The organism is Allocoprococcus comes (assembly GCF_013300725.1).
Taxonomy (GTDB): domain Bacteria; phylum Bacillota; class Clostridia; order Lachnospirales; family Lachnospiraceae; genus Allocoprococcus; species Allocoprococcus comes_A.
This window is the reverse complement of record NZ_JAAIMM010000011.1, coordinates 1-102,650: the sequence shown is the minus strand read 5'-3', so window position 1 is coordinate 102,650 and position 102,650 is coordinate 1. Positions and strand designations below refer to the sequence as shown.

Annotated in this window: 96 protein-coding genes, 2 tRNA genes, 2 pseudogenes and 1 other annotated feature; of the genes and pseudogenes, 89 read left to right on the top strand and 11 right to left on the bottom strand. The window is 43.2% G+C overall.

The annotated features are described in order from the left end of the window. Window positions 1-164 precede the first annotated feature (164 nt). Entirely contained in the window at window positions 165-1,553 is a 1,389-nt protein-coding gene (locus G4407_RS07930; RefSeq protein WP_173688421.1) for an MATE family efflux transporter, read from the bottom strand. Between the two features lie 179 nt (window positions 1,554-1,732). Here G4407_RS07930 and G4407_RS07925 point away from each other — a divergent pair, with 179 nt between their 5' ends. From G4407_RS07925 to G4407_RS07905, 5 genes are all read left to right on the top strand, one after another. Then, window positions 1,733-2,521: an SseB family protein gene (locus G4407_RS07925; RefSeq protein WP_173688420.1), complete on the top strand. Its 789-nt coding sequence runs from the start codon at window positions 1,733-1,735 to the stop codon at window positions 2,519-2,521. Window positions 2,522-2,631: 110 nt separating this feature from the next. Next, window positions 2,632-3,072 (top strand): RpiB/LacA/LacB family sugar-phosphate isomerase, encoded by a 441-nt coding sequence (locus tag G4407_RS07920; protein ID WP_117555860.1) that lies wholly within the window; start codon window positions 2,632-2,634, stop codon window positions 3,070-3,072. 164 nt (window positions 3,073-3,236) lie between these two features. Then, window positions 3,237-3,923: a TVP38/TMEM64 family protein gene (locus G4407_RS07915; RefSeq protein ID WP_173688431.1), complete on the top strand. Its 687-nt coding sequence runs from the start codon at window positions 3,237-3,239 to the stop codon at window positions 3,921-3,923. Between the two features lie 12 nt (window positions 3,924-3,935). After that, the gene (locus G4407_RS07910) at window positions 3,936-4,640 is read left to right on the top strand and encodes a TVP38/TMEM64 family protein (RefSeq protein ID WP_173688419.1); all 705 of its coding nucleotides are present in this window, start codon (window positions 3,936-3,938) and stop codon (window positions 4,638-4,640) included. A gap of 140 nt (window positions 4,641-4,780) precedes the next feature. Beyond that, on the top strand, window positions 4,781-5,479 hold the full coding sequence (locus tag G4407_RS07905; RefSeq protein ID WP_243868795.1) for a site-2 protease family protein: 699 nt from the start codon (window positions 4,781-4,783) through the stop codon (window positions 5,477-5,479). Between the two features lie 182 nt (window positions 5,480-5,661). Here G4407_RS07905 and G4407_RS07900 read toward each other — a convergent pair whose 3' ends face one another. Further along, window positions 5,662-6,876 carry a DUF4317 domain-containing protein gene (locus G4407_RS07900; RefSeq protein ID WP_173688418.1) on the bottom strand — a complete coding sequence of 405 codons (1,215 nt, stop codon included), beginning with the start codon at window positions 6,874-6,876 and terminating at the stop codon, window positions 5,662-5,664. A gap of 159 nt (window positions 6,877-7,035) precedes the next feature. Here G4407_RS07900 and G4407_RS07895 point away from each other — a divergent pair, with 159 nt between their 5' ends. Both G4407_RS07895 and G4407_RS07890 read left to right on the top strand, forming a co-directional pair. After that, window positions 7,036-7,278 (top strand): AbrB/MazE/SpoVT family DNA-binding domain-containing protein, encoded by a 243-nt coding sequence (locus G4407_RS07895; RefSeq protein ID WP_173688417.1) that lies wholly within the window; start codon window positions 7,036-7,038, stop codon window positions 7,276-7,278. Between the two features lie 6 nt (window positions 7,279-7,284). Next, complete coding sequence (locus G4407_RS07890; protein ID WP_173688416.1) at window positions 7,285-7,581, top strand: type II toxin-antitoxin system PemK/MazF family toxin; 297 nt, start codon at window positions 7,285-7,287, stop codon at window positions 7,579-7,581. Window positions 7,582-7,625: 44 nt separating this feature from the next. Here the strand turns inward: G4407_RS07890 and G4407_RS07885 are convergent, their stop codons facing one another. Continuing rightward, window positions 7,626-8,072, bottom strand: coding sequence for a GatB/YqeY domain-containing protein (locus G4407_RS07885; RefSeq protein WP_173688415.1), 447 nt, complete (start codon window positions 8,070-8,072; stop codon window positions 7,626-7,628). A 167-nt stretch (window positions 8,073-8,239) separates the two neighbouring features. On the opposite strand from G4407_RS07885, the gene G4407_RS07880 reads away from it, so the two are divergent. Beyond that, window positions 8,240-9,133: a radical SAM protein gene (locus tag G4407_RS07880; RefSeq protein WP_173688414.1), complete on the top strand. Its 894-nt coding sequence runs from the start codon at window positions 8,240-8,242 to the stop codon at window positions 9,131-9,133. Between the two features lie 14 nt (window positions 9,134-9,147). Then, a complete protein-coding gene (locus G4407_RS07875) occupies window positions 9,148-9,798 on the top strand; it encodes a YkgJ family cysteine cluster protein (protein ID WP_173688413.1) in 651 nt (216 codons plus the stop codon). 127 nt (window positions 9,799-9,925) lie between these two features. Here G4407_RS07875 and G4407_RS07870 read toward each other — a convergent pair whose 3' ends face one another. After that, window positions 9,926-11,053 (bottom strand): glycerate kinase family protein, encoded by a 1,128-nt coding sequence (locus tag G4407_RS07870; protein WP_173688412.1) that lies wholly within the window; start codon window positions 11,051-11,053, stop codon window positions 9,926-9,928. Between the two features lie 187 nt (window positions 11,054-11,240). On the opposite strand from G4407_RS07870, the gene G4407_RS07865 reads away from it, so the two are divergent. The 25 genes and pseudogenes from G4407_RS07865 to G4407_RS07745 all read left to right on the top strand — a co-directional run bounded on the left by G4407_RS07865 (window position 11,241) and on the right by G4407_RS07745 (window position 37,415). Further along, a complete protein-coding gene (locus G4407_RS07865) occupies window positions 11,241-11,783 on the top strand; it encodes a V4R domain-containing protein (protein ID WP_173688411.1) in 543 nt (180 codons plus the stop codon). Between the two features lie 16 nt (window positions 11,784-11,799). After that, a complete protein-coding gene (locus G4407_RS07860; RefSeq protein WP_173688410.1) occupies window positions 11,800-12,477 on the top strand; it encodes a HAMP domain-containing protein in 678 nt (225 codons plus the stop codon). Next, complete coding sequence (locus tag G4407_RS07855) at window positions 12,478-13,041, top strand: GGDEF domain-containing protein (RefSeq protein WP_173688409.1); 564 nt, start codon at window positions 12,478-12,480, stop codon at window positions 13,039-13,041. Window positions 13,042-13,160: 119 nt separating this feature from the next. Then, a complete protein-coding gene (locus G4407_RS07850; protein ID WP_173688408.1) occupies window positions 13,161-15,140 on the top strand; it encodes a sodium-translocating pyrophosphatase in 1,980 nt (659 codons plus the stop codon). Window positions 15,141-15,337: 197 nt separating this feature from the next. Then, window positions 15,338-15,772, top strand: coding sequence for a C-GCAxxG-C-C family protein (locus tag G4407_RS07845; RefSeq protein ID WP_173688407.1), 435 nt, complete (start codon window positions 15,338-15,340; stop codon window positions 15,770-15,772). Continuing rightward, a complete protein-coding gene (locus G4407_RS07840) occupies window positions 15,773-16,456 on the top strand; it encodes a TIGR04282 family arsenosugar biosynthesis glycosyltransferase (RefSeq protein WP_173688406.1) in 684 nt (227 codons plus the stop codon). Continuing rightward, window positions 16,449-17,426 (top strand): heterodisulfide reductase-related iron-sulfur binding cluster, encoded by a 978-nt coding sequence (locus tag G4407_RS07835; RefSeq protein ID WP_173688405.1) that lies wholly within the window; start codon window positions 16,449-16,451, stop codon window positions 17,424-17,426. Before G4407_RS07840 ends, G4407_RS07835 begins: the two co-directional genes overlap by 8 nt. A gap of 18 nt (window positions 17,427-17,444) precedes the next feature. Further along, window positions 17,445-18,326 carry a LysR family transcriptional regulator gene (locus G4407_RS07830; protein ID WP_055247761.1) on the top strand — a complete coding sequence of 294 codons (882 nt, stop codon included), beginning with the start codon at window positions 17,445-17,447 and terminating at the stop codon, window positions 18,324-18,326. Between the two features lie 105 nt (window positions 18,327-18,431). Next, on the top strand, window positions 18,432-19,691 hold the full coding sequence (locus G4407_RS07825) for an ABC transporter substrate-binding protein (RefSeq protein WP_173688404.1): 1,260 nt from the start codon (window positions 18,432-18,434) through the stop codon (window positions 19,689-19,691). Window position 19,692: 1 nt separating this feature from the next. Then, window positions 19,693-20,556, top strand: coding sequence for an ABC transporter permease (locus tag G4407_RS07820; RefSeq protein ID WP_173688403.1), 864 nt, complete (start codon window positions 19,693-19,695; stop codon window positions 20,554-20,556). Window positions 20,557-20,569: 13 nt separating this feature from the next. Beyond that, the gene (locus G4407_RS07815) at window positions 20,570-21,379 is read left to right on the top strand and encodes an ABC transporter permease (RefSeq protein WP_173688402.1); all 810 of its coding nucleotides are present in this window, start codon (window positions 20,570-20,572) and stop codon (window positions 21,377-21,379) included. 13 nt (window positions 21,380-21,392) lie between these two features. Then, window positions 21,393-22,418, top strand: coding sequence for an ABC transporter ATP-binding protein (locus tag G4407_RS07810; protein WP_173688401.1), 1,026 nt, complete (start codon window positions 21,393-21,395; stop codon window positions 22,416-22,418). A 15-nt stretch (window positions 22,419-22,433) separates the two neighbouring features. Continuing rightward, window positions 22,434-23,321, top strand: coding sequence for a nucleoside hydrolase (locus G4407_RS07805; protein ID WP_173688400.1), 888 nt, complete (start codon window positions 22,434-22,436; stop codon window positions 23,319-23,321). A 5-nt stretch (window positions 23,322-23,326) separates the two neighbouring features. Beyond that, window positions 23,327-24,004: pseudogene (locus G4407_RS07800) on the top strand (TIGR04283 family arsenosugar biosynthesis glycosyltransferase); the annotation flags it as partial. A 139-nt stretch (window positions 24,005-24,143) separates the two neighbouring features. Continuing rightward, window positions 24,144-24,920 carry an ABC transporter permease gene (locus G4407_RS07795; RefSeq protein WP_173688398.1) on the top strand — a complete coding sequence of 259 codons (777 nt, stop codon included), beginning with the start codon at window positions 24,144-24,146 and terminating at the stop codon, window positions 24,918-24,920. Between the two features lie 8 nt (window positions 24,921-24,928). Continuing rightward, window positions 24,929-25,666, top strand: a complete 738-nt coding sequence (locus G4407_RS07790; protein ID WP_022221069.1) for an ABC transporter ATP-binding protein — start codon at window positions 24,929-24,931, stop codon at window positions 25,664-25,666. Between the two features lie 9 nt (window positions 25,667-25,675). Continuing rightward, window positions 25,676-26,257 carry a hypothetical protein gene (locus G4407_RS07785; RefSeq protein ID WP_173688397.1) on the top strand — a complete coding sequence of 194 codons (582 nt, stop codon included), beginning with the start codon at window positions 25,676-25,678 and terminating at the stop codon, window positions 26,255-26,257. Window positions 26,258-26,281: 24 nt separating this feature from the next. Beyond that, window positions 26,282-28,738, top strand: a complete 2,457-nt coding sequence (locus G4407_RS07780) for a glycosyltransferase family 2 protein (protein ID WP_173688396.1) — start codon at window positions 26,282-26,284, stop codon at window positions 28,736-28,738. A 3-nt stretch (window positions 28,739-28,741) separates the two neighbouring features. Continuing rightward, complete coding sequence (locus G4407_RS07775) at window positions 28,742-30,535, top strand: glycosyltransferase family 2 protein (RefSeq protein ID WP_173688395.1); 1,794 nt, start codon at window positions 28,742-28,744, stop codon at window positions 30,533-30,535. An 18-nt stretch (window positions 30,536-30,553) separates the two neighbouring features. Next, window positions 30,554-31,903 (top strand): undecaprenyl-phosphate glucose phosphotransferase, encoded by a 1,350-nt coding sequence (locus tag G4407_RS07770; protein WP_243868793.1) that lies wholly within the window; start codon window positions 30,554-30,556, stop codon window positions 31,901-31,903. Beyond that, a complete protein-coding gene (locus tag G4407_RS07765) occupies window positions 31,900-32,835 on the top strand; it encodes a glycosyltransferase family 2 protein (RefSeq protein ID WP_173688394.1) in 936 nt (311 codons plus the stop codon). The genes G4407_RS07770 and G4407_RS07765 overlap by 4 nt, the downstream gene beginning before the upstream one ends. Then, on the top strand, window positions 32,828-34,117 hold the full coding sequence (locus G4407_RS07760) for an LCP family protein (protein ID WP_243868791.1): 1,290 nt from the start codon (window positions 32,828-32,830) through the stop codon (window positions 34,115-34,117). The genes G4407_RS07765 and G4407_RS07760 overlap by 8 nt, the downstream gene beginning before the upstream one ends. Before the next feature lie 15 nt (window positions 34,118-34,132). Further along, on the top strand, window positions 34,133-35,062 hold the full coding sequence (locus tag G4407_RS07755) for a rhodanese-like domain-containing protein (protein ID WP_173688392.1): 930 nt from the start codon (window positions 34,133-34,135) through the stop codon (window positions 35,060-35,062). Continuing rightward, entirely contained in the window at window positions 35,062-36,396 is a 1,335-nt protein-coding gene (locus tag G4407_RS07750) for a glycosyltransferase (RefSeq protein ID WP_173688391.1), read from the top strand. The genes G4407_RS07755 and G4407_RS07750 overlap by 1 nt, the downstream gene beginning before the upstream one ends. Window positions 36,397-36,506: 110 nt before the next feature. After that, a complete protein-coding gene (locus G4407_RS07745; protein ID WP_173688390.1) occupies window positions 36,507-37,415 on the top strand; it encodes a rhodanese-like domain-containing protein in 909 nt (302 codons plus the stop codon). Between the two features lie 114 nt (window positions 37,416-37,529). Here the strand turns inward: G4407_RS07745 and G4407_RS07740 are convergent, their stop codons facing one another. Then, a complete protein-coding gene (locus G4407_RS07740; RefSeq protein ID WP_173688389.1) occupies window positions 37,530-39,848 on the bottom strand; it encodes a rhodanese-like domain-containing protein in 2,319 nt (772 codons plus the stop codon). Between the two features lie 191 nt (window positions 39,849-40,039). On the opposite strand from G4407_RS07740, the gene rfbA reads away from it, so the two are divergent. From rfbA to G4407_RS07650, 18 genes are all read left to right on the top strand, one after another. Further along, window positions 40,040-40,936 carry a glucose-1-phosphate thymidylyltransferase RfbA gene (gene rfbA / locus G4407_RS07735; RefSeq protein WP_173688428.1) on the top strand — a complete coding sequence of 299 codons (897 nt, stop codon included), beginning with the start codon at window positions 40,040-40,042 and terminating at the stop codon, window positions 40,934-40,936. A 16-nt stretch (window positions 40,937-40,952) separates the two neighbouring features. Beyond that, complete coding sequence (rfbB, locus tag G4407_RS07730) at window positions 40,953-41,951, top strand: dTDP-glucose 4,6-dehydratase (protein WP_173688388.1); 999 nt, start codon at window positions 40,953-40,955, stop codon at window positions 41,949-41,951. Beyond that, window positions 41,945-42,868: a dTDP-4-dehydrorhamnose reductase gene (gene rfbD, locus G4407_RS07725; protein WP_173688387.1), complete on the top strand. Its 924-nt coding sequence runs from the start codon at window positions 41,945-41,947 to the stop codon at window positions 42,866-42,868. The genes rfbB and rfbD overlap by 7 nt, the downstream gene beginning before the upstream one ends. Before the next feature lie 7 nt (window positions 42,869-42,875). Then, window positions 42,876-43,421: a dTDP-4-dehydrorhamnose 3,5-epimerase gene (gene rfbC, locus G4407_RS07720; RefSeq protein ID WP_173688386.1), complete on the top strand. Its 546-nt coding sequence runs from the start codon at window positions 42,876-42,878 to the stop codon at window positions 43,419-43,421. A 1-nt stretch (window position 43,422) separates the two neighbouring features. Next, a complete protein-coding gene (locus tag G4407_RS07715) occupies window positions 43,423-44,445 on the top strand; it encodes an aminoglycoside phosphotransferase family protein (RefSeq protein ID WP_173688385.1) in 1,023 nt (340 codons plus the stop codon). A gap of 104 nt (window positions 44,446-44,549) precedes the next feature. Next, a complete protein-coding gene (gene spoVT, locus G4407_RS07710; protein ID WP_173688384.1) occupies window positions 44,550-45,098 on the top strand; it encodes a stage V sporulation protein T in 549 nt (182 codons plus the stop codon). Window positions 45,099-45,150: 52 nt separating this feature from the next. Continuing rightward, window positions 45,151-45,522: a TIGR04086 family membrane protein gene (locus G4407_RS07705; protein WP_173688383.1), complete on the top strand. Its 372-nt coding sequence runs from the start codon at window positions 45,151-45,153 to the stop codon at window positions 45,520-45,522. 89 nt (window positions 45,523-45,611) lie between these two features. Continuing rightward, window positions 45,612-45,755, top strand: a complete 144-nt coding sequence (gene scfA / locus G4407_RS07700; RefSeq protein ID WP_008369659.1) for a six-cysteine ranthipeptide SCIFF — start codon at window positions 45,612-45,614, stop codon at window positions 45,753-45,755. Window positions 45,756-45,870: 115 nt separating this feature from the next. After that, window positions 45,871-47,268, top strand: coding sequence for a thioether cross-link-forming SCIFF peptide maturase (scfB, locus tag G4407_RS07695; protein WP_173688382.1), 1,398 nt, complete (start codon window positions 45,871-45,873; stop codon window positions 47,266-47,268). Window positions 47,269-47,283: 15 nt separating this feature from the next. Continuing rightward, complete coding sequence (gene secD, locus G4407_RS07690) at window positions 47,284-49,449, top strand: protein translocase subunit SecD (protein WP_173688381.1); 2,166 nt, start codon at window positions 47,284-47,286, stop codon at window positions 49,447-49,449. 79 nt (window positions 49,450-49,528) lie between these two features. After that, entirely contained in the window at window positions 49,529-51,289 is a 1,761-nt protein-coding gene (gene recJ / locus G4407_RS07685) for a single-stranded-DNA-specific exonuclease RecJ (protein ID WP_173688380.1), read from the top strand. Between the two features lie 71 nt (window positions 51,290-51,360). Continuing rightward, window positions 51,361-51,885: an adenine phosphoribosyltransferase gene (locus tag G4407_RS07680; protein WP_173688379.1), complete on the top strand. Its 525-nt coding sequence runs from the start codon at window positions 51,361-51,363 to the stop codon at window positions 51,883-51,885. Window positions 51,886-51,904: 19 nt separating this feature from the next. Next, window positions 51,905-54,229, top strand: coding sequence for a RelA/SpoT family protein (locus G4407_RS07675; RefSeq protein ID WP_173688378.1), 2,325 nt, complete (start codon window positions 51,905-51,907; stop codon window positions 54,227-54,229). A 6-nt stretch (window positions 54,230-54,235) separates the two neighbouring features. Further along, on the top strand, window positions 54,236-54,859 hold the full coding sequence (locus tag G4407_RS07670; RefSeq protein ID WP_173688377.1) for an MBL fold metallo-hydrolase: 624 nt from the start codon (window positions 54,236-54,238) through the stop codon (window positions 54,857-54,859). 12 nt (window positions 54,860-54,871) lie between these two features. Then, complete coding sequence (gene hemZ / locus G4407_RS07665) at window positions 54,872-56,371, top strand: coproporphyrinogen dehydrogenase HemZ (protein WP_173688376.1); 1,500 nt, start codon at window positions 54,872-54,874, stop codon at window positions 56,369-56,371. After that, on the top strand, window positions 56,356-57,627 hold the full coding sequence (gene hisS / locus G4407_RS07660; protein WP_173688375.1) for a histidine--tRNA ligase: 1,272 nt from the start codon (window positions 56,356-56,358) through the stop codon (window positions 57,625-57,627). The genes hemZ and hisS overlap by 16 nt, the downstream gene beginning before the upstream one ends. Before the next feature lie 30 nt (window positions 57,628-57,657). Next, window positions 57,658-59,457 (top strand): aspartate--tRNA ligase, encoded by a 1,800-nt coding sequence (aspS, locus tag G4407_RS07655; RefSeq protein ID WP_173688374.1) that lies wholly within the window; start codon window positions 57,658-57,660, stop codon window positions 59,455-59,457. Between the two features lie 139 nt (window positions 59,458-59,596). Further along, window positions 59,597-60,766: a M20 metallopeptidase family protein gene (locus tag G4407_RS07650; RefSeq protein WP_173688373.1), complete on the top strand. Its 1,170-nt coding sequence runs from the start codon at window positions 59,597-59,599 to the stop codon at window positions 60,764-60,766. A gap of 189 nt (window positions 60,767-60,955) precedes the next feature. On the opposite strand, the gene G4407_RS07645 is transcribed toward G4407_RS07650, so the two are convergent. After that, a tRNA-Gly gene (locus tag G4407_RS07645) sits at window positions 60,956-61,028 on the bottom strand. A gap of 260 nt (window positions 61,029-61,288) precedes the next feature. Between G4407_RS07645 and G4407_RS07640 the strand changes: the two genes are divergently transcribed. After that, window positions 61,289-61,361, top strand: a tRNA-Gly gene (locus tag G4407_RS07640). Between the two features lie 263 nt (window positions 61,362-61,624). Here the strand turns inward: G4407_RS07640 and G4407_RS07635 are convergent. Further along, complete coding sequence (locus G4407_RS07635; RefSeq protein ID WP_173688344.1) at window positions 61,625-62,494, bottom strand: hypothetical protein; 870 nt, start codon at window positions 62,492-62,494, stop codon at window positions 61,625-61,627. A gap of 221 nt (window positions 62,495-62,715) precedes the next feature. On the opposite strand from G4407_RS07635, the gene G4407_RS07630 reads away from it, so the two are divergent. From G4407_RS07630 to G4407_RS07585, 10 genes are all read left to right on the top strand, one after another. Beyond that, on the top strand, window positions 62,716-64,002 hold the full coding sequence (locus G4407_RS07630; protein ID WP_173688372.1) for a homoserine dehydrogenase: 1,287 nt from the start codon (window positions 62,716-62,718) through the stop codon (window positions 64,000-64,002). 32 nt (window positions 64,003-64,034) lie between these two features. Beyond that, window positions 64,035-64,883 (top strand): thymidylate synthase, encoded by an 849-nt coding sequence (gene thyA / locus G4407_RS07625; protein WP_173688371.1) that lies wholly within the window; start codon window positions 64,035-64,037, stop codon window positions 64,881-64,883. Between the two features lie 17 nt (window positions 64,884-64,900). Further along, a complete protein-coding gene (locus G4407_RS07620; protein ID WP_173688370.1) occupies window positions 64,901-65,389 on the top strand; it encodes a dihydrofolate reductase in 489 nt (162 codons plus the stop codon). An 80-nt stretch (window positions 65,390-65,469) separates the two neighbouring features. Beyond that, window positions 65,470-65,728 (top strand) — a binding site (T-box leader). An 88-nt stretch (window positions 65,729-65,816) separates the two neighbouring features. Further along, complete coding sequence (gene ilvB / locus G4407_RS07615) at window positions 65,817-67,547, top strand: biosynthetic-type acetolactate synthase large subunit (protein ID WP_173688369.1); 1,731 nt, start codon at window positions 65,817-65,819, stop codon at window positions 67,545-67,547. 18 nt (window positions 67,548-67,565) lie between these two features. After that, entirely contained in the window at window positions 67,566-68,075 is a 510-nt protein-coding gene (ilvN, locus tag G4407_RS07610; protein ID WP_173688368.1) for an acetolactate synthase small subunit, read from the top strand. A gap of 154 nt (window positions 68,076-68,229) precedes the next feature. Further along, the gene (locus G4407_RS07605; protein WP_008369610.1) at window positions 68,230-69,255 is read left to right on the top strand and encodes a branched-chain amino acid aminotransferase; all 1,026 of its coding nucleotides are present in this window, start codon (window positions 68,230-68,232) and stop codon (window positions 69,253-69,255) included. Then, the gene (locus G4407_RS07600; RefSeq protein WP_173688367.1) at window positions 69,255-69,890 is read left to right on the top strand and encodes a lactate utilization protein; all 636 of its coding nucleotides are present in this window, start codon (window positions 69,255-69,257) and stop codon (window positions 69,888-69,890) included. The genes G4407_RS07605 and G4407_RS07600 overlap by 1 nt, the downstream gene beginning before the upstream one ends. Before the next feature lie 204 nt (window positions 69,891-70,094). Further along, on the top strand, window positions 70,095-70,877 hold the full coding sequence (locus G4407_RS07595) for a class I SAM-dependent DNA methyltransferase (protein WP_334297097.1): 783 nt from the start codon (window positions 70,095-70,097) through the stop codon (window positions 70,875-70,877). Between the two features lie 19 nt (window positions 70,878-70,896). Continuing rightward, on the top strand, window positions 70,897-71,775 hold the full coding sequence (hslO, locus tag G4407_RS07590; protein ID WP_173688365.1) for an Hsp33 family molecular chaperone HslO: 879 nt from the start codon (window positions 70,897-70,899) through the stop codon (window positions 71,773-71,775). A 15-nt stretch (window positions 71,776-71,790) separates the two neighbouring features. Further along, the gene (locus G4407_RS07585; protein ID WP_173688364.1) at window positions 71,791-73,707 is read left to right on the top strand and encodes an NAD(+) synthase; all 1,917 of its coding nucleotides are present in this window, start codon (window positions 71,791-71,793) and stop codon (window positions 73,705-73,707) included. Between the two features lie 153 nt (window positions 73,708-73,860). Here G4407_RS07585 and G4407_RS07580 read toward each other — a convergent pair whose 3' ends face one another. Next, the gene (locus G4407_RS07580; protein ID WP_173688363.1) at window positions 73,861-74,547 is read right to left on the bottom strand and encodes a S1 RNA-binding domain-containing protein; all 687 of its coding nucleotides are present in this window, start codon (window positions 74,545-74,547) and stop codon (window positions 73,861-73,863) included. A gap of 289 nt (window positions 74,548-74,836) precedes the next feature. Here G4407_RS07580 and G4407_RS07575 point away from each other — a divergent pair, with 289 nt between their 5' ends. From G4407_RS07575 to G4407_RS07510, 14 genes are all read left to right on the top strand, one after another. Next, window positions 74,837-75,571 carry a DUF5058 family protein gene (locus G4407_RS07575; RefSeq protein ID WP_173688362.1) on the top strand — a complete coding sequence of 245 codons (735 nt, stop codon included), beginning with the start codon at window positions 74,837-74,839 and terminating at the stop codon, window positions 75,569-75,571. 21 nt (window positions 75,572-75,592) lie between these two features. Further along, complete coding sequence (locus tag G4407_RS07570; protein ID WP_173688361.1) at window positions 75,593-76,282, top strand: hypothetical protein; 690 nt, start codon at window positions 75,593-75,595, stop codon at window positions 76,280-76,282. Window positions 76,283-76,300: 18 nt separating this feature from the next. Further along, on the top strand, window positions 76,301-77,410 hold the full coding sequence (locus tag G4407_RS07565) for a M20/M25/M40 family metallo-hydrolase (protein ID WP_173688360.1): 1,110 nt from the start codon (window positions 76,301-76,303) through the stop codon (window positions 77,408-77,410). A gap of 16 nt (window positions 77,411-77,426) precedes the next feature. Then, window positions 77,427-78,761 carry an amidohydrolase gene (locus tag G4407_RS07560; protein ID WP_173688359.1) on the top strand — a complete coding sequence of 445 codons (1,335 nt, stop codon included), beginning with the start codon at window positions 77,427-77,429 and terminating at the stop codon, window positions 78,759-78,761. A gap of 67 nt (window positions 78,762-78,828) precedes the next feature. Beyond that, the gene (locus G4407_RS07555; RefSeq protein ID WP_173688358.1) at window positions 78,829-80,124 is read left to right on the top strand and encodes a GTP cyclohydrolase IIa; all 1,296 of its coding nucleotides are present in this window, start codon (window positions 78,829-78,831) and stop codon (window positions 80,122-80,124) included. Between the two features lie 100 nt (window positions 80,125-80,224). Continuing rightward, on the top strand, window positions 80,225-81,880 hold the full coding sequence (locus G4407_RS07550) for a putative manganese-dependent inorganic diphosphatase (RefSeq protein WP_173688357.1): 1,656 nt from the start codon (window positions 80,225-80,227) through the stop codon (window positions 81,878-81,880). Between the two features lie 25 nt (window positions 81,881-81,905). Continuing rightward, window positions 81,906-82,511, top strand: coding sequence for a flavin reductase family protein (locus G4407_RS07545; RefSeq protein ID WP_173688356.1), 606 nt, complete (start codon window positions 81,906-81,908; stop codon window positions 82,509-82,511). A gap of 250 nt (window positions 82,512-82,761) precedes the next feature. Beyond that, a complete protein-coding gene (locus tag G4407_RS07540; protein ID WP_173688427.1) occupies window positions 82,762-83,910 on the top strand; it encodes an iron-containing alcohol dehydrogenase in 1,149 nt (382 codons plus the stop codon). A gap of 402 nt (window positions 83,911-84,312) precedes the next feature. Beyond that, window positions 84,313-84,930, top strand: a complete 618-nt coding sequence (locus G4407_RS07535) for a polysaccharide deacetylase family protein (RefSeq protein WP_173688426.1) — start codon at window positions 84,313-84,315, stop codon at window positions 84,928-84,930. A gap of 13 nt (window positions 84,931-84,943) precedes the next feature. Next, on the top strand, window positions 84,944-86,263 hold the full coding sequence (locus tag G4407_RS07530) for a replication-associated recombination protein A (RefSeq protein WP_173688355.1): 1,320 nt from the start codon (window positions 84,944-84,946) through the stop codon (window positions 86,261-86,263). Between the two features lie 181 nt (window positions 86,264-86,444). Continuing rightward, window positions 86,445-86,903, top strand: a complete 459-nt coding sequence (locus G4407_RS07525) for an NfeD family protein (RefSeq protein ID WP_173688354.1) — start codon at window positions 86,445-86,447, stop codon at window positions 86,901-86,903. 3 nt (window positions 86,904-86,906) lie between these two features. Continuing rightward, on the top strand, window positions 86,907-87,833 hold the full coding sequence (locus tag G4407_RS07520) for an SPFH domain-containing protein (RefSeq protein WP_173685095.1): 927 nt from the start codon (window positions 86,907-86,909) through the stop codon (window positions 87,831-87,833). Window positions 87,834-87,875: 42 nt separating this feature from the next. Then, on the top strand, window positions 87,876-88,598 hold the full coding sequence (locus G4407_RS07515) for a LytR/AlgR family response regulator transcription factor (protein WP_173688353.1): 723 nt from the start codon (window positions 87,876-87,878) through the stop codon (window positions 88,596-88,598). Beyond that, window positions 88,591-89,442, top strand: coding sequence for a sensor histidine kinase (locus G4407_RS07510; RefSeq protein ID WP_173688352.1), 852 nt, complete (start codon window positions 88,591-88,593; stop codon window positions 89,440-89,442). The genes G4407_RS07515 and G4407_RS07510 overlap by 8 nt, the downstream gene beginning before the upstream one ends. A gap of 603 nt (window positions 89,443-90,045) precedes the next feature. On the opposite strand, the gene G4407_RS07505 is transcribed toward G4407_RS07510, so the two are convergent. The 3 genes from G4407_RS07505 to G4407_RS07495 are packed head-to-tail and all read right to left on the bottom strand — an operon-like array spanning window position 90,046 to window position 92,725. Beyond that, window positions 90,046-90,558, bottom strand: a complete 513-nt coding sequence (locus tag G4407_RS07505) for a DUF4364 family protein (RefSeq protein WP_173688351.1) — start codon at window positions 90,556-90,558, stop codon at window positions 90,046-90,048. Between the two features lie 12 nt (window positions 90,559-90,570). Beyond that, on the bottom strand, window positions 90,571-91,572 hold the full coding sequence (gene mnmL, locus G4407_RS07500; RefSeq protein ID WP_243868789.1) for a tRNA modification radical SAM protein MnmL/YtqA: 1,002 nt from the start codon (window positions 91,570-91,572) through the stop codon (window positions 90,571-90,573). A 4-nt stretch (window positions 91,573-91,576) separates the two neighbouring features. Beyond that, entirely contained in the window at window positions 91,577-92,725 is a 1,149-nt protein-coding gene (locus G4407_RS07495) for an NAD(P)-dependent malic enzyme (RefSeq protein WP_173688424.1), read from the bottom strand. A gap of 223 nt (window positions 92,726-92,948) precedes the next feature. Here G4407_RS07495 and rho point away from each other — a divergent pair, with 223 nt between their 5' ends. From rho to G4407_RS07440, 12 genes and pseudogenes are all read left to right on the top strand, one after another. After that, window positions 92,949-94,274, top strand: coding sequence for a transcription termination factor Rho (rho, locus tag G4407_RS07490; RefSeq protein ID WP_173688350.1), 1,326 nt, complete (start codon window positions 92,949-92,951; stop codon window positions 94,272-94,274). A 108-nt stretch (window positions 94,275-94,382) separates the two neighbouring features. After that, a complete protein-coding gene (gene rpmE, locus G4407_RS07485; protein ID WP_008369554.1) occupies window positions 94,383-94,583 on the top strand; it encodes a 50S ribosomal protein L31 in 201 nt (66 codons plus the stop codon). A gap of 80 nt (window positions 94,584-94,663) precedes the next feature. After that, on the top strand, window positions 94,664-95,599 hold the full coding sequence (locus G4407_RS07480; protein ID WP_173688349.1) for a DUF1385 domain-containing protein: 936 nt from the start codon (window positions 94,664-94,666) through the stop codon (window positions 95,597-95,599). 5 nt (window positions 95,600-95,604) lie between these two features. Next, window positions 95,605-96,462 carry a peptide chain release factor N(5)-glutamine methyltransferase gene (gene prmC / locus G4407_RS07475; protein ID WP_173688348.1) on the top strand — a complete coding sequence of 286 codons (858 nt, stop codon included), beginning with the start codon at window positions 95,605-95,607 and terminating at the stop codon, window positions 96,460-96,462. A gap of 14 nt (window positions 96,463-96,476) precedes the next feature. Continuing rightward, the gene (gene prfA / locus G4407_RS07470; RefSeq protein ID WP_173688347.1) at window positions 96,477-97,553 is read left to right on the top strand and encodes a peptide chain release factor 1; all 1,077 of its coding nucleotides are present in this window, start codon (window positions 96,477-96,479) and stop codon (window positions 97,551-97,553) included. Between the two features lie 89 nt (window positions 97,554-97,642). Continuing rightward, window positions 97,643-98,143 (top strand): DUF1016 N-terminal domain-containing protein, encoded by a 501-nt coding sequence (locus tag G4407_RS07465; protein WP_330586013.1) that lies wholly within the window; start codon window positions 97,643-97,645, stop codon window positions 98,141-98,143. A gap of 183 nt (window positions 98,144-98,326) precedes the next feature. Beyond that, a complete protein-coding gene (locus G4407_RS07460; protein ID WP_243259176.1) occupies window positions 98,327-99,133 on the top strand; it encodes an Rpn family recombination-promoting nuclease/putative transposase in 807 nt (268 codons plus the stop codon). A 250-nt stretch (window positions 99,134-99,383) separates the two neighbouring features. After that, complete coding sequence (locus G4407_RS07455; protein ID WP_173688346.1) at window positions 99,384-100,331, top strand: hypothetical protein; 948 nt, start codon at window positions 99,384-99,386, stop codon at window positions 100,329-100,331. 207 nt (window positions 100,332-100,538) lie between these two features. Further along, entirely contained in the window at window positions 100,539-100,766 is a 228-nt protein-coding gene (locus G4407_RS16885; RefSeq protein ID WP_330586012.1) for a hypothetical protein, read from the top strand. Then, window positions 100,763-100,930 carry a hypothetical protein gene (locus G4407_RS16880; RefSeq protein ID WP_330586011.1) on the top strand — a complete coding sequence of 56 codons (168 nt, stop codon included), beginning with the start codon at window positions 100,763-100,765 and terminating at the stop codon, window positions 100,928-100,930. The genes G4407_RS16885 and G4407_RS16880 overlap by 4 nt, the downstream gene beginning before the upstream one ends. Window positions 100,931-101,088: 158 nt before the next feature. Further along, complete coding sequence (locus G4407_RS07445; RefSeq protein ID WP_173688345.1) at window positions 101,089-101,967, top strand: AraC family transcriptional regulator; 879 nt, start codon at window positions 101,089-101,091, stop codon at window positions 101,965-101,967. 221 nt (window positions 101,968-102,188) lie between these two features. Continuing rightward, window positions 102,189-102,650: pseudogene (locus G4407_RS07440) on the top strand (hypothetical protein); the annotation flags it as partial.

Here is a 102,650-nt window from a genome sequence, read left to right as displayed (position 1 = left end):
ATCCTGCAGAATTACAGGGATAATCTACAGCTGGAAATTAGTTTTTCATTTAAGTATTAATATCAAGGGTAGGAAGATTATTATATTATTTTTAAGGTGCAGACATGCACAATCTTGCGCTTTCATCTCGGTAATTGAATTGCCGAGGATTCCCGCTTATTGTCCTAAAGCTTTCCCTCCGGAACCCTGGAAATGATCGTCCGGTTGATCCGTACCAGGAAGAAGGAGGATACCATAAGTGAAATAACCTCCGCAATCGGGAAGGACCACCACACTACATGAAGACCGCCAAGCTTTGCAAGGATATACGCGGCAGGGATCAGTACAAATAACTGACGCATAATGGAGACGATCATACTGAAAAATGCTTTTCCAAGAGCCTGGAATACGGTTCCTGATACAATACAGAACCATGCGATCAGATAGTGGATTCCGATGATCCGCAGGGCAGGAACTCCGATGGTGAGCATCTCGTCCGATGCATTGAACAGACTCAAAAGTATCTGTGGGATTCCTTCAAAGCAGAGAAAACCGATAAAGGTAAGGCAGAAGGCGACCAGCATACTGAGCTTGATCGTCTTGAGCATACGTTTTCTCTGACCGGCACCATAATTGTAGGCAATGATCGGGGTAATCCCATTGTTGAGACCGAATACCGGCATGAAGAAGAAACTCTGTAGCTTAAAGTAAACGCCGAATACAGCAGTTGCGGTTGATGAAAACTCGATCAGGATGCGGTTCATGCAGTAAGTCATAACCGATCCGATGGACTGCATAATAATCGTTGGAATTCCAACTGCATAAATGGTGCCGATAATATGGAAATCAAGTCTGAATCCATGAAACTTCAGTTTCACATCATGATTGTACCGGTGGTTACAAAATCCGGCGACAAGTGCGGCAACGCATTGTCCGATCACGGTTGCAACAGCAGCTCCGGTCACACCCATTTTCGGAGCTCCGAGAAGTCCGAAGATCAGGATTGGATCAAGAATGATGTTGGTGATCGCCCCTGTCAGCTGGGAAGTCATACTGAAGATGGTTCTTCCGGTTGAAGTAAGCAGACGTTCAAAGAAGACCTGTGCAAGCAGCCCGAAAGAGAAAATCATGACGGTACTTAAGTACTCGATTCCGAGTTCCATGATCTCCTGGTCAGCATTTCCGATCTGACTTGCGTAAAAAGGACGGACGATCGTAAAGCCAAGAATGAAAAATACGAGATAGCTGAAAAAATACAAAACGGCAGCGTTGCTTGCAGTTGCATTTGCTTTTTTAAAATTTTTCTCTCCAAGTGATTTGGAAAGGAGTGCATTCATGCCGACACCGGTTCCGGTTCCAACTGCAATAAGCAGTGTCTGGAGTGGAAAAGCAAGTGAAACGGCGGTCAGTGCATTTTCCGATAATTTGGCGACAAAAATACTGTCTACGATGTTGTACAAAGCCTGTACCAGCATAGAAATCATCATAGGCAGAGACATATTAAATAATAGTTTTCCGATGGGCATGGTACCCATTTTATTTTCTGCAGGTGCAGATGTATTTTCCTGATTCATTTTCTCATTCCTTTCTGCTCTGATAAAAGAGTAAAAACACTGTAAAAAAGCCCCTAAACACATATGATATAGGAAAATACGAAGATAATCAAGTGGAATAATGGAGTATAAATTGACTTCTTTCGGACAGACGGGTATAATTCTTGTTATATGGAGAAAGAGGAAAGGGATATACTAGAATGAGTAATACAAATCAGAAAATCGAAACTTTAAATAAACTGCGTACTGCAGAGGCAATTTATGTATTGATGTCATCCTGTACAAGAATGCCATATGTGGTCTGCGACTCGGAGACATTTGATGACGAGATCCTTCTTTACTACACAGAAGAGGAAGCGAAAGAAGAGGCTATGAAGCTTCAGAAGGAAGGAAATCCAATGCAGCTTGTCAAGGTGGATGAAAATTCCCGCCTGTCATTTTTTACCGGGCTGTTTCCGATGGGAGTCAACTGTATTCTGGTGGACAAAGGGTTGGACGGACAGATTGCTGTGCAGCTTGACGAATTGATCACGAGACCGAAGGATGAAGAACTTCCGGAAGGGAAAATACGTGTAGAGAATCCGGAACTGGTGCTGACTGCAGCGTATTTTATGCAACAGATGAGAAAGCCGGATAAACCGGAGATGACGGATGAGTTAAAAGAACTGAACGAAGAAATGCTTGCCCATTATCAGGAGGGGCGTTATATTGTGACTGTTCAGGAGGACAAAGGAATTCCGATTCTGAAACAGAAAGATGGGAAAGTGTATCAGCCAATCTTTACGGATGTGCAGGAAGTTAAGAAATTCCAGAACCTGAACAAGGGTGTGGCATTGAAAACCGCTGTTGTAGAAGGAAGTAAGATTCCGGAAATTCTTTCACCGGAAGCATTTGGTGTTGCAGTCAATCCGTTTGGTGTGAACCTGCAGTTGCAGATAAACAGAAAACCGGCGAAAACGAAAGAAAACGAAAACAAAACAAAAGAATAATCGAAAATAAAAAAGAAAAAATGAAAAAAGGGGTTCCATAATAAAAGAAAATTTTGTATAATAATACCAGTATCGAAATACATTATTATACCAAAATGGAGGACAAGAAAATGAAAATTGCAATTGGTTGTGATCCTAACGCAACAGAGTACAAAAAAATTCTCACCCCGTTTGTAGAAGAAATGGGACATGAAGTTGTTGATTTCGGAAGTGATGATCCGATTTATGCAAACACTGCAATTCGTCTTGCAACAAGTGTTGCAGCAGGAGAATGTGACAGAGGAATCCTGATCTGCGGAACAGGTATCGGTGTAAGCATTGCTGCCAACAAAGTTCCGGGAGCTTATGCAGCACTGGTTAACAATGTATATCAGGCTCAGAGGGCACAGCTCAGTAACAATGCCAACATTATCACACTTGGCGCACAGGTTACAGGAATTGAGCTCGCAAAATGCCTCGTAAAAGAGTACTTAAGCGTAACTTTCGATCCGGAATCCCGTTCTATGCCGAAGGTAGCAAGAATTACAGAATACGAAAAAGAAGGTAAATAATCTGAGTTATTCAGAAAGCGTAAAGGGCAGTCCGTCAAGGGCTGCTTTTTGTTATAGAAAAACACGATAAGAATATACAATTATAGTATAAATGTATTTGTGATAGAAGGGAAAATGTGATAACATTAGATAGCAAAATTCAAAAAGGGGAAAAGGAAAAAGAGATGAAAAACAAGAAGCTATGGATGTTTGGGGGAATCATCCTTTTGATTGTGATCCTGAATCATATTTTTGGCTGGTCTTCTTACATAAGTACTTCAGAAAATCTTGAATTTATGAAGCGGATAGTGCAGAATAATCTTCCTCTGGCAATTCTATTGTATATGGTATTGACAGTTGTTGGGTGTGTGGTGCTTGCGCTTCCGGGAGTGACGTTTGCGATACTGGCAGGACTTCTCTTTGGACCAGTAATCGGTACGATTTGTTGTTCTCTGTCAACAACGATCGGGGCGGTTCTTGCATTTATTGCAGGACGTTTTTTCTTGAAAGACAGTATTGGACCAGTGGTTGCAAAGAACCGTATCTTGAAAAAATGGTTGTTTGACGATACTGGCTGTAATGAATTATTTGTTCTTATGATTACACGTCTGGTTCCGATATTTCCATTTAATCTGCAGAATTTTGCGTATGGTATTACAGATATCCGTTTTAGTACGTATGCAATTGGTTCGTTGATATTTATGCTACCTGGTACAGCGATGTATACGGTTGGTACAGCAGGCCTTGCGGATAAGGAGAATAGGTTGTTTTATATTGGAACAGCAGTAGTGCTGGCAGTTGTAGTCACGATAATCGGGACGATCCTGAAAAAGCGTTACCTGAAAGATGATCTGGAAGAAAATAAGGAATAAGGAGTAAAAAGTATGGAAAAAAAGAAAAATAATTGGGTGGGGAAAATAGTAGTGATCATTTTGATTATTGTGTCAATCGGAAGTTATTATGTATTTCCGTCCGTAAAACATGTGATGAATCAGGTATTTAAGATGTTTGCTAATGGAGACTTTACAGTGGTCAGAGACTTTGTAGCATCTTATGGGGCATATGCGGCATTGATTTCATTTTTGCTTATGATTTTTCAGTCGATTGCAGCGCCACTTCCGGCATTTCTGATTACATTTGCAAATGCGAATCTTTTTGGATGGTGGCAGGGAGCTATTCTGTCATGGAGCAGTGCGATGGCAGGAGCAGCGGTATGCTTTTTCATTGCAAGAATACTTGGACGTGATGTGGCAGAAAAGCTTACGAGTAAAGCTGGAATGCAGCAGATAGATACATTTTTTGAAAAATATGGAAAGAATACAGTTCTGATCTGTCGTTTGCTTCCGTTTGTTTCGTTTGATATTGTAAGTTATGCAGCAGGACTTACTTCGATGTCGTTTATATCTTTTTTTGTGGCAACTGGTGTAGGACAGCTTCCGGCAACGATTGTATATTCTTATGTTGGAGGAATGCTGACAGGAGGAGCGAAGCTTCTGGTGACAGGACTACTGATCCTGTTTGCTCTGTCGGCACTGATTTTTATGGGGAGAAAGATCTACATGGACAGACAGAATAAAAAAGCAAAATAAATGGTATAAAAAAGTCATTATCTATGGATGGGATAATGACTTTTTCTGTATAATCTTTAGAAAAAATTTACATAATTTTTCTTGAATCCAATTTCGCATGGGATTATAATGGACGTTATTAAGAAAATTTGGAGGATGTTATGCTGTTTCAGAATATAGGACTTGCCAGGGCAATGTATCAGTTTTTCCAGACTCTGATCTACGTTGCGCCTGCTACATTGCTTGCAGTTTCGCTGCATGAATTTGCACATGGATATGTGTCATATAAACTTGGGGATATGACACCAAAATATGACGGAAGACTGACACTGAATCCATTTAAGCATCTGGATGTGTGGGGAACCCTTTGTCTGCTTGTATTTCATGTGGGATGGGCGAAGCCGGTAAGGATCAACACCAGGAATTATAAGAATAAAAAAAGAGATACGATTCTCGTGGCAGCAGCGGGAGTAGTCATGAATTTCCTGCTTGCGTTTGTCTGTATGATTCTGCACGGGCTTTTGTATAAGTACGGATCGAGTGGGTTAATTCTGAATTATCTTTATGTGCTTACTTATTATGGAGCAGTGCTGAATATTGGACTTGGTGTATTCAATCTGATTCCGATTCCGCCCCTTGACGGATCGAATATTCTTGCTGAGATCTTTCCGAGGGTAGCAGAGTTTTACTGGAAGATCCGGCCGTATAGTATGTGGATCCTGCTTCTGTTACTTGGAACAGGAATTCTGGATGTGCCGATCAGTCTGCTGAATTCTGCAGTAATCAATGGAATGTGGAGTTTTGTGAAGGCAATTCTGAGAATTGGAGTTGTGGCGACCGGTGGAGGAACTGTGATCTAAGAGAAAGGTGAAAAAGAGCCGGGAAACGGTGTAAGTGAAAATAGAAAATTGCGTATAGGAAAATGCAGGTAGTCGATAGGATTATCTGCATTTTTCGTATACATTGTAAAGCTGAAAAGAAATAAGAAAATATTACGAAAGACATTCAATAAAAATGTCTTTCGTAATAATATGTAAGTTATTTAGAATGGAACATTCATTTCATTTTCAGATGTATCTCTTTCGGATTCATCAGATGCATCAGGGATGGAAGACTTTGGAAGTCCGTTGGATACTGCGGTTTTTGCACTAATTCCGTTGATCTCAACGCGGTCGTCAACGACAATGACCAGGCATTTCTGACCATCGATAATACGTGTTTCTACAAGATCAGCACATTCCGGGTTTACCTGAATGGTGATATCCGGAGTTTTGATCTCGAATTTTTTAAGGCTTGCGATATTGGAAGCAAGGAGTGTACCATGCTCTCCGGCAGCGGAGTCATACTGCTCATCAAAGGTTTCCAGTTTTTCTTCTTCGACACCACTTTTTGCAAGAAGATATTTGACTTCTGCTTTGTCGAGGGCGAGTGGCTCCGGATTTTCAGAATTCTGTTCGATCATTTCATTTAAATTTTCATGGATGTTTTTGACGGTATCGTAGTCGCAGTCATCACCGAGCGTTTCTTCGATCAGTGTACGGAAAGTTTCTTTCTGATCTCCGGCGGTGAGTGGCGGAACACATCCAAGAAGCAGATCGGTCAGACCGTTTCCGAGATTCTCTGCATTTTTTGAATAATAAAGCAGATTGTGAATATCGGTGCTGCGGTCATTAAAAGCAGGGAAGAGGAAACCGGCATCCGGCATCTCTACGATCCAGTCACGGATACGCTCATGGAAGCTGTTCTCTTCTGCATGATAACTGAGTCCTGGCTTGGAAAGCTTGACCGGACAGAAGGTACACATGATGTAATCATAGACTTCATCGGATGCATCGAACATTTCACTTCCGTCCGTTGATTTTCCAGGAATATCGTAGGCAGCATGGACGAGCAGGATCAGATAGTTTTCGGCATAATCATAGGAATCGATGACACGATTATAGAATTCTTCCAGAAGAGCGTCGTCAGTAAGCCGGCTGTTTCTTAATTTGAGAAGAAATTCCTGTGTACCACCTTCTGATTCGGTTTCCAGAGGAAATTCCATATTCAGAAGATTTTTCCCAATCGTACCGGATAAGGATTTTCTGAAAATGTCAAAATATTTGAACATTTCCTCTTCCGGGAGAGAAAGGAAAGCATCCTTCATTTCCATTTTTTTCTCTTTTTCACCATCTACATAGCATCCGCAGATACGGGTGATCGCACAGTTGGATGGGGTGAACTGTTTTTTGATTTCAGTGACTTCTTTTTTATTCATATTAAGTAAATCCCCTTTTAATTGTTGTGGTTCAGTAAAAAACTGATGCTTATGAATTATAACATATTTTGAGGAAGAGTGTGGTCGGGAGAAAAAATATTTGATTATTTTTTTAGAAATGTATATACTTAGTATATACATTTCTTGGAGGTGAATTATATGAAGACACAGGTAAAAGCATGGGGGAATAGTCAGGGAATCAGGCTTTCAAAAGATATTTTACAGGCAGCGAATGTAGAAATAAATGATATGCTGGAAGTGAAAGTATCAGATGGTATGATTATGCTTGTTAAGACATTCAGACATCAGACACTGGAAGAAAGAGCTGAAAAATTTGGAGGTAAATTAAACCTTGATGGAGAGTATGACTGGGATAAACCTAAAGGAAGAGAGGTATGGTAAAAGGTAGTGATACAGCAAGGGGATATTTTAAAGATAGAAAAAATTAAAGCTCCTGTATTTGTGGCGAGTAAAAATTTTTTTAATCAGTCGGGAGAAATAATTGGGTGTCCAATGGCAAGCGAAAGTGAACAAAGCCCACTTCATATTTATGTTGAGACGGAAGATCAAAAAGGTTATATCCTATGTGAGCAGATGAAAATGTTAGATTTGAGAGTCAGGGGATATAAAAAAATAGATCGTGTAAAAATAGCAGATGTGATTAACGTGACAGACGCAATACAGAGTATATTCGACTATATATAAATGCAGGGAACCAGTCCGGAACCCTGCATTCATAATATCTGCTATTAAGCCATCAGTCCTGTGAGAATATCATTCACAAGCTTTCCGTCAGCTTTTCCTTTTACTTTCGGCATCAGTTCTTTCATGATACGTCCTTTATCCTTTGGTGTCGGAGCATCAATTCCAAGACCGGAAAGGACACCTGCGATTACTTCTTTGATCTCAGCTTCGTCCATCATCTTCGGAGCATACTGTTCAAGAACAGCGATACGTTTCTCACATTCTTCAATGATGTCTGTACGATCAGCAGGAGTCATCTCCAGAGTTTCTTTTGTCTGTTTGATCTCTTTTAAGATAACCTGAACTTCTTCTTCTTCGGTAAGATCGGCACGTTTGTCGATGGCTTTGTTCTTAAGGGCTGCAAGAAGAGCGGATAATGTCTCTTTTGTGTCCTTATCTTTTGCTTTCATGGCTGCGACCATAGCGCTTCTTACTTCATCAATTTTACTCATTGTATATTCCTCCAAACTTGAGGCAAAATGCCTGTCTGCACTTTATTGTAGCAGATGGGGAAAGAATTTTCAATCTCTGGCAGAGGAAAACTTAGGTGGCTATTTTTCAAAAAGTGCGGTATACTGATAGGAATAAGTCAGGGATAGATGAGAGGTTAAGCGATAGTATGAGTGGCTGTACATTATGTCCGCGGATGTGTATGGCGGACAGGGAGAATGGGAAGATTGGGTTTTGCGGTGAGACGAGTGAGATCCGGGCGGCGAGAGCGGCGCTTCATATGTGGGAGGAGCCTTGTATTTCAGGGGAGAAAGGATCGGGGACGGTCTTTTTTACAGGATGTACTTTAAGATGTGTGTTCTGTCAGAACCATGAGATTGCGGGAAGTAAGGTTGGCAAGGTGATCACGGAGGAGCGGCTGGCGGAGATTCTTCTGGAACTTCAGGGGAAAGGTGCAAATAATATCAATCTTGTGACGCCGACGCATTTTGTGCCGCAGATCATCCGGGCGCTTCAGAGTGCGAAGGATCAGGGGATGTATTTGCCGGTTGTATATAATACGGGCGGTTACGAGAGAGTGGAAACTTTGAAAATGCTGGATGGTCTGGTGGATATTTACCTGCCGGATTTCAAATATTTAAATATAGATCATGCGAAAAAATATTCGATGGCGGAGGATTATCCGGAGGTTGCGAAGGCGGCTCTTGCTGAGATGGTAAGACAGGCAGGGAAGCCGGCATTTGATGAGCGTGGGATGATGAAGCGTGGCGTGATCGTGCGGCATCTGCTTTTACCGGGATGCCTTGCGGATGGTAAGAGAGTGGTAAAATATTTATATGAGACTTATGGAAACCGGATTTATATGAGTCTGATGAGCCAGTACACGCCGCTTGCGAGTCTGGATTCAGAAAAATATCCGGAACTGAACCGGAAGGTGCCGGAGTATGCTTATGAGAAACTGGTGGATTATGCGATCTCGCTTGGTGTGACACAGGCATTTGTACAGGAAGGGGATACGGCAAAGGAGAGCTTTATTCCACCATTTACACTGGAAGGAGTATAGGAAAGGAGATTGATATGAAAAGACAGGTGACAATGGAAGAAATTTCAGATGGAAAATTATATACCGGCAATGATCTGGTAAAAGCGGACTGTGGCGATTGTGAGGGCTGCCACGCCTGTTGTACGGGGATGGGAAGCTCGATCGTGCTGGATCCGCTGGATATTGTCCGGATCAGCAGGGGAACAGGAGCGGCTTTTGAAACTCTGCTTGCAGGAAAGATTGAGCTGAATGTAGTGGACGGAATCATCCTGCCGAATCTGAAGATGACAGGAGAAGAAGAGGGATGCGGTTTTCTGACCAGAGAAGGAAGATGCAGTATTCATCCGTTTCGTCCGGGAATCTGCCGGCTTTTCCCGCTTGGAAGATATTATGAAGAAAATGGTTTGCGCTATTTTCTTCAGGTACATGAATGTCAGAAAGAGAACCGGACGAAAGTAAAGGTCAAAAAATGGCTGGATACGCCGAACCTGAAGAATTACGAAGCGTATATTACCGGATGGCATGGATTACTGATTCAGTTACAGGAATACATTGCAGCACATCCGGAGAGTGCGAAGGCGGTCAGCATGGATGTATTGAAGAGATTTTACCTTACTCCGTATCAGACGGAAGAATTTTACAGCGAATTTTTCCGGAGAATGGACGAGGCAAAAAATATATTATAACCGCAAGGCAAGGTACAGAAGTACCGCATCTTTGAAAGCACGAGGATTCAGACCACATTTCAGATAAATGTGATTCGGCTTGTATTGCACCGTATTCTTGTGAAGAAATTTGTTGATAATACTAAATTTATAACAGACGGAATACCTGTTCCACAGTTGCCGACATATTTGCTTTTGCATTTCTCGGATCCATTGCTTCGGCAAGTGTTGTGATTCCACGGACGATCGGGAAAAATGCATCGATTCCGACCACGTTGCAGACAGTTGCTTCCGGAGTGACGCTTCCGGCAAAAGCAACGACTTTGGAACCGTATTTTTTGGCAAGTTTTGCTACACCGACAGGGGCTTTTCCCATGGCGGTCTGGTGATCAAGACGCCCCTCGCCGGTAACAGTGATATCCGCATCTTTTAATTCTTTTTCCAGTTCAACCGCGTTAAGGATCAGATCGATTCCCGGAGTCAGTGTAGCATTTAAATAGCTTAGAAAAGCAAATCCAAGACCACCGGCAGCACCTGCACCTTCTGCGGATGCATAATCATTATGAAGAAACTTAGAAGTAACAGAAGCATAATGATTCATTGCCTGATCCAGTCCTTCAGCCATTTCCGGTGTGACTCCCTTTTGCGGACCATAAATATAGGTTGCTCCGTTCTTTCCACAAAGTGGATTGGTTACATCACAGGCAATCCGAAAACTGCATTCTTTGAGAAGCGGGTTAGCCTTGTCTGTTACAATGGAAGCTACCCGATTAAGCGCCTGTCCGCCTTCACCGGCATCCTGTCCGTTTTCATCAGAAAATTGATATCCCAGTGCTTTTAGCATCCCGATACCACCGTCGTTGGTGGCACTTCCGCCAATTCCGATAATGAAATTACGAATGCCGCGTTCCATTGCATCTGCGATCATTTCACCGACACCGTAAGTGGTTGCTGTGAGTGGATTTTTTTCAGATTCTTTTACCAGGATAATCCCGGCAGCGGCGGCCATTTCAATGATAGCAGTATTTTTCTCTGCCAGATATCCATAATGTGCATTTACCGGAGTGCCAAAAGGACCGGTAACTGTAAGGTCAATGCGCTCCCCACCAAGTCCTGCAATCAAGGCATCTGTGGTGCCTTCGCCTCCGTCTGCAAGTGGTTTTACGATTACATCTGCATCCGGGTGTGCTTTTAAGATTCCTTCCTTTGCAGCCATTCCGGCTTCGATCGAAGTGAGACTTCCTTTAAATGAATCAATTGCAACTACAACTTTCATATTTTATAATCTCCTTATCACTGAATTCGTTTGTTTTATGATGAATCCAGTGTATCATGGATCAGAGAAAAAAGGAATGTTACAAGGAATGAAAAGCCTGCCGGGATTTCCTTGAATGTAACAAGGCATAATGGTATACTAAACGCAGTATGAGTTGGTGAAAACGCAACAGAGAGGGGGAGGCAGAATGGAAGAAGAAAACATTTTCCTGGCGAATCGACCAAAGATTACATTAGAGGATTATCTGGGATATAATTGTTCGGGACGAGGAAATTTAGGTGAAGATGTTCCGGTATTTGTATATCGTATGCTGGAGTATTCTTTGAAAGAAATTCTGTCAGATACTTATGGAAAGGATGTTCAGATTGAACTGTTTCGAAAGGCAGGATTTAAAGCAGGAACTTTTTTTGCGAGAAAAATACTTGATACAGGCCTTGAATTTAATGCATTTGTAGCGCAGCTGCAGCAGAAACTGCAAGAGATGAAGATTGGTGTAATGCGAATTGAAGAACTGGATCTGGAAAGAGGAAGAATTATACTTACAGTGTCGGAAGATGCAGACTGCTCCGGGCTTCCGGTGCTGGGCGAGACTGTGTGTAATTACGATGAAGGGTTTATTTCGGGGATACTGACAGAGTATACGGGCACGTTGTTTACAGCTGTTGAAGTAGACTGTTGGGCAACCGGAGACAGAGTGTGCAGATTTCGTGTAGATTCAGAAGGAAAATAAAAGGCAGAGAAATGCGATGGAAGACAAGAATTGTGAACTTTTATTTGAATACCTGCGTAGTATCCTGTACGATCCTTCACCTGAAAAATTAGACATCAGTCAGTTGGAACCACAGTTTCAGAAGCTGGGGAAGGGATTCCGGTATCTGGATAAGGCAGTCAGGGAAATGAAGGAGTATTCGGCAGCACTTTCAAAGGGGATTTTATCCGGATTTTATCCAGGAAGAGATAATTTCCTTTGTGAGAATCTGAAAAATTTGCATGCGAATCTGAATCATTTAACATGGCAGGCAAAGCAGGTCGCAAATGGGGATTATTCGCAGACAGTCTCTTATCTTGGGGAATTTTCGGATGCATTCAATACAATGACTGAACAGCTTCGGGAACGGGAGATGCGGCTGAAAGAAGAGACTGAAAAGGAAAAAGCACGTGTAACCATGTTGGAAAGCTATAATGAATTGTTGATGGAACTGATTTGTTTTAGTGAAGAGAAGATAATGGTGCTGAGTGCAGATACACATGAGATCTTATATTGTAATCATACCGAGTACGACAGACATCAGGAGAAGGAACTTTATGAGATGTGTGTGGCAATGGAAAAAGAGCAGGAATGTCAGAAAGTGTCTGAAACTATTGACCGTATTTGGGAAGCAAAGGATTTGCATGAGAGAGACTATCGGATTACAACCGGATGAATGCTGTGGCAGGGACAGAGAGCGTATGTCCACATTATCCGTGAGGTAACTGAAGAAAAGAAGAGAGAAGAGAAACTGGAAGACCAGGCGTATACAGACATCCTGACAGGAATAGGTAACCGTTTCTATTTCAGAGAAAAGGCTGGTGAGATGTTGAAACGCTCAGATAAAATGGTGCTTTGCTATTGTGACCTGGATCATTTGAAATATATCAATGATCAGTTTGGTCATGCAAAAGGTGACCAGTATTTGAAGCGGTTTGCAGATCTGATCAGGGGAAATATCCGTGAAGGGGATATATTTGCCAGAATCGGTGGAGATGAATTTTGTATATTATTTGAAAAATGTTCTAAAGAAGTTGCGGAAAAAAAGATGCTGGCGATACAGCAGCTTTTTGAAACAGATTGGGAAGGTGTATGTCCATCTGGATTCAGTTATGGTTGTGTAGAGATAGCTGAAGGAACAAAGAGTATCCGTCTGGAGGGAATTTTGCAGAAGGCGGATGCTGAAATGTATCAGCAGAAAAGAATTCGCAAGGCAGAATATATGAAATTATTGAAATAGTTTTCTTTTTTATAGATAAAATAAATAAAGCTTATCGATAATTTAAAAAATTGTTTTGCATTCTTGTTCCATTTATGCTATTGTCTTTAAAGGTACAATAATTCAGGGAGGAACAAGAAATGAATACTTATATGTATCTGGTTCCGGTTGCAGCTGTTATTGCCTTACTGTTTGCAGCATACCTTGCTGGCAAAGTAGGAAAACAGGATGCAGGTACGGACCGCATGAAGGAGATTGCAGGAGCAATCGCGGAAGGCGCAAGAGCTTTCCTTATGGCTGAATACAAGATTCTGGTCATTTTCGTAGTCGTACTTTTCGTACTGATCGGATTTGGTATCAGCTGGGTAACAGCAGTATGCTTTGTAATTGGAGCACTTTTCTCAACAGTTGCAGGATATTGTGGTATGACAGTCGCTACAAAAGCGAACGTAAGAACTGCTAACGCAGCAAAAGAAAGCGGAATGAATAAAGCATTATCAATTGCTTTTTCTGGCGGGGCCGTTATGGGAATGTGCGTAGCAGGTCTTGGAGCACTTGGCGTAAGCCTTGTGTACATCGTTACAAAGAACGTAGATGTGCTTTCAGGATTCAGTCTTGGTGCATCTTCAATCGCACTTTTCGCCCGCGTTGGTGGTGGTATCTACACCAAAGCAGCAGACGTTGGTGCAGACCTTGTTGGTAAAGTAGAAGCAGGTATCCCGGAAGATGATCCGCGTAACCCGGCAGTTATCGCTGACAATGTAGGTGATAACGTAGGTGACGTTGCAGGTATGGGAGCTGACCTTTTTGAATCTTATGTTGGTTCACTTGTATCAGCACTGACTCTTGGAGCAGCAGCAGGAGCTGTATCCGGAGTTCTTTATCCGCTTGCGATCGCAGGATGTGGTCTGATCGCTTCTATCATCGGAACCTTCTTTGTAAAAGGTGATGAGAATTCGAATCCGCAGAAAGCTCTTACAAAGGGAAGCTATGCAGCTTCTATCGTAGTTATTGTTGTAGCACTTGTACTGAGTAACGTACTCTTCGGAAAGATGAGTGCAGCAATTGCCGTTATCGCAGGTCTGGTTGTTGGTGTCATCATCGGTAACATCACAGAGTACTACACATCAGCAGACTACAAACCGGTTCAGGGAATCGGAGAACAGTCAGAGACTGGCGCAGCTACTACAATCATCAGTGGTCTTGCAGTAGGAATGAAATCTACAGCAATCCCGCTTCTCCTGATCTGTGTAGGTATCTTTGTATCTTACTCAGTTGCAGGACTTTACGGAATCGCACTTGCAGCAGTAGGTATGCTTTCTACAACAGGTATCACAGTTGCCGTTGATGCATACGGACCGATTGCAGACAATGCAGGTGGTATCGCAGAAATGTCAGGACTGGATGAATCTGTTCGTGAAATCACAGATAAGCTTGATTCAGTAGGAAACACAACTGCAGCTATGGGTAAAGGATTCGCGATCGGATCAGCAGCCCTTACTGCACTTGCACTTTTCGTATCTTATGCACAGGCAGTTGGTCTTGAAGCAATCAACCTTCTTGACTACAGAGTAATCATCGGTATCTTTATCGGTGGTATGCTTACATTCCTCTTCTCCGCATTTACTATGGAGTCTGTATCAAAGGCTGCATACAAGATGATCGAAGAAGTAAGACGCCAGTTCCGTGAAAAACCGGGCATCATGAAAGGTGAAGAAAAACCGGATTATACATCATGCGTTGCGATCTCTACCACAGCAGCTCTTCACGAAATGCTGCTTCCGGGTGTGATGGCAGTCGTAGTACCGCTGATCGTTGGTATCGTTCTTGGCGTGGAATCCCTCGGTGGATTGCTTTCCGGAGCACTTGTTACAGGTGTACTTATGGCAATCTTCATGTCAAACGCAGGTGGAGCATGGGATAATGCTAAGAAATACATCGAAACAGGACATCATGGCGGAAAAGGAAGCGAAGCTCACAAAGCAGCAGTTGTTGGTGATACAGTAGGTGATCCGTTCAAGGATACATCAGGACCGTCTATCAACATCCTGATCAAACTTATGACAATCGTTTCACTTGTATTTGCACCGTTATTCTTATCAATCGGTGGATTACTGTAAGAATTGAATAAAGTAAAAGAAATCCTTCATTTGCGGGAAACTGCAGATGAGGGGTTTTTTTGTAAAAGGCACGAATTATTTGACTTATAAATAAGACAAGCAAATTATAGTAAAATACGATAAGACAATCTATAGAAATAGGACTGGTTTGATGTTAGAATGAAAAAGTGATGTAAGATGACAAAGGAGAGAGAAAAATGATAGAAGAAAGTATGATTCGGGAAAAATTTATAAAAGGATATGATTGTTCTCAGGTCGTTCTGTCTTATTTCGCAGAGAGACTTGGGATTACGGAAGAGATGGCGAATAAAGCCTCGGCTTGTTTTGGAGGTGGAATGATGCATGGGGATACATGCGGTGCATTTACCGGAGCAATCATGGCTGTTGGATTAAAATATGGACACTGGGATGTGAATACTCTGCTTCGGCAAAAAGAAGAAATGATGAACAAATATGCAGAATTTAGAGCATTGTTTCTGGAAAAGTTTGCAACAAACAGTTGCAAAGAGTTATTAGGCTATGATGTATCGCTTCCGGAACAGCTTGAAGAAGCACTTTCGAGTGGCAGAATGCTGGATTTTTGTCCTAAAGTAGTGGAGAGTGTGATTGAAATGTTGGAGGAAATATTATAGATGAAGGATGCACTTATTTTATTTACGAGGGTGCCGATACCAGGACAGACAAAGACCAGGCTGATGCCTTTTCTAACTGGGGAAGAGTGTGCGCGTCTACATGCCTGCTTTGTAAAGGATATATATGAAAAAGCAAAGCAGGTGGATGCGGATATTTTCGTGTTTTTTACACCAAAGGATGAAAAGAAGCTGCTACAGCAAATTCTTGATGATGAGACAGTATGTCTTCCACAATTTGGTGATGATCTTGGTGAAAGGATGAAGAATGCGATTGGAATCGTACTGAGAATGGGGTATGAGAAAGTAATTCTGATCGGGACAGATATTCCGCAGATTCATCCGGAAACACTGAAAAATGCATTTGATAATCTTGGGGGAAAAGATATTGTGATTCATCCTACATTTGATGGAGGGTACTATCTGATCGGAATGAAAAAAGAATATGATTCTATATGGAAAATTGAACGATACGGAACGAATACAGTTATTTATGATACCTTACAGCACATGAGAAATGAGAAGCTCTCTACGGCGGTAGGTCAGATGTATTATGATGTGGATGATAAGGGAGATTTGTTCCACCTGTATGAGGATATTGAAAAGGGAGCAATTTGTAACTGTCCAATTACGATTGATTATCTGGAACTGGGACTGAAAGGAAAGCTGGATAAAAATTATGAATAAGTGGGATTTGGATGCATGTATCCATTGTGGAAAATGTACCAGAAGTTGTCTGTTTCTGGAAAAATATGGAATTGATCTGCCGGTATTAAAAGAAAAACCGGAGCTGGCATATCATTGTTTCCTGTGTGGAACCTGCGGGTGTGTCTGTCCAAAAGGAATTGATGGAAAAGAGATTGCACTTGCCAGTCGGAGAAAATTGGTTGAAGACGGAGGTGGGAAGCTTCTTGATAATTCATATGACGGACTGCTCTTAGAAAAGAATCCGTACAAATTTGCAAATTACCGCCATTCAAAAAAGAAAGCAGTTTTTTTTACGGGATGTAATTTTCCGTCTTTTTTTCCGAAAACGACAGATAAGTTGGTGGAAGAATTCGCAAAATATGATGTGGGAGTTGTATATGACTGTTGTGGGAAACCGATTGAAGAACTGGGACTTGTTTCAGAGGCAGCGGGGATCATTGAGCGAATCAACTGGAAATTAAAAGAGTCAGGAGTAGAACAGGTGATCATGGCATGTCCGAACTGCTATTATTTTTTAAAAGGACGACTGGATGCGGAGATTATCAGTGTTTACGAAAAAATGGCAGAGCTTAAAATTGGAAATATTTATCAAAAAGAAAGGATTCCAATGTATTATCCATGTCCGGACCGAAAAGACAGAAAGTTTGAATATGATATGAAGCCATTCCTTGTCGGAAAGGTAGAAGATGCATTCAGAGATGTGCAGTGTTGCGGGCTTGGTGGATGCGCAGCTGGAAAAGAAGCGGATGTGGCACAGGCACTGACAGACCGTGTAAAGGCATCGAGGGAGCCGGAACTTTATACATATTGCGCTTCGTGCATCTGTAGTTTCAGAAGGAGAGGATATGAAGATGCAAAGCATTTGCTACCGCTTATTATGGGAATCGATGAAAAGGTACCTCTTGGGAAGACACCTATTTTGAATCGGGCAAAATGTAAATTTAAATAGGGGAGTCGTGGGAAAAGAATGACGATTAAAGAATTAGAGGAATTTCGGATGATTTGTCAAAGAGGAAGTCTTGCGAGGGCTTCAAAAGAGCTTTTTATGTCACCACAGGGACTCAGCCGTGTACTGAAAAATCTGGAAAATGAACTGGAATGTACGTTGCTTGACAGGGTTGCCTCCGGGATAGAACTGACAGAGAGCGGACAGAGGCTGTATGATTATGCGAATACGGTTCTTAGCGAATATGACAAATTGAAAAAAGAAATTGATATGATACGTGCGAGTGAGGAAGGAACAGTAGAACTTCTGGTTGCCTATGATATCCTGCGTTACCTGACGCCAGACTGTATTCTGGAATTTCAGAAGAAATATCCGAATGTGACATTTTCTTATATGGAATATCCGGATCGGATCGTAGAGAAAATGCTGCTTGACAAAGAAGGGAATGTGGCATTGTCGATCGGACCATTTGCAGGAGATTGTTTTGATATGAAAAGTTTAAAAAAATGCAGTCTGGGGCTTCTGGTCTATGAAGAACATTCTCTGGCGAAAAAAAGAGAAGCAACTATTCTGGATCTGGAAGGCGAGCCTCTTTATCTTGAAAACAGCAGTTTTAAACTCAATGAGTTTATTCAGAGCAGATGCTGGAACCGGGGATTTGAACCGGATATTGTATTTGAGACAAATGGATTTGATCTCTGCTATAAAATGTGCCGGCTGAAGAGAGGGATTTCTGTGACGATTGACTTTGTCCATGAAGATATGAATACAGAGGGGCTGGTCATGATTCCTTTTGCAGAAGATGATATGATCTGGGAAATCGGTCTTCTTACGCTGAAGGACAGAGCAATGGAATCATCGGTAGAAAAATTCTATAAGTATATAGAAAATTACAATAACTAAACGAAGTGTTGAGGGGTAACAACAAAGCAGGAATGAAAAACAGCGTGCTTTTTGTTAATAATTTGTTATAATGAAAGACGGAGAAAATGAAGGAGGAAAATTTTAATGAAAAAGAGAATTGCAGCTCTGCTTTTAAGTACTGTGATGGCGTTTTCCTTAACGGCATGTGGAAACAGCGCAAAGACAGAAAAAGCAGACAACAAAGAAACCAAGCAGACAACCGAAACCGTAGAAGATATGAGCTTCGATGAAATGGTGGATGCAGCCAAGGGTACAACCGTTACATTCTACGGATGGGGCGGAGATGACAGTTTAAATGACTGGCTTGACAACTACTATGCACCACGTCTGAAAGAAAAATATGACATCACACTGGAACGTGTACCGATGGACATTGACGCAATTTTAAGTCAGCTTTCCGGTGAAATTTCAGCAGATAAAAAAGATGGCGATATCGATATGATCTGGATCAACGGAGAAAACTTCAAGACCTGTAAAGAAAACAATATGCTTTACGGACCGTTCGCAGAAGAACTTCCGAACTTCCAGTCTTATATTGATACAGATGATGAAGAGACAAATGCAGATTTCTGCTTCCCGATTGAAGGCTATGAAGCTCCGTACGGAAAAGCACAGCTTGTTATGATCGCAGATACAGCAGTGACACCGGATCTTCCGACAAACACAGATGAATTCATGGAATTCTGCAAAGCAAACAAAGGAAAAGTAACTTATCCGGAATTACCTGATTTTACAGGAAGTGCATTTGTTCGTAATGTGATTTATGATATTTGCGGATACGAACAGTTTATGGATATGGAAGCTGACAAAGAAACTGTAAAAGCAGCAATTGAGCCGGCTCTTGAATATCTTCGTGAACTGAATCCATACCTGTGGAACGAAGGAAAGACTTTCCCGAAGGATTCTACAGCACTGACCAATATGTACTCTGATGGAGAAGTTGTGATGGATATCTCTTATGGTGCATACTCAACAGCTACCAACATTGAAAATGGTACTTACACAGAGACATCTCAGTCTTTCCAGTTCGATAAAGGAACAATTGGAAATACAAACTACATTGCAATTGCAGCAAACTCAGGAAATGTAGCAGGAGCACAGGTAGCAATCAATGAGATGCTTGATCCGGAAGTACAGGCAGACCGTTTTGCTGAGATCCGTACTATTCCGGTTGTAGATTACAACAAATTAAACGATACACAGAAAGAAGCATTTGATAAGGTTGAGATTGGTAAGGGTGTAATCCCTCAGGATGAACTTTTATCAAAACGTCTTCCGGAAATGCCTTCCGCACTTGTACCGATCATCGAAGAGATCTGGGCAGAGGAAGTAGTAGGAAAATAAAATGAAGAAAAAAATGACACCTTATATACTGTTGGTGCCGCAACTTATATTAGGCGTAGTTTTTATTATTGGTCTGGGAACTGGAATCATCCAAAGTTTAGGGGTGATTCCAGCTTTTGGGTTAACGGAACCGACGCTGAAATATTATAAGGAGGTACTGACAAGACCGGATCTTTTGCAGTCATTAAAATATAGTCTGTACATTGCATTTATGTCGGCTTTTCTTGCCACAGTAACAGGAACATTTCTGTGTGCAGTTCTGGTGAGTGCCGGAAAAGTGCGCGGAATTATTATGCGGATCGTTCAGATTCCGATCATTGTTCCCCATGTTGTTGTGGCACTCTTTATTGTAAACATTCTTTCGCAAAATGGAATCCTTGCGAGAATCCTTGCAAATGCAGGATTGATTACGGATCAGCAGCAGTTTCCGATGCTGATCTATGACAGATATGGACTTGGCGTAATTCTTGCCTATCTGTGGAAGGAAATTCCATTCATAATCTATTTTGTGATTGCTCTGATGGCGAATATCAATGGCAGTCTTGGAGAAGCAGCGACCAATCTTGGAGCGAATAAACTTCAGGCTTTCATGAAAGTAACGCTTCCTTTATGTATGAATACAGTGCTCAGTGGTTTCCTGATCATCTTTGTATTTGCACTTGGAGCATATGAGCTGCCGTTCATACTTGGAGCAACGACACCAAAGGCGCTGCCGGTTCTGGCTTATCTGGAATATACCAAGCCTGATCTGCGGGCGCGACCGTATGCGATGGCGATCAATGGAATCCTGATCGTGATCTCTCTGATTGCAGCAGTTTTATATTACATATTACTTCGCCGGAGCACGAAGAAGCTGGCAGGTTAGGAGGAACAGGAAGATGAAAAGAAAAAAGAACATCTGGGAAGGCCTGATCATAGGCATTTTTATTTTCCTGGTGATTGTACCAATTCTTACGATCCTTGTCTGGGTAGGGACAGAGAGATGGGCATGGCCGTCACTTATCCCGCAGAAATTTTCGATGAGAGCGGTGAATGGAATACTGAGAAACAGGCAGCAGCTTGTGCGACTTTGTATGTCCAGTCTTTTCATATCGGCTTCGGTCGCGTTCCTGTCGGTTGTGATCGGAACAATGACGGCGAGGGCGCTGGAATGCTATGACTTTTTTGGAAAGCGGCTGTTTTCATTTATGTCGATGCTTCCGTTTCTTGTTCCGGGAACCGTGTTTGCGATGGGGGTTCAGATTACCTTTATCAAATGTGGATTAAGCGGAACCGTTCAGGGAGTCATTATTGTCCATCTGATCTGTTCTCTTCCGTATGCAGTTACGCTGATGCAGGATGGAACAAGAGCAATGGGGGTAAAGCTGGAGGAGCAGGCAAGAGTTCTGGGGGCTGGTGCGCTTCAGGCGTTTTTTAAAGTGACACTTCCGAATCTGTTTCCGGTCATGCTTTCTGCGTTTTCGATGGCATTTGTTGTTTCGTTCAGTCAGTATTTCTTGACGTTGATGATCGGCGGGGGAAATGTCAAAACATTTGCGATCGTCATGGTTCCATATCTCGGAAGCGGAGAACGTAATTTTGCCAGCATTTACAGTGTGATATTCCTGGTGATCATGCTTCTGGTGTTTGGAATACTAGAATGGATCGTGGGATGTTTTACAAAGGCACAGGAAGTAGAATATTATTAGGCAGGAGGAGCACATGAGTCTTACAATTAAAGAACTTTGTGTAGATTTACAAAAGACAAGAATACTGAAGAATATAAATCTGGAGATTAGAACGGGAGAATTTGTTTCGCTTCTTGGCGCCTCAGGCTGCGGAAAGACAACACTGTTAAAAAGCATTGCAGGTCTTCTTGAAACGCAGGAAGGGGATATCCGGATCGATGACACATCGATTACAAATCTTGCACCGGAAAAAAGAGGAACCGTGATTGTTTTTCAGGATCTCAGACTGTTTCCGCATATGACGGTAGAACAGAATATCAGCTTTTCGATGGATCTGAAAAAAATCCCGAAAAAAGATAAGCAGGCGCGGGTAGGAGAACTGTTAAAAGCTGTTCAGCTGGAAGGATTTGAGAAGCGTAAGATCCGGGAAATGTCCGGTGGACAGCGTCAGAGGGTCGCGCTGGCAAGAGCGCTTGCGGCAGATCCGAAAATTCTTCTTCTTGATGAACCATTTTCAAGCCTGGATGAGAATCTGCGGTGCGAGATGGCAGATCTGGTAAGAAAGCTGCATCATGAGATGGGGCTTACGGTCGTTATGGTCACGCATGATAAAGAAGAAGCGATGAAGGTGTCTGACCGGATCGCTCTGATGAAAGCTGGAGAAGTGCTTCAGTATGATAAGCCGGAGAGGATGTTCTACCATCCAGAGTCCAGAGCGGTGGCAGATTATATGGGACAGACAAATTATATTTTTGGAAAAGTGGAGAATGGCAGATTCGTAAGCCGGGCAGTTTCATTTGAGACGCAGAAAGCGGAAGGAGAGTATGAACTGATGGTCAGACCATCGGCGATCACGCTGACCGTAGATGAGACGGAAAGAATGTATCAGATTGAAGAAGTTATGTTTGAGGGGGAAACAGCAGAAATCCTGTTGAAGTATGCAGATGGAAAGCTGACAGTATGGATGCTTCACCGTGACTGGATGAAACTGGGGGTAAAAACAGGAGAACTGGTTGGCATCAAAATTGATGAAAGACAGGGGATTTTGTTTCAGAAGTGATAAAAGGAGAATGGTATGCGAAAAATAATTCATGATTGTGACTGTACGTTTGGAATTAACGGGTGTGATGTAGATGATGGACTGGCACTTCTGTATCTTCTGGGGGATCCGGAAGCAGAGGTCCTGGGAGTGACGACAACTTATGGGAACAATACACTGGAGAAGGTTTACGAAAATACAAAGAAGTTTGTAAAGAAAATCGGGCATGACGAGTTGCGCGTTTACAAAGGTGGAGCAACATCTGGAGAAACCGAAAGTGAAGCGGCACATTATCTTGCCGAGATGGCAGAAAAATATGCCGGGGAGCTGGAAATTCTGGTGACGGGTTCCGTGACAAATCTTTATGGAGCCTGGAAACACAATTCTGAGTTTTTTCATCAGGTGAAGAGTATCGTATTGATGGGAGGAACAACAGAACCGCTGATCTTTGCAAAGCGGGAAATGGATGAACTTAATTTCTCCTGTGATCCGCTGGCAACTTATACGACACTTACCAGTGGAACGGATGTTGCGGTTATTACGGGTAATAATTGCCTGAAGGTACTTTTTACAAGAGAAGAGTATGAAAGAGAACTTTCGGATCTGAGTAAGGGAGTTGTAAGGCTGATCAAGAATGAGACGGATTACTGGTTTGACAATAACTGGGATGAATATGGAATTCCCGGATATTATAACTGGGATGCGATCGCTGCGGCTTACATGATGCATCCGGAACTTTTTGAGACACAGATAGTAGACATGCAGCTGTCAACAGAAAAGCTTACAAAGGGAAGAATGATTCTGGCAGAGGATGAAGCGAAAAAGAACTGCACCCTCAAGATCCCGGTGATCAGAGATGAGGACGAGTTCCGGAGAAATCTGTATGATACCTGGATGAACGTAGAAATTGAAACCGTGAAGTAGAGATGAAAATATCAATTATTATACCAACATACAATGAAGAATCGACAATTGAAAGGCTGATGGAGACACTGGAGCCGCTGAATGAAAGATGTGAGATTCTGTTTGTAGACGGGGGAAGCACGGATGGAACACTGGCACTTTTGAAGGACCGGTATCCGGTGATTCAGTCCCCGAAAGGAAGGGCAAAGCAGATGAACATGGGAGCGGAAGAAAGCAGTGGAGATGTACTTTTTTTCCTGCACTGCGACAGTGAAGTTCCACCTACAGCATTAGAAGAGATTGAGACTGTAATGAAAAAATACCGGGCAGGGTGTTTTGGAATTGCATTTCATTCATATAACTTTTTTATGTTCACCTGCAGGGTGATCTCCAATCACAGGATTAAAGACAGAAAAGTAATGTTTGGAGACCAGGGGATTTTCATTGACCGGAAGTTGTTTTTTGAAGTGGGAAAATTTCCGGAGATGCCGATTCTGGAGGATTATCAGTTTTCACTGACCCTCAAAGAAAAAGGGATTCCGCTTGGGATGGCAAGACACAGGATTTATACTTCAGACAGAAGATTCGGCGGAAATACAATCGAAAAGCTGAAAGTAATGTGGCTTATGAACCGGCTGAGAGCCATGTACCGGGATGGTGTTCCGGCAGAAGAGATTGCAAAATTATATAAGGATGTCCGTTAGGGAGTCTGCTTTATGCAGACTCTTTTACTTATTCGTAAAATCAATAAAAGAAATAGAGAAAATCAATGATAAGTGTAAGCGATTTGATTGAATAAAGACTGAAAAAATAATATAATTATAATTTAAAGGGGAAGAAAATATGTCAGTTTATATTCAAAATTTTGTCAAATTTAAGCCGTTTTTAAAAGAACTGGTTTCAAGAGACGTGAAGGTGAAATACCGGCGTTCCATACTGGGGGTTTTATGGACACTGCTGAATCCACTTCTTATGATGACGGTTTTATCCATCGTTTTCTCAAATCTGTTTAAATTTGATATAGAGAATTTTCCGTTGTATTTGTTATGTGGGCAGGTTATTTTTAACTTTTTCAATGACGCTACGACAAATGCAATGTCAGCAATTATCGGGAGTGCATCTCTGATAAAGAAGGTGTATGTACCGAAATATGTATTCGTGATGTCAAGGGTGTGTTCCAGTCTGATCAATCTGATGGCATCCTGTGCAGCGTTATTTCTGATTATGATCGGTATGCGTGCGGAGCTTCACTGGACAATGCTTCTTTCAGTTGTGCCACTTTTTTTGCTGGTGGTTCTGGCTCTGGGGATTGGACTGATTCTGGCGACGATTGCGGTGAAATACAGGGATGTTCTGCACTTGTATTCGGTGCTGATGGCAGTGCTGATGTATCTGACACCGGTTATCTATCCAATGTCGATTCTGCCGGAATGGTTATACCATCTGGTAATGATAAACCCTCTGACCAGTATTCTGATCATGTTCCGGAATGTTGTGATCTATGGCAGACTTCCAGGTCTGGTGATGCTTCTGGTGACAGCAGCAGAAGCTGTACTGTGTCTTGGAGTGGGATGCTGGGTTTTTTATAAGCATCAGGATGGTTTTATCTTTGATTTGTAGGAGTAAGGATGGAGAAAAAAGTAATTGTAAAAGTAGAAGATGTTTCCATCAAATTCAGTCTGGCATCAGAGAAATTTGATGGATTTAAGGAATATTTTATACAGAGAGTAAAGAAAAAGATTACCTATCAGGATTTCTGGGCACTGCAGGATGTGTCGTTTGAAGTCTATAAAGGAGAAACACTGGGACTGATCGGTGTAAACGGAAGTGGAAAAAGTACGATGTTGAAAATCATTGCCGGTGTCATGAAACCAACCTGTGGCAGCGTTAAGACTTCCGGTGTGATCGCGCCGCTGATCGAACTGGGAGCAGGATTTGATTTTGACCTGACTGCGAAGGAGAACGTATTTCTGAACGGGACGCTGCTTGGATATACCAGGGAATATCTGGAGGAGCACTATGAAGAGATTGTAGAGTTTTCAGAACTGGACCAGTTTATGGATGTACCGGTGAAAAATTTTTCATCGGGAATGTTTTCGCGTCTCGCGTTTGCGGTAGCAACAATCGGACAGCCGGATATTCTGATCGTGGATGAAGTATTATCGGTAGGCGATTTCCATTTTCAGCAGAAATGTGAAGCAAGAATTAACCGGATGAAGGAGAATGGAGCTACGATTTTGTTTGTTTCGCATAATATGGAGCAGGTGAGAAATCTGTGCAGCCGGATTGTATGGCTGGAACATGGAAGAGTTCGTAGTATCGGGGATGCAGATGAGTTGTGCAGAGAATATCAGGAAGCAGAATAAGAGGGAAAAATGAGAAAAGTAAAAAAGTTGGCAGCAGTTATTGTGCTGATTCTGCTTGCATTTGTTTATGGACATGTTCATAAGACGCATGCGATTTATGACCGGATGATAGAAAATGACCAGTATGTCATGATGGATGTGTCGCAGGATCAGATATCGCAGGAATTTGTCTGTGAGGAGGAGACACTGGATGGAATCCAGGTGAAATGCCAGAATTTGCAGGAAGATCCAGAAACAGAGATCCGAATTTATCTTCAGGATTGTGAAAATGGAGAAACGGTTGCGGAATCTGTGAAGAAGGTGAGAGATATAAAAACGGGCAAATTCAATGAATTTTCGTTTGATACGGTAAGCAGATGCAGAGGGAAGGCGTATAAAGTAGTATTTGAAAAAGATTCTATTGCACTTTATACGGAAAAGACATCAGAGGAAGGAACAAATTTGAAAATAAATAGTGAAGAAAGTGAAGGAACTTTAATTTTAAAGACGGTTACATATCGGTTTGATATAGAAACATTTTGCGTATTTCTGCTGTTAGTATTGTATATCTGTGTTTTCTTTCAGTTTTTGAACTGGTTATTTTCCAGATAGTGTGGAAGTGAGAGGACTTGAAAAATGGAAAATGCTTTTTATATCGCAACATGTCGGTTTCATGTAAAAGAAAAAGACAGATTACTTATTACGGGATATTTTCTGGATAACAGACCAGATGGAAACCGGATTGAAATCCGGCTGGATGGAAAGAAACTATTTTATACAACGGATGGAATCCGTCTTCATCCGTTGAAGTTCCGTAAGATAAGAAAAAGACTTATAACCAAACAGTTTTTTCTTTGGATACATCTTCCGAAAGACTGGAGAGAAGCGTCCAGACTGGAAGTATTGCAGTCGTATTGTGGAAAAGAAGAATTGATGAAGACCTTTGCAGTCAGTGAATTGAAGAACCTGGAGAAATGGCTGGCAAACAGCATAGATAAGGTGAATACTGAAGAAAAAGGATTTTCAGTCGAGGGATGGTATTATAGCAGGAAAAATGCATCGATTCGGTTTCTGGATGAGAATCAGAATGAACTGGAGATGAAAGAAGAAAAAATCCGGCGTCTGGATGTGCTGCGAGAGTATCCGGAATGTAAAAAGGAAGAGATTGCCGGGTTTAAGGCATTTTATGAGGAAGGTATTCCGCGAAAACTGGAAGTATGCTTTGAAGAAGAAGAGAAAAATGCGGAAGAGATCATGAATCTCAAAAGAAAACTGCGACGTCAGAAAATGCTGGATGATTTTCGCAAAGTCAGAATCTATTATCGTCAGTTTGGAATCCGTGCAGCGTTTATCAGGGCGGGTGACAAATTGAGTGGGAAAAACGGTACAGAGTATGAAGAATGGCTGCGAAGACATGAGCCGTCCAGGATCAGACTGTACCGGCAGAAGAGAAAGCAATTTACCCGGATGCCGAAGATTTCGATTGTTGTTCCTCTTTACCGGACACCGGAAAGATATCTGCGGGAAATGCTGGATTCTGTAAGAAGACAATCCTATCAGAACTGGGAACTCTGCCTCTCAGATGGAAGTGGGGAAGATTCACCTATTGCAGAAATTCTGAAAGAGTATACAAAGAAGGATAGCCGGATCCAAGTGAAGAATAATAAAAAACAGCTGCATATTTCAGACAATACAAATGTGGCACTGGATATGGCAACGGGGGATTACATTGCATTTATGGATCATGATGACCTGCTGACACCGGATGCATTGTATGAGTGTGTGGCTGAAGTGAATGAATATCCGGATACAGAGCTTATTTATACGGATGAAGATAAGATTACGATGGATGGAGAAGAGTATTTCTTCCCTCATTTCAAATCGGATTTTAATTTGGATATGCTTTGTACAACAAATTATTTCTGTCACCTGGTAGTCGTAAAAAAGGAGTTATATCAGGCGGCAGGAAAGCTTGATGGTGAGTACGATGGTGCACAAGACTATGATTTTGTGCTCCGGTGTGTTGAAAATACCGATAAGATCCGGCATATACCGAGAGTACTTTATCACTGGAGGGCATGCGAGGGATCTACAGCTGACAGTGCAGAGAATAAATCCTATATTGTGGATGCAGGTGCAAAAGCGGTAAGAGCGCATTACAGAAGAATGGGAATTGAAGCAGAAGTCATTCCAACGAAGTATCCGGGAATGTACCGGACAAAATATCCGGTGAAGCAAACACCTAAGGTATCGGTCATTATTCCGAATAAAGATCACACGGATGATCTGATCAAATGTCTGCGATCGATCCGGGAAAGAAATACTTATGAGAATATAGAAATTCTTGTTGTAGAAAATAACAGCCAGAAAAAGAAAACGTTTAAAGATTACAGAAGAATCATGCATGAGTATCCCAAAGTTAAGGTTCTGTACTGGAAAGGAGAAGGATTCAATTATCCGGAGATCAATCAGTATGGAATTGATCATGCGGCCGGAGAATATCTGCTGTTCCTGAACAACGATACAGAAATGATCGGCAGTGACTGTATTAAAGAAATGCTGAGCTATTGTATGCGGGAAGATGTAGGTGCTGTCGGGGCGAGAATGTATTATGAAGATGGAACGCTTCAGCATGGAGGGGTGATCATTGGGCTTGGAGGAGTGGCAGGACATGCATTCCTTGGAATGGACGGAGATTCGCCGGGATATTTTGCGAGGGCGCAGGTGATCCATGATCTGAGTGCAGTGACCGCAGCCTGTATGATGATAAAAAAACGGGTGTATGAAGAAGTCGGAGGATTTGATCCGAAGTTTGCGGTGGCATTTAATGATGTAGATCTGTGCCTGAAAATACGGAAAGCGGGATATCTGATCGTATATGATCCATATGCAGAACTGATCCATTATGAGTCAAAGTCAAGAGGATATGAAGACACAGAAGAGAAAATAGAACGTTTTAACAGAGAAATTAAATTGTTTCAAACTAGGTGGAAAGAACTTCTGGAAAAAGGAGATCCGTATTACAGTCCGAATCTGACACTGGATCATAATGACTTTGGACTGAATCATCTGGCAAAAGTGGAGAGGAGATAGGAGATGTTCAATAAAATGTCTCTGTATCGGGTAAAAAAAGGACTGGTATATCTTCGGTATTTTGGACCAAAAGAGTTTCTGATACGTTTAAAAGAAAGGATCCGTTTTCATAAGATTGATTATGAAAAATGGTATCAGAATCACAGGCGGACAAAAGAAGAACTGGAAAGACAAAGACAGGAAGCGTTTTCGTATGCACCTCTGATCAGTATTGTCGTTCCGGTATATCAGGCACCGGAAGAGTTTTTGAGACAGATGCTTTTGTCGGTATGCCGGCAGACTTATAAAAACTGGGAACTCTGTATGGCTGTTCCGGATGAAGAGAGACGTAGAATAGAAGAAATTCTCGAAGAGGATGTGTTTAAAGGAAAAACTGTCCGTCTGATCGGAATGCGTGAAAACAGAGGAATTTCTGAAAATACAAATGCAGCGATAAAGGAAGTTGCCGGAACCTATATTGGTTTTCTGGATCAGGATGATCTGCTTGCGCCAGATGCATTGTATGAGATGGTAAAGAAACTGAATGAATATCCGGAGACCGGACTTCTTTATTCCGATGAGGACAAAGTGACAGCAGATCTGAAAAAACATTTTCAGCCGCATTTTAAACCGGATTTCAATCTGGATCTGTTGCGGGCAAATAATTATATCTGTCATTTTTGTGTGATAAGAAAAAGTTTGATCGAAGAAGTTGGTGGACTAAGAAGTGAATTTGACGGAGCGCAGGATTACGATCTGGTTTTCAGGTGTGTGGAAAAAACGATAACGGCGCATGTGCCGCGGATTCTTTATCATTGGAGGGTACATCAGGTTTCTACTGCGGACAATCCGATCAGTAAAGCTTATGCATTTGAGGCTGGACAGCGTGCCATAGAAGCCCATCTTACGAGATGCGGTGAACAGGCAGAAGTTTTGCCGGAACTGGACAGAGGGTTTTATCGTGTCCAGTATAAGGTGCAGGGAAATCCGATGATTTCCATTCTGATTCCAAATAAAGATCATGTAAAAGATTTGGAGAAATGCCTGCAGTCCATTTCCGGATCGACTTATAAGAATTATGAGATTACGATTATTGAAAATAACAGTGAAAAGACAGAAACATTTGCTTACTATGATAAAATAAAATCGGACCATATTCGAATCCTGAGATGGGAGGGCCCATTTAATTATTCGGCAATCAATAATTTCGCAGTAAGACAGACCAGTGGAGAATATCTGGTACTTCTGAATAATGATACGGAAGTGATCGGAAAGGACTGGCTGGAAGAAATGCTTGCGAACTGCCAGAGAAAGGAAGTCGGGATTGTCGGAGCAAAGCTTTATTATCCGGGTGGTCAGGTACAGCATGCAGGAGTCGTTGTTGGGATTAGGGGAATTGCCGGTAATATGTTCCGGGGACTTCCAAAAGGTTATTCCGGGTATCTGCACAAAGCAAGTACCCAGCAGGATCTGTCAGCGGTGACAGCAGCATGTATGATGGTAAAACGTTCCGTATATGAAGAAGTGGGTGGATTTGAGGAGCGGCTTGCAGTGGCGTTCAATGATATTGATTTCTGTCTGAAGGTACGCAGATGTGGATATCTTGTAGTATATGACCCTTATGTAGAACTGTATCATTATGAATCCAGATCGAGAGGTGCAGAGGATAATGAGGAAAAGATCAGAAGATATCAGTGTGAGATTAATTATGTACGCCGGACCTGGTCTGAAATCATGGAAAAAGGAGATCCGATGTACAATCCCAATCTTACGCTGGTGAAGTGTGATTATTCTTTGCGTGAAAAAGAAGATGGATAGAGAAAAGATGGTGGTATTTTGATAAAGAACAATCAGCGAATGTTAAATAAAGCGCAGGTATGTGTGGATGCAGGAATTATTGCTGCCGCATATCTTTTCTCATGGTATCTGAGATTCAGGAGCGTGATTTTTGTGCAGGATGCAGGAATCCTGCCGGCGAAAACGTATTTTTCAGCTCTGTTTTTTATAATTCCTGGATATCTGCTTTTGTATAGTATTTTTCAGCTTTATATGCCGAGGAGGGTAAAAAGTTACCGTAAGGAGCTGTGGGATATCATCCGTGCCAATGGAATTGGATTTATGATCTTTATCGTGGTACTTTATTTTATAAAGCAGGAGCATTTTTCAAGACAGATGCTGTGTATTTTCTTTTTTATAAACATCTCGCTGGAATTTGCTTCTAGATATCTGATTCGCACAATCTTGTGGAAAATGCGAAAGCAGGGACGGAATCAGAAACATATTCTTATGATCGGAGAGAGTCAGGCGGCAGAAAAGTATATGGACAAACTAAGACAGAATCCAAAGTGGGGATATCATGTGTTTGCCCATCTGAAAGATGAAGAGAAACTGGAAAGAATACTGGAGGAGAATGAACTGGATGAGGTTGTGATCGCGCTTCGTGCAGAGGATTATGGGAAACTGGAGCGGATTGTGGATGTCTGTGAGAAGGCAGGGGTGCACACGAAAATGATTCCTGATTTTGGAAAGGTGATTTCTACCAGACCTTATATTGAGGATGTGCAGGGGATTCCGGTGATCCATGTCCGCAGAGTTCCGCTGAATATCATGCGAAACAGAGCGGCAAAGAGGGCAGTCGATCTGATTGGAGCAATGGTTGCAATCATCCTTTTTTCACCGGTCATGCTGCTTACTGCGATGGTGGTTGCCTTTACAGAGGAAGGAAGTGTGATCTACCGGCAGGAAAGAGTTGGACTGCATAATCAGGTGTTTTATATGTACAAATTTCGGTCTATGATCATGCAGGATGAAGAAGAGGAAAAAACAGAATGGTCTACCAGGAATGATCCGAGGGTTACACCGGTTGGAAAGCTGATCCGCAGGACGAGTATTGATGAACTGCCGCAGCTTTTTAATGTGCTGAAAGGAGAGATGAGTCTGGTAGGGCCAAGACCGGAAAGGCCACAGTTTGTGCAAAAGTTCCGGGATGAAATTCCACGTTATATGGTAAAACATCAGGTGCGTCCGGGAATGACTGGCTGGGCGCAGATTAATGGATACCGTGGAGACACTTCCATTGAGAAGCGGATCGAATATGATCTTTACTATATTGAAAACTGGACAATGGGACTTGATTTGAAAATATTGGTTCTGACATTTTTTAAAGGGTTTTTTAACGGAAGATGAAGATAGATGTGATCATACCGGTCTACAGACCGACAGAAAAACTACATAAAGTATTATATGGACTTAGCAGACAGACATATCTTCCAGAACAAATTATTCTGCTGCATACCAGAGATGGGATAAAGCTGGATGTTTCGGTTTGTAAAGACAGGGTTTCCGTTACAGAGATTCCGATTCTGGAAAAAGAATTTGATCATGGAAGAACCAGAGATCTGGGGATTCGGATGTCGGATGCAGATATTGTGGTTATGATGACCCAGGATGCAGTTCCGGCAGATCTGTTTCTTTTGGAAAAGCTTTCAGAAGCATTAAAGGAACATCCGGATGCTGTGGCAGCTTATGCCAGACAGATACCGGAGAAGAAAAGCCCTCTGCTGGAACGATATACAAGAACATTTAATTATCCGAACAGAAGCCGGATGAAATCGCAGAAGGATCTGCCAGAGCTTGGAATAAAAACTTATTTTTGCTCCAATGTGTGCGCTGCTTACCGGAAAGAAACCTATCTGGAGCTGGGAGGATTTCCATATCCGGTCATCTTCAATGAAGATCTGATCTTTGCGGCAGGAGCAGTCCGAAGTGGATGGAAGATTATTTATAAAGCAGATGCACGGGTGATACATTCTCATGAGTATACTTACAGAGAGCTGATAAGGAGAAATTTTGATCAGGGGGTATCGCAGGCATGTCATCCGGAAATATTTGGAAAAGTAAAGTCAGAAAAAGAAGGCATGCACCTGATTTGCACACTTGTGAAAAAGCTATTAAAAGAAAGAAAATATTTGCAGATTATGCAGCTGTTTGTGGAAAGCGGGTGCAAATATCTGGGCTACCAGATGGGAAAACATTACGGACGATTACCGGAAAGTCTCATCATGAAACTGACATTGAATCGCAATTACTGGATAGAAAGGAGTGATGAGGATGCTTAAAAAAATAGCAGGATGGTCGTGGAAGAAAAAGATTATTGGGATCATTTGCATGATGCTGATTCTTGTTCTGGGGATGGCAGGTGCCGTATTTGGTTATGCTGCCAGCAAAGTGAACAAAATCCAGAAAATCGAAGTAAAAAAAGAAACACTGAAGGAATCGATTACAGAAGAGGTGGAACATAAGAGTGGATACCTGAATGTGGCAGTATTCGGACTGGATTCTAGGGACGGTTCACTGGATAAAGGAAACCGCAGTGATACGATCATGATTGTAAGTCTGAATCAGGAAACTTATGAGGTGAAGATGGTATCGGTGTATCGTGATACTTTTATGCGGCTGAAAGATGGAAGCTATAATAAGGCGAATGCTGCCTATTCCTATTTCGGGCCGGACGGGGGTGTTGCACTTCTGAATGAGAATATGGATATGAATATTGAGAAATATGTATCTGTGAATTTTAATGCTTTAGTCGATGTGATTGATGCGGTGGGAGGAATGGATTTGGAACTGACTGATGCAGAAGTAGTCCATATGAACAACTATTGTGTAGAGACTTCTGAAGTAACCGGAAAAAGTTATAAGAAGATTGAACCGGAGGTCGGAGGAACCTATCATCTGGATGGAGTACAGGCGGTTTCGTATGCGAGAATTCGTTATACAGATGGCGGAGATGCGCAGCGTACAGTGCGTCAGAGAATCGTCCTTCTGAATATTATGCAGAAGCTGCAGCAGATGGATCTGACGACGATCAATAAGATTGCTGACAGTGTTTTTCCACAGATTGCAACCAATTTTTCTTTTACTGAAATTCTGAATTATGCGAAAGATTTTCAAAAATATAAAGTAGGTGAAACACTTGGATTTCCAAATGTAAGATATTCCAAAATGCTTTCTGGAGTGGGAAGTACAGAAATTGCAGATACACTGGCATCCAATGTTGCCGAGGTACATCAGTTCCTGTTTGGAGATACAGATTATCAGGTATCCGGGACGGTAAAAGGAATTGATGATGAAATAAACGATGCGCTTTCCAGTGGAAAATATGAGGAAGCAGACGAAACTGAAAAAGAGGATGAAAAATCGGAAGATAAGACATCTGAGGAAACAAATCATACAGAAACAAATATAAAAGTAACGGAAGATGGAAATACAGGAACGGATTCTGGTGGTACATCCGAAGACAGTAGCACTGGTTCACTGACGGTGACAGAACCGCAGCAGCCGGATACAGAAGCACCACCGGATTACTATGAGGAAGATTACTATTACGGTGATGATTAAAGGAGGAAAAAGGAAATGAGAAAAAGAGCAAAGTGGTTATGCAGTGTATTACTTGTTGCAGCGATTGGTCTGACAGGATGTGGACAGAAACAGAAGACAGAAAGTACGGCAGAGAAAGCTGATGAAAATCATTTTGTGGGAGAGTGGATCATTGAGCCGGAGTATGCAATCAGCAAGGTTGGAGATGAAAATACGTTGTTTGTAGATGGAAGAGGAGAAAAAAAGGCAATCCTTGGAACTGTAAAAGGTGCAATTGCGACGGTATGGCAGGACTGGAGTATTACAGAAGGAAAACAGGGAGATGAGAAATGGGGGTGCATACAGGAGCCTGCACAGCTGGAAGAGACTCTTGGCAATCTTGGAATTACAAAGGATAAAGAAATTATTCTGATCGGTGAGACCTTAGACGGATGGGGAGATGATGCGAGACTTCTCTGGGAACTCCGAGCGGTCGGATATGAAGATGTGAAGATGGTAGATGGCGGATGGAAGGCGTTGAAAGATAGTGGAATTAAGACACAGTTTCTTGCATCCAAGCCGGAACCGGCAGAAGTAAAAATCGATGAAATTGATTATTCCCATGTGATGACAACCGAAGAATTACAGAAGAATTATGACGAGTACAAAATTGTGGATGTGCGTACCGATGAAGAATATGATGGAGCAATTCTGTATGATGAAGCAAAGGGAGGACACCTTCCGGGAGCAATTCATATCCGGTACACAGATCTGTTCGATGATGCAGGATATCTGAAATCCAATGAAGAACTGACAAAAATGTTTGAGGATGCCGGACTGTCTAAAGATGATGAGATCGTCACTTATTGTACAGGAGGAATCCGTTCGGCATATACACAGCTGGTAATGGAAATGTGTGGATTTGAACATACATACAATTATGATCAGTCATTCTGGAGATGGGCTGTTGTTGGAGATGTAGAATAATGGTTAGTGTTTTGATGTGTACTTATAACCGGAGGTTTTGCCTGAAACAGGCGGTTGACAGCGTCCTTTGTCAGACGTACCCTGATTTCGAATTTGTCATCGTAGATGACGGATCGACCGATGGAACAGAAGAACTGATAAAAAGCTATCAGGATCCACGGATCAGATATTTTAAACTGGATCGGAATTCATTTTACTGTTATGCGGCAAATAAGGGGCTTGATTACTGCCATGGAGATTACGTGGCATTTATGAATAGCGATGATGCATGGCTGCCGGACAAGCTGGAAAAGCAGGTGGCGGTTATGGAAGAGAATCGGATGCTCGGTGCGTGTTTTACGAGAGTATATCTGGTTGATGAAAGTGGCAATGATCTGTCGGAAGAATGCAGGGATATGGCAGAGCTTTTTGACAGGAAGTGTTCGACACGGAAAGAATATCTGCATATGCTTCTGCAATCTGGAAATTTTCTTTGTCATCCCTCTGCTCTGGTCAGAAAATCTGTATTGGATAAGATCGGATATTTCAATCTTTTGTATCGTCAGCTGGCAGATTATGATCTGTGGCTTCGGATTGTAAGTGAAGCAGAGATCACGGTTCTGGAAGAAAGACTGATCCGTTTTCAATGGGATATAAAAGGAAAGAAACAGATCAGTATGTCAACAAGAGAAAATTCAGTCCGCGCATTTAATGAATCTGTCATGATCCGGAAAAATTGTGTTGAATCGATGACGGATGAAAAATTTTGTCAGTTTTTCCGGGAAGATTTCCGAAATCCGGATTCTGTATCACATTTACAGCTGGAATTTGAAAAAGCATTCTGGTTGATGAAATGTATAGAGGAAGTACCGGGACTGAAAGCAGCAGGGATGGAAATGCTGGGGCAGACTATGAGAGAAGCAAATGCAATGGAGACTTTAAGAGAGCATTTTCATCTGGATATTTTTGATCTGTATCAGTGGAACGGGGAACATATGTATAAGACACCATGGCTGATAAGCGAAATTGAAGAAGGAAGCCAGCAACTGGCGTATTATAAAGATATTCTCAGACAGAAAGATGAGTATATTGGGCAGCAGAAAGAACAGCTTGAAAAACAAAATGCAGCGATTGAACAGCAGCAGGAATATATAGAAGGACAGCGAAGGCAGGCCGCGCATTATGAAGAACAGCTGGATGAACTTGGCAGACGGATGGAACAGAAAACAGGGCAGCTTAAGAAATATGAGGATAAGATCAGGGAGCAGGATGAAATGATCCAGACATATGCAAATTCAACCAGCTGGAAAATAACAGAACCGATGAGAAAAATCATGCGTCTGCTGAAAAAGTGATTTATAGAAAAGATAAATATACTTAATCCGGGATAAGGACAATCAATTAGTGAATAGATTGCAGATATGTTATAGTTAGAAGAAAGAAGATTAGACGAGGAGAAAAGATTATGAAAAGAACAGCATTATTTCTTGCAGGAATTCTTGTGATTTCATCACTTTCAGGATGTGGTGCAAAGAATTCGGCATCAGACAGCAGTGAACCATTTGAAGGAAAGTATGTAGTAACCGCCGACTATGTGAAAGAAAATCTGGACGATATCATCGTAGTGGATGCAAGAGGTGAAGATGAGGCGAAAAAAGGTACTGTAAAAGGTGCAGTGGCAACGACATGGCAGTATCTGGCAACCTGTGAAGACGGGGAAGCGGGAGATGCAAACTGGGGATGTATCCTTGATACAAAGCGCTTGAGCGAAAGATTAGGAGAGCTTGGGCTGGCAAAAGATAAGGAAATCGTGCTTTTTTCAAATGCGGAGAAAGGCTGGGGAGAAGATGGCAGGATTGCATGGGAGCTGATTGCGGCAGGCTATGAGGATGTAAAAATCGTAGATGGCGGGATCAAAGCACTGAAAGCAGCAGGAGTTGAGACTGTCAAAGGAGCAGCAGAGCCAAAACCGGTATCGGTAGAAATTGATTCTATTGATGAAACCCATGTGATCAATACGGATGAGTTGAAGGAAATTTATGACGACTGTAAAATCGTAGATACCCGTACAGATAAAGAATACAATGGAAAGACAATGTATGGGGAGGCAAATGGGGGACATCTTCCGGGGGCAATCCAGATCCGTTATACGGATTTGTTTAACAGTGACAGTACATTAAAGAGTAATGAAGATCTGACAAAGATGTTTGAAGATGCAGGACTTTCAAAAGAGGATCATATTATTACTTACTGTACCGGAGGAATCCGTTCAGCTTATATGCAACTTGTAATGGAAATGTGTGGCTTTGAAAATTCAGAGAACTATGACGAATCTTTCTACAGATGGTGTGTGGAAGGAGATCTGGAGAAATAAAGAGAAGCAGATCAACGAGATCTGAACATCGTATGAATATGAATGAATTTGAAAAATCGGGACGTTGGCAATTTAGTCAGCGTCCCGATTTTGTAACCTTTTTGGGAATAATTATTATTTTACAATTTTTTTCTTACCGAATGCAACGATTGCGCCAAGAGCAGCGAGCATTGCAACTGCAAGTGCAGCGATAGGAGCGGTATCTCCTGTCTTTGTTGTAGCAGCAGTAGCGGTCTTATTTGTATTCTGGCTATTACCGTTACCTTTGCTATTGTTGTCTTTCTTTGTATCAGGATCAACAACAGGATCTGTTACAAAATGTTTCTTGATCACTTCACTCTTTGCACCATTTTCGATGGTGAATACATTTGTGATTCCGGCTTCTTTGAGAAGCTGAGTTGCTTTTGCAGCACCTCTTGCACCACTGTTGCAAAGAACATAAATTGTTTTTCCTTCAAAATCTGCTTTGTGAGCAGCTACATATTCTGTAAATGCTTTTGCAAGATCATCCGGAAGGTTGTTGTCTTTGTCGAAAAGTGGAAGGGAAAGGGATCCCTTTAAGTGTCCTTTGGTGTAAGATTCTGTAGAACGTACATCAAGGATCAGGTAATTCTTTGTATCAGACATTTTGTTGATCACATGAGTATCAGATACATAAATGGAAGCAGCTTTTACATCTTCATTTTTTGCACCACCAGTGATGGTATGAACTTTTGCAAGATCATATCCGGCAGCTTTTAATAAAGCAGTAGCAGCTCTTGCACCACTTGCACCACTGTTACAGAGAAGATAGAGATCTTTTTTCTCAAGAGTGGCTTTGTTGTCTGTTACGTATTTTGTGAAATCTTTGGAAAGCTGGTCATCTGTAGTTTTTGCAACACCATCAGCATTAAATACTGGTGTTGAGATAGAACCTTTCAAATGTCCGGCACCATAGTTGCCTGTTGCACGAACATCAAGGATTGCTACATCGTCTTTTCCAACAGCAGCAACAGCTGTTTTTCCGTCTACAGCATTTCCATCTGTTCCTGACATTGCGTACAGGAGTTCCAGGCCTTTTGCACCGTTTGTGATAGTGTATACTTTTCCATCTTCCTTAGTGCTTGTGTTATAGCCAAGTTCTCCAAGAAGTTTGGTTGCTTTCTGAGCCCCTCTTGCACCACTGTTGCAGATGATGTAGATTGGTTTGTCTTCTGTTATTTTGGAAGGAATTTCTTCTTTGAAAGCTTTTTCAAGTGCTTCAGCCTCAGCTGTGTCAAGTTTGTTGTCGGCGTCAAACAGAGACTGTGAAATGGATCCTTTCAGAGTGCCTGTTTTAGCCTGTGCTTTTGTAGAACGCACATCAATGACATATGCAGTTCCTTCTTTTGCAGCTGTAATAGCATCGTTTCCGGATACAAATTTGTAACCATCTACAGTTACGAAAGCATTTTTTACAGTTTCATCTTTCGCACCACCGGTGATGGTATAGATCGTGTTTTTGTCAACACCGTTGTCTGCAAGTAAAGCAGTAGCGGCTCTTGCACCTCTTGAACCACTGTTGCAGAGAACGTATACTTTTTTGCCTGTGAAAGTGGAAATGTTGGCTTTTACATAGTCAGCGAAAGAAACGGCATAAGAATCCTTATTAGTTTCTGCAATTGCCGGCTCACCTTTTTCATCAATATAGAACAAAGGAAGAGAAATAGAATTCTTCAGATGTCCCTTTGCATAGTTTTCTGTTGTACGAACATCGATGATTACTACATCAGATGAATCAACAGCAGCTACGGCTTCAGCACCGGTTACAGCGTTGTTTGTTCCAAGGAAAGCGTAGCGTACTTCAAGGCCTGTTGCTCCGTAAGTAATAGTGTGAATGTTGTCAAGAGAATATCCTGCAGCGTTTAATAAAACGGTAGCAGCTTTTGCACCTGCGTTTCCACTGTTGCAGAGAACATAGATTTCTTTTCCTTCAAGAACGGAATTTCCGGTTACAGTTTCTGTGAAAGCTACAGCGGTAGGTTCATCGGAACGCTTAACAACACCATCTGAAGTAAATACTGGTGCAGAAATAGAACCTTCAATATGTCCCTTGTTGTAGTTTTCAGGTGTGCGTACATCTACGATAACACCAGAGCCGGCTTTTGCATTTTCGATGGCTTTTGATCCGTCTATAGGATTACCATCTGTGCCAAGTTCTGTGTAGCGACCAGCGATATCAGTAATAACATCCGAAGTTTCTTTAGAATCATCAGCTTCATCCGAAGCTTCTTCTTCAGAAGTTTCCCCTTCAGGAACTGTTACTTCTTCCTGGTTTTCTTGATTTTCTGAAACAGTAGTCTGCACATCACTTTCTGTAACGGCATCAGCAACCGGATCAGCGGCAAAAGCTGTCAGAGAGCCGTTCGCAAGTAATGCGAAAGACAGAAATACTGGTAATAATTTTCTTTTCATTTTTCCTCCTTACTCTCAAAATTAGGTTACGATTACATTGTAACAGTTTTCACAAAAATTTCATAATTGTTTTAATCTATATATAAAAACGGAATAGATAAAATCTATAGGTATAATTGAGAGATTTTATTAAACTAACTGCTGTTTCGTGGTAGAATAAAAGGATAAAAATGAAAAATGGGGATATGAAAATGAAGGGAATTATTTTGGCAGGCGGATCAGGAACCCGTCTCTATCCACTTACGATGGTGACATCCAAGCAGCTTTTACCTGTGTATGATAAGCCGATGATCTACTATCCGTTGTCGGTTCTTATGAGTGCGGGGATCCGGGAGATCCTGATCATCAGTACACCACAGGATACACCGAGATTTGAAGAACTTTTCGGGGACGGGTATCAGTTCGGCATCGAATTAACCTATGCGGTGCAGGAAAGACCGGAAGGTCTTGCGCAGGCGTTCATAATAGGAAAAAAATTTATTGGCAATGATGCGGCGGCAATGATCCTGGGGGATAATCTGTTTGCCGGGCATGGGCTTAAGAAACGCCTTTTAGAAGCGGTAAAAGCAGCGGAGAGAGGAGACGGTGCAACCATATTTGGATATTATGTGGATGATCCGGAACGGTTTGGTATCGTGGAATTTGATGAAAAGGGCAAGGCGGTTTCCATTGAGGAAAAACCCGAACATCCGAAAAGTAATTACTGTGTGACAGGTCTGTATTTTTATGATAACCGGGTGAGCGATTATGCAGGACAGTTAAAGCCAAGCAGACGTGGGGAGCTGGAGATCACGGATCTTAACCGGATCTATCTGGAGCAGGGAAGACTTCGGGTAGAGCTTCTGGGTCAGGGCTTTACCTGGCTGGATGCGGGCACCCATGAGAGTCTGACAGATGCGACTAATTTTGTGAAGACGGTAGAGACTCATCAGCACCGGAAAATTGGATGTCTGGAAGAAATTGCCTATCTGAATGGCTGGATTTCCAGAAACGCACTGCTGGAAGTCTGTGAAAAATACAGACAGAATCAGTATGGACAATATTTGCATGACGTAGCAGAAGGAAAGTTCAGAGAGAATCTGTTTTAGACAGGGGAGAGAGTTTATGAAAATCATTGTTACCGGCGGCGCCGGATTTATTGGCAGCAACTTTATTTATTATATGATGGAAAAGTATCCCGGGGATCGGATCATCTGTCTGGATGCACTGACTTATGCAGGACATTTGTCAACACTGGAACAGGCGATGAAAAATCCACTCTTTCGGTTTGTGAAAGCATCGGTGACAGACCGGGTGGCAGTGTACCGGTTATTTGAGGAAGAGCAGCCGGATATCGTGGTTAACTTTGCAGCAGAAAGTCATGTAGACCGGTCGATCGAAGATCCGGAAGTCTTTCTGGATACCAATATAAAAGGAACAGCAGTTCTGATGGATGCGTGCCGGAAATATGGAATCCGGCGTTATCATCAGGTTTCTACGGATGAGGTGTATGGGGATCTTCCGCTTGAACGGCCGGATCTGTTTTTTACAGAAGAGACACCGATCCATACGAGCAGTCCGTACAGTGCATCCAAGGCAGCGGCAGATCTTCTGGTACAGTCCTATCACAGAACGTATGGACTTCCGGTGACGATCAGTCGCTGTTCTAACAATTATGGACCCTATCATCTGCCGGAAAAGCTGATTCCGCTCATGATCGTTGAAGCACTTCATGACCAGCCGCTTCCGGTTTATGGTGATGGAAAAAATGTGCGCGACTGGCTTTATGTAAAGGATCACTGCCGGGCAATCGATCTGATCCTACGTCAGGGGAAAGAAGGGGAAATTTACAATGTCGGCGGTCACAACGAAATGAAAAACATCGATATTGTGAAGCTGATATGTAAAGAACTTGGAAAATCGGAAGATCTGATCACTTATGTAGAGGACCGGAAAGGGCATGATAGGAGATATGCAATCGATCCTACAAAGATTCATAGAGAACTTGGCTGGATCCCGGAGACTTCTTTTGCAGATGGCATTAAGAGAACTATCGAATGGTATCTGAAGCACCGGGAATGGTGGGAACCTATTGTAGAAAAGGAAATGAAAATAAAATGCTAAAGTTTTTGGTAACAGGTGCCGCCGGACAGTTGGGGAAGGATGTTATGCGTGAATTGGACAGCCGGGGTTATGAAGTGATTGGAAGCGGTACGAAAAAAAGAGAAGTTTCAGAGCGCTATGTGCAGATGGATATCACGGATGCGGGGGGTGTTATGGCAGTTCTGGAAAGGCTCAAACCGGATATTGTGATCCACTGTGCGGCGTGGACGGCGGTGGATGCGGCAGAAGAGCCGGAAAACTATGAAAAAGTATGGGAAGTTAATGGAAAGGGCACAGCAAATCTTGCATCCGCCTGCCAGAAAATTCATGCTAAAATGGTTTATATCAGTACAGACTATGTGTTTGGTGGACAGGGGAGCAGACCGTGGGAACCGGATTGTGAGGAGTTTTCGCCGCTGAACCGATACGGTGAAACGAAATTACAGGGTGAACAGGCAGTGAAAGCAGAACTGAAAGAGTATTTTATTGTGCGGATTGCCTGGGTATTCGGGAAAAACGGGAATAATTTTGTGAAGACCATGCTGGAGCTGGGGAAAAGACGGAAGGAACTTCGAGTGGTATGTGATCAGATTGGAACGCCGACTTACACAGCAGATCTTGCAAAATTTCTTGCAGATCTGTCGGTGACAAAGCGATATGGGATCTATCATGTGACTAATGAAGGAAAATATGTCAGTTGGTATGATTTTGCAAAAGAAATCTTCGCACAGGCTGTGAAGCTTGGTGAAAAAGAATATGCAGATGTAAAAGTGATTCCGGTTACGACAGCAGAATACGGAATTTCAAAAGCGGCAAGACCGTTTAACAGCAGACTTGACAGAAAAAGGATTTGTGAAGAAGGATTTCAGCCACTGCCGGTCTGGAAGAATGCGCTGGAGAGATATTTGCAGGAAGTTCTTGCAGAGAGAAAAGGATAAAAGGAAAATGGGACAGATAAAAGTAGAAAAAAATGTAGGTGGAATAGAAGGACTCTGTGTGATTGAGCCGGCAGTGCATGGCGATCTGCGGGGATACTTTATGGAAACTTATAATCAGAAGGACATGGAAGAAGCCGGATTTACGATGAACTTTGTACAGGATAACCAGTCCTCTTCCGGAAAAGCAGTACTGAGGGGTCTTCATTATCAGAAGAAATATCCGCAGGGAAAGCTGATACGCGTAATACGGGGAACTGTGTTTGACGTGGCAGTGGATATCAGAACGGGAAGTGCTACTTATGGAAAATGGTATGGGATCGTGCTGTCGGAAGAAAATAAAAAGCAGTTTTACATTCCGGAGGGATTTGCACATGGATTCCTGGTTTTGAGTGAGCAGGCAGACTTCTGTTATAAATGTACGGATTTTTATCATCCAGATGATGAAGGAGGGATTGCCTGGGATGATCCGACAATCCATATTGCATGGCCAGAGCTTGATGTGCCATACAGAATGAGCGAAAAAGATAAACAGTGGGGAAGGCTGGGAGAATAAGATGGAAAGAATTCAGGGATTAAAAGAATATGTACAGACAGCGCAGTATCTGGAAGGAATCGGGATCGGAAAAGAGCAGCAGAAGAAAGTGCAGATCGCCTATCAGCCACTTGCGCAGGGAGAATATAACATCAATTACTGGTTTGTGCATCCGCTGACTGGGAAGAAACTGGTACTTCGTGTTAATACGGGAAGTCAGATGCATCTGGAAAAGCAGATTGAATACGAATATCATGCATTGGAGCTTCTGAAGGATTCCGGGCGGACACCGGTGCCGGTTTTTGTAGATGGAAGTAAGAAGGAATTGCCATATGGAGTAATGGTTATGGAATTTCTGGAAGGAAGTGCACTGGATTACAGGAAGAATCTGATGGAAGCGGCAGAATGTCTTGCGGATATCCACAGTGTTCCGGTGAATGATACGGATGGACTGATATCGCCGGCGAATCCGCTGCAGGCGATTCTGGATGAATGCAATCAGATGGTGCAGACATACTACAACTCTGATCTGGGAGAAGAAAAGAAAAAGGTACAGATTCGGCGTCTTCTGGAACTGGGACAGGAGAAGATCAATGCGATACGGGATTATGATGGATACAGATGCTGTATTAACACAGAACTGAATTCCGGAAATTTTCTGATGAATGGTGCAGGAAAAGAAAATTATCTGATTGACTGGGAAAAGCCGCTTTATGGGGATCCGGTTCAGGATCTGGGGCATTTTCTTGCACCGACGACAACCTTCTGGAAAACAGATGTGATTCTGACAGAAGAAGAGATGACTGATTTTACAAGAAAATATATCCAGGCGGTAAATGGAAGATTTGATGTGAGTGGAATCGAAGAACGTCTGAACATTTTTATTCCGATCACGTGTCTCAGGGGAATTACATGGTGTGCAATGGCGTGGGTAGAATATCAGGAGCCGGGAAGACTGATTCGCAACGAAGAAACATTTAAAAAGATGGAAGACTATTTAAACCAGGATTTTCTGGATATGATCGAAGAAAGATATTATAAATAAAGATTTCAGGGATACGGAGTAATAAAATTCTGCGTTTTTCCACATACTACCCATATCGAATAAAATATGGAAAACATGTGGAACACAGGAGGAATAGAATCAATATGAAAGCTACAGGAATTGTCCGCCGGATCGATGATCTTGGCAGAATTGTCGTTCCGAAGGAAATCAGGCGCACGCTCCGTATCCGTGAGGGTGATGCACTTGAAATTTTCACCGACCGGGAAGGAGAAATCATTCTAAAAAAATACTCACCGCTTGGGGAAATGGGAAATTTTGCAGACCAATATGCAGAAAGTCTGGCGCAGACGCTTGGATATCTGGTGTGTATCACGGATACAGATCAGGTGATCGCAGCAGCAGGACCGGGGAAGAAAGAATTTCAGGAGCAGCTGATCACAAGACAACTTGCGGAAGTGATCGCAAGAAGGGAGCAGTTTCTGGCATCCTCTATGGAGCGGAAGTTCACGGTCATCGTGTCGGGACAGAATGCAGAACTGAAATGGCAGGTGGTAAGTCCGATCATCTGCGCCGGAGATGCGATCGGTTCTGTCGTGATTCTGGCAAAGGACGGCAGGAAAAAACCCGGTGAGCTGGAACAGAAGATGGCACTTTGCGCAGCAGGATTTCTGGGACGACAGATGGAACAGTAAAGGAATATTTCATAAGAATCTCTCATAGTATAAAAGGACGGGAGGGGTTCTTATGGAAAAAAAGCTGTTTGAAAATATCCATTTTACAAGACTTGTGAAAGCACTGATACTTTCTTACTTTCTTACGATGCTGATGCTGCTCGGACTGTCCTTTGGGCTGTATAAGTTTGACTTAAGCGAGAAAACCGTCCGGATCGGGATCCTTGCGGTTTACATAATTTCCACATTTGCCGGTGGATTTGTCATGGGAAAAATGGGGAAGACAAGGAAATTCCTGCGAGGATTTATGCTTGGAATGCTCTATTTTCTGCTACTGTTTGCAATTTCAGCAGGGATCTACCGGAGCGTGCAGGGTGGAATGCAGATGATGATCGCCTGGATCCTCTGTGGGGCAGGCGGAATGCTCGGTGGTATGGTGTCCTGAAGGGGCGGAGATGTAATTTTTGCGTTGACGGTATCAAGGGACATGTGCTATACTGTATCACATAATGAGCAAAGAAGGAGGATCTTACAATGAAACACATTAAAACATTGAATACACAGACTCTGAACAATACAGTAAAGAAGGGCGGATGCGGAGAATGCCAGACATCCTGTCAGTCAGCATGCAAGACTTCTTGTACAGTAGGAAATCAGACTTGCGAACACAGCAAATAAGAGATATTTGTAAGTGCAGTGAATAAGTATGACAAGCAGGCAGCGGCTTTAAAGCCGCTGTCATTTGACGTATGAGGAAAAATTTGAAAAATAAGGATAGAAAGGGGTACCGGTTGTGATTCATCAGTACCAGAACAATGGATATAATATTGTACTTGATGTCAACAGCGGATGCGTTCATGTAGTGGACGAGCCGGGGTACGAGGTTATTGCATGTCTGAACCGTATGAACGAGAATCAGACAGTGCAGACACTGAAAGAAGAAAGTACATGGAACCAGCTGAAAGATGAGCTGGAAGGGAAATATTCCGAAGAAGAACTCAGAGATATATTGGATGATGTGACAGAGCTGACAGAGAATGGACAGCTTTTTGTTGTTGATACATATGAACCTTTTATCGGGGAGGTTATCAAGCGTAAGACAGTTGTGAAGGCACTCTGCCTGCATATCGCACACGACTGCAATCTTGCCTGCAAATACTGTTTCGCAGAAGAAGGAGAGTATCACGGAAGAAGGGCGCTTATGACTTATGAAGTTGGTAAGAAAGCCCTGGATTTTCTGATCGCCAATTCCGGAACAAGAAGGAATCTGGAAGTTGATTTCTTTGGCGGGGAGCCGCTTATGAACTGGCAGGTTGTAAAAGACCTGGTGGCATACGGAAGAGAGCAGGAGAAGCTTCATGACAAGCACTTCCGCTTTACAGTAACTACGAACGGAGTGCTTCTGAATGATGAGATTCAGGAGTTTATCAATAAAGAGATGGATAACGTGGTCATCAGTCTTGACGGACGTAAGGAAGTAAATGACAGAATGCGTCCTTTCAGAAATGGAAAAGGAAGCTATGATCTGATCGTTCCGAAGTTCCAGAAGCTTGCAGATTCACGTAATCAGGAGCGCTACTATATCCGTGGAACATTTACCAGAAACAATCTGGATTTTTCAGAGGATGTAAAGCATTTTGCAGAGCTTGGCTTCAAGCAGATGTCGATCGAACCGGTTGTCGGGGATGAATCTGATCCGTATGCAATCCGGGAAGAAGATCTTCCGCAGATCTTTGATGAGTATGACAAGCTTGCAAGATATATTATCGAGAAAGATAAAAAGGGAGAAGGATTCAATTTCTTCCACTTTATGATCGACCTGGAAGGAGGACCTTGTCTGTACAAACGTCTGTCCGGATGTGGCTCGGGAACCGAATACCTTGCTGTTACACCATGGGGAGATTTCTATCCGTGTCATCAGTTTGTAGGTGATGAAGATTTCCTGATGGGAAATGTAAACGAAGGGATTACAAGACCGGAGATCGCAGATGAGTTCCGTTGCTGTAACGTATATACCAAAGAAAAATGCAAGAAATGTTTTGCAAGATTCTACTGCAGTGGTGGATGTATGGCAAACGCATACAAGTATGCAGACGGATTAAATGATTCTTATGATCTGGGCTGTGAGATGGAACGTAAGCGCGTGGAATGCGCGATTATGATAAAGGCTGCAATGGCAGACGAAAACTAAGAAAGGGACTTGGACATGAAGAAGAGTAAAGGAATAGTAAGCCTTGTTCTGATTGCTGCACTTTTAGGACTTCTTGGATTTACCTGCTGGCAGGGATTTGGTTCCTCCCACACAGGTTCCGCAAGAAATATCAATCTTGGTCTTGACCTTGCCGGTGGTGTCAGCATTACCTATCAGACGAAAGACAAGAATCCTTCAGCAGAAGATATGAAGGATACGATCTACAAGCTGCAGAAGCGTGTAGAGCAGTACAGTACAGAAGCAAGTGTATATCAGGAAGGGGATGACCGGATCAACATCGAGATCCCGGGTGTATCTGATGCCAATAAAGTTCTGGAAGAACTTGGCAAACCAGGATCACTGGTATTTCAGGATGCAGATGGCAATACCGTTCTTGAAGGAACAGATGTTAAAAATGCAGAGGCTCAGACACAGGAGAACTCTACGACTAAGAACAAAGAATATGTTGTAGCTCTGCAACTTACAAAAGAAGGAACAACCAAATTTGCAGAAGCAACAGCAGCAAATGTAGGAAAACAGATTTCCATTATTTATGATGGACAGACAATCAGTTCACCAAGAGTTAATCAGGCGATCGAAGGCGGAGAAGCCGTTATTACCGGTATGGAGAGCTATGAAGCGGCAGACAATCTTGCTTCTACCATCCGAATAGGTGGTCTTTCGCTGGAACTGGAAGAACTCCGTTCCAATGTTGTAGCGGCACAGCTTGGTGAAGATGCTATCAGAACAAGTTTAATGGCCGGTGCGATCGGACTTGCGATCATCTTTGTATTTATGTGTATTGTTTACCTGATTCCGGGTCTTGCGGCAGGGCTTGCACTTCTGATTTATACAGGGCTGGTTCTTATCCTTTTAAATGCATTCAATATCACGCTTACCCTCCCGGGTATTGCAGGTATTATTCTTGGAATCGGTATGGCGGTGGATGCCAATGTTATCATTTTTGCACGTGTGCGTGAGGAAGTGACAGCCGGTATCAGCGTCAAGACTTCCCTGAAGAATGGTTTCCACAAAGCGATGTCTGCGATCGTTGACGGTAACGTGACAACTCTGATCGCCGCAGCTGTATTGTGGTTCAAGGGATCCGGTTCTGTAAAAGGATTTGCACAGACACTGGCGCTTGGTATCGTAGTATCTATGTTTACTGCTCTTGTCATCACAAGAGTGATCATTTTCTCTCTGTACGCAATCGGGCTTCGTGATGTAAAGTTCTACGCAAAGAAGTTCAAAAAAGAGAGAAAGGTGATCGATTTCCTTGGAAAGAAAGCAATCTTCTTTGTGATTTCCATTGCTGTGATCGCAGCTGGTCTGATCACGATGGGAGTTCAGTCTTCCAAAGGAAACGGTGCGTTAAATTACAGCCTGGAATTCAAAGGTGGTACTTCAACAACTGTAACATTTGACAAAGATTATTCGATCAAAGAGATTGATTCCAAGATTGTTCCGGTTGTAGAAGAGACAACCGGCGATCACAATGTACAGGCACAGAAAGTAAAAGACAGCAACCAGATCATCATCAAGACACAGACACTGAGTCTGGATGAAAGAGAGGCGCTGAACAATGCACTTGCAGAGAACTTCGGCGTAGATGCATCTACGATCACGGCTGAGAATATCAGTTCTACTGTAAGTTCTGAAATGAGGCAGGATGCGATCGTTGCAGTTATTATTTCTGCAATCTGTATGCTGATCTATATCTGGTTCCGGTTCAAAGATGTACGTTTTGGATCCAGTGCGGTTCTTGCACTTTTGCATGACCTTTTATTTGTCCTTACATTCTATGCGGTTGCAAGAACTTCTGTAGGTAATACATTTATCGCATGTATGCTGACAATCCTCGGATATTCTATCAACGCAACGATCGTTATTTTTGACCGTATCCGTGAAGAACTTCGCACGATGAAGAGAAATGATGATCTGAAGGATGTTGTCAACAGAAGTATCACTTACACACTGACAAGAAGTATTTATACTACATTTACCACATTTGTTATGGTAGCTGTTCTGTATATTCTGGGCGTAAGTTCGATCAAAGAATTTGCTGCACCGCTTATGGTTGGTATTGCAGGTGGTGGATATTCATCTGTATGTATCACAGGTGCATTATGGTATGTAATGAAAACAAAAATCAGCGGCAAAAAAGCAGCGAAAAAGAAATAACTGACAGAAAATGAGGTGTCGGGGGAGAATCCTCCGGCATCTTTGTATTATCTGACTACCAAAGAAAGGAAAAGAGAAGATGGAGAACTGGGTACTTCTGAGAAAAGGAGCGGATTTTCAGCATATCAGTGAAAAATTCCATATCAGTCCGCGAGTGGCTTCTTTGATAAGAAACCGGGATGTGATCGGGGATGATGCGATCGAGAAATATTTAAACGGTACGATCGCCGATCTGTACGATGGAATGCTGATGAAGGATATGGACAAGGCAGTAGCGGTTCTTGGAGAAAAGATAAAAGAAAATGTAAAAATCAGGATCATCGGAGACTATGATATTGATGGAATCCAGTCGACCTATATTCTTCTGGAGGGATTCCGGATGCTCGGAGCTGATGTGGACAGTGACATTCCGGATCGTATGAAGGACGGGTATGGCCTGAACCGGAATCTGATCGACCGGGCGCTGGAGGCCGACGTGGATACGATCATTACCTGTGATAACGGGATTGCGGCAGCAGAGGAGATCGCCTATGCAAAAAGTATGGGAATGACAGTTGTGGTGACGGATCATCATGAGGTCCCATATACGGAAATTGGTGGGGAACGAAGATATATTCTGCCGGAGGCAGATGCGGTTGTGGATCCGAAGCAGGAGGACTGTACTTATCCGTTCAAAGGTCTGTGCGGGGCTGCGGTTGCTTACAAGCTGGTGGAGGCTCTGATGGAAGCTATGGGAAAGGATGCGGAAGATGTAGATTATCTGATGGAAAATGTGGCGATCGCAACGATCGGTGATGTTATGGATCTGGTGGACGAAAACCGTATTTTCGTAAAACAGGGACTGGATATGCTGAAACGGACGGAGAATCTGGGCCTGAAGGCGTTGATGGGATGTACTGGTGTGAATGTAGATAAGTTGTCTCCGTATCACATTGGATTTGTGATCGGTCCGTGTATGAATGCCAGTGGAAGACTGGATACGGCAAAGCGTGCCCTGGAGCTTCTGGAGGCAAAGAAAGTGGCGGAGGCGGATCTGCTGGCAGGTGATCTGAAAGCACTCAATGACAGCCGGAAGGATATGACGGCGCAGGCGGTAGAAGAGGCGTTTATCCAGGTGGAGAACAGTGAACTTAAGGATGCAGACGTGCTGGTGGTCTACCTGCCGGAATGTCATGAAAGCCTTGCCGGGATCGTGGCAGGAAGGATCCGGGAAAAATATTACCGTCCGGTCTTTGTGCTGACGAAGGGTGCGGAAGGTTTAAAGGGCTCAGGAAGATCGATCGAGACATGGCACATGTATGAAGGACTGAACCGTGTAAAGCATCTGTTGTCAAAATTCGGCGGGCATAAGATGGCGGCAGGTCTTTCCATGCCAGAGGAGAATCTGGAACAGTTCCGTAAGGAGATCAACGAAAAATCCGGGATCACACCAGAGGATCTGAATGAAAAGATTGCCATAGATATGCAGCTCCCGTTTGAATGTGTCAATGAAAAATTTATCGGAGAGCTTGCGGTTCTGGAACCGTTTGGCAAAGGAAATGCACGTCCGGTCTTTGCGGAAAGACAGGTACAGGTGGAAAGTGCGAGAATCCTTGGTAAGAATAAAAATGTGCTGAAGCTGCAGGTGAAGGATCTTCACGGTACAAGGATGGATGCCATATATTTTGGAGATGTGAATACCTTTGTGGAATATGTGCGTGAAAAATTTGGAGATATTGCCTGTGAGTGTCTGCTGCGCGGACACGGGCATGGAATTGTTATGGCATTTACCTATTATCCGGATATCAATGAGTATCAGGGAGTCCGTACACCACAGATTGTGATCCAAAATTATAAATAATTTGAAAAACAGCAATTTTATGCTATACTAATAGATATTGTATATATTTGTAGGTAAGGTGGAGAAGAAAGATGAAAAAACTTGAAGAATATGTTGTCAGCATTCCGGATTATCCGGAAAAAGGAATTATTTTCAGAGATGTAACCAGCATTCTCGAAGATCCGGAGGGACTTCAGCTTTCCATTCAGGAACTGCAGGATAAGCTTGACGGTGTGGATTTCAATATCGTGATCGGGCCGGAGTCCAGAGGATTTATTTTCGGAATGCCGATTGCATATAATCTGCATAAGGCATTTGTGCCGATCCGTAAAAAAGGAAAGCTTCCTTGCGAGACAGCATCGATCAAGTATGATCTGGAATATGGAAGTGCAGAGATCGAGATCCACAAGCGTTCGATCAAACCGGGAGACAAGGTTGTGATCGTAGACGACCTGATGGCAACAGGCGGTACGGCAGAAGCGATGATCAAACTGATCGAAGGACTTGGCGGTGAGGTTGTAGAAGTTCTCTGCCTGATCGAACTGATGGGCTTAAAAGGACGGGAAAGACTGAAAGGATACAAAGTAGACTCGGTGATCCAGTATCCGGGAAACTAATGAGAAGGAAGGGAAGGCTATGGCAGATGATATCGGAATCCAGCAGGAGATGCTGATCGAACCAACACATAAAAAACTGGAGATCGTAGATGGTCATGCGGTAAAGGATGTGGAAGATTATCAGAATCCGGAACTGCTCTATAAAAGTCTGATCGAGCGAGTCAGAAAGTACCATCCTTCGGCGGACGTCTCTATGATCGAAAAAGCATATCACATTGCAAGAGATGCACACAAAGGGCAGACACGGAAATCCGGAGAGCAGTATATTATCCATCCTCTGTGGGTTGGAATCATTCTGGCACAGCTGGAGATGGACAAAGAGACGATCGTTGCCGGCATCCTTCATGATGTGGTTGAAGACACGGTGATGACGGACGAAGAGATCCGTCAGGAATTCGGAGATGAGGTGGCGCTTCTGGTAGACGGTGTCACAAAGCTGGGACAGCTTTCCTATTCAGCAGATAAGCTGGAGGTGCAGGCTGAGAATCTTCGTAAGATGTTCCTTGCGATGGCAAAGGACATCCGTGTTATCATCATCAAGCTTGCCGACCGTCTGCACAATATGCGTACCCTGCAGTATATGCGACCGGAGAAGCAGCTGGAAAAAGCAAAAGAAACCATGGATATCTATGCTCCGATCGCACAGCGGCTTGGTATTTCCAAGATCAAGACAGAGCTGGATGATCTGGCACTCAAATATTCCCAGCCGGAGGTCTTTAACGATCTGGTAAGGCAGATCAATGCAAGGAAGACGGAAAGGGAAGAATTTGTCCAGCAGATTGTGGATGAGGTTTCCACACATATGAAGAATGCGAACATTGATGCAGAAGTGAACGGACGCGTGAAGCATTTTTTCAGTATTTACAAAAAGATGGTGAACCAGGATAAGACGGTGGATCAGATCTATGATCTGTTTGCAGTCCGTATTATCGTAGATTCTGTAAAAGACTGTTATGCGGCGCTTGGAGTTATCCATGAGATGTATACACCGGTACCGGGACGCTTTAAAGACTATATCGCAATGCCGAAGGCAAATATGTACCAGTCTCTGCATACAACTCTGATGAGCTCGATCGGTCAGCCGTTTGAGATCCAGATCCGTACAAAAGAGATGCATAAAACTGCTGAATACGGTATTGCGGCACATTGGAAATATAAAGAGTCCGAGGATGGAAAGAAGAGCGTTGAAGCGAAGGAAGAAGAGAAACTGAGCTGGCTTCGTCAGATCCTGGAATGGCAGCGAGACATGTCAGACAACCGGGAATTTCTGAATCTTCTGAAAGGAGATCTGGATCTTTTTGCAGAGGATGTATACTGTTTTACACCGAACGGAGATGTCAAGAATTTGCCGAACGGTTCTACGCCGGTTGACTTTGCCTATGCGATCCATACTGCAGTCGGCAACAAGATGGTAGGTGCCAGAGTCAATGGCAAGCTGGTCAATATCGATTACAAGATCCAGAACGGGGATCGAATCGAGATCCTGACTTCGCAGAACTCCAAAGGACCGAGCCGTGACTGGCTGAGTATCGTCAAGAGTACCCAGGCGAAGAACAAGATCAACCAGTGGTTTAAGAAAGAATTCAAAGAAGAAAATATTGTACGTGGTAAGGAAATGCTCGCCATTTACTGTAAGGCAAAAGGATTTGTACTCTCGGATCTGATGAAACCGAAATATATGCAGATCGTGCAGGAAAAGTACGGCTTTAAGGACTGGGATTCGATCCTTGCAGCACTTGGGCATGGTGGATTGAAGGAAGGGCAGATTGTCAACCGTCTTGCGGAAGAATACAGTAAGGATCACCGAAAAGAACTGACCGACGAAAGTGTTCTGGAAAAGGTTGCGGAAGCGGCAAAGAACAAGGTGCATATCACCAGATCCAAGAGTGGTATTGTGGTCAAGGGAATCGACGATATGGCAGTGCGTTTTTCCAGATGCTGCAATCCGGTGCCGGGAGATGAGATCGTTGGCTTTATCACCCGTGGACGCGGAATGTCGATCCACCGGACGGACTGTGTCAATATCATTCATCTGTCAGAAGCGGAAAGAGCGCGTCTGATCCCGGCAGAATGGGAAAAACCGGAGGAAGGTACAGATACCGGAAGCTATCTGGCTGAGATCAAGATGTATGCAAATGACAGGCAGGGACTTCTGATGGATATGTCCAAGGTGTTCACGGAGATGAATATTGATGTGAAGTCTATGAATGTAAGAACCAGCAAACAGGGAACAGCAACAATCGAAGCCGGATTTATTGTCCGGGGAAGAGAGGAGCTTGGAAAAGTGATCGGAAAGCTCCGGCAGATCGTCGGCGTGCTGGATATAGAACGAGCAGTGGGGTAAAAAGAAATGAAAATCGAAAAATTTGTAACAGGAATTATCAGTACCAATTGTTACATTGTTACCAATGAAGAAACAAAAGAGACCGTGATCGTTGATCCGGCAAACCTGTCAAAAGCGATGATCGGTTATATCGAAGAGGAAGAGCTTGTAATTAAGGCAATTCTTCTGACTCATGCGCATTTTGATCATATCATGGGAATCGATAAAGTGATCGACCGGTATGGGAAAATGCCGGTTTATGTAGAAGAATCCGATCTGGAGCTTCTTCACACACCGTCTATGAATGAGTCAACGGTATATACAAATGGCTACAGCTACCCGGGTGGAGAAGTGATCCATGATGGAGATGTGCTTCATCTGATCGGAGAAGATTTCCGGGTGATCCATACACCGGGACATACCCAGGGCGGCGTATGCTACTATGTAGAAAAAGAGGGAGTACTTTTCAGTGGAGATACATTGTTCTGTTGTTCAGTCGGAAGAAGTGATTTTGCAACCAGCAGCACTTCTGCACTGATTCGTTCGATCAAGGAAAAGCTGTTCCTGCTTCCGGATGAAACAAAGGTATTCCCGGGACATATGGGCGCAACAACGATTGGCAACGAAAAAGTGAACAACCCGTATGTGTAGAGGAGCAGAAAAATGATTCGGATCAGCTGTAAAAATGAACGTTTCACCTACGACATGTATCATATCGTAAAGTCATTTCTTCCTGATGCCGAGATCAGCCAGAAGGTAGATCCAGAGCAGGAACTTCTGATCGAGATGACCGCAGAAGAGGAACCGGATCTGGAAGAGCAGGCATGTGATAAAAAGGTCCGGTGGACCTTTTTTCGTTGCAGGGAGGCTGAAATCGCAGACATCAGCGAAAAAAGAGAACAAAAGCGTTATATCAATAAAAAATTATATCAGACCCTGGTCAAAAAGACCGGAGAAGAACATGCATGGGGGAATATGACAGGTGTCCGCCCCACAAAGATGATCATGGAAAGACTGGAGGAAGGTTCTTCTGAGGAAGAAATCATACGGTATATGCATGATACCTATGTGGTAAGCATGAAGAAAGCAAGGCTTGGTATTGAGATCGCAAAGCGGGAAAAAGCCCAGCTTGACAAGCTGGATTATGAAAATGGATATAGCCTTTATATCGGAATTCCGTTCTGCCCGACAACCTGCAGTTACTGCTCCTTTACTTCTTATCCGGTTGCAAAATGGCAGGACCGGATGGATGAATATGTAGATGCACTTTTAAAAGAGCTTGCATTTATTGCGGAGGTTTCAAAAGAAAAGCATCTTAATGCGATTTATATGGGAGGCGGTACGCCGACAACCCTGGGTGCACAGCAGATGGACCGGGTTTTGAGTTTTCTGGAAGAACATTTTTCTTTTGAACATCTGAAAGAATATACGATTGAAGCCGGAAGACCGGACAGCATTACTGAGGACAAGCTGCGAGTGATCCGAAAGCATGGAGTTGGCAGAATTTCTATCAATCCGCAGACCATGCAGCAGAAGACACTGGATGTGATCGGAAGACGTCACACAGTGGAGGATGTAGTCCGCATTTTCCATCTGGCAAGAGAACTGGGATTTGACAATATCAATATGGATCTGATCGCAGGGCTTCCGGGAGAACATCCGGAGGAGATGGAAGATACTCTTCGCCAGATCAAAGAGCTTGCACCGGACAGTTTGACGGTCCATGCACTTGCAATGAAACATGGTTCGAGACTGACACGCGAACGGGCTGCAAGCGCAGAAAAACAGAATTACAAACAGATGGCAAGAGAGCTGGAAGAGATGATCGATATGGCACGTAAGGCGGCCGGTGAGATGGGGCTTTATCCGTATTATCTCTACAGACAGAAGAATATTGCAGGAAATTTTGAAAATGTAGGTTACGCAAAGGTTGACAAAGCGGGAATTTACAATATACTGATTATGGAGGAAAAGCAGTCCATCGTTGCTGCCGGTGCAGGCGCATCGACTAAGGTGGTGCTTCCGTATGAGATTCCGGCGCCTGGAAGTAAAAACGGGCGGATGACGAATCTGATAAGAATAGAAAATGTCAGGGATGTGGGAGAATATATTTCCCGTATCGATGAGATGATAGAGCGAAAAGGAGAATGGTTATGGCATTAAAGAAAAAACCGGTTACCGGCATGAAAGACATGCTCCCGAAAGAAATGGAAATCAGAGATTATGTGATCCAGATGATCAAGGATACCTATAAGACATTTGGATTTACTTCCATAGAGACACCGTGTGTGGAACACATTGAGAACCTGTGCAGCAAACAGGGCGGTGACAATGAAAAACTGATCTTCAAGATTCTGAAGAGAGGGGAAAAACTGAAAATTGCTGAGGCAAAAGAAGAGATCGATCTGGTAGACGGAGGACTTCGTTATGACCTGACAGTTCCGCTTGCAAGATACTATGCAAATCATGCAAATGAACTGCCGTCACCGTTTAAGGCACTTCAGATTGGCAATGTATGGAGAGCAGACCGTCCACAGAGAGGACGTTTCCGTCAGTTCATGCAGTGCGATATCGATATTTTAGGTGAGCCGGGTAATCTTGCAGAGATCGAACTGATCCTTGCAACCACGACCATGCTTGGAAAGATGGACTTCCACAATTTTACGGTATGTATCAATGACCGTAATATCTTAAAGGCGATGGCTGCATTCAGTGGATTTAAGGAAGAAGATTTCGACGAAGTATTTATCATCCTTGATAAGATGGATAAGATCGGCAAAGAAGGTGTAGGCGAAGAACTGGTTGAGATGGGTTATACAAAAGAAAATGTAGATACTTATCTTGGACTCTTTGATGAGATCAGCCCGGATGTTGACGGAATCCGTTTCTGCAAAGAAAAGCTGGCAGGATTCCTTGATGAGAAGACAGCTGACAGCATGGAAATGATCATTTCCAGCGTAGAAAGTGCAAAAGAGGCAGATTTCAAAGTAAAATTTGATCCGACGCTGGTACGTGGACAATCTTACTATACAGGAACCATTTTTGAAGTAACGATGGATGAATTCGGCGGCTCTGTTGCAGGTGGCGGACGTTACGATAAGATGATCGGTAAATTCACAGGGCAGGACACACCGGCATGTGGATTCTCAATCGGATTTGAGCGTATTGTCATGCTGCTTCTGGAAAATGGATATGAGATTCCTTCCAAGCGCCAGAAAAAAGCATATCTTCTTGAAAAGAATATGCACAAGGAAGGCATCCTCAAAGTACTTGAGATGGCAAAAGCTGACCGCGCAGCCGGGAAACAGGTTCTGGTGGTCAATATGAAGAAGAACAAGAAATTCCAGAAGGATCAGCTGATCGCAGAAGGATATGAAGATATCACAGACTGCTACAAAGATTCCGTTATGGATTTATAAGGAAAGAGAAACGCAGGAGGATAAATTAGAATGGCAGAGTCAATGACAGGACTGAAAAGAACACACCGGTGTGCAGAGCTTTCAGAGGCAAACATCGGTGAAAAAGTAACCATCATGGGATGGGTACAGAAGAACAGAAATAAAGGTGGACTGGTTTTTGTAGATGTACGTGACCGTTCCGGACTGATCCAGGTTGTTTTTGAAGAAGGAAGTACAGATAAAGCGCTTCTTGAGAAGGCAGCAAAGCTGAGAAGTGAGTTTGTTGTAGCAATCGTGGGAACTGTTGAAAAACGTTCCGGTGCAGTTAATGAAAATCTTGCAACAGGTGCGATTGAGATCAAACCGGAAGAACTCAGAATCTTATCTGAATCTGAGACACCTCCGTTCCCAATCGAAGAGAATTCCAAGACAAAAGAGGAAGTACGTCTGAAATACCGTTTCCTCGATCTTAGAAGACCGGACATCCAGAGAAACCTGATGATGAGAAGCCGTGTGGCTACTCTCGCACGTCAGTTCATGGCAAAAGAAGGATTCCTTGAGATCGAGACACCGTTCCTGATCAAGAGTACTCCGGAAGGAGCAAGAGATTACCTTGTACCGAGCCGTATTCATCCGGGAAGTTTCTATGCACTTCCGCAGTCACCGCAGATTTTCAAACAGCTGCTGATGTGCTCCGGATATGACCGCTATTTCCAGATCGTAAAATGTTTCCGTGATGAAGACCTTCGTGCAGACCGTCAGCCGGAATTTACACAGATGGATATGGAACTTTCTTTTGTAGATGTTGATGATGTCATTGATATCAATGAGAGACTGCTTGCACATCTGTTCAAAGAAATACTGGATATCGATGTGCAGCTCCCGATCCAGAGGATGACCTGGCAGGAAGCAATGGACAGATTCGGTTCTGACAAACCGGATATCCGTTTCGGTATGGAGCTGGTTAATGTGACAGAAACTGTAAAAGACAGTGAATTTGTTGTATTTAAGAATGCAATCGAAGCAGGTGGAACTGTCCGTGGTATCAACGCAAAAGGACAGGGCGGCATGGCCAGAAAGAAGATCGACAAGCTGGTTGATTTTGCAAAAGGTTATGGAGCAAAGGGACTTGCTTATATTGCAATCCATGAAGACGGAACGGTCAAATCTTCTTTCTCAAAATTTATGACAGAAGAAGAGAATGCAGCACTTATTAAGGCGATGGACGGAGAGAACGGAGACCTTCTTCTCTTTGCGGCAGATAAGAATAAAGTTGTATGGGATGTTCTTGGTGCACTCAGACTGGAGCTGGCCCGTCAGATGGAACTCCTTGATAAGAATGAATACAAATTCCTGTGGATCACAGAATTCCCGCTTCTTGAGTGGAGTGATGAACAGAACCGTTTCACAGCAATGCATCATCCGTTTACCATGCCGATGGAAGAAGACCTTCAGTACATCGACAGTGATCCGGGAAGAGTCCGTGCAAAAGCATATGACATCGTTCTGAATGGTAACGAGATCGGAGGCGGAAGTGTCCGTATCTTCAATCAGGAGATCCAGAGCAAGATGTTTGAAGTCCTTGGATTTACACCAGAACAGGCACAGGAACAGTTCGGATTCCTTCTGAATGCATTCAAATATGGTGTGCCGCCACACGCAGGACTTGCTTACGGTCTTGACCGTCTGGTTATGCTGATGGCAAAACAGGACAGCATCCGTGATGTGATCGCATTCCCGAAGGTAAAAGATGCATCTGACCTGATGACAGAAGCACCGGAGAGAGTTGATCCGAAGCAGCTGGAAGAGCTTGGACTGGAGCTGGAAGAGCAGACAGAGGACGTTGAATAAATTTTATAATTCAATTTTTTAAAATGAACATTTTTTCACATAAGACAGAATTGCCTGTTAAAGTGAAGAAATGTTCATTTCTTTTTTTATAACGAAATTCTATAATAAAGGTAGTTGAAATAAAAGGAGGATGGGATATATGGCACATAAAATTTTAGAAGAATCGAATGAGATCAATGATCTGCTTGTGAAATGGAGAAGGGATCTTCATCAGATTCCGGAGACGGATCTGGAGCTTCCAAAGACTGTGGAATATATCAGTAAACGTCTGGATGAGATGAATGTAGAATACAAGGTATTTCCTGAGGGTTCAGTGATTATCGCACAGATCGGAAAAGGGGATAAATGTTTTCTTCTTAGAAGTGATATGGACGCGCTTCCGGTAGAAGAGGAAACGGGACTTGAATTTGCATCAAAGAACGGATGCATGCATGGATGTGGACACGATCTGCACGCTACGATCCTTCTTGGAGCGGCAAAAATTTTAAAGGCACATGAAGAAGAACTGCCGGGCGTAGTCAAATTATTGTTCCAGCCAGGTGAGGAAACTTTCCGCGGAGCGAAAGCAGCAGTGGAAGCAGGAGTCCTGGAGAATCCGCATGTAGATGCTGCCTTTGCAGCGCATGTATTTGCGGCAATTCCATATGGAACGATTGGATATGGTGTGGAAGCCATGGCGTCTGTATATGGCTTTAAAATCACCCTTACAGGACGTGGCGGACACGGTTCTGCACCGGAGGGCTGTATTGATCCGATCAACGCTGGTGTAGAAGTTTATCATGCTCTTCAGGCACTGATCGCCAGGGAATGTCCACCATCAGCAGAGGCAGCACTTACGATTGGACAGTTTACAGCTGGCAATGCAGCAAATGTAATTCCGGAGCGCTGCGTGCTTCAGGGAACACTAAGGACATTTAATGAAGAAGTAAGGACGATGCTGATCCGGAGGATCAATGAAATTGTTCCGGCTGTTGCAGCAGCTTATCGTACTACTTGTGAAATTGAAGAACTCAGCAATGTTCCGAGTGTGACTTGCAATGAAGAACTGAATGCAGATTATATTAAAAGTGTTGAGTCTCTTGAGAATCCGGGAACAACGATTAACGGTGGATTCCATGTCATGGGATCCGAAGACTTTGCAGTGATTTCAGCAAAAGTACCGGCAAGTTATTTTGTTATCGGAGCCGGAGTGGAAGATCAGAGTAAATGGAAAGGACAGCATAATCCGAAGATTCTGTTTAATGAAAAAGCATTACCGCTTGGCGCAGCCATGTATGCGAAGATTGCAATGGACTGGCTGGCAAAATAGAAGAGAAGATCTATAAGGTTAGAATAAATGAAAAGAAGGGATCAGGCTTTTACAAAAAGTGAAAGATGATCCCTTTTCGTGTATCGGGCACAACTCTGACAAATGGAGTCTTTTGGTTTAATTAAAAGTTTAATCAGAAATTTACATGAATGAAAAAAGAGACTTATGATTTTCATAAGTCTCACAAAGAGCGACAGACGGGACTCGAACCCGCGACCTCCACCTTGGCAAGGTGGCGTACTACCAACTGTACTACTATCGCATTTGTTAAGTTGTGTTCATCAGAACAATATTTACTATACCGTACAAAGAAGGAATTGTCAACGAAAAAATGAAGAAATTTTGTTCTACTTTTTACGAAGATTCAATAAGTTTTCTGTTAATCAGACAAAAAATAATTTTAACAGAATAATATATGAAGATGAATGAAAAAGTCCGACACATAAAAATGAAAATATACTTGACCAATTGATAGATATATTGTATAGTATTTATTGTTCTGATGAACAACAAATACTGAATGCGATAGTAGTACAGTTGGTAGTACGCCACCTTGCCAAGGTGGAGGTCGCGGGTTCGAGTCCCGTCTGTCGCTCTTGAATTAAGAACTACATGTTGCGTGTGGTTCTTTTTTGTGCATACAATGAGCCAAATACAGATTTTCACACCTATGCAGATTTGTGCTTGCACAAGGATCTGCATAGGTGTGAAAATCTGTATTTGGCGAATGTACATCATCGAGCTGCTAAGCGAGATGGTGTACGTTCGCCAGGGGTTCGTGCTCACACGAAACCCTGGCTCATTACTAACGTAAAAAAGACTGGCATCGAGCCAGTCTTTCATCATAACTATTCTTTTTTATTTCAGGAAGAACCAGTATCCTGCAAATGCAGCAGCTGCGATGATCAGGAAGATAAGGATTACAACAAGGACAACAGGAAAATGTCTTTCATCATCATCTTCTTCGTCTAACATATTCTGATAGTTCTCACGCATCTCCTGTTCACGTTTTTCACGGACATGCTTTGGTGGAATATTAGAATAGGTCTGTTCTTTTTCCTCCTCTGGAGTGGAAAGATCAGGTGCTGTAATTTTAAGTTCATCCTTTTCATCAGAAATGATACGTGTGCTGGAATTGTCAATTGCATGTACCGGTTTGGCTTCTTCCGGACGTTTCTTTTTCGGACGTGGACGAACTTCTTCCCGGCTTTCTTCCTGACCTTCTGCATATTTGAGAAGCGGACGGTCTGAAGTAACAGGGCGTTTCTTTGGATGCGGTCTGGATGGCTGTCCTTCGGAAGAACCTTCTGTCTTCGGACGAGGTTTTCTTGCCGGTCTTTCTCCTTCAGTAGCCGGGTTCGGACGTTTTTTCTTCGGATGAGCCGGTACTTCCGGATTAGCAGAAGAAGCGGTCCGCGTTTCGGCGTTTTCCGGAGATACCCGACGTTTTTTCTTTGGCTGGGCTGGACGTTCGGCAGAAGTTCTTTCTCCTTCGGCAGCCGGGCGCTTTTTGTGTGGCTTTTCGGCAGCCTTACCGGATTCAACTGTTTTTTCAGCCAATGCTTCTTTTGCAAGCTTTTTCTTCTTTTCACGCTGTTTATCTAAATTCCACTGCTTTTTACAGTCGCGGCAGATTGCGAATTCATTGTAGATTGCTTCACCGGCTTCATTTTCGCCTACTTTTTTGTTCTTGATCTCAAGATCCTTTTTACAAATCGGGCACTGCATGATTTATCTCTCCTCTTTGGTTTTTTAATATGTATCTACTCCCTTATTAAATGATGTAAATGTTAAAACTTATGTTTAACATTCACGTACTTAAATACATAGAATCATACATTTATAATGTTATCACGTCCTCAAAAGATGTCAAGAAAGTTCTTTGAATATTCACAAAAAAGTGCTAGAATAAAATGGATTTACTATAGAGATTAGGAGGACGCGAAGATATGACAGATACAAAGACGATCAAAGTAGGATTACTTGGACTTGGAACAGTCGGAACAGGTGTTTATAAATTGATTGGACGCCGCAGTGAAGAGATGCAGCAGAAGACCGGCGCCGCTCTTGAAATAAAGAAAATCCTGGTATACAATATGAAAAAAGTAAGACAGGGTGTAGATCAGAATCTGCTGACAGATCAGTGGAAAGAGATTATAGAAGATGATGAGATACAGATCGTGATCGAAGTGATGGGCGGAATTGAGCCAGCGAAAACGATGATCACAGAAGCACTGAAAGCAGGGAAAAATGTGGTAAGTGCAAATAAGGATCTGATCGCAGAATATGGAAAGGAACTCTATGATGCTGCGAAAGAAGGCGGCGCAGATTTCCTGTTTGAGGCAGCGGTAGCAGGAGGAATCCCGATCATCCGTCCGCTTAAGCAGTGCCTGGAAGGCAACCGGATCGATGAGATCATGGGAATTGTCAACGGAACGACCAACTATATCCTGACAAAAATGTTTGAGGATGGAATGGATTTTACAGAAGCACTTGCAAAGGCGACAGAGCTGGGGTATGCAGAAGCGGATCCAACGGCGGATGTGGAAGGTCTGGATGCAGGACGTAAGGTGGCGATCATGGCTACGTCAGCATTCCATTCGCAGGTGAAATTTTCGGATGTCTATACGGAGGGAATCACAAAGATCACAGCAGCAGATGTAAATTACGCAAAAGAGATGGGAAATGTGATCAAACTGATCGGTATTGCGAGAAATACATCTGATGGAATTGAAGCAGGTGTTTATCCGATGATGATCGATAAGAAACATCCGCTCGCTACCGTAAGAGATTCTTTTAATGCTGTATTTGTGCATGGAGATGCAGTTGGGGATACCATGTTCTATGGAAGAGGAGCAGGAGAACTGCCGACCGCAAGTGCAGTTCTCGGAGATGTGATGGATGTTGCAAGAAATATTGTATGGAACTGTACCGGAAGAATCGGATGGAGCGCATACAAAGAGCTTCCGATCAAGGAATTTGCGGACGTCAAGAATCGTTTCTTTATCCGTATGCAGGTAAGTAATGAACCGGGAGTACTGGCAGCAATCGCGAAAGTATTCGGAGATCACAAGGTAAGTATCGAACGTGTGATCCAGGAACAGGCAAAAGCGGCAAAGGCAGAACTTGTCATCGGAACATCCGCAGTCAAGGAATACCATCTTCAGGATGCGCTGGAGGAATTAAAAGAAATGCCGATCGTAAGTGAGATCAGCAGCATTATCAGAGAATATTAAAAGGCACAGCATTGAAAAAGGAGCAATCAGGCATGAGTTATGCAGACAAAGTTTTTATAGAGATGTGCAGGGACATCATTGATAATGGAACCAGCACAGAAGGAGAAAAGGTACGTCCGAGATGGGAAGACGGGACTCCGGCGTATACTGTAAAAAAATTTGGTGTGGTGAACCGGTATGATCTGCGAAAAGAATTCCCGGCACTGACACTCAGAAGAACCGGGATCAAAAGCTGTATGGACGAGCTTTTGTGGATCTGGCAGAAAAAATCCAATAATATCCACGATCTGAACAGTCACATCTGGGACAGCTGGGCAGATGAAGATGGATCGATCGGGAAGGCATACGGCTATCAGATGGGCGTAAAGCATGTTTATAAAGAAGGAATGATGGATCAGGTAGACCGTGTGATCTATGACCTGAAGAATAATCCTTACAGCCGCCGGATCATGACGAATATCTATGTACATCAGGATCTTCATGAGATGAATCTGTATCCGTGTGCATACAGCATGACGTTCAATGTGACAAAAGAAAAAGGCAGTGACAAGCTGACACTGAACGGAATCCTGAACCAGCGTTCCCAGGATGTGTTGGCAGCAAATAACTGGAATGTATGCCAGTATGCTGTGCTGCTTCATATGCTCGCACAGGTATGCGATATGCAGGTGGGTGAATTTGTACATGTGATCGCAGATGCACATATTTACGACAGGCATATTCCGCTGATCGAAGAACTGATTTCAAGAGAGGCGCACCCGGCACCGGAATTCTGGCTGAATCCGGAAGTGAAAGATTTCTATCAGTTCACACCGGATGACGTAAGATTAGACAACTATGTGACAGGACCGCAGGTCAAAAATATTCCGATCGCGGTTTAGAAAAGGAGACAGATACGATGAACATTATTGTAAATGCAGATAAAAACTGGGCAATAGGAAAGAATAACAGTCTGCTTGTACGAATCCCGGCAGATATGAAATACTTCCGTCAGATGACAGAAGGAAATATTGTCGTGATGGGAAGAAAGACACTGGAAAGCTTTCCGCAGGGACGTCCGCTTGCCAACAGGGTTAATATTGTGATTTCCCACAACCCGGATTATCAGGTGAAGGATGCGATCGTGGTACACAGCGTGGAAGAGGCAATGCAGGAATGTAAAAAGCATGAAGGAGAAGTCTTTGTGATCGGCGGAGAAAGTATTTACCGTGCTATGCTTCCGTACTGTAATACAGCGTATGTTACGCGGACAGATCATGTATATGAGGCAGATACCTGGTTCCCGGATCTGGACAAGGATCCGGATTGGCAAAAAACAGCTGAGACGGATGAACAGACATATTTCGATCTTGAGTATGTATTTGCAAAATATGAAAGAATAAAATAGATCAATAAAATTTGCGAAATGTATCATTGACAAATCAATAGACCACTCATTATAATAAATGTAATCGATGAGACAATAGAAGAAATGCTATGACAAGGAGGAGTATATAATCTTCGGAAGCAAAGAGAGAAGGCGGATGGTGTAAGCCTTCATGAAGGGATTGTAGAAGTAGCCTTTGAGCAGCGGACCGAACGGGGATTTCTCAAGTAGACTTCGACGTAAGCCCTACGTTACAGGGGAATAGTATCGAACATTTCTATGGTTCTGTACTTGCGTGAGAGCAGAGAAGCAGCTTCTCTGAAGACAGGTGGTAACACGGATTTTATATTCGCCCTGAACGGTCAGCCGTTTAGGGCGTTTGTTATTCTATATGACTATGATAAAAATTTGGCGATCATCTGTATAGAAAATTCATGGAGGTAGATTTATGAAAAAAATATCAGGGAATAAATTACTTGTAAAAGCATTAAAAGAAGAGGGTGTAGATATCCTTTTTGGATATCCGGGAGCCTGTACGATTGATATCAGTGATGAAATTTACAAACAGGATTACACAAAAGTTGTACTTCCGCGTCATGAACAGGCACTTGTCCATGCGGCAGACGCTTACGCCAGATCAACAGGAAAAGTCGGGGTATGTCTGGTGACAAGCGGACCGGGTGCAACCAATCTGGTGACAGGAATTGCAACGGCAAATTATGACAGTGTACCGCTGGTATGTTTTACCGGACAGGTTGCGAGACATCTGATCGGAAATGATGCATTTCAGGAAGTTGATATTGTAGGTATTACAAGAAGTATCACAAAATACGGCGTGACAGTAAGAAAGAGAGAAGATCTGGGAAGAATCATCAAAGAGGCATTCTATATTGCGCGCAGCGGACGTCCAGGACCGGTTCTTGTGGATCTCCCGAAAGATGTAATGGCAGAGCTTGGAAACCCGAATTATCCGGAGACAGTCAATATCCGCGGATATAAGCCGAGTACCGGCGTTCATATCGGACAGCTTAAGAGGGCAGTCAAGATGCTTGGAAAAGCAAAGAAGCCTCTGTTCCTTGCCGGTGGCGGTGTCAATATTGCAGGAGCTAATAAGGCGTTTACAGAACTTGTAGAACGTACCCAGATCCCGGTTGTAACAACGATCATGGGACGTGGAGCGATTCCGACAACACATCCGCTTTTTATCGGTAATCTGGGGATGCATGGTGCATATGCATCCAATATGGCAGTGGAAGAATGTGACCTGCTGTTCTCGATCGGGACCAGATTTAATGACCGTATCACTGGAAAACTGCATGCATTTGCACCGAAGGCTACGATCGTACATATCGACATTGATACTTCCTCCATCTCACGTAATATTCAGGTAGATATCCCGATCGTTGCGGATGCAAAAGAAGCCATTGAAAAATTATTGGAATATGTAGAACCAATAGAGAAAAAAGAAAGCTGGATGGAACAGATCGAAGGCTGGAAAGAGGAGCATCCGCTTAGGATGAAACCAAAGGGAGACCAGATGCAGGCACAGGATATTCTGGAGACGATCAATGAAGTGTTTAAAGATGATGACAAGATTGTTGTGACAGATGTAGGACAGCATCAGATGTTCACATCCCAGTATCTGGAAGTGAATGAAAAGACCAGACTTTATATGTCCGGCGGACTTGGAACCATGGGATATGGATTCCCGGGAGCAGTCGGAGCGCAGATCGGCAATCCGGACAGTACGGTAATTGCAATTTCCGGTGATGGCGGTATGCAGATGAATATTCAGGAATTTGCAACGGCAGTGCTGGAAGAACTTCCTTTGATCCTCTGTGTATTTAACAATACCTATCTTGGAATGGTTCGCCAGTGGCAGAAACTTTTCTATGGAAAACGCTATTCTATGACGGATCTTCGTGCAGGCGCAGCGACAAGACGTGGAGAAGAGCATCCACCGAAATATACACCGGATTTTGTAAAACTTGCAGAAAGCTATGGGGCAAAGGGAATCCGTGTAACCGAAAAATCCGAGATGAAGGCAGCATTTGAACAGGCAAAAGCAAACCGTGCACTGAAGGTGCCGACTCTGATCGAATTCATGCTGGATCCGGAAGTGCAGGTTTATCCGATGGTACGTCCGGGCGGAACCCTGGAAGATCTTTTGATGGATTAATGGAGAGGAGAGATGAAGATGGATAATACAATGAAAAAAAGATGGATTTCCTTATATGTGGAAAATCAGGTTGGTGTACTTTCCAAGATTTCCGGACTCTTTTCCGGTAAATCCTATAATCTGGAGAGTCTGACGGTAGGTACAACAGAAGATCCGACTATCTCCAGAATGACGATTGAGACGAACAGTGATGAAGAGACTTATGAACAGATTAAAAAGCAGCTGAACCGTATGGTTGAAGTAATCAAAGTCATTGATTTTACAGAAGTATCTGTTGTTATGCAGGAGCTGATGTTTATCAAAGTAAAAAACTGTACACCGGAAGATAAGACAGAGCTTTTCCAGATCGCGCAGACTTATCAGGCAAAGGTACGTGATTATGGAAAAGACAGTGTGCTTCTTGAGTTTGTACACACGGCACATAAAAATACAGCGATCATCCAGTTTTTACGTTCTGAATTCAATTCAATTGAAGTTGTAAGAGGTGGAAGTGTGGGGATTGAAGCAATCACAATGCCAAAAAGATAAAAAAATCAAAAAAAACAGAGTGCACTCTTGAATTTGAAAAACAGAAGTACTATAATAGCGATATGTAATCCGTAGGATTCAAAATACGGGAAGCAAAATTTATAATTTAGATATATGTTACTGTAAGAAGCAACAAGGGAATGGAGGAATTACAATGGAAAAGAAACAGATTGACTGGTCAAGTATAGGATTTGGTTATATCCCGACCGAAAAGAGATATGTTTCAAATTACAAAGATGGAAAGTGGGACGATGGATGCCTGACAGAAGATGCCAACATTGTACTGAATGAGTGTGCAGGTGTTCTGCAGTATTCCCAGTCAGTATTTGAAGGTATGAAGGCATACACAACAGAAGACGGACGTATCGTTGTATTCCGCCCGGATATGAACGCAAAGAGATTTGCTGATTCCGCAAGAAGACTTGAGATGCCGGTATTTCCGGAAGACCGTTTTGTAGATGCGATCGTACAGGTAGTAAAAGCCAATGCGGCTTATGTACCACCTTACGGATCAGGAGCGTCCCTTTATATTCGTCCATATATGTTCGGAAGCAATCCGGTTATCGGAGTTAAACCAGCTGACGAATATCAGTTCCGTGCATTTGTAACACCAGTAGGGCCATATTTCAAGGGCGGCGCAAAGCCGATCACAATTAAAGTTTCAGACTTTGACCGTGCGGCACCGCATGGAACAGGACATATCAAAGCTGGTCTTAACTATGCAATGAGTTTGCATGCAATTGTAACAGCACATGAAGAAGGCTATGCAGAGAATATGTATCTGGATGCAGCAACAAGAACAAAAGTAGAAGAGACAGGTGGAGCAAACTTCATCTTCGTCACAAAAGATGGTAAAGTGGTTACTCCGAAGTCAAACAGTATCCTTCCATCTATTACAAGACGTTCTATTCTTTATGTAGCAGAACATTATCTTGGACTTGAGACAGAAGAAAGAGAAGTATATCTTGATGAAGTAAAAGACTTTGCAGAATGCGGACTTTGCGGAACAGCAGCAGTTATCTCACCGGTTGGAAAGATTGTAGATCATGGTAAAGAAATCTGCTTCCCAAGCGGAATGGATGAGATGGGACCTGTTATCAAGAAATTATATGAAACACTTACCGGAATTCAGATGGGACACATCGAAGCACCGGAAGGATGGATCCAGGTGGTTGAATAATGGATAAATTCGTCACAAAGCGAAATGATCTGCTCGCAGAGCAGGTAATAAAGAATCTGAAGTCCCGTCAGATGGAGGGACATTATGTACAGACCAAAGAAGAGGCACTTGCCCTTGCGCTGGAGCTGATTCCGGAAGGAAGCAGCATCAGCTGGGGAGGGTCTATGAGCATTAAGGCAATTGGTCTTCCGGAAGCACTTCATAAAGGAAATTATAAAGTGCTTGACAGAGATCTGTGTGCGACACCGGAGGAAAAAGCAGAGATGATGCATCAGGCATTTAACTGTGATTATTTTCTGGCAAGCTGCAATGCAATCTCGGAAGATGGCATACTGGTCAACATAGATGGAAATGCAAACCGTGTGGCAGCTATTTCTTACGGACCGGAAAATGTTCTGATGATCGTTGGCATGAACAAAATCGTAAGAAGTGCAGAGGATGCATATACCCGGGCAAAGTATGTGGCAGCTCCGATCAACGGACAGCGTTTTGAAGGACTTCCGTGTGCGAAGACAGGTGTCTGTTCCAACTGTAAATCTCCGAAAAGTATCTGCTGTCAGACACTGATTACGAGATTCAGCCATGTTCCAGACAGAATAAAGGTGATTCTGGTGAATGAAGAACTGGGATTCTAAAAAATTCGAAGAGAATCAGGGAATTTTCCCTGGTTCTTTTTGCGCCTGAAAAAGAAAATTCCGAAAGGGATAAAGTTCTCATCATAATATGACTTTTCTATGAGAAAATCCTGTGTTATACTATAGAATAATCTGGATGTCAGGATACGCAGCGGAGTATACCGCGGACATCGGTCAGTGCCGGCTATTGGACACTGGTGGCGAATCGAAAGAGAGGAACAGCAGAATATGGAAGCGTATACAAGTTTTGCACGTGTATATGATACCTTCATGGATAATATTCCTTATGAAGAATGGTGCGAATATCTCACCGGTCTTATGAGAGAATACGGTGTTATGGATGGACTGGTACTGGATCTGGGGTGTGGTACCGGGAATATGACAGAATTGCTTGCAGAGGCAGGATATGATATGATTGGTGCGGATAATGCGGAAGAGATGCTGGAGATCGCAATGGAGAAACGTGACAGATCTGGTCATGATATTCTGTATCTTCTGCAGGATATGAGAGAGTTCGAACTGTATGGTACGGTTAGAGCTGTCATCAGTGTCTGCGATTCAGTCAATTATATTACGGAGCCGGAAGAACTTCAGGAAGTATTCCGCCTGGTCAACAATTATCTGGATCCGAAAGGTGTTTTTATTTTTGATTTTAATACACGCTACAAGTATGAAGAGATTCTTGGAGACCGCACAATTGCGGAGAACCGGGAGGAATGCAGTTTTATCTGGGACAACTATTATTACGAAGATGAGAAGATCAATGAATATGATCTGAGTCTTTTTATTGAAACAGATAAGGACAGTGGGCTTTATCGCAAATATGAGGAGACGCATTATCAGAGAGCGTATACGCTGGAGGAGATGAAGAAACTGATCCGAAAGTCGGGGTTGGAATTTGTGACAGCATACGATGCATTTTCAAAGAATGCGCCGACGGATACAAGCGAGCGCATTTATGTGATCGCAAGAGAACAGGGAAAATAGAACAGGAGAGAATTATTATATGAAAGATTATATTGTAAGAGCAACTGCAGGAGACGGGCAGATCCGTGCATTTGCCGCAACAACAGGCAATCTGGTGGAAGAGGCAAGGAAGAGACATGACACAAGTCCGGTAGCGACAGCGGCACTTGGAAGACTTCTGACAGCAGGGGCAATGATGGGAGGCATGATGAAGAATGAGACAGATGTGCTGACGCTCCAGATCAAAGGTGATGGACCACTTGGCGGAATTACGGTGACTGCAGATGCAAAAGGTGATGTGAAAGGATACGTCGATCATCCGGAAGCAATGATGCCGCCTAAGAATGGCAAGCTGGATGTTGGAGGAGCTGTTGGAATCGGTCTTTTAAATGTTATTAAAGATATGGGACTGAAAGAACCATATGTAGGACAGACTATCCTGCAGACAAGCGAGATCGCAGAAGATCTGACGTATTATTTTGCAACCAGCGAACAGGTTCCGTCTTCCGTGGGTCTTGGAGTATTGATGAATAAGGACAACACTGTACACTGTGCAGGTGGATTTATCGTGCAGGTAATGCCGTTTGTATCGGATGAGGTGCTGGATAAGCTGGAAGAGAATATCAAGAAGATCTCTTCCGTTACCAGTATGCTGGATAACGGACATACACCGGAGCAGATGTTGGAGCAGGTACTGGATGGTCTGAATGTGGAATTTACAGATACAATGGATACACAGTTTAAATGTAATTGTTCACATGAGAGAATCGAGAAAGCCATCATCAGCATTGGAAAGAAAGATATCCAGGAAATGATCGATGACGGAAAAGAAGTAGAAGTAAAATGCCATTTCTGTAATACGGCGTATACATTTAGTGTAGAAGAACTGAAACAGATTTTAAAACAGGCAAAAAGATAATGAGGTAAACAACATATGAGACAGGGATTTATCAAGGTTGCAGCGGTCACAGTTGATATCCGTGTGGCGGATGTCTGGCACAACTGTGAGGAAATCTGCAAACGTATGAAAGAAGCTGAGAAGGCAGGTGCAAAGATCATTGTATTTCCGGAGCTTTGCCTGACCGGGTATACCTGCAGCGATCTTTTTACGCAGGATATACTGTTAAAAGAGGTGCGAAAAGCGCTTGCGAAAATTGCAGAAGAGACAAGACATACAGAGGCACTGGTATTTGTCGGACTTCCGCTTGCTGTGGACGGAGAACTGTATAATGTTGCGGCAGCATTAAATGATGGAAAGATTCTTGGTTTTACGACCAAGACTTTCCTTCCGAATTATGGAGAATTTTATGAGATGCGCCAGTTCCGTCAGGGGCCGAAAAAAGCAAGACTGATTTCCTATGAAGGGGAAGAAATCCTGTTTGGACCGCAGATCCTGTATCAGGCGGCAGAGATGGATGAGCTGGTCGTATCGGCAGAGATCTGTGAGGATGTCTGGTCACCAGTCCCACCGAGCATTGAGGCGGCAAGAGAAGGTGCGGTCATCCTGGTCAACTGTTCAGCAAGTGATGAAACGATCGGAAAGGATAGTTACCGGGAAGAACTGATCAAGGGACAGTCTGCAAGACTGATTGCAGGTTATGTCTATGCAAATGCCGGGGACGGAGAGTCTACGACAGATGTGGTATTTGGTGGGCATAATATTATTGCAGAGAACGGGACGATCCTGAAAGAAGCAAAGCGGTTTGCCAACGAGATGATCGTCAGCGAGATTGACATTTTCCGTCTTTTAAGTGAACGGAGAAAAAATACAACTTTCCAGACAACTGAAGAACGGCGGCTTCCAAAAGTAGTATTTCATATCAGTATGGAAGAAACTGAGCTTACCAGAGATTTTGCACAGACACCTTTTGTTCCGCAGAATATGGCAGAGCGGGAAAAACGCTGTGAAGAGATTCTGATGATCCAGGCAATGGGATTGAAAAAACGTCTGGTGCATACTCATTCGAGAACAGCGGTAGTCGGAATTTCAGGTGGTTTGGATTCTACACTGGCACTGCTTGTGACTGCAAAAGCATTTGACATGGCAGGGAAAGACCGAAAGGATATCATTGCGGTAACGATGCCTTGTTTTGGTACGACAGACAGAACCTATCAGAATGCCTGTCTGATGTCAAAAAAACTGGGAGCCACTTTAAAAGAGGTGCCGATCGCGGATGCAGTCCATGTGCATTTTCACGATATCGGACACGATGAAGCGGTGCATGATGTGACCTATGAGAATTCACAGGCAAGAGAGCGTACCCAGGTGCTGATGGATATTGCTAACCAGGAATGGGGCATGGTCATCGGAACCGGAGATATGTCGGAGCTGGCTCTTGGGTGGGCGACTTATAATGGTGATCATATGTCCATGTATGGAGTCAATGCATCCGTTCCGAAGACGCTGGTACGCCATCTGGTACAGTATTATGCTGATACCTGTGAGGATCAGGAACTGAAAGCGGTACTTCTGGATGTGCTTGATACACCGGTAAGTCCGGAACTTCTTCCACCAAAGGATGGCGAGATCGCGCAGAAGACGGAAGACCTTGTAGGTCCGTATGAGCTGCATGATTTTTATCTGTATTATGTTCTTCGGTTTGGATTTGAACCGTCGAAGATCTACCGTCTTGCAAAGCTTGCTTTTGAAGGAACCTATGACAGTGAGACAATCATGAAATGGCTGAAGACATTTTACCGGAGATTTTTTGCACAGCAGTTTAAGCGTTCCTGTCTGCCGGATGGCCCAAAGATCGGTACAGTAGCACTTTCTCCAAGGGGAGACTGGAGAATGCCAAGCGATGCGTGCGTGGCAGTCTGGATGCAGGATCTGGAAGCACTGGAAAAATAGAAGAGCAAAAGGGAAGTTTGTGTCTGAACGGATTTCCCCTTAAGTAGATAGGATAAAGAATCGAAAGCTACTTAAAGGGAAGCCTGTCAGATGCAAACTTCCCTTTTTTGTATATACGATGAGCCAAATGCCCTGCTGATAAAATTGTCAATTTTAGAGCTTGATATTTTTAAACAGATCCCCAAGGCTGGTTCCGATTGCTTCTGCTTTTGGAATTTCTACGTGTTCCAGCTCTTCTTCCTGTTCTTTTTCAGCATCTTCTGCAAGAGCCTTGATACTGAGGCTGATCTTGCCATCTTTGATACCGATGACTTTGACATCCACTTCATCCCCGACATGAAGTACCTGGTCTGCTGATTTGATTCTCTGGGTACTGATCTGGGAAATGTGAACCAGGCCGGAAAGACCGTTCTCAAGACGTACAAAAGCGCCGTAGGACTGAAGAGATTCAACAGTACCTTTTACAACACTTCCAACCTGTACAGATGCAAGTTTTTTTGCATCTTCTTCTTTTTTCTGTTCTCTTAAAATCTCACGTGCAGATAAGATCAGGCGTCCTTTTGCCTGGTTTGCCTCGATGACACGGACATCAATTTCTTTCAGAAGATAGGTTTCCAGATCTTCGATATAAGAAAGAGAAAGGCGGGATGCCGGGATGAATCCGCGGAGTCCTTCGACCATGGCGATCACGCCGCCATTTACGATTCCTTCTACTTTTACGTGAAGATTGGTTCCTTCTTCCTGATAACGTGCGACCACATTCCATGGATTGGCATCATCGAAATGTGCTTCGTAGTCTGCCATGCTTTCTGTCTGTTCCTGTAATTTTTCGTTTTCCATCTTAACACCTCTGTTAGTTTATTTTTCTGAACGTATGCTCAATAATATTATTAGTATAACACATTTTTATATAGATAAAAAGTATAGATTCCAAATCGATAAGTGGGTGATGCACTCTTAATGAGAAAAAATCGTTATTATGTACGAAAATTGTGGTAAAAATTTGTGTATATTTTGAATGGTAAAAATCGTGAAAAAAGTTGACAAAAGAAAAAATAAATTGTATATTACCAATATAAGGACATATTAAAGACGATGTCCCAAACTAAAAGGTAAAGGAGTAATTAAAATGAAGGGAAATGTGAATTATCTGGAACTGGCAAACAGCCCTCTGATGTGGGTGAGTGCCGCAATAGCAGTAGGAATCGTAGTTTTTCAGTCCGTACTGTTCTTCAGAAAGTCGCTCAAAGCAGCAAAAGAGATTGGAATTGAACAGGAAAAGATCAATATGGCAATTAAGAGTAGTGCCATTTCTTCAATCGGTCCATCTATCGTAATCCTGGTAACAATGATCTCTCTGATCGTATCAATGGGAGCACCTGTTTCATGGATGAGACTTTCTTTTATCGGATCTGTTAACTATGAAGCAATGGCAGCAGGATTTGGTGCCCAGGCAATGGGAGCAACACTGGAGAATCTGACACCGGTTGCGTTCGCATGTGGTGTATGGACCATGATCTGCGGATCACTTGGATGGCTGATCTTCACACTGCTTTTCACGGACAAGATGGATAAAGTAAATCATCTGATGTCAAAAGGAAATTCAAAAATGGTTCCGATCATTTCAGCAGGAGCTATGCTTGGTGCATTTGCAAACCTCGCATCAGGAAATTTCTTCAATGAAAAAAATCAGTTCGCATTTGACGGAGCACCGGCGATTGCAACAATCGTAGGATGCATTCTTATGATGATCCTGACAAAGGTTGCAAAAGAAAAGAATATTGGATGGCTCAGAGAATGGGCATTTGCAATTTCCATGTTCTCAGGCATGCTTATTGGTTACATCTGGAACACTGTATTTTAATAGGAATGAGAGGATAAAGATATGAATAAAGAATACTACAACAAAGTCTATATACCTGGTATTGTCAAATGGGGAAAAATCACCATGTTATTAGGTATCATTACATGTTTTGGACCAGCACTTGTTATCTCAGTTGTATACGGATGTATGCCACCGGTATCCGCGATCATTGCAGGTACAATCGCACAGATCAGTGTAAGTGGAGCATTTTATATTGTAGAACCGATTTCCTATTTCCCGATTCTTGGAATCCCGGGAACTTATCTGACATTCCTTTCAGGAAATACATCCAACATGCGTGTTCCGTGTTCTTCTGTTGCACAGGAAGCAGCAGGCGTTGAAATGGGTAGCGACAAAGGTTCTGTTGTATCAACCATCGGTATTGCTGTATCAATCATTGTAAATATTGTGATCCTGACAATCGGAGCAATTGCAGGAAACGCAATTATCGGTATGATGCCAGAAGGATTCAAGCAGGCCCTCAACTTCCTTCTTCCGGCACTTTACGGAGCTGTATTCGGACAGTTCGCAATCACAAGACCAAAGCTTGGTGTAGTTGCAGTAGTTATTGCATTTGTGATGAACTGGCTGATGAAAAACGGATTCTTATCCTTCTTCCCTGGAACACCGTCATACGTTGTTATCCTGGTAGCTGTATTTGGATCTATTTTTGCAGGAAAGATTATCTACAAGAAAGAACTTGAGGACTAAGTCCGGAAAGGAAAAGTTATGTTATCGAGAGAAAGATTACAGGAAAGGTTTATTGAGATGATCAAAATCTACAGTCCGTCTAAAGGGGAAAAAGAGATGGCGGACTGGATAGAAAACTGGCTGAGTGAGCGGAATATTCCGTTCCAGTCAGACAATGCCGGAGAAGCATATGGTGGAAACGGCAGAAATATCGTTGCATTTGTAAAAGGAAACACAGAGGAACGTCCACTTGGATTTGCTGCACATATGGATCAGATCGAACCATGCAGAAATGTAAATCCGGTGATCAACGGAAACATCATCAGTACCGACAAGACAACAACACTTGGCGGAGATGACAAAGCTGGAATTTCAGCAATTATGGAAGCGGTAGAAGATATCATTGAAAGCGGTGTACCGCACAGAGATATTTATCTGGTATTTACCTGCTCCGAAGAGATCAGTATGATGGGAACAAAGCACATGGATATGTCTATGCTGCCATGCAAAGAACTGGTTGTTGTGGATGCAACAGGAGGAGCAGAAACGCTCGCATACAAAGCACCGGCAATGGAAGCGATTGAGATTACCTTTAAAGGAAAGAAAGCACATGCCGGAATCGAACCGGAAAAAGGAATCAATGCGATCGTTGTAGCATCAAAGGCAATCAGCAAGATGCACATCGGACGTATCGACCATGAGACCACTTCCAATATCGGACATATTGAAGGCGGATCTGCGACAAATATTGTGACAGATGAAGTAACATTTACCGCAGAGATCCGTTCCCACAGTATGGAAAAGCTGGCAGCAGAGGTTGCACATATGGAACAATGCTGTAAAGAAGCAGCGGAAGAAATGGGAGCCAGTTATGAAATGAAGCATGAGATGGCTTATCCAACTCTGTCACTGGAAGAGGACTGTGAACTGATTCAGGATACTGTAAAGGCAATGGCAGAAGAAGGAATTACAGCAAATAAAATGATCATTGGTGGTGGAAGTGATGCGAATGTGCTTGCAGGACATGGATATAAGAGTGTCATTTTAGGATGCGGAATGATCAATGTACACACAGTAGAAGAAGCACTTGATACAGATGAGACCTGGAAGGTAACAAAAGTGCTGAGAAGACTGATGGGTGCAGAATAGGAGATGGACGACACAGATGGAAAAAGAAGAACTGAAGAAGAGATGTCTGGACGCGATTGATGCGAACAGGGATCTGATCATTCAGCTTGGCGATGATGTATATAAAACGCCTGAACTTGGCTATAAAGAATTTAAGACGACTGAGAGAATGATAAAGGCATTTCAGAAGCTTGGGGAAGAGCCGGAAACAGAAATTGCATATACCGGCTGCAAGGTTTCAACTCCGAAAAAAGGGGATACAAGAATTGCCGTGATCGGAGAGCTGGACTGTATCCAGTGCAAAGAACATCCGGACAGCACACCGGAGGGGAATGTTCATGCCTGCGGTCATCACGCACAGCTTGCAAATCTGTATGGATGTGCGATCGGTCTTTTGAAATCCGGAGTTATGAAAGAACTGGATGGCGCGGTTGATTTTATTGCGATCCCGGCTGAGGAATGTGTAGATTATGATTACCGTGACAGCCTGATTCGTGAAAATAAGATCAGCTTTTACGGCGGCAAGCAGGAATATTTAAAACGCGGTGGCTTTGATGATGTGGATATGGCATTGCAGTGTCACATGATGGAAATTGGAAATGGCAGACATTGCACGATTGATACCGACTGCAACGGCTTTGTGACAAAGACGGTAACATTTATCGGAGAAGCTGCGCATGCAGGTTTTGCACCACATGAAGGAATCAATGCGTTAAATATGGCAGAGCTGGCACTGAACAATATCCATGCACTCCGTGAGACTTTTCAGGAGAAAGAAAAGGTTCGTGTGAGCGCGATCATCACAGAAGGCGGAGATCTGGTCAACGTGGTCCCGGCAGTTGTGAAGATGCAGATTATGGTGCGTGCTTTTACAATCGAAGGAATGCTGGATGCAAGTAAAAAAGTGAACCGTGCATTAAAAGCCGGAGCTCTTTCACTCGGTGGAAAGGTTGAGATTGATGATAAGATTGGCTATCTCCCAATGAATACCAACCGTGAACTTTCCGCTTTATATAAGGAGAATATGATTGAATATACAGGGGCAGAAAAAGATTCATTTGTAGAATTATATGAGACAGCAGGTTCTACCGATCTGGGGGATCTTTCCCAGATTATGCCGTGTATGCACATCTGGACAGAAGGAATCATCGGAGGACTTCATTCCAAAGATTATCGTCTTGCAGATCCGGAGTTGGCATATATCGTTCCGGCAAAGATGATGGCACTTACGATCATTGATCTTCTTTATGATGATGCAAAGAAGGCAAAACATATTCTGGATAATTTCAAACCGACACTGACAAAAGAAAGCTATCTGGAATTAAAAAAAGAATATTCTAAGCTTGTGGTTTTTGATGGCTCTGAGTTATAATAAAAAGGAATCCCGTTTGAGGGATTCCTTTTTTAAAATATAAGATCACAATATGGGGGATATTTTTGTGAAAATTGGAGTTATCGGATCAAAAGCATCTTGCGAGATTGTTAAGAAGAGTATAAAAGAAATTGACAGTTTAGTCGAAGTAGTTTCCTATGAAGAAGAGCAGGTCAATCGAAGCGACAGACTAATCGAAGGATGTGAACTGGAGTGTGATGCGGTGCTGTTTACCGGTCGCGCGGTCGAGAGTTTTGTCGGGCAGAACTATCATTTTACCAAGCCGCATGCTTCGGTGGAAAAGTCGGTTGTCAGTATAGCCGGAGCTTTCCTGCAGATGCAGAAAAGTAATATCGAACTGGATGCATTTAGTATTGATATTGTAGAAAAACAGGTTATTGAGGATTTGCTGGATGCATTTGATATTCTGGCAAGAAATATCTATTCCTGCCCGTTTCAAGCAGGAGTAGAAGAAGAACAGTATGTGGAGTGGCACATGAAGCTTCTGGATGAAGGAAAAGTGAATGTGGCACTGACTTCACTGCGCTGGGTATATAAGATACTGAAAGAAAAAGGGTATCATGCCATTTATCTGCCGCCGACCAGGGCGAAGGTGAGAGTGGCATTGGAAAAATTAAAAAATGAATGCGCACTCCAGGAAGCGGAGTATGCGCAGGCAGCAGTTGAAATTTTTCAGCTTACAGACTATGAGAGCAGAGAAGAAAATTATTATTCGAGTATGCTCGCAAAAGCAGATATTGAAAAAGAAATCATTAAATATACAAAAGGGATTCAGGGAGCGATTTTTGCATCTGGAAGAAGAGAGTATATCGTATTTTCAAACTCGGGAGCTGTGCAGGAAGAGTTTAATCAGAGGAGACTTCTGAACCTGCAAAAAAAGGTTCAGGAAGAAAATAAGATCAGCCTGAATGTGGGAATTGGAACCGGAGGAACCATGAATGAAGCAGAAATGAATGCAAGGCGTGCATTGGATTCTTCCCTGAAAAATGAAAAGCAGGAGATTTTCTGGATTGATGCAAAGCAGACACAGCATGGTCCGCTTGGAAAAGAGATCCAGCTGGAATACCAGCTTATTTCTTCCGATCCCAAATTACAGGAAATTTCAGAGAAGACAGGTCTTAGTACAACATCAATCCTGAAGATCATTGCAATTGCAGATGTGAGAAAAAGTTATATTTTTGATGCACATCAGCTGGCAGAGTGCCTGGGAATTAAGGTCAGAAGTGCCCGGCGGATCATGAATAAGATCATGGAAGCCGGCTATGGAAAAGTATATGCGAAGAAGACTGCGGCAGCAGGAGGAAGACCGAAGGCGCTTGTAGAGATATTGTTTAAAATTTAGTGTAAGTGGTCTTTTATCCGTACAAGGGTTGACGAACAACGAAAAAAATGGCATTCTGAAAAGTAAGTAACACAAGAGATAGTAATGGAGTTGTAATAAAATGGAACAGAAAAAACCAAAGAAAGTGTATGTGATCGGACACAAAAATCCGGATACGGATTCCATCTGTTCAGCAATAGCATATGCAAATCTGAAAAATCAGATCACAGGAGAGAGATACATAGCGAAGAGAGCAGGCGAGGTCAATGGCGAGACCGCTTATGTTCTGGATAAATTCCAGACAGAGGTGCCGGCACTTCTGGACAATGTACATCTGCAGGTGAAGGATATGGATATCCGTCAGATCGAAGGAGTCTCTGGTCACATGTCCATTAAAGATGCATGGGCACGGATGAAGGATGAGAACATCAAGACTCTGCCGGTGACAAGAGGGGAGAAGCTGGAAGGGCTGATCACCATCGGAGATATCGCAACATCTTATATGGAAGTGTATGACAATAATATTCTTGCAACAGCGAGAACCCAGTACCGAAACATCGTCAAGACACTGGACGGAATGCTGATCACCGGGAATGAACATGGCTATTTCCTGAATGGAAAAGTTGTCATTGCAGCATCCAGTCCAGATATGATGGAGAATTTTATCGAGAAGGATGATCTTGTTATTCTCGGAAACCGTTATGAGTCCCAGCTCTGCGCGATCGAGATGGATGCAAGCTGTCTGGTCATCTGTCAGGGAGCCAATATCTCCAAGACGATCAAGAAGATGGCAGAGGAGCGGGACATTGTGATCATTCAGACACCACATGATACCTTTACTGCAGCAAGGCTGATCAACCAGAGTATTCCGGTCAAATTTTTCATGAGCCGTGACAATCTGGAAACGTTCCATCTGAAAGATTATGTAGAACAGGTCAAAGAAGTCATGTCAAAGACGAAGTACAGAGATTTCCCAATTCTGGATAATAAAGGAAAGTTCTATGGTTTCCTCTCCAGACGAAGACTTATGACTTCCCGTAAAAAACAGGTAATTCTGGTGGATCATAATGAAAAATCACAGGCTGTGAATGGAATTGAAGAGGCAGAGGTGCAGGAGATCATTGATCATCACAGACTGGGTGGTCTGGAGACCATTGGACCGGTCTACTTCCGCAATCAGCCGGTTGGGTGTACGGCGACGATCATTTACCAGATGTATCAGGAAAGCGGTGTGGAAGTAGATCCGCAGATAGCGGGACTTCTGTGTTCAGCGATCATTTCGGATACCTTACTGTTCCGTTCACCAACCTGTACCATGGTTGATCAGGCAGCAGCAGAAGCACTGGCACGGATCGCCGGAATCAATATGGAAGAACATGCAAAAGAGATGTTTAATGCGGGAAGTAATCTGCGTGGTAAATCCGTAGAAGAGATCTGTTTCCAGGACTTCAAGGTATTTAATGTGAAAGATACGAGGTTCGGAGTCGGACAGATCACTTCCATGAATCAGGATGAGCTGGATGAGGTAAAAGAACGTCTGATTCCATATCTGGAAGAGGCAAGAAAGACGCAGGGACTGCATATGCTTTACCTGATGATGACCAACATCCTGGAGGAATCAACAGAGCTTCTGTGCTGTGGCGAGAATGCGAAGGAGCAGGTCCTTGAAGCGTATGAACTGTCAGGTGATACCGAAAAGATCCTTCTGAAGGGGGTCGTATCCAGAAAAAAACAGATGATCCCTGTTCTGGTCACTTACCTGCAGCAGAAACAATAAACAGATGATACGGGAGAGATGAAAGATGGCAAAGCAGATCTGGAAGCCGGGCAATATGCTGTATCCGCTGCCGGCAGTTATGGTCAGCGTGGCAGATAAAGAAGGCAATCCAAATATCATTACCGTGGCGTGGGCGGGAACCGTCTGCACCAATCCGCCGATGGTTTCCATTTCCGTGAGACCGGAGCGGTATTCTTATCATATGATCGAAGAGACCGGTGAATTTGTGATCAATCTGACAACAGAAAAGCTTGCGTATGCGACGGATTACTGTGGTGTGCGTTCGGGAAGAGATGTGGACAAATTCAAAGAGCTGCATCTGACTCCGGAAAAGGCAGAGCATGTGAGCGCACCACTGATCGGGGAAAGCCCGGTCAACATCGAGTGCAGGGTGGTCAAAAAAGAAACGCCGGGATCGCATCATATTTTCCTTGCCGAGGTAAAAGCAGTTCATGTAGATGATGCCTATATGGATCAGAAAGGACGATTTGCACTGGAAAAGACCGATCCGATCGTATATGTGCACGGACAGTATTATAGTCTGGGTAAGCTTTTGGGAACGTTTGGGTACAGTGTGAAGAAACCGGCGAAAAAGACAGTAAAGAAGAACGTGAAGAAAAAGAAAAAATAAAAACACAGATTCTCTTGACAAAGAAATGACAGAGGGTATATTCTGTGTAAGTGGAAACTCAAGGGCGAGGCTGCAATGGTGCGGTCTCGTTTTTTGTTTTATAGGAACTTCCTATAAAATAAAAGGCACTGTGTGCCGGAGATGCGCACTCGCGCGAAGAGGAATAATGTCGCAAGTGACTGCGCTTGGCGCGAGAATGTGCCAAGGCACATTCTTTGTGTATACGATAAGGAAAAAGGAGTAGTAGATGATGAAAGATTTTGCATTCAATGTACCACAGGATATTATTTTTGGAAAAGGCAGTTTAAAAAGACTTCCGGAGCTTCTTGAGAAAAGTGGTTCCAGGAAGATGCTTTTGATCTCCGGACCGGTTTTGAAGAAGATCGGGATGGTAGAGAAGGTGGAAGAGATCGTAAAAGCTTCCGGTATTGAAATCGAAGTATTTACTGATGTAGAAGCCAATCCGTCTGTAGAAACGGTAAATAAAGCGACAGAGGCATACAAAAAGGCAGGAGCAACCAGTATTGTAGCTTTCGGCGGTGGAAGCCCGATGGATGTGGCAAAGGCAGTTGGTGTTCTTGCAAAATACGGCGGAGAGATCGGAGATTATGAGGGAGCACATAAGGTGCCGGGACCGATCGTTCCAATCATTGCAATCCCGACAACGGCAGGTACAGGAAGTGAAGTGACCGCATTCTCTGTAATTACGGACGAAGCAAGAAACTATAAGCTGACCGTATTCAGTTATGAGCTGATCCCGAGCTATGCCCTTCTGGATCCGGAACTTGTCATGACTTCACCGGCATCTGTAGCCGCAGCATGTGGCGTAGATGCACTGATCCATGCATGGGAGGCATATACTTCAAGAGACGCTTCTCCATTTTCCGACGCGATGGCAGAAAAGGCAATGGAACTGATCGGTGCAAATCTGCGCAGATTCGTGGCAAACCGCCAGGATGAAGAGGCGGCAGCAGCCATGCTCTCCGGAAGTATGTTCGCAGGTATCGCATTTGCCTGGGCAAGACTCGGAAATATCCATGCTATGAGCCATCCGGTAAGCGCCTATTTTCATGTAGCACACGGTGTGGCAAATGCAATCCTTCTTCCAACGATCGTAGAATATAATGCACTTGCAGACCACGGACGTTATGAGAAGATCTACAATTATATCAGCAAAGAAAAAGATCCGGTGATCGATTTTGTACCGGAAATGCTGGTAGATGAAGCAAGAAATCTGCTTCGTGATCTTGGCATTCCGCAGCATCTTGCCGATGTTGGTGTAACGGAAGATAAGATTGAACTGATGGCTGTCGATGCCATGAAGAGTGGAAATATCATGGCAAATCCGAGACAGTCTACGATTAAGGATATTATTGCGCTTTATAAGAAGGCAATGTAGAGAAGAGATGGAATGAATCTGCAAAGATTAAAATGAAGTGGGAAAATCCAGAAAAATTTCTGAGAGAATGTATTTAACAGAAGAATAAAAAAAGACGGTTCAGGGGATGTGAATCAGCAGGAGCTGGTTTGTATCCTCTGTTTTTGTATCTTATAACAGAAAACTGGAAGAAGTAGGATTTTTGCCAATATTTTCATAACGCGAGAGTGCATGAGGCAAGAAAGCATAAATGTGAGTACATAGGAAAAGAATCTCACGCATATAGTAAAAAGAGTAGAATGGAAAAAGAGGGATGTCCGGATGCTGCACCGGCTGTTTTATGGAATAATCAGTTTTTTTTGTTTTACATGGCTTCTGGTGAGCTGGGGAGTGGTAAGTAACGGAAGGATCGAATTGATAAAAATGAATGAGGAAACGGTAGAAGCATCCTATGACACAGGTGGAACAGATGCGCAGCATCAGGAAAAGCAAAAGATTGCCCTCACCTTTGATGACGGTCCGCATCCTTCTGGTACGCCTGTTCTTCTGGACGGACTTGCAGAGCGGAATGTGAAGGTTACGTTCTTTGTAATCGGGGAAAATGCAGTGAAGTATCCGAAGCTTCTGACAAGAGAGGCAGAGGAAGGACATATCATCGGCAATCATACTTACAGCCACGTGGATCTCACCAAAATGTCCCAGGAAACAGCGGAGTGCGAACTGGAAAAGACTAATGCCGCGATCGAAGCAGTCACCGGAAAAGAGACGGAATATATGCGGCCGCCCTATGGAGCCTGGAAGAAGGAGATGGAAGAGAATACCGGTATGATTGCGGTGCTATGGAATGTGGATCCGCTTGACTGGAATACGGATAACGAGACAGAAATTGTCAATAAAGTAGTGACGGAAACGGAGGAAAATGATATTATTTTATTACATGACTGTTATTTGTCTTCGGCGAAGGCGGCACTTCGTATTATTGATATCATGCAGGCAAAAGGATACGAATTTGTGACAGTCGATGAATTGCTGCTGGATTAAAGGAGAGGTTTTGATGGATTTATTTGATTATATGCGGGAGACGACAAAGGAGAAAGAATCGCCCCTTGCCTCCAGACTGCGTCCAACGACTCTGGATGAGGTAGTTGGACAGCAGCACATTATCGGAAAGGACAAGCTTCTGTACCGTGCGATCAAAGCGGACAAATTAAGCTCCGTCATCTTTTACGGTCCTCCGGGAACCGGAAAGACGACGCTTGCAAAGGTGATCGCCAATACTACAAGTGCAGAATTTACCCAGATTAATGCTACGGTTGCCGGGAAGAAGGATATGGAAGAAGTGGTGAACAAAGCAAAAGAGCTGAAAGGGATGTACCAGAAGCGGACGATCCTTTTCATCGATGAGATTCACCGTTTTAACAAGGGACAGCAGGATTATCTGCTTCCGTTTGTCGAAGACGGCACGATCATTCTGATCGGGGCGACGACGGAGAATCCGTACTTTGAAGTGAATGGAGCGCTTCTTTCCAGATCAAGCATTTTTGAACTGCGTCCGCTGTCGCAGGAGGAAGTGGAGACGCTGATCTTAAGAGCGGTGCAGGATGAGAAAAAAGGAATGGGAAGTTACCATGCGGTGATCGAGGAGGATGCCCTGCATTTCCTTGCGGACCTTGCCGGCGGAGATGCCCGGTCTGCTCTCAATGCAGTGGAGCTTGGAATCCTCACAACACCGAAAAGTGAGGACGGTCAGATCCATATTACGCTGGATGTTGCATCGGAATGTATACAGAAGCGGGTTGTGCGATATGATAAGACCGGGGATAACCATTACGATACGATTTCTGCATTTATCAAAAGTATGCGCGGTTCCGATCCGGATGCGGCGGTGTATTATCTGGCAAAGATGCTGTATGCGGGGGAGGATATCAAATTTATCGCCCGCAGGATCATGATCTGTGCATCGGAAGATGTGGGAAATGCAGATCCGATGGCACTGAATGTAGCGGTCAGCGCAGCGCAGGCGGTGGAGCGGATCGGAATGCCGGAGGCACAGATCATTCTGTCGCAAGCGGTTCTTTACGTGGCGACAGCACCGAAGAGCAATTCGGCATGCAATGCAGTCTTTGCGGCGATGGATAATGTGAAAAAATATAAGACAACCGTTCCGGTACATTTGCAGGATGCACATTATAAAGGTTCTGCAAAGTTAGGACACGGAATCGGTTACAAATATGCGCATGATTATCCGAATCACTATGTAAAACAGCAGTATCTGCCGGATGAGATCCGGGATGCGGTGTTCTATGAAGCGAGTGACAACGGTTATGAAAAAACGATCAAAGCGCATATGAAACGGATCAGGGATGAGGCGTAAAGTGACCTGATGATTCCCGGTTGGCAAAAAAGAAGCGGCTACTCATGCGTCAACTGTAAAAAGGACTGACACGAAAGGGAACAACGAGATTCGCACAGAAAATCACTGCATTCACGCAGAAAGGATTGATTTGCCACAGACACTCTGCTACCATAACGGTAAGCAGAAAGGAGTGAAGAATATGGGAGCAGTTCAGGACAGCTATATCACAATTGCATGGCTGGTTCTTCTGGTAGTACTTCTGGTGATCGAGATCATAACGGTGGGACTTACAACGATCTGGGGAGCAGGAGGTGCGCTGGCGGCACTGATCCTGAATATTCTGGATGTACCGTTTGCCGGACAGGTGGTTACGTTTTTTGTTGTGACAATTTTACTGCTTGTATTTACCAGACCATTTGCAATGCGGTTCATCAATACCCGCCGTCTGAAGACGAACTATGAAGGAATCATCGGAAAGACGATCCGGATCAGCCAGAAGGTAGATAACATCGGGCAGACCGGTATGGCAGTGGTAAATGGTACGGAGTGGACGGTAAGATCCGAACAGGATGACGTGATCCTGGAACCGGGGACACTGGCGAAGGTCGTCAACATATCCGGAGTAAAGTTAATCGTACAAAAATATGAGGAGGACTAAAAGATGATGGGACTTATTATTTTAGTAATTATTATTGTGATCGCATTATTGCTTCTGACTTCCTGCATCAAGATCGTGCCACAGGCAAAGGCACTGGTTATCGAACGTCTTGGTGCATATCAGGCAACATGGAGTGTAGGACTTCATTTTAAACTGCCGATCATTGAACGTGTGGCAAGAAGAGTAGACTTAAAAGAGCAGGTAGTTGATTTTGCACCGCAGCCGGTTATCACAAAGGATAACGTAACCATGCGGATCGATACCGTTGTATTCTACCAGATTACAGATCCGAAGATGTTCTGCTACGGAGTAGCGAACCCGATCATGGCAATCGAGAATCTGACAGCGACCACTCTTCGTAACATCATCGGTGATCTGGAACTTGACCAGACACTGACATCAAGAGAGACGATCAATACGAAGATGCGCGCATCTCTGGATGTGGCAACGGATCCATGGGGAATCAAAGTCAATCGTGTAGAACTGAAAAATATCATTCCGCCGGCAGCAATCCAGGATGCAATGGAGAAACAGATGAAAGCAGAACGTGAAAGACGTGAAGCCATTCTCCGTGCAGAAGGTGAAAAGAAATCTACTGTCCTTGTTGCAGAAGGTGAAAAAGAATCTGTGATCCTAAAAGCGGAAGCTGAAAAACAGGCAGCGATCCTCCAGGCAGAAGCAGAAAAAGAAAAGAGGATCAAAGAGGCTGAAGGTGAAGCGGAAGCCATCCTTAAAGTACAGCAGGCAAATGCAGACGGTATCCGTTTCATCCGTGAAGCAGGTGCAGATCAGGCAGTGCTTACCATCAAGAGTCTGGAAGCATTTGAAAAGGCAGCAGACGGCAAGGCAACAAAGATCATTATTCCGTCAGAACTGCAGTCACTTGCAGGACTTGTAAAAAGTGCCAAAGAAGTGATCAAAGAAGATTAAAGCTAATCAGATAAAAGAAAAGAGAGGAAAGGTGACAAAAAGATGACGGAGGTATTGATCCTGGAAGATGAACCGGCTTCGCTTCAGGCGTTGTTAGAGATTCTTACCGCATATTCGGATGATATCCGCGTCCACAAGGCATCTTCCCTAAAAGAGGCAAAAGACCTGCTGGATCAGGAAATCCGGTATGGTCTTTTCCTTTTGGATGTAAATCTAAGTGGCGAAGACCGGGAGGATATCGGTGGGATTTTGTTCACAAGAGAGATACGGGAGAGGTTTGAATATACATTTACCCCGATCGTGATGGTGACTGCCATTGGCAATATGGAAATGCAGGCTTACCGGGAGCTGCACTGTTACCAGTATATTATGAAGCCATTTCGCAGGGAGCAGGTGGAAGAGGTTGTTCAGAAGGTGCTGGAAAAAGAGAGTAGGGAGAAACCACCGGTGATTGTTGTGAAAAAAGACGGGATCAATTATCAGCTGAAATGCGAGGATATCCGTTATCTGGAAGCGATACCGAGAGGAACAAGACTGCATCTCGTGACGGAGAACTGGGATGTCCCTTATGTGACTCTCAGACAGATGCTGCTTAAGATGCCAAAAGGGATGTTTACACAGTGCCATCGGATGTATGCGGTCAATAAAAATGAAGTTGAATATTACGATACCGTCAACCGGATCATCCGGATCAAAAACTGTCCGGATACGGTGGAAATCGGTGTGACATACAAATCGGTGATCGGAGGACTGTTAAATGGCTGATTGGGTACGCAAATTTCTATATCGTATTTTCTGCGTAATGGCACTTATGGTATCAGTCTATCTGATCGTGGATTTTCTGATCAGCGGTACCTTCGATTACCGGGTGTTTATCATGTTTGTTCTGATGGTGATCGTTGTAATCTGGGGAATTGTGGACTGGCGAAGTAATTATGTACTGATACGTCAGAAGGAAAATGAACTGCGGCTTTATCAGAACTATCTGATTCCGCTGGAAGAACTGGTCAAAGAAATCCGTGCCAAACAGCATGAATTTGACAATCATCTGAATGCAATCCTGAATATGCATCTGACCATCGACAATTATGAAGAGCTGGTAGCAAAGCAGTCCGCTTATATCACTGGAATAGCCCGGGAAGATGACAGCAGGAAATATCTTCCGCTTCTGAAGATCAGCGATAAAATCCTGGCAGGATTCATCTACAGTAAAATTGTCCGTGCACCGGAATATGTCCAGACCGATATCCGGGTATGGAATAAAGAAATCGTATCCGGAATCTCCGAACATCACCTGATTGAGATTGTGGGAACCCTGATCGACAATGCATACGAAGCCTGTACCGAAGAAAAAAATCAGGTACTGATTGAAATTGATTCCCAGAATGATAAGCTTATCTTCACGATAAAGAATCCGGTAGAAGGAATCGGACTTGGTGAGATCAGTCATTTCTTTGAAAAAGGATTCACCACCAAAGAAGATGAGAAAAAGCATGGACTGGGACTTTATAATGCGAAGATGCTCGTGAACCGTTACCACGGAGAAATTACGGTGGGAATGGAGAAAATAGAAGAAAGGAAATTCATCAGTTTTGTGGTGGTTATTTAGGCAGATCGGAATATGGGACGGTCTGCTTTTTTGCAGGTTGTGGTCGGGCGCGGACAGAAAACAAATGGAGCGGATTCCTTTGTGCTGACCATTCCGATGAGCCACTTAAGGCGAAAATTGTGTCAGCAAGGGCTTCCACAATTTTTGTGTCTCATCTCCATAGCACAAACATGGAATCCTTATCCATTTGTTTTCTGTCCGCGCCCGGGATTCAGCTCTTTTGGAGCAGACCTGGTATTCATAAATTTTCAATGATCTGGTTAAGATGTGCCTAATTAACGATGTAGATTTGATATTTGTAGTGGAGAGACATTGGTTTACTTACAAACCAGCGATACCAAAAAACGAACGAACCCCACATTGTGCTGGGGCGAAAATCCAGGTTCGCACCAATACAGTAGAAAACGGGCAAGGATACAAAATAACCCCAACAGATTCGATTGTTGTGCTATGGAGATGAGACGCAAAAATCGTGGAAGCCTCTGCTGAACACGATTTTCGCCCTAAGTGGCTCATCGGAATGGTTAGCACAACGGAATCAGTTGGGGTTATTTTGTATCCTTGCCCGATCACAACCCTGAATTGCGAACTGTCTTTCCCCCATCACAACAACTGAGCCATCAACCACGCATAGACAACCTGATTTTTCTTTTGCCAGTTGAGTGCGATTGCCGCCGCTTCTTTTTCGGTCGGCACAGAAAGTGTCAGATCGATCAGTGGTTCGTGATTTTCAAAGACCTGGCAGCGCACGGAGTATTCTTCCGCCGCATTTTTCTTGTAATCTGCTTTGACGGAAACTTCATTTTTCAGGTCATACTGTTTTGCCTGTAAAAAGTGGTCGATGTCATCTTGGATAGATTTTGAAATCTTATCCCGGAAGAGATGAACCGTCTCCGCACCATCCTCCGTCAGATGGAAAAGAGTGCGGTTGTGAGTGGATTCTTTCAGGATGAGACCACCGTCCGTAAGTTCAGAAAGAGCCTGCTGGAGTTTGAAATAATCGGTATATCCTTTATCCAGGACAAATTCAGAAATCTGGGAGTTGGTCAGAGGAAAATCAACTTTGTCCAGCATGTATAGAATGATGAGTTTATAAAGTGTAAATGCTTCTGCCATAGGGCTGCCTCCTTAAAATGTAGTATATTCTTTCCCCTGCCAGAGATTCTGCTCTTTTAAATAGCGCTGCATCTGATTGAGTACTAACCGTTTATTGCCGGTCCAGAGCGGTGCGATAAGAAGAGATTTTGGTCCGTCACCGGTCAGACGGTGAATGACAATATCCGGACGGAGCGAAGCGATACATTTTCCAAGCAGATGAAAATAAGCGTTCATATCTGGAATATAAAAAGGTTCCTGCCTGTAAAGATCTGCCAGATCGGTATGCTTCAGAACGTGGAGAAGCTGCAGCTTGATTCCGTCAATCGGAAGAGTGTTCAGATAATGGATGGTTGCAAGCATATCTGCTTCAGATTCTCCCGGAAGAAATAAAATTACGTGGGTGATGATCTGTACCCCAATCGCATGAAGGGAATGGACCGCCTGCTCAAAGACGGGAAGTGGATAACTACGGCGCATCCAGTTGGCAGTGCGTTCGTGGATCGTCTGAAGTCCAAGCTCTACCCAGACCGGTTTAATGGCATTTAGTTCGGCAAGCAGTGTAAGGATTTCAGGTGAAAGGCAATCCGGACGGGTTGCGATAGATAAAATGCGTACTTCCGGATCAGAAATCGCCTCGGTAAAGATCCGGCGCAGATGACAGACTGGTGCATAGGTATTGGTATATGCCTGAAAATAGGCGATATAGCTGTGCCCGTTGTATTTGGGGCGGACAAGGTCTTTTCCATAGGCAAGCTGATCGGCAACAGAAAGAGAAGAAGAAGCGGCAAAATCGCCGGATCCGCCTTCGCTACAGAAGATACAACCGCGTGTGCCGCAGGTTCCGTCCCGGTTCGGACAGGAACAGCCTCCGTTTAAAGAAATCTTGTACAGTTTCTCACCGAAATTCTGTTTCAGATAGTAGTCCAGTGCATAGTAGCGCCGTTCTCCCCAGCGCCGGGGATTTTCTTTTTTGTAAGTAAGCCCGCAGGATATTTCCTGCGGGCGATTGCTATCATGGGTCCTTGTATTCATAAGATTAAATCAGAGCTTTGACAGCTTCGCTTACAATCTGTGATACGCGTGGGTCAAAAGCTTCCGGAAGAATATTGTTCTCGTTAAGCTCTTCATCCGGAACCAGTCCAGCGATTGCTTTTGCTGTGGCAAGCTTCATCTCTTCGGTGATCTGTGGCACACGTCCTTCTAATGCACCTTTAAAGATACCAGGGAAAGCGACAACGTTGTTGACCTGGTTCGGGAAGTCAGAACGTCCGGTTCCGACAACTTTTGCGCCTGCAGCTTTTGCAAGATCCGGCATGATCTCCGGTACCGGGTTTGCCATTGCGAAAAGGATCGCATCCTTATTCATAGAAGCAACCATTTCCTGGGAAACAATGTTCGGGGCAGATACACCGACGAAGATATCAGCACCCTTGAGTGCATCAGCAAGTGTGCCGGTCTCATGGTCAAGGTTGGTCACTTTGGTCATTTCTTTCTGCATCCAGTTCAGGTTCGGTGAATCAGCAGAGATGATTCCGTTGATATCACACATAGTGATTTTCGGGAAGCCGTAGGTAAGAAGAAGCTTTGTAATTGCAACTCCGGCGCTTCCGGCACCATTTACAACGATCTTACAGTTTTCTTTTTTCTTGCCAGTTACTTTAAGGGCGTTGATGATACCTGCCAGAACGACGATGGCGGTTCCATGCTGGTCATCGTGGAATACAGGGATATCAAGAAGTTCTTTTAAACGGCTCTCAATCTCAAAACAGCGCGGGGCAGAGATATCTTCCAGGTTGATTCCGCCGAAAGCAGGTGCAATATTGACAACGGTCTTAATAATCTCTTCTGTATCCTGGGTATCCAGGCAGATCGGAACTGCGTTGACTCCGCCGAATTCTTTGAAAAGAACTGCTTTTCCTTCCATAACAGGCATGGCGGCTTTGGCTCCGATGTTACCAAGTCCGAGAACGGCACTACCGTCGGATACTACAGCGATCGTGTTGGCTTTCATCGTGTATTTGTAGGCTGCATCCGGGTCCTTTGCAATGACCTTGCATGGCTCGGCAACGCCTGGTGTATATGCGATTGCGAGGTCTTCACGAGAGTTTACGTGTGACTTTGCAGTAGTTTCAATTTTTCCATTCCATTTTTCATGCATTTCAAGTGCTTGTTCGATTGCTGACATTTTCATACGTCCTCCTTTGATTACAGTTTTGCTGCTCTTTTATGATAACATTCTTCTGATATGAAAGCAAATCAAAAAACTTCTTTCCATTTTGTGCAAAATGTTGTATACTTGGGTTTATCAAAAGCAAATTAGTCAGTTCAGACAAGATTTCCCAATGTTAAAAGTTTAATATTTTTTTGGATAAGAAAAGTAATTGGAATAAAGGAGGAATATAGAACATATGACGAGAGAAAAATATGAGTCCCTGCCTCTTTCTACGTTAAAAGAGGTGGCAAAAACGCGCGGACTTCGCGGAATTTCAACGTTGAAAAAAGCAGATCTGATCGATCTTATGCTGGAAGAAGATGACAAAGATTCAATAAAAGAGGCGAAGGAGGAAGTAAAATCCGAAAAAGCCGGAACTGCAGATATTGAACAGCTTGACAGTGGACGTACGGTGAATGGAATTCTGGAAGTCATGGATGGATACGGATTTATCCGTTCCCAGAACTATCTGCCGGGCGATGAAGATGTATATGTATCACCATCGCAGATCCGCAGATTCAGCCTGAAGACAGGGGATATCCTGACAGGAAATACAAGAGTAAAGATACAGTCCGAAAAATTCAGTGCGCTTCTGTATCTGACCAAGATCAATGGAATGTCTCCGGCAGAAGCAGCACGCAGAATGAACTTTGAAAATATGACACCGATTTTCCCAAATGAACGTCTCAGACTGGAAGCGGGAAAGAGCAGCACGGCAATGCGTGTTATGGATCTGATCTCTCCAATTGGTAAGGGACAGCGAGGCATGATCGTATCACCGCCGAAAGCAGGTAAGACAACCCTGTTAAAGCAGGTGGCGCTTTCTATGAGGAAGAACAATCCGGAGATCCATCTTCTGATCCTTCTGATCGATGAACGTCCGGAAGAAGTAACTGACATCAAAGAAGCCATTGAAGGGGATAATGTGGAAGTCATTTATTCGACATTTGATGAGCTTCCGGAGCATCATAAACGTGTGTCAGAGATGGTAATCGAGCGTGCAAAACGTCTGGTCGAGCACAAAAAAGACGTTGTGATCCTTCTGGACAGCATTACCCGTCTGGCAAGAGCATACAACCTGGTTGTTCCACCGAGCGGACGAACCCTGTCCGGTGGTCTTGATCCGGCAGCACTTCATATGCCGAAACGTTTCTTTGGTGCAGCGAGAAATATGCGTGAGGGCGGAAGCCTTACTATCCTCGCAACCGCACTTGTAGATACCGGAAGCAAGATGGATGATGTCATCTACGAAGAATTTAAAGGAACCGGTAACATGGAGCTGGTGCTTGACCGGAAGCTTTCTGAAAAGAGAATCTTTCCGGCAATCGATATCCCGAAATCCGGAACCCGGAGGGAGGATCTGCTTCTTACGAAAGAGGAGCAGGAAGCAGTAGATATTATGCGCCGTGCATTAAACGGAATGAAGTCAGATGAAGCGGTAGACAGCATTCTGAATATGTTTGACCGCACGAAAAATAACGTAGAATTTGTCCAAATGGTCAAAAAAACAAAGTTTATTTAGAAAATTACTTGCATTTAGAAAAAAACTATGTTATGCTAACATAGCTGTTTAAAGATATTAGCCGCGTGAAAGCGCGTAAAACGAATAAAACAAGAAGAGGTGAAAATCATGAAAGAAGGAATCCATCCAGATTACTATCAGGCAACTGTAACTTGCAACTGTGGGAATACATTCGTAACAGGTTCTACAAGCAAAGAAATCCACGTAGAAATCTGCTCTAAATGTCATCCGTTCTACACAGGACAGCAGAAAGCAACTCAGGCCAGAGGTCGTGTTGACAAGTTTAACAAGAAATACGGAATTCAGTAATAAGAGAATTCAACAGGCTGGGATTGTGAAATCTCAGCCTATTTTGTGTATACGATGAATTAAAAAGGACATAACAGAATATGAAATCTTCGAATATTGGTGGTCAGGCTGTCATCGAAGGCGTGATGATGAAGAATAAAGACCGTTATGCGGTTGCGGTAAGAAAGCCTGACGGAGAGATAGAAGTTACAACAGATACATATAAAAGTGTAGTTGGAAAATATACGGCACTTACGAAGCTCCCTTTTGTCAGAGGAATCTTTAATTTTGTTGATTCTCTGGTATTGGGGATGAAGACTTTGACCTGGTCAGCAAGCTTTTATGAGGAAGAGGAAGAAAAAGAGATGACCGAAGCCGAAGAAAAGAAGCAGGAGCGTATGGAAAAGCTTTTGATGACGCTGACGATGGTTGTATCTTTTGCACTTGCGATCGGTATTTTTATGGTACTTCCGTATTTTTTGTCAGATCTGCTGAAGAAATGGATTTCTTCCTATACAGTTCGGATTATCATTGAGGGAATCATCCGCATTGTGATTTTTGTTGCTTATGTGGGTGGAATTTCAGTAATGAACGATATTAAGCGTCTGTATCGCTATCATGGCGCGGAGCATAAGTGTATCAACTGTATTGAACATGGACTTCCACTGACTGTTGAGAATGTTAGAAAGAGCTCTAAAGAACATAAAAGATGCGGAACCAGCTTCATGCTGTTTGTCATGATCGTGGGAATCGTTCTCTTATTTTTTGTAAGGGTAGAATCTCCGCTGATGAGAGTGATTGTGAGAATTGCACTTCTTCCGGTGATCGCAGGAATTTCTTATGAGCTGATCAAATGGGCAGGAAGCAGTGAGAATCCGATCGTGTGTATCTTAAGTAAGCCGGGACTTTGGCTGCAGGGGCTTACGACAAAAGAACCGGACGATGAGATGATCAAAGTTGGTATCGCATCGGTAGAAGCGGTATTTGACTGGAAAGCATATTTGAGAGAGAATTTCGGATATAAGGAAGAGGAGTAAAAGCTGTGACCTATCAGGAAGCATATCAGAAAGCCACAGGCGAATTGAAAGCGGCAGGGATCCCGGAGCCGGAGAGTGATGCCTGGATCTTGCTGGAGCATGTGACCGGCATGACAAGGACCAGGTATTATGTTGATGGCTTTGGGAAGATGCCGGAAATTGAAGAAGACCGGTTCTTTGAACTGGTGAGCTGCAGAAAAACCCGGATTCCGGTGCAGCATCTGACCGGGGTACAGGAATTTATGGGATATGAATTTGCGGTCAATGAACATGTACTTGTGCCGAGACAGGATACGGAAATTCTTGTAGAGGAAGCAGAGAAGAGACTGCGCCTAATGAAAAAGAAAAATCCGATAAGGCTGCTGGATATGTGTACCGGTTCCGGTTGTATTCCAATCAGTCTGAAGCTTCGAAATCCGCAGATTTTCATAGAGGGAGCAGATATTTCAGAAGAGGCTCTGAAAGTGGCTGGGGAAAATGCCCGAAAACTCGGAGCAGACGGTGAATGGATCCGGACCGATATGTTTGAAAATATCACAGGAACTTTTGACATGATCACATCGAATCCGCCTTACATTCCGACAAAGGTGATTGAGGAGCTGGAAGCAGAGGTACGTTTCTATGACCCGTATGAGGCGCTGGATGGAAAAGAGGATGGGCTTTATTTTTACCGGATCCTCGCGGCAGAAGTTCCAGACTATCTGACAGATGGCGGCTGGCTTATCATGGAGATCGGGCATGACCAGAGTGCAGATGTGGAAAATCTGCTGAAAGAGGCAGGTTTTGAACAGGTTTCGACGCAAAAGGATCTGGCAGGTCTTGACCGTGTGGTAAGTGGCGTGTACAATAGGCATAGCAAATAACAGGAGGAAAAGAAATGTTTGATAAATTAGAAGATCTGCTCATTCGTTATGAGGAGATTATGGGTGAGCTTCAGGAGCCGGATGTGGTCAATGATCAGTCACGTTTCCGCAAGCTGATGAAAGAACAGAATGATCTGACCCCGATTGTTGAGGCATATAAAGAATATAAAAACTGTAAACAGAATATAGAAGACAGCCTGTTTCTTCTGGAGGAAGAATCCGATGAAGAGATGAAGGAGCTGGCAAAAGAAGAACTCAGTGAGTCTAAGAAGAGAGTCGAAGAGCTGGAACAGGAGCTCAAGATCCTCCTTCTTCCAAAGGACCCGAACGATGACAAGAACGTTATCGTGGAGATCCGTGCAGGTGCAGGTGGAGATGAAGCTGCCCTTTTTGCGGCTGAGATCTACCGTATGTATGTACATTATGCAGACAGCAGACGATGGAAGACAGAGATGATTTCCCTCAATGAGAACGGAATCGGCGGATTTAAAGAAGTCGTATTTATGATCACAGGACAGGGAGCATATTCCCGTATGAAGTACGAAAGTGGTGTACACCGTGTACAGCGTGTGCCGGAGACAGAAAGTGGCGGACGTATCCATACTTCAACCATTACCGTAGCAGTGATGCCGGAAGCAGAAGAGGTTGACGTTGTGATCGATGAAAAAGATATCCGTATCGACGTAATGCGTGCATCTGGTAACGGTGGTCAGTGTGTCAATACAACAGACTCTGCTGTACGACTGACTCACTACCCGACAGGAATCGTGATCTACAGCCAGACAGAAAAATCACAGCTGCAGAACAAAGAAAAGGCATTCCGGCTCCTGCGTTCTAAGTTATATGAACTGGAACTGGAGAAACAGCAGTCTGCAGAGGCTGAGGCAAGAAGAAGCCAGATCGGTACCGGAGACCGTTCCGAGAAGATCCGTACTTACAACTTCCCACAGGGACGTGTGACCGATCACAGAATCAAGCTTACGCTTCATAAGCTGGACAGTATTATGAACGGAGATCTGGATGAAGTCATTGACAGCCTGATCGCAGCAGACCAGGCAGCGAAGCTGGCATCGATGAATGAGGCAGTATAAGCTGGTAAAATCGGATAGAGAAATTAAAGGGAGTATGAAAGCCGGGAGAGAGGCTTTCGTACTTCCTTTTTGTGTTTTTGGAAAAATTTGTGGTAAAAAATGAAAGAATAGGTACGTGTAAAAATGGCATTTTAGTGAATGATGGATTAATTGGATTCGTGCAAGGAATCTTGAAATGGCTGAAAATGTATAAAACATTTCCTGAAATCGTCGACACGGCGTGTAGACAATCCAATGTGTTGCTTTCATGGTCTCATTATCGAACTTTATTACAAGTTAAAGACCCTGAAGCACGTGCTTGGTATGAAAAAGAAGCCGCAGAACAGATCTGGAGTGTTCGGACTTTGCAACGCAACGTATCTTCTCAGTATTATTATCGTATGCTTAAAACTCAGAAAAAAGAGTTTGTAGAACGGGAAATGAAGAAACTGACAGCACCGTATCAAAATGATAAGTTAGAGTTTATCAAGAATCCTGTAGTTGCAGAGTTCTTAGGATTTTCACAAAACTCAGAAAATCAAAGTCCAGATTTTATACTACAAGTTGATTGTATTTATTTTTCGATTTGCTTATACTGTAAACAAAAGTGAGATACTTATTACAACAGTTGATATGGATAGGATGCATCAAAATCACTTATAACTAATTGGGAAAAAGCAGAACGGAAGGGATGGAGTTGATATGTAAGATGAAACTTGATTGTTTTCGTGGATTCTTGTAAAATGATTTTATAGAGAGATGGGTACAGAAAAAGCAGGAGGTGATAATCACCGATGACAAAAGATGAAACGTTCTTAGAGCATATGGAAAGATACAAAGAAACGATAAAAAATCTGACTGTGATGTGCGATATTCTTGCGCGGAATGTTTTTAAAGACAGGAAAGCCTGTGAGTATGTTCTTCGAATTATTATGGATGATGAAGAACTCACAGTTATTGACAATGAAGTGCAGATGGATTTCAAGAACATGCATGGAAGAAGCACGGTACTGGATTGTGTGGCAAAGAATGGAAAAGGACAGATATTTAACGTCGAAATACAGCAGGATAATGAAGGAGCACATCCAAAACGGGCGAGATATCATTTAGGGATGCTTGATGGAAATGTTTTAGATCCAGGCGAATTTTTCGATAAGCTGCCGGAGACTTATGTCATTTTTGTAACTCAGAATGATACGCTTGGATATGGACTTCCGATTGCTCATATTGATCGGAGAATAAAAGAGAATGGCAAAGCTTTTGAAGATGAAGCACACTTTATTTATGTGGATTCCAGCAAAGATGATGGTGGTAAGCTTGGAAAACTGATGCATGATTTTCGGGTTAAGGAAGCGAAAGATATGCAGGCGGGCGCATTGCAAGACCGTGTGCGGGAACTCAAAGAGACAGAGAAAGGAGTGGAACATATGTGCAGGGAAATGGAAGAACTTTGCGATGAAGCAAGAATGGATGAGAAGAAAGATGTAGCATATTCTCTCGCTGAACGGAAGATGAGCGTTGAGGATATTTCTGAAATTATAAAAGTAAATATTGAAACCGTCAGAGGATGGCTTTCAGGACGTACTCCTGCAGCAAAATAGTAATAGGATACCCTCATACAGGACAAGAAAATAGAAATGTCTTGTATGGGGGGATTTTTATATACCGAAAACAAAATTCAGAAAATCAAAGTACAGGTTTTATACTACAAGTATATTGTATATACCCTTCGATGTGCTTATACTGTTAAACAAAAGTGAGATACATATTACAACAGTTGATATGGATAGGATGCATCAAAATCGCTTATAACTGATTTAGACAAAGCAGAACAGAAGGGCTGGATTTGATATGTCAGATAACAATGAGAAGCAGAATAATGGATTGAAGATAGAGAACGAAAAAACAGATACTGAAGATATAAGGCAGCAGAATGAAGGGGATACTGTATCAGAAAAGAAAACTGTTAGGTTGTTCGGACATAAAATTACCCGTAAAAAAATCTATACAGCGTGCGCAGGGGCTGTTTGTGCAGCACTTCTTGTGGGGAGTTATGCGATGGTAAACAGTGATTCCGTAACTCCTGATACAGATTCGGCAGCTAAAGTGACGGAAATACAGACAAAGGTGAAAACAGATAAGAAAGAAGAGAAGGTTCAAGTTACCGATTCGGACGCAGATACAAAAGAGAGTGTGAAGAAAACGGAAACGGCACAGGAGACTGTAAAGAAGAAAAGAGAGGAAACTGAGAGCCAGGAAAAAGTCGCTTCTAACAATAAATCCAACACGAACAGTAGTGTTTCTGAGAATGCGAATAAGTCCGATAAAGGAACCAATAGTGTGTCAGGTGGTAGAAAGGAAAATGTTAGTTCCAATTCCAGTGCGATAAGTTTCAGCGGCTCTGGTTCTGGTAATGTTACAAAGCAGGACAGTACACCGTTGCATCAGCATAATTATAATATTCCTATTATAAAGATCGTTCATCACGATGCAGTGTATAGCACGGTTCACCACGATGCGGTGTACAACACAATTTATCACGATGCAGTGTACCAAGAGCGTTCTATTTGCAATCAATGTGGTGCAGATATCACTGGAAATGAAGCAGTGCATTTCGAAACGTCATTGCTAAGTGGAGGCAATTGTGGTTCTTGTCATGGAGAATATGTAACTGTATCAAATGCATGGAACGAACAGGTGCTTGTGAGTGATGCATGGGATGAGCAGGTACTTGTGAGTGCGGCTTGGGATGAAACAGTGACAACGGGTTATAAGTGCAGTTGTGGCGCAATGAAGTAGATAAGTAAGTGAGTGTCTGACTCGTCAGGCTTCAGGAATGGCTTATAGATAGTATTTCTACGGTAAAATAGGTTCGATTTGGAATCCTGAAATGGCTCAAAGTGCACTATATAATGTTAAATAAACGGTTGTAACGAAAATATATAAAACATTCGATAAAGAATATGTAAATTGAAAATGAGATAAAATCAGTGGAGGATAAAAAATATGGATTGCGTGTGGAGTGATCTATATCAAGCGGCACGAAAGGTGCTGAAACCAAGAGCTGTTTCTAAGATTATTGAAGCAGGTGGTGTTGCGGCTGCGGTTGAATCCGTATCCGGAAAGATTTATGTTGGAGTTTGTGTGGATACTGCCTGCACATTGGCGTATGTGCTGAAAGAAATGCCATTTTTAATAAGATTACAAATGGCGAAGATGAGATACGTCGTGTGATAGCGATTGACCGGGAGGGGAAAGCAATTCCGCCTTGTGGAGCCTGCCGTGAGCTTATGACGCAGTTAATGCCTGAGAATTATCGTAACATAGAAATTATGATGGATTATGAAAAGAACCGGGTAGTGACACTTGGAGAACTTACACCGGAATGGTGGATATAAAGAATGTGATATGGAAGCTACAGAACAGACCTGTTTTGTGGCAAGGCGGCAGGATAGAAAAGAAAACAGAACAGAATTATAACATCCCAAAGCATACAGAATCAGGAAACAACATCCAGATTTTGCTAGACTGTAATCACAGAAAGGGAGTGAGCACAATGAATTGGATACAAGGAATACAAAGAGCGATTGATTATGTAGAAGTCAATATCACAGAAGAAATTGATTACGAAGAAACAGCGAGACAGGCATATTCTTCTCCGTTTCATTTTCAGAGAGTATTTGGTATCTTGTGTGGAATGTCGCTCGGTGATTATATCCGCATGCGTAGGCTTTCACTTGCAGGAGAAGAATTGTCCAAAGGAAATGCAAAAATCATTGATATAGCGCTGAAGTACGGATATGATGCGCCGGAAAGTTTTTCCCGTGCCTTTACCCGGTTTCATGGTATTTCGCCAAGCGAAGCAAAGCGTGGCGGAAAAGTTAAGATCTTTACTCCTCTGTCTGTAAAATTAACTTTAACAGGAGGCAGTAAGATGGATTACAGAATTGAAAAAAGAGATGCGTTTCAGGTGGTGTGCAAAAGAAAAAGAGTTGGAAAGCCGCAGACGGCAAATGCCACTCCGGACATTACTGCAATGTGGCAGGAGTACGGTATGGATGGAACGGTGAAAAAGCTAATAGGCTGTATGCCGGAAAATCCGGTGATGAAGGGGCTGCTTGGCATTTGCTTTTCGTCTGAATTAAATGCAAAACAGTTCCCATATGGAATCGGTGTAGAGTATGATGGAAGGGAAATTGATGACGATTTAGAAGTAGTCACAATTCCGGCAAATACTTATGCGGTATTTACAAGTAAGGGCAAAATGCCAGATGCTTTTATCAAAACATATAACCGGATTGTTACCGAATTTTTCCCGCAGAGTTCACAGTATGAGTATGCTGAAAATGTAGAATTTGAAGTTTATTCGTCAGCGGATATTTCAGATCCGAATTATCATTGTGAAATCTGGATTGCGGTGAATGAGAAGAAATAATTGTGAGAGGATACCCTCATACAGGATGAGAGAATAGAAATGTCCTGTATGGGGGATTTCCCATGTACAGAGAAAGCAAAGATTCAGGAAATAACAGTATAGATTTTATACTATAAGTATATTGATTGTTTTCGTGGATTCTTGTAAAATGATTTTAGAGAGATGGGTACAGAAAAGCAGAAGGTGATAATCACCGATGACTAAAGATGAAACACTCTTGGATGCTTGATGGAAATGTTTTGGATCCGGGTGAATTTTTCTATAAGTTGCCGGAGATTTATGTCATTTTTGTGACTCAGAATGATACGCTTAGATATGGACTTCCGATCACCCATATTGATCGGACAATAAAAGAAAATGGAAAGATGTTTGAAGATGAAGCACACTTCATTTATGTGGATTCGAGCAAAGATGATGGCGGTAAGCTTGGAAAACTGATGCATGATTTCCGTGTTAAGGAAGCGAAAGATATGCAGGCAGGCGCATTGCAAGACCGTGTGCGGGAACTCAAAGAAACAGAGAAGGTAGTGGAACATATGTGCAGGGAAATGGAAGAGCTTTGTGATGAAGCAAGAATGGACGAGAAGAAAGATGTAGCATATTCTCTTGCTGACAGAAAAATGAGTGTTGAGGATATTTCTGAAATTATAAAAGTAAATATTGAAACCGTCAGAGGATGGCTT

What these genes read in the sequence shown, in the direction of transcription:
- G4407_RS07565 (WP_173688360.1), top strand. Translation starts at nt 76,301, where the DNA reads ATGTTATCGAGAGAAAGATTACAGGAAAGGTTTATTGAGATGATCAAA.
- G4407_RS07850 (WP_173688408.1), top strand. Translation starts at nt 13,161, where the DNA reads ATGAATACTTATATGTATCTGGTTCCGGTTGCAGCTGTTATTGCCTTA.
- thyA (WP_173688371.1), top strand. Translation starts at nt 64,035, where the DNA reads ATGAGTTATGCAGACAAAGTTTTTATAGAGATGTGCAGGGACATCATT.
- G4407_RS07840 (WP_173688406.1), top strand. Translation starts at nt 15,773, where the DNA reads ATGAAGGATGCACTTATTTTATTTACGAGGGTGCCGATACCAGGACAG.
- G4407_RS07750 (WP_173688391.1), top strand. Translation starts at nt 35,062, where the DNA reads ATGGTTAGTGTTTTGATGTGTACTTATAACCGGAGGTTTTGCCTGAAA.
- G4407_RS07600 (WP_173688367.1), top strand. Translation starts at nt 69,255, where the DNA reads ATGGATAAATTCGTCACAAAGCGAAATGATCTGCTCGCAGAGCAGGTA.
- G4407_RS07715 (WP_173688385.1), top strand. Translation starts at nt 43,423, where the DNA reads ATGGAAAGAATTCAGGGATTAAAAGAATATGTACAGACAGCGCAGTAT.
- G4407_RS07765 (WP_173688394.1), top strand. Translation starts at nt 31,900, where the DNA reads ATGAAGATAGATGTGATCATACCGGTCTACAGACCGACAGAAAAACTA.
- G4407_RS07795 (WP_173688398.1), top strand. Translation starts at nt 24,144, where the DNA reads ATGTCAGTTTATATTCAAAATTTTGTCAAATTTAAGCCGTTTTTAAAA.
- ilvN (WP_173688368.1), top strand. Translation starts at nt 67,566, where the DNA reads ATGGATAATACAATGAAAAAAAGATGGATTTCCTTATATGTGGAAAAT.
- G4407_RS07810 (WP_173688401.1), top strand. Translation starts at nt 21,393, where the DNA reads ATGAGTCTTACAATTAAAGAACTTTGTGTAGATTTACAAAAGACAAGA.
- G4407_RS07895 (WP_173688417.1), top strand. Translation starts at nt 7,036, where the DNA reads ATGAAGACACAGGTAAAAGCATGGGGGAATAGTCAGGGAATCAGGCTT.
- G4407_RS07785 (WP_173688397.1), top strand. Translation starts at nt 25,676, where the DNA reads ATGAGAAAAGTAAAAAAGTTGGCAGCAGTTATTGTGCTGATTCTGCTT.
- G4407_RS07495 (WP_173688424.1), bottom strand. Translation starts at nt 92,725, where the DNA reads ATGTCAGCAATCGAACAAGCACTTGAAATGCATGAAAAATGGAATGGA.
- G4407_RS07815 (WP_173688402.1), top strand. Translation starts at nt 20,570, where the DNA reads ATGAAAAGAAAAAAGAACATCTGGGAAGGCCTGATCATAGGCATTTTT.
- G4407_RS07835 (WP_173688405.1), top strand. Translation starts at nt 16,449, where the DNA reads ATGAATAAGTGGGATTTGGATGCATGTATCCATTGTGGAAAATGTACC.
- G4407_RS07755 (WP_173688392.1), top strand. Translation starts at nt 34,133, where the DNA reads ATGAGAAAAAGAGCAAAGTGGTTATGCAGTGTATTACTTGTTGCAGCG.
- G4407_RS07620 (WP_173688370.1), top strand. Translation starts at nt 64,901, where the DNA reads ATGAACATTATTGTAAATGCAGATAAAAACTGGGCAATAGGAAAGAAT.
- G4407_RS07865 (WP_173688411.1), top strand. Translation starts at nt 11,241, where the DNA reads ATGGAAGAAGAAAACATTTTCCTGGCGAATCGACCAAAGATTACATTA.
- G4407_RS07455 (WP_173688346.1), top strand. Translation starts at nt 99,384, where the DNA reads ATGTCAGATAACAATGAGAAGCAGAATAATGGATTGAAGATAGAGAAC.
- G4407_RS07530 (WP_173688355.1), top strand. Translation starts at nt 84,944, where the DNA reads ATGGATTTATTTGATTATATGCGGGAGACGACAAAGGAGAAAGAATCG.
- G4407_RS07745 (WP_173688390.1), top strand. Translation starts at nt 36,507, where the DNA reads ATGAAAAGAACAGCATTATTTCTTGCAGGAATTCTTGTGATTTCATCA.
- G4407_RS07630 (WP_173688372.1), top strand. Translation starts at nt 62,716, where the DNA reads ATGACAGATACAAAGACGATCAAAGTAGGATTACTTGGACTTGGAACA.
- rfbA (WP_173688428.1), top strand. Translation starts at nt 40,040, where the DNA reads ATGAAGGGAATTATTTTGGCAGGCGGATCAGGAACCCGTCTCTATCCA.
- G4407_RS07885 (WP_173688415.1), bottom strand. Translation starts at nt 8,072, where the DNA reads ATGAGTAAAATTGATGAAGTAAGAAGCGCTATGGTCGCAGCCATGAAA.
- G4407_RS07515 (WP_173688353.1), top strand. Translation starts at nt 87,876, where the DNA reads ATGACGGAGGTATTGATCCTGGAAGATGAACCGGCTTCGCTTCAGGCG.
- G4407_RS07825 (WP_173688404.1), top strand. Translation starts at nt 18,432, where the DNA reads ATGAAAAAGAGAATTGCAGCTCTGCTTTTAAGTACTGTGATGGCGTTT.
- G4407_RS07675 (WP_173688378.1), top strand. Translation starts at nt 51,905, where the DNA reads ATGGCAGATGATATCGGAATCCAGCAGGAGATGCTGATCGAACCAACA.
- G4407_RS07585 (WP_173688364.1), top strand. Translation starts at nt 71,791, where the DNA reads ATGAGACAGGGATTTATCAAGGTTGCAGCGGTCACAGTTGATATCCGT.
- G4407_RS07855 (WP_173688409.1), top strand. Translation starts at nt 12,478, where the DNA reads ATGCTGTGGCAGGGACAGAGAGCGTATGTCCACATTATCCGTGAGGTA.
- G4407_RS07540 (WP_173688427.1), top strand. Translation starts at nt 82,762, where the DNA reads ATGAAAGATTTTGCATTCAATGTACCACAGGATATTATTTTTGGAAAA.
- G4407_RS07650 (WP_173688373.1), top strand. Translation starts at nt 59,597, where the DNA reads ATGGCACATAAAATTTTAGAAGAATCGAATGAGATCAATGATCTGCTT.
- G4407_RS07535 (WP_173688426.1), top strand. Translation starts at nt 84,313, where the DNA reads ATGAATGAGGAAACGGTAGAAGCATCCTATGACACAGGTGGAACAGAT.
- G4407_RS07780 (WP_173688396.1), top strand. Translation starts at nt 26,282, where the DNA reads ATGGAAAATGCTTTTTATATCGCAACATGTCGGTTTCATGTAAAAGAA.
- G4407_RS07460 (WP_243259176.1), top strand. Translation starts at nt 98,327, where the DNA reads ATGACAAAAGATGAAACGTTCTTAGAGCATATGGAAAGATACAAAGAA.
- G4407_RS07820 (WP_173688403.1), top strand. Translation starts at nt 19,693, where the DNA reads ATGAAGAAAAAAATGACACCTTATATACTGTTGGTGCCGCAACTTATA.
- G4407_RS07790 (WP_022221069.1), top strand. Translation starts at nt 24,929, where the DNA reads ATGGAGAAAAAAGTAATTGTAAAAGTAGAAGATGTTTCCATCAAATTC.
- rho (WP_173688350.1), top strand. Translation starts at nt 92,949, where the DNA reads ATGACGAGAGAAAAATATGAGTCCCTGCCTCTTTCTACGTTAAAAGAG.
- G4407_RS07550 (WP_173688357.1), top strand. Translation starts at nt 80,225, where the DNA reads ATGGAACAGAAAAAACCAAAGAAAGTGTATGTGATCGGACACAAAAAT.
- G4407_RS07860 (WP_173688410.1), top strand. Translation starts at nt 11,800, where the DNA reads ATGGAAGACAAGAATTGTGAACTTTTATTTGAATACCTGCGTAGTATC.
- G4407_RS07925 (WP_173688420.1), top strand. Translation starts at nt 1,733, where the DNA reads ATGAGTAATACAAATCAGAAAATCGAAACTTTAAATAAACTGCGTACT.
- hslO (WP_173688365.1), top strand. Translation starts at nt 70,897, where the DNA reads ATGAAAGATTATATTGTAAGAGCAACTGCAGGAGACGGGCAGATCCGT.
- G4407_RS07505 (WP_173688351.1), bottom strand. Translation starts at nt 90,558, where the DNA reads ATGGCAGAAGCATTTACACTTTATAAACTCATCATTCTATACATGCTG.
- G4407_RS07670 (WP_173688377.1), top strand. Translation starts at nt 54,236, where the DNA reads ATGAAAATCGAAAAATTTGTAACAGGAATTATCAGTACCAATTGTTAC.
- G4407_RS07635 (WP_173688344.1), bottom strand. Translation starts at nt 62,494, where the DNA reads ATGCAGTGCCCGATTTGTAAAAAGGATCTTGAGATCAAGAACAAAAAA.
- hisS (WP_173688375.1), top strand. Translation starts at nt 56,356, where the DNA reads ATGGTTATGGCATTAAAGAAAAAACCGGTTACCGGCATGAAAGACATG.
- G4407_RS07575 (WP_173688362.1), top strand. Translation starts at nt 74,837, where the DNA reads ATGAAGGGAAATGTGAATTATCTGGAACTGGCAAACAGCCCTCTGATG.
- G4407_RS07830 (WP_055247761.1), top strand. Translation starts at nt 17,445, where the DNA reads ATGACGATTAAAGAATTAGAGGAATTTCGGATGATTTGTCAAAGAGGA.
- spoVT (WP_173688384.1), top strand. Translation starts at nt 44,550, where the DNA reads ATGAAAGCTACAGGAATTGTCCGCCGGATCGATGATCTTGGCAGAATT.
- aspS (WP_173688374.1), top strand. Translation starts at nt 57,658, where the DNA reads ATGGCAGAGTCAATGACAGGACTGAAAAGAACACACCGGTGTGCAGAG.
- G4407_RS07520 (WP_173685095.1), top strand. Translation starts at nt 86,907, where the DNA reads ATGATGGGACTTATTATTTTAGTAATTATTATTGTGATCGCATTATTG.
- mnmL (WP_243868789.1), bottom strand. Translation starts at nt 91,572, where the DNA reads ATGAATACAAGGACCCATGATAGCAATCGCCCGCAGGAAATATCCTGC.
- G4407_RS07845 (WP_173688407.1), top strand. Translation starts at nt 15,338, where the DNA reads ATGATAGAAGAAAGTATGATTCGGGAAAAATTTATAAAAGGATATGAT.
- rfbB (WP_173688388.1), top strand. Translation starts at nt 40,953, where the DNA reads ATGAAAATCATTGTTACCGGCGGCGCCGGATTTATTGGCAGCAACTTT.
- rfbD (WP_173688387.1), top strand. Translation starts at nt 41,945, where the DNA reads ATGCTAAAGTTTTTGGTAACAGGTGCCGCCGGACAGTTGGGGAAGGAT.
- G4407_RS07880 (WP_173688414.1), top strand. Translation starts at nt 8,240, where the DNA reads ATGAGTGGCTGTACATTATGTCCGCGGATGTGTATGGCGGACAGGGAG.
- G4407_RS07910 (WP_173688419.1), top strand. Translation starts at nt 3,936, where the DNA reads ATGGAAAAAAAGAAAAATAATTGGGTGGGGAAAATAGTAGTGATCATT.
- G4407_RS16885 (WP_330586012.1), top strand. Translation starts at nt 100,539, where the DNA reads ATGGATTGCGTGTGGAGTGATCTATATCAAGCGGCACGAAAGGTGCTG.
- G4407_RS07445 (WP_173688345.1), top strand. Translation starts at nt 101,089, where the DNA reads ATGAATTGGATACAAGGAATACAAAGAGCGATTGATTATGTAGAAGTC.
- scfA (WP_008369659.1), top strand. Translation starts at nt 45,612, where the DNA reads ATGAAACACATTAAAACATTGAATACACAGACTCTGAACAATACAGTA.
- G4407_RS07580 (WP_173688363.1), bottom strand. Translation starts at nt 74,547, where the DNA reads ATGGAAAACGAAAAATTACAGGAACAGACAGAAAGCATGGCAGACTAC.
- secD (WP_173688381.1), top strand. Translation starts at nt 47,284, where the DNA reads ATGAAGAAGAGTAAAGGAATAGTAAGCCTTGTTCTGATTGCTGCACTT.
- G4407_RS07760 (WP_243868791.1), top strand. Translation starts at nt 32,828, where the DNA reads ATGCTTAAAAAAATAGCAGGATGGTCGTGGAAGAAAAAGATTATTGGG.
- rpmE (WP_008369554.1), top strand. Translation starts at nt 94,383, where the DNA reads ATGAAAGAAGGAATCCATCCAGATTACTATCAGGCAACTGTAACTTGC.
- hemZ (WP_173688376.1), top strand. Translation starts at nt 54,872, where the DNA reads ATGATTCGGATCAGCTGTAAAAATGAACGTTTCACCTACGACATGTAT.
- G4407_RS07560 (WP_173688359.1), top strand. Translation starts at nt 77,427, where the DNA reads ATGGAAAAAGAAGAACTGAAGAAGAGATGTCTGGACGCGATTGATGCG.
- G4407_RS07915 (WP_173688431.1), top strand. Translation starts at nt 3,237, where the DNA reads ATGAAAAACAAGAAGCTATGGATGTTTGGGGGAATCATCCTTTTGATT.
- G4407_RS07875 (WP_173688413.1), top strand. Translation starts at nt 9,148, where the DNA reads ATGAAAAGACAGGTGACAATGGAAGAAATTTCAGATGGAAAATTATAT.
- G4407_RS07920 (WP_117555860.1), top strand. Translation starts at nt 2,632, where the DNA reads ATGAAAATTGCAATTGGTTGTGATCCTAACGCAACAGAGTACAAAAAA.
- G4407_RS07870 (WP_173688412.1), bottom strand. Translation starts at nt 11,053, where the DNA reads ATGAAAGTTGTAGTTGCAATTGATTCATTTAAAGGAAGTCTCACTTCG.
- G4407_RS07510 (WP_173688352.1), top strand. Translation starts at nt 88,591, where the DNA reads ATGGCTGATTGGGTACGCAAATTTCTATATCGTATTTTCTGCGTAATG.
- G4407_RS07930 (WP_173688421.1), bottom strand. Translation starts at nt 1,553, where the DNA reads ATGAATCAGGAAAATACATCTGCACCTGCAGAAAATAAAATGGGTACC.
- G4407_RS07680 (WP_173688379.1), top strand. Translation starts at nt 51,361, where the DNA reads ATGAAAAAACTTGAAGAATATGTTGTCAGCATTCCGGATTATCCGGAA.
- G4407_RS07480 (WP_173688349.1), top strand. Translation starts at nt 94,664, where the DNA reads ATGAAATCTTCGAATATTGGTGGTCAGGCTGTCATCGAAGGCGTGATG.
- G4407_RS07605 (WP_008369610.1), top strand. Translation starts at nt 68,230, where the DNA reads ATGGAAAAGAAACAGATTGACTGGTCAAGTATAGGATTTGGTTATATC.
- G4407_RS07570 (WP_173688361.1), top strand. Translation starts at nt 75,593, where the DNA reads ATGAATAAAGAATACTACAACAAAGTCTATATACCTGGTATTGTCAAA.
- recJ (WP_173688380.1), top strand. Translation starts at nt 49,529, where the DNA reads ATGGAGAACTGGGTACTTCTGAGAAAAGGAGCGGATTTTCAGCATATC.
- G4407_RS07740 (WP_173688389.1), bottom strand. Translation starts at nt 39,848, where the DNA reads ATGAAAAGAAAATTATTACCAGTATTTCTGTCTTTCGCATTACTTGCG.
- ilvB (WP_173688369.1), top strand. Translation starts at nt 65,817, where the DNA reads ATGAAAAAAATATCAGGGAATAAATTACTTGTAAAAGCATTAAAAGAA.
- G4407_RS07900 (WP_173688418.1), bottom strand. Translation starts at nt 6,876, where the DNA reads ATGAATAAAAAAGAAGTCACTGAAATCAAAAAACAGTTCACCCCATCC.
- G4407_RS07545 (WP_173688356.1), top strand. Translation starts at nt 81,906, where the DNA reads ATGGCAAAGCAGATCTGGAAGCCGGGCAATATGCTGTATCCGCTGCCG.
- G4407_RS07805 (WP_173688400.1), top strand. Translation starts at nt 22,434, where the DNA reads ATGCGAAAAATAATTCATGATTGTGACTGTACGTTTGGAATTAACGGG.
- G4407_RS07525 (WP_173688354.1), top strand. Translation starts at nt 86,445, where the DNA reads ATGGGAGCAGTTCAGGACAGCTATATCACAATTGCATGGCTGGTTCTT.
- G4407_RS07905 (WP_243868795.1), top strand. Translation starts at nt 4,781, where the DNA reads ATGCTGTTTCAGAATATAGGACTTGCCAGGGCAATGTATCAGTTTTTC.
- G4407_RS07775 (WP_173688395.1), top strand. Translation starts at nt 28,742, where the DNA reads ATGTTCAATAAAATGTCTCTGTATCGGGTAAAAAAAGGACTGGTATAT.
- rfbC (WP_173688386.1), top strand. Translation starts at nt 42,876, where the DNA reads ATGGGACAGATAAAAGTAGAAAAAAATGTAGGTGGAATAGAAGGACTC.
- G4407_RS07705 (WP_173688383.1), top strand. Translation starts at nt 45,151, where the DNA reads ATGGAAAAAAAGCTGTTTGAAAATATCCATTTTACAAGACTTGTGAAA.
- prfA (WP_173688347.1), top strand. Translation starts at nt 96,477, where the DNA reads ATGTTTGATAAATTAGAAGATCTGCTCATTCGTTATGAGGAGATTATG.